Here is a 115,343-nt window from a genome sequence, read left to right on the forward strand (position 1 = left end):
CCTCGACCGCGATGGCCATTACGGAATCTTCTTTGCCAGCTGGCAGGTCGCATCAATCGACTTGACCAACGGCCAACCTGTCAGTGATGTGTCCGAACAGGTGTCAGCCATGTCCCCGGACTAAACATCAAGCCGGGCGATGACACTGAGTGTGTGGCGAGTGCATCCCACAATCCCCGTCATTGCGAGCGTAGCGAAGCAATCCAGGAATCCCTCCGCGGAGGCAGTCTGGATTGCTTCGCTGCGCTCGCAAAGACGTGGAGAGAGCTGGCCCCAGTCTTTATTCCGCCGCCGCGGCAAAACGGCTGTTCTCAAGCTCCGCTTCCAGCCGCGCCGTCTCGGCTGCCGCGAGCTTGACGTTGGCTTCCTTGACGTGGCCAAAGCCGCGGATCGTCTCCGGCACGCGGGCGAGCCTTGCCAGCAACGGAATCTGCTCCGCCTTCAGCCCGGCGATCCGCTGGTCGATCATCGCCAGATAATCCGCAACCAGCTTGCGCTCGGTCCGGCGCTCCTCGGTGCGGCCGAACGGATCGAACGCACTGCCGCGCAGGAATTTCAGCCTGGCGAGCACGCGGAAGGCATGGATCATCCAGCCGCCGAACTCCTGCTTCTGGAGTCGACCCGTCGTCTTGTCGCGCTTGGCGAAGATCGGCGGCGCCAGCTGGTACTTCAGCGTGAATTCGCCGTCGAATTTCTCAGACACCTTCTTGGCAAAGCTGCCATCCGTGTAAAGCCGCGCGACCTCGTACTCGTCCTTGTAGGACATCAGCTTGAACAGGTTCTTCGCGACCGTCTCGGTCAGCTCCGTAGACGTGGGCGAGGCGGCATTCTCCGCCTTGTGCACCTTGGCGACGGCCGCGAGATAGCGATCGGCATAGGCCTTGTCCTGATAGGAGGTCAGGAATTCGGCGCGTGTTGCGATGATGTCGTCGAGCGACTTGGTCGGCGCGGACGCACGGTTCTTGAACTGCAGCACGCTGCGCACCCGCGACATGTCGTGGGCAGCGAGGCGGCCCCAGGTGAAGGCGAGCTTGTTCATCTCGATCGCGGCGCCGTTGATCTCGATGGCGCGGAGCAAAGCCTCCAGCGACAGCGGGATCGCGCCCTTCTGGAAGGCGAAGCCGAGCATGAAGGGATTGGTCGCGATGCTGTCGCCCATCAGCGCGGCAGCAATGCCCGTTGCGTCGATAATGTCGAGATTCTTGTCGCCGATCGCGTCACGCAGCACGGTCTGCATCGTTCCCATCTCGAAATCGAGATCGGGGTTCTGCACGAAGCTCGCAGTCGGCTGCAGGTCGGCGTTGATGTAGGCCTTCGTCACGCCGCGCTCGGCGCGGCTGAGCGCGGTCGGGCCGGCCGAAACGATCATGTCACAGCCGAGAATGACGTCGGCGCCGCCCGTGGTGATGCGGACGGCGGAGATGTCCTCCGGCTTCGGCGCGATGCGGACATGGCTCATCACCGCGCCGTTCTTCTGCGACAGGCCGGTGAAATCGAGCGCCGAGCAGCCGCGGCCGTCGACATGAGCGGCCATGCCGAGCAGCGCGCCGATGGTGATGACGCCGGTGCCGCCGATCCCGGTAACGAGGATGTTGTAGGGACCGTCCAGCTCACGCGCCGGCGGCAGCGGCAGATCGGCGAACAGCTGGCCGGAATCCACCGCCGAGGTCTTCATGCGCTTCAGCGTGCCGCCGTGCACGGTGACGAAGCTCGGGCAGAAGCCCTCGACGCAGGAAAAATCCTTGTTGCAGTTGGACTGGTCGATCTGGCGCTTGCGGCCGAACTCGGTCTCCAGCGGCTGCACCGAGACGCAGTTGGACGCCTGCGAGCAATCGCCGCAGCCTTCGCAGACCAGCTCGTTGATGAAGGCGCGCTTGGCGGGATCGGGATAGAGCCCGCGCTTGCGGCGGCGGCGCTTTTCGGCGGCGCAGGTCTGGTCGTAGATGATGACGGTGAGGCCCTTGATGTCGCGCAGCTCGCGCTGCACGGCATCGAGCTCGCGGCGGTGATGGATGGTCGCGCCTTGCGGGAAGTAGTTGCCTTGGGGATACTTGCCCGGATCGTCCGAGACGATCGCAAGCCGCTTGACGCCCTCGGCCCAGACCTGATGGGCGATCTGGGCGACGTTGAAGGCGCCCTCAGCCGGCTGGCCGCCGGTCATCGCCACGGCGTCGTTGTAGAGGATCTTGTAGGTGATGTTGATGCCGGCGGCCGATGCCGCGCGCAGCGCCAGCAGCCCGGAATGCGTATAGGTACCGTCGCCGAGATTCTGGAAGATGTGCTGCTCGCTCGTGAAGGGCGACTGGCCGATCCAGTTCACGCCCTCGGCGCCCATATGCGAGATCAGATCGGTGCGGCGGGTCGGCATGCTCAGGGCCATGCCGTGGCAGCCGATGCCGGCCATGGCGCGGCTGCCTTCGGGCACGCGCGTCGAGGTGTTGTGCGGGCAGCCCGAGCAGAAGAACGGCGTGCGCGCGAGCTTGATCTGCGTGCCGGTGGTAACGGGATTGTCGAACGCCTCGAGCCGGGCGAGGCGCTGCTCCAACACCGGGCTATGATGGCCGAGCTTGCGCAGGCGCGCCACCAGCGCGGATGCCACGATGGTCGGCGTCAGCTCGCCCTCGCTCGGCAGCAGCGGCGCGCCGCTTTCGTCGCGCTTGCCGGTGACGGTCGGGCGCTTTGAGGCATCGATGTTGTAGAGGATGCGCATCAGCTGGTCTTCGATGAAGCCGCGCTTCTCCTCGACCACGAGCACGTCCTGCAGACCTTCGGCAAAGCGCTTCGCGCCGCTTTCCTCCAGCGGCCAGGTCAGCGCGACCTTGTAGATGCGAAGGCCGAGATCCTGCGCGTCCTTGTCGGTGATGCCGAGGTCGGCCAGCGCCTGGCGCAGATCGAGATAGGCCTTGCCGGTCGCAGCGATGCCGAGCCGCGCCGGCTTGGAATCGAGCACGATGCGGTCGAGCCGGTTGGCGCGGGCAAAGGCCTGCACCGCGGCCATCTTCGACCCGAACAGGCGCTTCTCCGCTTCCAGCGGCGGATCGGGCCAGCGGATGTTGAGGCCGCCGGGTGGCATCTCGAAATCGTCGGGGAGCACGATCTTGACGCGTTCAGGGTCGCTATAGATCGAGGCCGAGCTCTCGACGGTCTCGCTGATCGCCTTGAAGCCGACCCAGCAGCCGGAGAAGCGCGACAGCGCGAAGCCGTAGAGGCCGAGATCGAGATAGTCCTGGAGCGTCGCGGGGTTGATCACGGGGATAAGGGCCGCGGCGAACACCTGCTCGCTCTGATGCGCCAGCGTTGAGGACTGGCAACCATGGTCGTCACCGGCGAGCGCGAGCACGCCGCCGTTGAGTGCGGTGCCGGCCGCATTGGCGTGCTTGAGCGCGTCGACCGAGCGATCGACGCCGGGGCCCTTGCCGTACCAGATGCCGAACACGCCATCGACCTTGGCGCCGGGAAACAGGCCGACCTGCTGGCTGCCCCACACGGCGGTTGCCGCGAGGTCCTCGTTCAGGCCGGGCACGAAGGCGATGTCGTGCTGCTGGAGGTGCGACTTCGCGCGCCACAGCGCGTGGTCGTACATGCCGAGCGGGGAACCGCGATAGCCGGAGATGAAGCCGCCGGTGTTGAGCCCCTGAAGCCGGTCGCGTTCGCGCTGCAGCATGGGCAGGCGGGACCAGGGCCTGTGTGCCGGACAGGAAGATCCGCTTCGATTCGAGCCGGTATTTGTCGTCCAGCTCGACCTGCATCAGCGTCATTTCAGGAGTCCTTGGTGGCCTGGTTCGGCGGGAATATTGCGCTGCGGGAGGAGTCGCAGCTTGTGAGGCGGGGTGAGCGCAGTCAAAGGCATGGGCCAGCGAAGTCAATACGGCTAGCCGCATCCGTGGCGCTCCTGCTAGTCATGGCTTGCGAGCGGAGAAAATCATGACTGCAAACGCATTCGACACCGAAATCACAGAGACAACCGAGACCCTGATCGGGCCGTGGCGCCAGCCGCGTCAGATGCTGCAGGCACAAACTTACGACGCACATGCCTCGATCCACGACGACGCCACCGCGCAGAAGCTCGGTTTCAAGGGCGGCACCATCGAAGGCCCGACGCATTTCAGTCAGTTCGCCCCGCTCGGCGCGCGATTGTGGGGACAGGCCTGGTTCGAGACCGGATGTCTGTCCGCGCACTATCGCAGCGTCTGCTATGAGGGCGAGGAGGTGCAGGCGATCCTGTCGAAGCCATTGCCCGGCACCAGCCAGTGCCAGATCCAGATGGTCAAGCGCGACGGCACCGAGGTGCTGCGCGGTACGGCTTCGGTCGGTGAACCGCACGCGGCGACGGCGCTGGAGGCCCGCCTTGCCGAGCTCAAGCCGCTGGCCGATCCCGTGATCCTGCGCGATGTGAAGGTCGCTCAGACCGGCAAGCGCCAGACGGTGCGGATGGCGTTCGACCAGATCATGGGTGATCTCTATCCCTTCTCGCTGCGCCAGAAGCTGGCCGTCATCACGGAGAGCTCGCCGTATTACTCGGGCGCCGACAATCCGTGGCGCAGGCCGATCATCCCGATGGAGATGCTGAGCGTCCTGTTCCAGTACCGCTCCAAGGACGATCCGCTGCCGGCCAAGGGCCCGGCCGTCGGCCTGTTCGCCGATCAGGAGATCCGCCTGGTGAAAGGCCCGCTCTTCGTCGACGAGGACTACGAGGTCGAGCGCGAGGTGGTCGCGCTCTCCGGCAGCCGCCGCACCGAAAGCGCCTGGGCCAAGACGCGCGTGTTCGACAAGGCCGGTGCGGTGGTGGCGACCATGTTGCTCAACATGGCGACGCTGAAGGATTCCTATGCGCCCTATGAGGAAGAGCATCGGCGGCTGTATGGCGCGGGGCGGTAGTTCCTCCTCGTCATTCCGGGGCGCGCGTAGCGCGAACCCGGAATCCATTTCACCTCATATATTGCCGCCCGATGGATTCCGGGTTCGCGACTTCGTCGCGCCCCGGAATGATGGCCAAGGCCGCTCATCCTTTAAGCAAATGCACGTCGCAAAGCCGTCGCACAGGGAATGAGCAGGCGCCGATCGCTCGCGTAACCTTCTGAGCACGCAGCAAATTCTTTCGCGGCCTGCGCGCCGTCGCGATTGTACACAATGGCACGCCGCTTGCAGAACTCCTGGCGCAGTTCTCGCAAGGGGCGGGCGTCATGCTGGACTTGAGCAAGCCGACATTGGGCGTCATCAGCGCCGAGCCCGAGCCGATCAGACTCGACTGGTCCGCCACCGCACTTCTGATCATCGACATGCAGCGCGACTTCATGGAGCCCGGCGGCTTCGGTGAGACGCTCGGCAACGACGTCAGCCAGCTTGCGCGCGCGGTGAAGCCGATCGGCGCGGTGCTGAATGCGGCGCGTGACACCGGCATGCTGGTGATCCACACCCGCGAGGGCCATCTGCCCGATCTCTCCGACGCGCCCCCGGCGAAGGTCGAGCGCGGCGCGCCGTCCTTGCGCATCGGCGATCCCGGCCCGATGGGCCGCATCCTCATTCGCGGCGAGGCCGGTCACGACATCATCCCCGCGCTCTATCCGCTCGACAGCGAGGTCGTGATCGACAAGCCCGGCAAGGGCGCGTTCTACGCCACCGAGCTCAATGACGTGCTGGAGAGATACGGCATCGAAAACCTGCTGGTGTGCGGCGTCACCACTGAAGTGTGCGTCAACACCACGGTGCGCGAGGCCAATGACCGCGGCTACCGCTGCGTCGTCATCTCCGACGGCTGCGCGTCCTACTTCCCCGAGTTTCACGAGATGGGCCTGAAGATGATCAAGGCCCAGGGCGGCATCTTCGGCTGGGTCGCAACCTCAGCCGCAGTCTTGGAGGCAATGAGAATTTCGACCACTTGAGGGGGTGACATCATGAGCACATTGACGGGGACGGCCGGCAAGTCTGAGATCGATACGTCCGGGTTCAAGCCGGCATTATGGACGTCGGGCGACTGGAATGCGTTTTTCGGCTTCGGCACCAACATCCTCGTCAACATGCTGGTGCTCACGGGCCTGTTGCGCTTCGTCCTGAAGATGCCGGACAGTCTGGTGTTCGGCCGCATCCTGCCCGCGCTCGGGCTGATGATGTGCCTCTCGACCTTCTACTACGCCTACCTTGCCTACCGTCTGGCGCAGAAGACCGGCCGCAACGATGTCTGTGCGCTGCCCTCGGGCGTCAGCGTGCCGCACATGTTCATCGTCACCTTCGTAATCATGCTGCCGATCACCCTGAAGACCGGTGATCCGCTCAAGGGCTGGTCCGCGGGCCTGGTCTGGGTGTTCTTCCAGAGCTTCATTCTGATGATCGGCGGCTTCATTGCGCCGTTTATTCGCAAGATCACGCCGCGCGCGGCGCTGCTCGGCACGCTTGCCGGCGTCTCCGTCACCTTCATCTCGATGCGGCCGGCGCTGGAAATGTACATGACGCCGCAGATCGGTCTGGTCTGCTTCGCCATCATCCTGGTGAGCTGGTTCGGCGGTGTGAAGTACTGGCGCGGCATTCCCGCAGGCCTGGTCGCCATTGCCGTCGGCATGGTCATCGCCTGGGGCTCGAACCTGTTCGGGCTCGGCCTCGGCGGCTTGAGCATCGCCGGCGTTGGCGCTGCCTTCGCCAATTTCGGCTTCTCGGTGCCGATACCGGCGCTGGGCTACGTCTTCTCCGGCTTCGAATTCCTCGGCATCATTCTGGTCACCGCCATTCCATTCGGCATCTATGACCTCGTCGAGGCCATGGACAATGTCGAGAGCGCGGAAGCGGCCGGCGACGAATATCCGACCACGCGGGTGCTCACGGCCGACGGCGTCGTCAGCCTGATCGGCTGCCTGATGGGCAATCCCTTCATCAACGCCGTCTATATCGGCCATCCCGGCTGGAAGGCGATGGGCGGCCGCATCGGTTACTCCGCCGCGACCGGCATCATGGTGGTCGTGCTGTCCTGGTTCGGCATCATCTCGGTGCTGCTGGCACTCGTGCCCGTTGTCGCGATCTCGCCGATCCTGCTCTATATCGGCATGCTGATCGGCGCGCAGGCGTTCCAGACCACGCCGGTCAAGCACGCGCCCGCGATCGTGCTGGCGCTGACGCCGCATCTGGCCGCCTGGGCCAAGCTCCAGATCGACACGATGCTCGGCTCGACCATGAATGCGGCGGCGACCGTCGGCGGCATGGCCGCCGACAAGGCCGACGCGGTCAAGGCGGCCGCGATCGCCGCGCTGCCGCAGCAGGGCGTGTTCTATCACGGTCTTGAGGTGATGGGTGGCGGCTCCATCCTCGGCGGCCTGGTCCTCGGCGCGATCGGCGTCTTCATCATCGAGCGGGATTTCGAGAAGGCTTCGGCGTTTGCTCTGGTCGGTGCCGTGCTCACCTATTTCGGCTTCATGCACGGTGAGGCCGTCGGCATTGGCGGCGGCCTTGGCGTCACGCCGGCGGTCGCGCTGGCTTACGCTGCGATGGCCGCCGGCCTGTTCGCGGCCAGCAAGCTCGGCACCAGCGAACACTATGCCGCGCATCCGGAGATGTCGGCGGCGCCGGCGGAATAGGCAACGGCGCGAGCTTGTTCGAAGCGGCCGGCGGATGCCGGCCGCTTTCACTTCAGGGCCGCACCGCCGGCGTCTCCATCGGCAGGCCGCGCGCGCGCGACATCAGATAGAGCTCGAGCGCGACCAGTTCAGGCGAGCCGTAATCATAGGCCTGGGCGCGCACGCCGCTCATGCAGCTGCGCAAGCGCCGCTCCAGCGAACCCAGCGTCTGCCATTCCAGGCGGTAGAGCGGATAGCCGGTCGGCTGTCCCTGCGTGATCGGCGCGCCCGCGAGGCGCTTGTCGAAATTGTCGTCGTGGCAATTGGTGCAGGCGAGATTGAGCTGGCCCTCGCGCCGAATGAAGAGCTCGCGGCCTTGCTCCACGAAGGGTTTTGCCTGCGGATCGTCTCCGGCGGTGATTGCGGCGCCGCGCGATTGATGGGCGACGAACGCGGAGAGCGCAAGGAGGTCGCGGCTCTCGTAGGGCAGCGGCGTTGCCTGCTGATGATTGGCGCGGCAGAGATTGATGCGCTGCTCGAGCGTGACGGGGCGGTGAAGCGTTTTGTCGATGGCGGGATAGCGCGCGGCGACGCCCTTCATGCTGTCGCGCGCGTCGCCATGGCAGTCCACGCAGGCCTTCTCCGCGCTGCCGGTTTTCTTGCCCCATAGCTGTTCGCCATCGAGCACGAACAGCATGCCGGGATTGGAGGTGTCGTCATCCTGCATTGCGCGGGTGTCGGGGCCCATGAACGAATAGCCGGACCGGCGCGCATCGGGCGGAATCTCACCGGCGAGCAAGGCAGGGGCCGCGGCGAACAGTGCCGCCGCTGCTATCGCGCGCCAAGCGCTCATTCGACCGTGATCGATGCCGAGGCGGTGGACGAATAGCCGTTGTCGCCGATCCATTCGAATTCGAGCTTGCCGCTCTCCTTGGCGACGGTGAAGAACGACAAATACGGATTGGCCGCGATCGCCGGAAAGAGATCGGCGCGAAAGATCTCGGCGCCGTTGTAGCGGCAGGTGAAGCTCGTGATGATGTCGCGCGGCACCAGCTTGCCGTCCACGGTGTGGCGAAAGCCGGTCTCCATGATGTGCGAGGTCAGCGCGCGGATCTCGATGACATCGCCGCGCCTGGCCTTGGCGGGAACGTTGATGAGTGCGGCCATCAGTTCATCTCCTCGGTGCAGGCGGCCAGCGTCACGACCACGTCGGCGGCGACCTGCCAGAACGTGTCGTCGGACAGGCGCGCGATCGCCACCACTTTCTGGGTGTCGGCGAGGCGGATCCGGGTCGAGACCTGGGCCCGGCCGGAGGAGGGGCCGAGATAGAAATTGCCGATGTTCGGCTGCGGGTTCTTCTCGTTGAAGACGTGGATGCTCTTGACGTGGTCATCTGCCGTCATCGGGCTTGCGACGCTCACGGTCATCGGCACCACGTTGCCGTTCTCGACCAGCGGCGGAATGTCGAGCTTCACCCTGCCGGTGCGAAGCGGCGCCTCGCCGACGATATTGCGGATCGCGTGATTGAGCATCGCGGGCGTTGCTTGAAGCGGACGCAAGGTGACGACCGGGATCGTCCCGGCGGCCGTGACGCCTCCGGCGAGGCTCAGGAATTGTCGTCGCGTGGTTGGCATGAACAGTCCTAGTCGCGAAGCGTTGCAAGAAAGGCCACGATGTCCTCGACCTCGGCGGCCGACAATATCGGCTTGCCGGCGAAGTTGCGTCCGACACGGACGAGGCCGTCGGCGCGATAATAGGATGGCATGATGGTCTCCGGGTTGAAGCGCGAGGCATCGACCAGTCGAAGCCGCAACTGGCTCACCGACCACCGGTTCCCGGCGCCGGTGAGATCAGGCGCGAGATCACCCTGGAACCGCGTTTCCGGAAATGGGCCGGAATGGCAGAGAATGCAGGTCGTGGTGCGCGCCAGCACCAGAGCGCGGCCGCGCGCGGCATCGCCGGGGGAGCCTGTGAGCGAGGCGGGAATGCCGTCGTTGACGATTGTGTAGGGCAAGAGTTCGTCTGTTTCGGCAGGCGAGGCGAAGGAGAGGCTCGCTACGATGATTGCCGCAGTTGCAGATATCGGATGGGGTGCATGATGTCGTCGCGAACTCCACTTACCTCTCCCGCTTGCGGGAGAGGTCGGCGCGCAGCGGCGGGTGAGGGCTCTTTCCTCTTGGAGGCTCTCGATTGTGGAGACACCCTCTCCCCAGCCCTCCCCCGCAGGCGGGGGAGGGGGCGCACCTTGTTCGTGGCGATTGCTTCGTCTCGTCATATCCTAGCCAAAACAATCCGTCGTGATGGCCTGAAACCAGCGCTCGGCTTCAGTCGCCTCGCGCGCGCGCAATTCGCGCGGCGCGTCGACCGGGCTGGTCGCGCCGCCCTCGACCTCGGCGAAGATGTCGCCCCTGGGCTGGTAGTTGCCGGCGAGCGAGAAGCCGTAGCCGGGCGCGACGGTGCTGTAGCAGATCCCTGTAAGTCGTGGCGGCTCCGGCGTGCGGCCCGCGAGCAAAGCGACGATGGCGGCGGCGCAGGCCTTGCCTTGCCCGCTTGCGGCCGATGCCGATTTGGGAATGCCGCCGCCAAGGCAGGCATCGCCGATGACGTGGATGTTCGGGGCGAGTTTCGACTCGAAGCTCACGGGATCGATCGGGCACCAGCCGGTCGCATCTGCAGCGCCCGCAATCTCGGCAACGCGCCCCGCACGTTGCGGCGGGATGACGTTGGCGACATCGGGCGTGTAGTTGCCGAACTCGGTGACGATGGTCCTGGTCGCCGGATCGACCGAGGTCACGCGGCCGCCTTGCGACAGCGCGATGCGCTCGATCATGTCGCCGTAGAGCTCCTTCCAAGCCTTCTCGAACAGCCGCTGCTGGGAGAAATTGTCCTTGGCATCGAGGATCAGAACCTTGGAGCGCGGCTTGTTCGTCTTCAGATAATGCGCGATCAGGCTGGCGCGCTCGTATGGCGCAGGCGGACAGCGCGAGGGATTGGCCGGGACTGCAATGGCGACCGTGCCGCCATCTTCCATCACTTCCAGCTGCTTGCGCAGCAGCAGCGTCTGCGCGCCGGCCTTCCAGGCATGCGGCATCTTCTCCGATTCCGCCTCGTCGTAGCCGGGCAGGGCTTCGAGATGGAAGTCGATGCCGGGCGACAGCACGAGACGATCATAGGCAAACGCGGTGCCATCCGCTGTGGTCACGCTACGCTTTTGCGTGCGATGGTCGTCGCGGCCTGAGCGACGACGGCGATGCCCTCGGCAGCGAGCTTGTCATAGCCGAAATGTTGCGTCTCCATCTTGCGCAGGCCGGCGATCACCTCGTTGCTGAACGGGCAGGAGGTGAAGACCTTGTTCGGCTCGATCAGGGTGACCTGCAGGTCCGCGCCGGCGCGCTTGAGCGCACGCGCGCAGGCCGCGCCGCCGAAGCCGCCGCCGACCACGACGATGCGGCCTGCCGATTGCGCGCGCAGGATCGAAGGTGTGGCGAGCGATGCGGCCGCGGCGGTGATGCCGAGGACGGCATTCCGCCGTGTCACCGGCACATTCATGGGATTTGTCCGGAAAAGTGTGCGGCGGCGGCCATCGTGGCCGCCGCCGCGTATCTCAGGCGAAGGTGATGTTCTGGTCGCGCAGCGGCACCGAGCGGATGCGTTTGCCGGTCGCGGCGAAGTACGCGTTGAGCACCGCCGGCGCCGCGACGCCGATGGTGGGCTCGCCGACGCCGCCCCAGAACCCGCCGCTCGGCACCATCACCGATTCCACCTTCGGCATCTCGCTGATGCGCATCGAGTTGTAGGTATCGAAGTTGGTCTGCTCGATCTTGCCGTCCTTGACGGTGCAGCCGCCATAGAACAGCGCGGAGAGGCCATAGACGAAGGAGCCTGCGATCTGCCGCTCCACCTGCGCCGGATTGACGATGTAGCCGGGGTCGGTGGAGGCGACGATGCGATGCACCTTGATCTTGCTGCCCTCGGTCACCGAAATCTCGGCGGCGCCCGCGACATAGCTGCCATAGCCCATCACTTGCGCGATGCCGCGATAGACGCCCTGCGGCGCCGGCTTGTCCCAGCCGATCTTCTCGGCGACCGCATTGAGCACCGCAAGGTGCTTGGGGTGATTGCCCATCAGCTTGCGGCGGAATTCGAGCGGGTCCTGGCCTGCGGCCTGGGCGAGCTCGTCCATGAAGCATTCCATGTAGATCGCGTTGTGATTGACGTTGACGCCGCGCCAGAAGCCGGGAGGAACGTGCGGGTTACGCATCGCGTGCTCGATCAACAGATTCGGCACCGAATAGCCGAACGCGGCCTCGCCGGATTGGGCGACGCCCTGGAAGGCGGCCGGATCCATGCCGTTCTGCAATGCCTCGGGGCGCAGCGAGAACAGGATCGATTGCCCGGACAGGCGATAGTGCAGCGCGACCAGATTGTTGTTGGCATCGAACGCGCCGGTCATCTTGCACTGGGTGATCGGGTGATACCTGCCGTGCGCCATATCCTCTTCGCGCGACCACAACAGCTTGACCGGCGTGCCCGGCATCTGCTTGGCGATCATCACGGCCTGACGGACATAATCGGTCTGGCCGCGCCGGCCGAAGCCGCCCCCGAGCATCACCTTGTGGACGTCGCACTTCTCCGCCGGCAGGCCGGAGGCCTCCAGCACCGCTGCGAACGCCGCTTCGCCGTTCTGCGTCCCGCACCAGACCTCGCATTTATCCGCGGTGTAAAGCGCGGTGGCGTTCATCGGCTCCATGGTGGCGTGGTTCTGGTAGGGATAGGAGTAAACGGCCTCGATCTTCTTGGCCGCGCTGGCAATCGCCGCCTTGGCATCGCCGTTCTTGTTGCCGACATAGGCCGGCTGCGCATCGTCGAGGCCCTCGGCCAGCCATTTCGCAATCGACTCGCTGGAGACCTTGGCGTTGTCACCCTCGTCCCAGACGATCGGCAGCGCCTCCAGCGCAGTCTTGGCGTGCCACCAGGTGTCGGCGACAACGGCGACCGCGGTGTCGCCGACCTTGACCACCTTCTTGACGCCTTTCATGCTGGCGATCTTGGCTTCGTCGAAGCTCTTCAGCTTGCCGCCGAACACCGGGCAGTCCTTGATCGCGGCGTTCAGCATGCCCGGCAGCTTGACGTCGGCGCCGTAGATCATGGCGCCGGTGGTCTTGTCGAGGGTGTCGAGCCGCTTCACGCCCTTGCCGATCAGCTTCCAGTCCTTGGGATCCTTCAGCTTGACATCGGCCGGCGGCGTCAGCTTCGCGGCGGCTTCGGCGACCTTGCCGTAGGTCGTGGTTCTGCCCGACGGCTTATGGGTGATGACGCTGTTTTCGGCCGTGCATTCGGAGGCCGGCACTTTCCATCCGTCGGCGGCGGCCTGGATCAGCATCACGCGCGCGGTGGCACCGCCCTTGCGGACATAGTCCTGCGAGGAGCGGATGCCGCGGCTGCCGCCGGTCGAGAAATCGCCCCAGACACGCTTGCGGGCGACGCTCGTGCCGGGTGTCGGGTATTCGGTCGTGACCTTGGTCCAGTCGCACTCGAGCTCCTCGGCGACGAGCTGGGCGAGGCCGGTCAGCGAGCCCTGGCCCATCTCGGAGCGGGCGATCCGGATCACCACGGTGTCGTCCGGCCTGACCACGACCCACGCGCCGATCTCGGGCGAGCCGTCGGCGGCGCGGACCACGGCGGGGCCGCCGAAGGGGATGTCGAGACCGATGGCGAGGCCGGCACCGACCGCGGCCGTGCCGATGACGAAGGCGCGGCGGTTGAGCCGCGGCGAGACATGCTTGTTCATGTGGGGATTTCCTTACGCGCTGGCGATCGTGTGGATCGCTTCGCGCACCTGCTGGAAGGTGCCGCAGCGGCAGATGTTGGTGATGGCCTCATCGATATCGGCGTCGGTCGGTTTCGGCTTCTCGTTCAGCAGTGCGGCCACCGCCATGATCATGCCGCTCTGGCAATAGCCGCATTGCGGCACGTCCTGGGCGATCCAGGCTTCCTGCACCTTGTGCAGCGTGTCGCCCGAGGCGAGCCCCTCGATCGTGGTGATCTTCTTGCCTTCGGCCTCGCTGACCGAGACCCCGCAGGAGCGGGTGGCAACGCCTTCGATGTGAACCGTGCAGGCGCCGCATTGTGCGATGCCGCAACCGTATTTGGTGCCGGTCAGGCCGGCATTCTCGCGGATCGCCCACAGCAGTGGCGTATCCGGCTCGACGTCGAGGGTGAAGGTTTTTCCGTTGATTGTTAGGTTAGCCATCGCAGTCCCCTGATTGGCCCAATCCACCGATTGAACTCAGGCGCGCAATGTGTCCGGCAAACTGGAACGGTTCAAATCAACAGTCCGAGGGGTGGCGGCCCGAGAATCTGGTCGCCGCGTGAAGAACAGGGATCAAGCCGGTTTTTGCCTTGCCCGGCTGCCGCAAGACCTCTCTTCAGGCGCCAGTTGCCGGGCCTGAGGCGACCTCCGCGGTTCCAGCGCATGGGGCCGAGCGACAGTTTGTCCGTTTTGCCGGGATGCAAGACGACCGCGCTTTGCTACACTGCGTCGACGCAAAAGGAGTTCCATCGACGTGCCAAGCCCCTGCAACGTGCTGCTGCTCTACCCGCTGTTCTCGGCAGAGTCCTTCTGGAGCTTTGGCGAATCCTGCAAAGTGATGGGCGTCAAGCGCCCTGCCGCCCCCTTGGGCCTGATCACCGTTGCCGCGATGTTGCCCGAGAGCTGGACGGTCCGGCTGATCGACTGCAACACGGCGCCGCTCGGCGACGACGATCTCGCCTGGGCCGATGTCGTCTTCACCGGCGGCATGTTGCCGCAGCAGGCGGATACGTTGCGCCTGATCGACATGTGTCGCGCGGCGGGCAAGCCGGTTGTCGTCGGCGGTCCCGATCCGACTTCGAGCCCGCACATCTACGACAAGGCCGACTTCCGGGTGCTCGGCGAGGCCGAGAGCGTCATCGACGACTTCATCGCGGCCTGGGAGAGCGGGGCACGCTCCGGCGTCTTTACCGCGCCGAAGTTCCAGGCCGACGTCACCAAAACGCCGGTGCCGCGTTTCGACCTGCTCAAGTTCGAGGACTATCTCTATCTCGGAGTGCAATATTCCCGCGGCTGCCCGTTCACCTGCGAATTCTGCGACATTATCGAGCTCTACGGCCGCGTGCCGCGGACCAAGACGGTCGAGCAGATGTTCGTCGAGCTCGAGACGCTCTACAAGATGGGCTACCGCGGCCATCTCGACTTCGTCGACGACAATTTCATCGGCAACAAGAAGTCGCTGCGGCAATTCCTGCCAAGGCTCGCCGAATGGCAGCGCACGCACGGCTATCCCTTCGAATTCTCCACGGAAGCCTCGGTCAACCTCGCCGACGATGCGGAGCTCCTGGAGCTGATGGGTGCGGCCAATTTCTTCGGCATCTTCGTCGGCATCGAAAGTCCGGACCCGGCGACGCTGGTCGCGATGCGCAAGAAACAGAACACGCGGCGCAACATCGCCGAGAGCATCCACAAGATCTACGCCGCCGGCATGCTCGTCACCGCGGGCTTCATCGTCGGCTTCGACAACGAGAAGGTCTCGATGGCGGAGGCGATGATCGAATTCATCGAGGAGGCCGCGATTCCCGTCGCCATGGTCGGCCTGCTCTATGCGTTGCCGAACACGCAGCTCACGCGCCGCCTCGAGCGCGAAGGCCGGCTGCATCCGGGCCACGATGTGGCGCCGACCATCGGTGCCGATCAATGCACAGCCGGCATCAACTTCGATCCGGTCCGGCCGCTGCGCGACATTCTGACGGACTACAAGCGGGTGCTGGAGCACACCTATAGCCCCGCAGCCTATGCAGGGCGCGTCGACCGCCTGATGACGCTGCTCGACCGATCCAGGCAGCGTCCCGAGCTCGCCGAAGGAGATATCCGCGCCAGGCTCGGGGCGATGGAGACGGTGCACAAGGTGGTCACCGCCCTTCCCGAGGCACGGGGGCCGCTCTGGCAGACCTTCATGAATTGCGCCAAGCGTGACACCTCGTCCGCACGTATCGCCGTGCAGATGATCGCGGCCTATGCCCATCTCGGACCGTTCTCGCGCAAGGTGATCGCTGCTATCGATGAGCGTCTGGCCGCGCTGGACGATGAGACCGTCATTCCGGCGAATGTCGGCGTGACGGCGGCCTGACGGCTTACTTCACCGCCAGCCGCAGGAAGCTCATGACGCTGCCGAGGGCGGCAAAGCCGGCACCGAGCGCCAGTGCCAGCGTTGCGCCCTCGTGGCCGGCGAGCGCAAAGCAGGCGGCGGCAAGCGCGGCGCCGGTCGTCTGTCCCGTCAGGCGTGCGGTGGCGACGATGCCCGAGGCGCTGCCGCTGCGATGTGGCGGCGCGCTCGACATCACAGCCTTCATGTTCGGCGCCTGGAAGAAGCCGAATCCCATCCCACAGATCACCATCCGCCAGATGATGTCGGCAATGGCGGGGTTGGCGGGAAGCGTCGCGAGCAGCGCCATGCCGAGGCCGAGCAGCACGAGGCCGATGCCGCCGAGCAGGCCGACGGCATAGCGGTCGGAGAGGCGTCCGGCGATCGGCGCCATGATGCCGACCACCAGCGGCCATGGCGTCATGAAGAACCCGGTCTCGACCTGCGAGCGGCCGAGCACGTCCTCGAAATAGAACGGCAGCGAGACGAAGGCGAGGCCCTGGACTGCGAAGGAGCACACGGCCGTCGCCGCCGACAGCGCGAACATCGGCCGGGCGAACAGGTCGATCGGCAGCATCGGCGCCGGGTGATCGGCATGCCGGCGCGTCAGGATCAAGCCGAGCGCGAGCGCCGCGACCAGCTCGATGCCCACGAGTACCGGCGACAGATTGTGCGCGGCGCTGCCGATGCCGGTGATGAACAGGCCGAGGCAAGCCGACGCCAGGATCGCGCCGAGGAAATCAAAGCCGTGATCGGCGCGCGGCGTCTTCGGCAGCATCGCAAAGCCGATGCCGATTGCGACGAGGCCGAAGGGGATATTGACGGCGAACAGCCAGGGCCACGGGCCGAACGCCAGGATGGCCGACGCAATCGACGGCCCGAAGGTGAACGCCGTCGCGACCACCAGCGCGTTGTGGCCGAAGCCGCGACCGAGCATCCGTCCGGGATAGACGAAGCGCACCAGCGCCGTGTTGACGCTCATGATGCCGCTGGCGCCCAGACCTTGCAGCGTCCGCGCGACCAGGAGGCTGTCCAGCGACCACGCCACCGCGCAGAACAACGAGGCGATGGTGAACAGGATCAAGCCGCCGAGATAGATGCGCTGGTGCCCGACGATCTCGCCGAGCGCTCCGAGCGGCAGCAGCGTTGCCACCAGCGCGATCTGGTAGACGTTGACGACCCAGACCGACTGCTCCGGGCTGACGTGCAGATCGGCGGCAATGGCGGGCAGGGCGATGTTGGCGATCGCGGTGTCGAGCGAGGCCATCGCCAGCGCGGTGAAGATCGCGGCGATCGCCCAGCGCCGCCGCGCGGTCGGCAGGCCGTCGGAAGCGGGGTGATCGGGCTCGCGCGCGGCAGCGGGTAACGTGATTGTCATTGCGTTCGCGCGTCGCTCCGGTGGGCTAAGCGCCGTGTACTACGGCTTGGCGGCCGGCCACAGGCTCATGCGTGCATGCTGTGTATGCGCCGATGCCGGATGCGCCGTGGAAAGGGAAGGGCGACCGAGCCGGGTCGCCCGCACCAGGTCCTTTCACGTCGCTCGAACAAAAAGTCGAAAAACAACCCCATGCACAGTAGAAGGCCCTTTGATCGACAAGGCATTTCCGGCCGTGTCGCAAACGGGCGGTCGCAGCCGCGATGAAGTTGACCCGTCGGGCAAAACACTGGCAGAATTCCAACGTGCCAGCGATCGAACCGAGAGCAGGCCGCGTGCGCGTCCTGCACGCGCCATCTCCACCAGGCCGACGTTGAGGCAGATCAACACTCGGCTTGTGCGGCCGCCCAACCTTTCCATCAGCGCATCGATGGAAGGGCGGCCACATGCAGACCCTGCTCAGGGAAATCCGGAAAACTCCTTTGCTCTGGACGCTGGCCTTCGTGCCCATCGTGCTGGTGGCCGAGGCGGTGGCGCCGCATTCCCACACGCTGCTGTTCGTGCTCGCGGTGCTGGCCATCGTTCCGCTGGCGGCGCTGCTCAGCCACGCCACCGAGGCGGTGGCCGCGAAGACCGGCGATGCCGTGGGCGGATTGCTCAACGCAACGCTCGGCAATCTGACCGAGCTGATCATTGCCATCACGGCACTGCGCGCCGGCCAGTACATGCTGGTGAAGGCCTCGATCGCGGGCGCGATCGTCACCAATGCCGTGTTCATGCTGGGTGCGTGCTTGCTGCTGGGCGGCCTGCGCTATCATGTGCAGGAGTACAACCGGGCCAGTGCGCGGCTTTCGTCCGGCCTGTTGCTGATGGCGACCGTCGCCCTGCTTGCGCCTTCGGCGGTCGCCGATCTCGAACATCTGCCGCAGGGTGGAGGCATCCTGAACAAGCTCAGCCTCGGCATTTCGGTCCTGCTCATCCTCGCTTACGGGCTCGGCCTGTTGTTCTCGCTGCGAACGCACAAGGAATTGTTCGCAAGCGCCGGTCACGGCGACGACGACAAGGAGGCGCACTGGCCGATCGGAACAGCCGTCGGCACGCTGCTGGTCGTCACCGTGCTGGTGGCACTGGTCAGCGAGATCTTCGTCGAATCGGTGCAGAAGGCGGCGGAAACGTTCGGGATGAGCCCGGCCTTCGTCGGCTTCATCGTCGTCTCGCTGGTCGGTGCCGCCGCCGAATTTGCGGTGGCCTTCGCCGCGGCACGCAAGGACCGGCTCGACATGGCCGTCAGCATCGCGCTCGGCAGCGCCTCGCAGATCGCGCTGTTCGTGGCACCCGCGCTGGTGCTGCTCAGCTATGTCGTGGGGCCGAAGCCGATGGACCTGCAGTTCTGGCCGGGCGCCGTCACCATGATGATGATCGCGACGGTGACGTCGGCCTTCATCACCGCCAGCGGGCGCTCGGCCTGGTTCGTCGGCGCGCTGATGATCTTCATCTATGCGGTGTTCGCGCTGACGCTGTACGTGGTTCCGCCGGCGGGCCAGGGGTGAGGTTCGGTGCCCTTCGATCTTGCGCCGGCAGCGCCAGTGGCCGCGCGGGATCATGCCAATCCCAGGCCGCCATCGATGGCGATCACCTGACCGGTTACCCACGCCGAGGCGGGCCCGGCGAGTTGGACGACCCATTCAGCGACATCCTCGGGCACGCCGCGGCGGCCGAGCGGTATGCTGGCGCGCTCCTGTTCCTCGACCGTTGCGGCCTGCTCCGCCGACAATCCCATCATGCCCGTCAGCGCGCCCGTCTCTGTTGGGCCCGGTGCAACGGCGTTCACCCTGATCCCGAACGGGGCCAGCTCCAGGGCCCAGCATCGCGTCAAATGCTCCACGGCGGCTTTGCTGGCTGCGTAGTGCGATAGGCCCGCGGCCGCTTTGTGCCCGAAGGTGCTAGAGACGTTGACGATCGTGCCGCGCGCGGCCTTGAGATGAGGAAGCGCCGCGGACGCGAGCAGACTGGGGCCGAGCACATTGACGGCGGAGATATCTGTGATGCGATCGACGGTGACATCGGCGAGTGACAAAATTGCGCCGGCGCCGGCATTGTTGACCAGCGCATCGAGGCGGCCCCACTTGTCGAGTGCCTTTGCAACGGTTCGCTTGGCATCTTCGGGGGACGCCGCATCCGCCGTCATTCCCGCGATACTCGGGTGTTGCAGCATTGTCTCCTCGATCAGGCTCGCCCGGCGGCCGGTGATGAGCACCCGGTAGCCCTGCTTTGCGAAGCGCAGCGCCGCTGCCCGTCCGATACCCGATGTGCCGCCCGTGACGACAACGACTTTTTGATCTTGCATGTTCTGGTCTCTCGCGCGGTGGACCGCATCGATTGGTTGGATTGAAGACGAGTTTGCAGGCCACGGCGGTCGATTTCTCGGTGTCCCGGCCGCCGTGAGGGCTTTCATCCGGAGCGGGAGCTCAGTCATCCGTGAGGGCTCCAGTTCGGCCTGTTCGATAGCGGTCAGTAGTCCCAGAAGACCGGTACCCAGCGGAAGGCATCGCCGGCGGCCGCGACATGACCGACCGATGGGAACGGCATGTGCGTGGCCACCAGCAGCTCGCCGCTCTGCGCGATCTCCCGCAACAGCCGGATGCGAACGCGCGCCGCCTCCTCAGGGTCGTGCTCGAAACCGTTGTGCCATTCGGGTTGGTCGAACCCGACCGCAAACACGGCATCGCCGGCAAAGGTCAGCGCCTCGCCGCCGGACGCCACGCGGACCACGCTGTGTCCTGGCGTGTGACCGCCGGTGCGGCGTACGACGACACCGGGTGCAACCTCGTGCTGCTCCTCGAACGGCCGGATCTGGCTGCCATACATCTTCACGAACTGCTTGGCGGCGGCCCGAAGCGCATCGGGAAATCCCTGCGGCATGTTGGTATGGGTGAAATCGGGCGACTCCCAGAACTTGACCTCGGCAGCGGCCACGTGGATCCGCAGGTCCTTGCGCAGCCGCTCCTTCACGCCGTCGACCAGCAAGCCACCGACGTGATCCATGTGCATGTGGGTCAACACGAGATCGGTCACGGACGAGAGGTCGATTCCGGCGGCCTCCAGGCGCTTGATCAACTGTCCGGCGCGCGGCAGATGCAGATCGGGATCGGACCCAAGTCCGGCGTCGATGAGAATGGTCTTGTCGCCACTTCGCACCATCACCGCATTCAGTGCCCAGTCGAACGCATCCTGAGGCAGGAACATCTCGCTCAACCAGTTGGCCCGTACGGCCGGGTCTGCGTTGTGCGCCAGCATGGTGGTCGGGAGCGGCAGCACGCCGTCGCTGACCACCAGCACCTCGATGTCGCCGATGCGCACCGCGTAGCGCGACGGCACGAGCTCTTCGGGTTTTGCGGCAATGGAAGCGTTGTGCAGATTCATGTTGGTCTCCTTTTCAAAGTTGGGGGGTAGTTGCTATAGCGCTGTGACGCGCTCGGGATCGGCGGAGGCGAGCGCTGCGGCACGCTCGGCCTTGGGTGGATAGATCCAGACCGTGTTGATCTCCTGCTTGGTCTTCTTGGCGACGTCGCCGACCATCTCGACCGTGCGCTCCCAGCCGCGGGTGAACAGCGCGCCGGCTTCGCCGAGGTCAAGGCAGGTGACGTAGGCTTTCTGGTGATAGGGTCTGGTCGGAACGCCCAGCAGCTCGGCGGCGGCGTTGTTGCCGGCGAAGGCGCCCATCCGGGTCGCATGCTGGCACGACATGAGCGCGTAATTGCCGACATCGTCACATGCGGCCCGCGCGGCATCGCCAGTGGCGAAGACGCCGCTTGCCGATGGCACGCGTAGCTCGCGGTCGACGAGCAACCGGCCAAACTGGTCGCGTTCGGCAGGGATCTGCGCCGTCAACGGCGCTGCGCGCATGCCGGCGGCCCAGATCACCGTCTCGCACTCGATCTGCTCGCCGTTGGAAAGCGTGACGCCGGACTTGTCGAGCGAGGCCACGCCGACGCCGAGCCTGGTCTCAATGCCGAGCTTGCGCAGCGCCTCCTCGATGATGGGACGTGAGCCTGCGCCCATGTCCGGGGCGATCGCCTCGTTGCGGTCGACGATGACGACGCGCAGCTGGGCGTGCTTGCCGAGGATCTTGCGCAAGCGTGACGGCAGCTCGGTCGCCGCTTCGATGCCGGTGAACCCGCCGCCTGCGACGACGACGGTATTGCGTCCCTGCGAAGCCGGACGGTTCGACAGCCCGTGCAGGTGACGATCGAGCGCGATCGCATCATCGAGTTGGTCGACGCTGAAGCCGTGCTCGGAAAGGCCGGGAACGTTCGGGCGAAACAGCCGGCTACCGGTGGCGACCACCAACCGGTCGTAGGATAGCATCTTCCGCGTGCCCTCCGCGGCAGCGACCTCGACGATTCTGGACTTGGTATCGATCGTCTCGGCATGGCCCCTGACATAGACGACGTCGATCGCCTCGAGAACGTCCTGCAGCGGTGCCGTCAGGGTCTCGGGGTTCGGTTCGTAGAGCCGCGGCCGAACTACCAGCGTCGGCTCGGGCGCGACAAGCGCGATCTCGAGCTCGTCGGGCGGAACGCCCTGGATGTCGCGCAGGCGGGCGGCTGAAAGGGCGGCATACATGCCGGCGAAGCCGGCGCCAATGATGACGATGCGCATGTTGACTGGTCCTTGAATTGATTGCGATGAAGACGAGGCTACGCCGTCACGAACCTGAGCAAGTCGCCGTTGACGATGTCGGGGTGGGTCGTGCAGACCCCGTGCGGCAGCAGGTCGTAGATTTTCAGGGCGCTGTGCTTCAGAAGCCGGGCCGACAGCGGTGCGGAATCTGCGACGGGGACGATCTGGTCGTCGCTGCCATGCAGGACGAGCGTCGGCACAGCGATGCTCTTTAGGTCTTCGCTGAAGTCGGTCTCGGAGAAGGCCTTGATGCCGTCGTAGTGGGCCTTGGCGCTGCCCATCATGCCTTGGCGCCACCAGTTCCAGATTGTCGCCTGCGAAGGCTCGGCGCCCGGACGATTGTATCCGTAGAAGGGGCCGCTCGCGAATTCAAAATAGAACTGCGGCCTATTTGCAGCGAGCCGCCCGCGCAAGCCGTCGAAGACCTTAAGAGGCAATCCGCCGGGATTGGACTCAGTCTTGAGCATCAGGGGTGGCACAGCGCCGATGAGTACCAGCTTGGCCACGCGATCCCGGCCGTGACGCGCGACGTAGCGCGCTGCCTCGCCGCCGCCTGTCGAGTGGCCGATGTGGATGGCGTTGCGAAGATCGAGTTGCTGGACGAGGGCAGCGACGTCGGCCGCATAGTGGTCCATGTCGTGCCCGTCTTCGACTTGGCTCGAGCGGCCGTGGCCGCGGCGGTCATGGGCGATCACGCGAAAGCCCTTGCCGAGGAAGAACAGCATCTGAGCATCCCAGTCATCGGAGCTGAGCGGCCAACCGTGATGGAAGACGATCGGCTGTGCGGACTTCGGTCCCCAGTCCTTGTAGAAGATCCTTACGCCGTCGCTGGTGGTGACAGAGCTCGTGCCGTCGTTCCTGCCGGTCAAGAGGGACGCGGTCTCCACGTCGCTGCCTACTGCCGAGGTGGAGCGGACGGTCAACGACGCCGCGTACAAGAGAGTTGTTGCGAGAATGTTTCGCCGCGAGGTGCTCGCGAGCCGACTGACAGAGCTGATCAAGGTCATTTGCCATTTCCGTTTCAGGTGTGGGGCACCATGATTCCTAGCGAAACGCATGCGCCAATGCCCCAGCGCGATTGACGCGATTGCAGCGCGATTGCTGCTAACGTGCGCGCCGCCGCCAATCGCTCGGCGATTCCCCGGTGAGCTTTCGAAACGCGGCGGCAAAGGCGGTCTGCGAGGAGTAACCGAGCGTGGCCGCAATCGAGACGACGGGCGCGTCGGTGTCGCGCAACATATTCATGGCTTGCTCGAGCCGGTGCTGGCGCAGCCAGGCATGGGGAGACAGTCCGGTGCTGTCCTTGAATGCACGGCAGAAATGAAAGCGCGACAAGCCGGCATCGGCCGCAAGAGCTGCGAGTGAGACGTCGGCATCACTGTCCGAGCGCAACCGCTCGATTGCGCGGAGCAGTGTCTTCGGCGACAACCCGCCCCTGGTCGGCAAGATCGCGCTCGGCGAACCGGTGTGCGCAGCCAGAAGACGCGTCGTTAGCAAATCCATGAGTTGTTGCCTGAAGAGTGTATCCAGCGCTTCGTGCCCTTCCAGCACATCCGCGGCACTCAGCAACAGTCGGGAAGTCACGGGATCGGGATGCGCGGTGCGCTCCAGGAGTTCGGCCGGCGATCCGGTTGCGGCTTCGTCCGCCACGCGCTTCAGCGTTGTCTGCGGCAGGTAGAGCTGAACGACGTCGACGGGCTTCGGGATGTCCCATCGGGAGGTCGATCCCTCCGGAATGATGATGACGACGCCGGGACGAAACGTCCCGATCGCGATCGACCGTCCGGACCGCCGCTCCATGCGCTGTACCGTGCCGTTATAAGCCATGATGACGTGGTGACTCATGGGCTCGACGACGTCGTGCAATGGGTCGTGCTTCCAGTGAGCAATCCCGGCGCCGGAGGCGTCCAACGCCATGCGAAAGGGAGCCGTCCTGAGCACGCGAGCCATCTCCACACCCGCAGCGGACCGGTCGCCTCCGAGGGCAACGTCGCGCTGCCCCCGAGGCGCGGCGGGGATTTCATTCGCGGATTCGCGCAAGACAACTTTGCTCATGGACTCTCGCTCGTGTGCGCGCGTCGCTGACGCGCGACCTCTTGATCATGGTCTTTGCCGCAGCAAAGCGGGCCGAACGGCCGATGCCGTGATCTTCGCTCGCCGGATGGATTGGGGTCCAAAGCGATCCGTCGAGTTTCGATGCAGTAGATTTGCGGGTTCTAGGCGGGGCGGAAATCTGTGTCTTTCCTATTGCTGCCGTGCCTTGCCTGATCCTGCTCTGCGGCAACAGGAGCGCGCGGCCCCCCGTGCGTTTGTGAAAAATCGTGATGTCCGCGCCTCTGTCGTCGGGCATCTAAGGCATCAGGCACGAACCGCATCGTTTTGAAGCAATTAACAAATTCTGGTGTGGCTCGGTCGAGGCGAAGGACCGAACCGCCCCCGGTGCGACGTCTCCGGTCGTGGACAGCAATGGGTGAATAGCCGATATATCGCTCTGGAAATGGCAGCTTGCTGCGGCCTGCTCCCTCGACGTGACGGAAAAGACATAGGATGACCAGGACAGGCGCTTACGGTGAACGGGTTGCAGAATTCCTTCGCCTCGAGGAAGCCCCTCCCACTCTGACGACAGGGTCGCTGCGCAGCACCAAGATTGCGGTCACTGAAGCGCGCAACGACAATCCCGTGCCGGGCCTTTCCGGTTCGTTTGCCGCGGAAGATGCCTATCTCGTCAGTCTGAAGCTGCGCGACTATCCGGAGTGCGAGATCTGGGAGCAGGGGCGTCACATCAAGAAGGCGGATGTCCACGCCGGCACGACGTATCTCTATGATCTCAGGGTCGACCCGCGCTACTTGATCAACAAGCCATTCCACTCTCTGCATTTCTACGTGCCGCGTTCCGCGCTCGATGGTCTCGCTGATCAGTCGGGGGCGCGGCGCATCGATACGCTCGACTGCAGTCCTGTTGGGCACGATGATGCCATCGTCCGTCATATCGGTGCCTCCTTGCGCGAGGGACTGCGGCGGCCGGACGAGGCAAACCAGCTCTTCGTCGACCACACAATGCTGGCCCTCACCGCCCACGTCGCTCAGGCCTATGGGGGCTTTCGGCACAAGATCGAGGGCAGCCGCGGCGCGCTTGCGCCATGGCAGCTCGCGCGCGCCTGCGACAAACTCGAAGCGGATCTCAGCGGGAAGCTGCCATTGGAGGCGATCGCTGCGGAGTTAGGCCTCTCCGCCAGCCATTTCTCACGTGCGTTTCGCGCGGCCACCGGCCTGCCGCCTCATCGCTGGCTTCTGCATCATCGCGTGAGGACCGCAAAGCGTCTGATGAGCGAGCCCGGCCCATCATTGTCCGAGGTTGCGATCTCGGCCGGCTTTGCCAACCAGAGCCACTTCACGCGGGTCTTCTCGGCAATTGCCGGCGTCAGCCCGGGTGCATGGCGGCATGATGTGCTGGGAGCAGCAGCAAGCCGCGAGCGGTAATCTGCCCTTGTCTGAGACTGACACTGCAGGTCGTGCGAACATGTTCACGACCTTATAGCAGAAGGGTCGTGAGTGCGTAGATGACCACGGCGGCGCCGAGGCAGCGCCGCCAAGGGTTCACGCCGCGGACGATCTCGTCGACGCCCCAGATGATGAGGCCGCCTTTCAACACGATCGTCAAGCCGACGCTGGCTTTGCCTGCGGAAGGCCAGATCCAAAGCAGAACGCCCGCAACGATCACGATCCACAAAAGGAGATTGGGCCACTGCGCGACGGTGATGGCACCGGTCTCGCGGTTTCGGAAGAACCATTGAGGGAAACTCGGCATGGCGTCCCGCGGCGGGCCAGGGATGAAGGGCTGTCGCCCGTCGGCATGAGGCTTCCAATTTCACCCGGGATGGCGGCCTGCGGCAAGCCGCGGGCGGCGGAGCCGTAGGCTGGATAATGACATTGCTCCATGACGCGCCGTCAAACCTGGCCTCGGCGGCCGACGAATCCCTCCCGGCACTGATTATTTAATTGACTTGTCATGCAGTTAAATTATATAGAGTTTTATATATTTAATAAATTTAAATAATGGCGGCGTGCCGCCTCAACGTTACGTCGATCTACCGTGTTCTGATCGAGCACTGAGCCAGGCGAACAGGCCGAGCCATCCGCTCCATTGGAGTTGCCGTCGAGGGAGGCGTGAGGCATGCGCCGACTAATTGATACAGCACCGAGGAGCGGAGAAGACATCTGGGTAGAGGATGCGACCGGGACTGCTGAGCTCGGCCACTGGTCACCTGGGGCGGATCAATGGGTCTGGCGGGACGGCTCTGCAATCAATCCTGCGCCCACCCATTGGCATCCCGCAACGGAGGATGTCGATCAGGAAGACGAAAAATCGGGCGGCTGGCTCGTGGCGGCTGCAATTCTGGTCCCCTTCATCTGCCTCGGAGCTTCACTGCTCGGCGTGTTCACACCATTCACCGCGCAATCGGACATGACGCGCATCGGCGGCGAGAGCGGCATTAGCCTTGATCAGCGGCTGGAGATCACGACCGGTTCGCTGGCGCTCCTTCAGCGCGAAGCGACCGAAGCCCTGATGCAGGCGGAGCCGGCAAGCGTGGTGCAACCAAGCCCGCGGCTGGACGAGGAGGCGCCGCGCATCGAAGCGCCGGCCAACGAGCTGGCCGAGGCGCGCAGGGAGCTCGACGAGGCAGTCCAGCGCACGCACACGGCGGAAATCGCCGCGGACGAGCTGCGGAAATCGCTTCAACAGGAGCAAGCCCACAACGCCGAGCTCGCGAACGAACTTGCCGGAGCGCGCCGCGAGATCGACGCCGGTAACGCGCGATCCCGCAACGCGGACGATGCGGCCGCGCAGCAGAGAGATGCGGCGGCGCGGGAAATCGAGGAACTGCAGCTGACCCTGCAGCAGGAACGGCAAAGAAGTGGCTTCCTCGTGAAGCAGGCGAACGCCGCGCAGGCGGCAGCGGCGAGCGCTCAGCAAGAGCGCCACGAGGCGCAGTCGCGTGCCGCCGCGCTCGCGAGCGAGCTTGCCGGAATACCCCGCGCATCGCTCATGGCGGAAGCTGCGGCTACGGAACAAGAGGCAGAGGTTGCGGAGCTGCGGCAGTCTTTGCAGGACGAGCGGCAGAAGAACGCCGACCTCGTGGCCCAGGCCAAAGCCGCGCAAGCGGTAATGGCCAATGCCGAACCACAACGCCGCGCTCTCGAAGACACTCAGGCGCATGCGGCCGCGCTGACGAGGGAACTTGCCGAAACGCGCCGTGAAATCGAAACCCGGAACGTGCAATTGCGCCAGGCGAATGATGCGGCCTCGCAGCAGAGACAGGTAGCGAACCGGGAGATTGCCGAACTGCGGCAGTCGCTGCACCAGGAGCGGAGCGGGACCGAAGCCAGGCAAAAAGACCGTGCATCGGCATCGGCTCCCATCGATGCCCGCCTCGAGGTGGCGAAAAAAGATGAAGGCCCGATCGTGCCGGCGACGCGGAGCGTGGAAGCGGCCCTCGGGGAGCCTCTGACAGCCGCAAACCAAAGCCAAAACGAGGCGGAGGCCCGATTGATCCCGCGCGCCAGGGCGTTGCTCGATCAGGGAAATATCGGCGCAGCGCGGATCGTACTCGAGCTCGCGGCTGAGAAGGACATTGCGCAGGCAAGCTTCATGCTCGCGGAGACATACGATCCGGCAGTTCTGTCCGCCTGGGGCACTTATGGAACGCGCGGCGAAGCGGCCAAGGCGCGAGAGTTCTACGCGAAGGCACACCGGGGCGGTATTCGCGAAGCGAAGGAACGGCTGGATGCGCTGCAGCGGTGAGAGTGCACTTGTTGCAGCCCTGCGGGACCAGAGATTGCGGTGGCGAATTCGGAAGGGAAACGACATGAACAGAGCGCCAAAGTCACTCTCGTTGCTCCTGCTCACCTGGTTGGTGCCGGTCGCGATGATGCTTCAGACGTCCTGCTTGGAAGCGCAAACGGCGAGAAATGCCAAGGCCGATGCTCAGCCCGTCCGAAGGTCGCTGCCCCAGGAGAATGAAAAGGACCGGATGAACGCCTGGACGGTCGGGCTCGCCGGCGGTCTGCTCGAGGGCGCACCGATCCGCCTCGCCGCAGAAATGGCGCGTGTCGTGGACGACGGAGCAGACCTGCATCTCCTGCCGATCGTCACGCGGGGAGCCACCGATAATCTGAATGCGCTGCTGTATCTGCGTGGCGTCGACACCGCAATCATCAATTCCGATGCGCTCGAAGAGTACAAGGTCCAGGCACCGCAGATCCGAAGCCGCATCACGTATCTGCTCAATCTCTTCCCATCCGAGCTGCATATCTTTGTGCGGCCTGAAATCACAAGCCTGCAGGATCTCGCCGGCAAGAAGGTGAACTTCAACACCCTGGGCACCGCAGCCGCCTATTCAGGGCCACTGATCTTCAGCCGTCTGGGCATCGATATCGACAAGACGTTCATTCCGCATCAGGTGGCCCTCGAACAGATGCGCAAAGGCGAGATGTCTGCCGTCGTGTTCATTACCTCGAAACCCGTCGACGCCTTCGTAAAGGGCCGTTGGGAGGCTGGATTCAAGTTCCTGCCGGTCAACTACGACAGCAAGTTCGAGGACTATTATCTGCCCGCGACTCTGGATGCCAGCGAGTATCCCAATCTGATCAGGCAAGGCGAGCGGATCTCGACCATCGCGGTGCCGACAGCGCTCGTTGCGTTCAACTGGCCACAACATTCGAATCGCTACAAGCGCGTGGCGCGCCTTGTCGAGTATCTGTTCTCGCGAGTCGACCGGCTGCAGGCGCCAGGCTTCGATCCGAAATGGCGGTCGATCAATCTCGCGGCGACCGTGCCAGGACTCACCCGCTTCCAGGCCGCGCAGGATTGGCTGGATCGCAAGGCGCGCAGTGCACAGGCGCGGCCATGAAGCGTGCGGCTGCTCCGCTCGCCGTCGCTTTCAATGTGGCTTGCGGAATCGCATACGCGCAAAACACGAGTGATCCCATAGCAATACTTCGGTCTTGTTCGGCGATGGAGGGGCAAGCTCGGCTGGAATGTCTGCAAGATCTGTCACGCAAGATTCCACCGCCCGGGCGGCGGGCCTCAGACGATAGCTGGCTGATCAGCGAGACCACTTCGCCAGTCGACTATTCACCAATCGTCACCGCCACGACCTCTTCCGTCGGCGGCTCGGATGGTGCCGCGATGCTACTCGCAATCCACTGCCGCAAAGGCCGTACGGAAGTCGTAGTCGCAGGACCGACGGTGGCACGCAGTGCCAGTGAATATGCCGTCTCCCTTCAGCTCAACGCGGAGCAGCCAATGCAACTCACGGCGGCCTTGCCGCTGTTCGGTTCCGGCGTCGCTTTCGGCGGCGACGTCGTGCAGTTGCTGAAGTCGCTACCCGACGACGGGCACATCATCGTGCGTCTCACCATCCGCACCGGCGCGGTGCAAGAGGGAAAATTCTCGCTCAGCGGATTCAAGAACGTGCGCGAAAGAGTGGGGACGGCATGCAAATGGCCGCATGCCGTTGCCAGACCAGGACGGTGACCATCAGGTAACGGGAGAAACGAGATGATCAATCCAAAGTTGGCGACGGCAATCATCAGCGCCTTGGCGATGCTGCTTCTGGCCGGACCAAACGCGCGGGCGCAGCAGGACAACCCGTGGGCCCCGCAGACGAGCGCGAAGAGCAAAGCGAGCAATCCGAAGCAGTCAAACGCACATAAACAAGCGGGCAAGCCGACGCAGAATCACACAGGCAAGCGGAACCCTGCAAGCGAGGGAGCGCTGGCTCAGATGATCAAACCTGAGGTCGCCCGCAAGCCGCATCGGTTGATCTTGCAGGTTAACTCCAACGAACCTGCGATGATGAATCTCGCCCTCAACAATGCGACCAACGTCGCGCAATATTACCGCGATCTTGGTGAGCCGGTGTCGATCGAGGTCGTCACCTTTGGTCCCGGGCTTCACATGCTGCGTGAAGACACCTCGCCGGTAAAGCCGCGCATCGAGGTTCTCGCGATGAGCCATCCCGAAATCTCCTTCAAGGCTTGCGGCAACACGCAGGAAAACATGCATAAGGCGGAGAACAAGGACATAAGCCTGATTCCGCAGGCCTCGGTCGTCAAATCCGGTGTCGTCCGCGTCATGGAGCTGCAGGAACAGGGCTGGAGTTACGTCAAACCGTGAGATCAGGCGGCAAATCGGGCACGGCAGGTCTCCGCGAGCCGCGCCAGCGGGCACTCGCTGCCCGTCCTTGCGGGCTTCCAAGGCGTGCGAAGATTGCCTCGCTGTTCGGAGCCCCTAGAACTGATACCGCCGCAAGCCCCCGTCCACCGGGATCACCGTCCCCGTGATGTACCGCGCCACGGGTGAGGCCAGGAAGACCGCGAGCGCCGCCAGATCCTCCGGCTCGCCCCAATAGCCGACGGGGATTTCCTCTTCGGCAAAGCGCTCGCGATAGTCGGGTGCGTAATTGCGGCGGATCTGCTCGCTCATGATGCGGCCGGGCGGGATGCAATTGATGGTGATGCCGTGCTCGCCGATCTCGCGCGACAGGCCCTTGGCCCAGGCGTGCACCGCGGCCTTGGCGGCGAAGGCGGCGTTGAGGCCTTCCGGCTCGGACTTGCCGGTGATGTTGACGATGCGGCCCCATTTGCGTTCGATCATCTGCGGCAGCAGCGCATGCGCGATGCGGCGGTAGCTGGTGAAGTTCAGCGCGATCGCCTCGTCCCATTTGCTGTCGGGCGCGTCGACCGGCAGCGGGCGGCTGCCGCCGGCATTGTTGACGAGGATGTCGACATGGCCAAGCTCCTTCAACGCGAAGGCCGCGATCCGCTCCGCCGCGTCCTTGGCCATGACGTCCTGCTCGAACGGAGTGATCAGCCCGCCGCCGACTTCCTTCACGAGCTCTGCGAGCAAGTCGCCGCGCCGCGCCACGCCGACGACGCGCACGCCCTCGGCCGCAAGGCCCTTGGCAATGGCGCGTCCGATGCCGATGCTCGCGCCGGTGACAACAGCGGTTTTCGATTTGAGCCCGAGGTCCATGGTCACACGCTCTCTTGGTTGTCTTCTTGCTTGTTGCTGATCGTTTCCTGTCCCGTCCCGCCTTGCGAATTGCCTGAGCGGGACGAGCAGTGGTAACCAAGGGCGACGTTGAAGGAAACACGAAAAAGAAAAAGGCGTTGAGCGATGGTCTGGGATCCGCAGCAATATCTGAAATTCTCCGGCCATCGGCTCCGGCCCGCCGTCGACCTCTTGATGCGGATTCCGGATTTCGGCCCGCGCGAGATTGCCGATCTCGGCGCGGGCGCCGGCAACGTCACGAAACTGATTAGGGAGCGTTGGCCGGACGCGACGGTGACGGCTGTCGAGGGCTCGGCCGAGATGGTCGCCGCCGGCCGCAAGGCAGCGCCGGATGTGGAATGGTCGCATGAAGATCTCGGCCATTGGCATCCGGCCGGGCAATACGACCTGATCTATTCCAATGCCGCACTGCACTGGCTACCCCATCATGCGGCACTGTTTCCGTCGGTGATGGCGAGGGTGAAGCCCAGCGGCATGCTTGCGGTGCAGATGCCGCGCAACTTTCTGGCACCGTCGCATGTGTTGATCGGCGAGACCGCGCTCGATGGTCCGTGGCGGTCCAAGGTCGAGCATCTCGTCACGCCGTCGCCGGTCGAGGGGCCGGCCTACTACCATGATCTTCTCGCGCCGATGTCGGCCAACATCGACATCTGGGAGACCGAATATCTGCAAGTCCTCGAAGGCGAGAACCCGGTCAAGGAATGGACCAAGGGGACCTGGTTGACGCGTTATCTCGACGTGCTTGCTGGCGACGAGAAGATCGCGTTCGAGGCCGCCTATGGCGCGCGCGTTGCGAAAGCCTATCCGAAGAATGCGGCGGGACAGACCCTGTTCCCGTTCCGCCGTCTCTTCATTGTCGCGCAGCGCAAGGGCTGATGCATTGCCGCAATGCGACATAAGCGCTCGTCGCCACGGGCGGCCGCGTGCCGGGTTGCGCAGACAGCCTCCGTCAAGATAGCTTGGCTGCGGCAAATTAGGCTTAGGTCTGGTTGTTCGGCTTGCGGGTTGCTGCGAGTACTGACCGCAAAACAAAAAGAACCCGGTTTCGAGGTTGTTGGGGAGGTTCTTCATGCGCAAAGTGCTTCTTGCGGTCGCGGCGGTCGCATTAGGTCTGGCCCCTGCCGCTGCGCCGGCCCAAGCTCCGATCGCCATCAAGTTCAGCCACGTCGTCGCCAACGACACCCCGAAAGGGAAGGGCGCGCTGAAGTTCAAGGAGCTGGCCGAGAAGTACACCGACGGCAAGGTCAAGGTCGAAGTCTACCCGAACTCCACGCTCTACAAGGACAAGGAGGAGATCGAGGCGCTGCAGCTCGGCTCGGTGCACATGCTTGCGCCCTCGACGGCGAAATTCGCGCCGCTCGGCATCAAGGAGTTCGAGGCGCTCGACCTGCCCTGGCTGTTCCGGGACGATGCGACCTATGCCAGCGCGATGAAGGGCACGATCGGCAAATGGCTGTTCCAGAAGCTCGAGGCCAAGGGCATCACGGGGCTCGCCTATTGGGACAACGGCTTCCACATGCTGTCCGCCAACCGTCCCTTGCTGAAGCCGACAGATTTTCAGGGGCTGAAATTCCGCATCTCCGGATCGAAGGTCGCCGACCAGTATCTCCGCATCATGGGCTCGATCCCGCAGATCATGGCGTTCTCGGAAGTTTACCAGGCCTTGCAGACCGGCGTGGTTGACGGCTGCGAGAACACGGCGTCAAACTACCTCACGCAGAAGTTCTACGAGGTGCAGAAGGACATCACCGTGTCCTATCATGCCCATCTGCAATATGCCGTGATCGTCAATTCGAAGTTCTGGTCGGGCCTGCCGCCCGACATCCGCACCCAGCTTGACAAGGCGATGGCGGAGGCGACTGACTACACCAACTCGATCGCGCGCCAGGAGAACGAGGACGCGCTGGCCGAGATCAAGAAGACGGGTAAGACCAATCTGCATTATCTCACCGACGCCGACCGCAAGGCCTGGCAGGAGGCGATGCAGCCGACGTATAAATGGGCAAAGGGGCGGGTCGGGCAGGAGGTGCTCGATCTCCTTGCCAAGGAACTCGACGTCAAGATGAACTGACGGCCGCGGCCCAATAAGAACAATACCAACGGTCGGGGGTGATCGCACTCCCGGCCGTTTCACTCTTGAATGGACGAGCCAATGCTGGGGGGACGAAGTTGCTGCGTGGGCTGAATCGCTTTCTCAATCATCTCGAGGAATGGCTGATCGCGACGATGATCGCGGCTGCGACGTCGCTGATCTTCGTCGCCGTGCTGCATCGTTACGGTGCCGGGCTGTCGATCGACATCGCCAAATGGGCGGAAGCCCGCAATCTGGCCTTCCTGGCCGTCCCGGCCCGCGCGGCGTTCGTCTGGCTTGCCGCGCTCGACCTGTCCTGGGCGCAGGAGCTCTGCATCTACATGTTCATCTGGATGGCGAAGTTCGGCGCCGCTTACGGCGTGCGGACCGGCATCCATGTCGGCGTCGACGTGCTGGTCAACATCCTGCCCGGCGGGTCGCGCCGGCGCGTGATCACCTTCGGCCTTCTGTGCGGCGCTCTTTTCACCGCCATCGTCGGCTATTTCGGGGCCGCCTTCGTCACCCACATGTGGCAGAGCGGCCAGCAGTCCAACGATCTCGAAGCGCCGATGTGGATGGTCTATCTCACCATCCCGCTCGGCTCCGGCCTGATGTGCTTCCGCTTCCTGCAGGTCGCCTGGTCGTTCTACCGCACCGGCGAGCTGCCGCACCACGACGTGGCGGGCGTCGAAGGCGTCGAAAGCGTCGAGATGGACCCGGTGCATCCGGCCCCGGTCACGCACACTCAGGTGGTCCGGGACGAGCGCAGCCCGCTCGGCTGGATCCTGATGCTGCTGCCGGTCCTGATCGTCGCCATCTGCTTCGCCCATGCGGGCCACCTCATCACGCTGCCGCAGGGCGTGCGCGTCGCCATCGTGTTCGCGCTGCTGCTCTCGCTGATGCTGACGGGCATGCCGATCTCGATCGCGCTGGGTCTCACCGTGCTCAGCTTCATGTTCACGCTGACCGACGTGCGAACCGAATCGGTGGCGCTGAAGCTGTTCACGGGCATCGAGAATTTCGAGATCATGGCGATCCCGTTCTTCATCCTCGCCGGTAACTTCCTGACCCATGGCGGGGTGGCGCGGCGGATGATCGCCTTCGCAACTTCCCTGGTCGGCCATTGGTACGGCGGTCTCGCCTTGTCGGGCGTCGTGGCCTGCGCGCTGTTCGCCGCGATCTCCGGCTCGTCGCCGGCGACCGTGGTGGCGATCGGCTCGGTGATCCTGCCGGCGATGGTCGCGCAAGGCTTCCCGAAGCGGTTCGGCGCCGGCGTGATCACGACCTCGGGTTCGCTCGGCATCCTGATTCCGCCGTCGATCCCGATGGTGCTCTACGCCGTCTCCACCAACAGCTCGGTGGGCAAGCTCTTCATCGCCGGCATCGTGCCGGGATTGGTGCTGGCCTCCTTGCTCGGCGCCACGACGTTCTATCGGGCCTGGCGCAACGACTATCCGCGGATGCCGAAGGCCACCTTCCTCGAGCGCCTCGATGCGTTCCGCAAGTCGATCTGGGGCATCCTGCTGATCGTGATCGTGATCGGCGGCATCTACAGCGGCCTGTTCACGCCGACCGAAGCTGCTGCCGTCAGCGCGGTCTACGCCTTCATCGTGGCCGTGTTCATCTACAAGGACCTGAGGCTGCGCGACGTTCCGCGCGTGCTGCTGTCATCGGCGAACCTCTCGGCGATGCTGCTCTACATCATCACCAACGCCGTGCTGTTCTCGTTCCTGATGACCTACGAGAACGTGCCGCAGGCGCTGGCGCAATGGATGATCGACCAGGGCCTGGGGTGGATCGGCTTCCTGCTGCTCGTCAACCTGCTGCTGCTGATTGCGGGCAATGTGATGGAGCCGTCCTCCATCATCCTGATCATGGCGCCGATCCTGTTTCCGGTCGCGATCAAGCTCGGCATCGATCCGATTCATTTCGGCATCCTGATGACAGTCAACATGGAGGTCGGGCTGTGCCATCCGCCCGTCGGCCTCAACCTCTACGTCGCCTCAGGCATCGCCAAGATGGGCATCACCGAGCTCACGGTCGCGGTGTGGCCATGGCTGCTCACGATGCTGGGCTTCCTCGTGGTGGTGACGTACTGGCCCGGCCTGTCGCTGTGGCTACCGCGGCTGCTGGGAATGTAGCGGCGCGGGGCGGAGCGGAGACAATGAGCTTGCGTCTCCGCCCGTCCCGGCGAGACATGGCTAATGCACGGTAAATCCGCACGCTCAAATGCGATCGTTGAGTAGCGAACGCAATCTTTACGGGTCTGCGCTAGATGCCAGCGGATGGGAGCTGGCATGTTTTTCAACAGAATGGAGTCCGGACCGGCGTCGATTTCGGACGCCGTCCATTTGGAAGTCATCACGGGTCTTCACGGCACGATGATGCCCACCATTCTCGCGGCCGCCTGCCAGGCGTTGGTCGGCGCCATCACGACCTACGAGACCGGTGATATGATGACGGCCGGCCTGACGGTCGCCGGCGTGGTGGTGGCGATTGTTCGTCTCGTCGAGATATTTGCATTCCGCCGCCGCCTCGCGGCTCCGCCACTTCTCGGCCGGGCCGAGGCCGTGCACTGGGAACGGCGCTACATTGCCGGCACCGTGGTAACGGCCCTCGTGCTCGGCGTGTTCGCCGCGCGCAGCATCGTGCTGGGCGATGCGCTCTGCTGCGTGATGGCGGTCGGCATCGGTTTCGGCTTCGGCGCCGGCGTGGTGGCGCGGCTGGCGCTGCGTCCCGCTGCGGCGCTGCTCGATCTCGCCGCGATCGCCGCGCCCGCCGCGATCGTGAGCTTCATGCAGCCCGATCTCCGCCATGTCGGGCTCGGTCTCCTCATTCTGATGTACGTGGTCGCGAGCTTCGAGATGGTTCGGCTCAGCTTCAACGCCTCGATCAGCCAGATCACGCTCAAGCGCCAGTTCGAGCAGCTCGCGCGCTCCGATCCGATGACCGGCGTGTCCAATCGTTCGGTGCTGGCAAGGGATCTGCCCGTGATGCTGTCGGCCGGGATGGTTGCCGTCCATACGCTGGATCTCGACCGCTTCAAGGAAGCGAACGACCGGTTCGGCCACCCCGCCGGCGATGCGCTGCTGAAGCAGGTCGCCGGGCGGCTCAAGGCGCTGGCCGCGCCTGACGACCTGGTGATCCGCATGGGCGGCGACGAGTTCGTCCTGGTGCAGCGCGCCGCGTCCGACGCGGAGGCGATGGCACGGCGGATCGTGCAATCGATCGGCACGCCATACGAGGTTGACGGACAGGTGATCGATCTCGGTGCGAGCGTCGGCGTTGCCGTCGCGCCGGACGACGGCCGAACCGCAGAGGCGCTGTTGTCGCGCTCGGACAAGGCGCTTTACCGGGCCAAGCAGAATCGTGGCGGCTACGTGCTGGCCAGCGAGCTGCGGATGGCGGACAACGCCACGGCATCGCGCCAAGCCGTTGAAGGCGTAGCTGCCTAGCCCATGCACCCTCTCGTCGGGGGAGGGGAGAAGGGAAGACGGCATCCATTTCCTTCGTCTCCTCCAATGGCAATCGACCGCAAGATGCGGTTAGATGCCGTGCATCAGGCGGGGGGACACACATGACCGAACTCAGCAATGAGCCGAAGGACGCAACGCCCTCCGTCATCGCGCAGCAAGCGGCGATGCTGAACGCGTTGCCGTTTTCCGACACGCGGGATTTCGACGATGCCGCGCGCGGCTTCCTCGGCACCATCGAGAACGCGGAGATCACGAACCCGCAGGGGCGGACGGTCTGGAGTCTTCAGCCTTACGGTTTCCTGTCCACCGAAGAGGCGCCGCCCACGGTCAATCCGAGCCTGTGGCGGCAATCGCGTCTCAACATGCAGCACGGCCTGTTCGAGGTCGTACCCGGCGTCTACCAGGTGCGCGGGCTCGACATCGCCAACATGACGCTGATCGAGGGCGACAGCGGCGTCATCGTCGTGGACACCCTGACCTCGATCGAAGGGGCCCGCGCCGCGCTCGATCTCTACTTCAAGCATCGCGGCACGCGACCGGTCGCGGCGATCATCTTCACCCATACCCACACCGACCATTGGGGCGGCGCCCGCGGCGTGCTGGAGGACGATGCGCTCGCGACCGGCCGCGTGCCCATCATCGCGCCGAACCTGTTCATGGAGCACGCCGTCTCCGAGAACATCATCGCAGGACCGGCGATGCTGCGCCGGGCGCAGTACCAGTTCGGGCCGCTGCTCGCCAAGGGCGCGCGCGGACAGGTCGATTGCGGTCTCGGCAAATCGATGGCGGCGGGATCGGTTGCGCTGTTGCGCCCCACGGACCTGATCATGGCGACCGGCGATACGCGCGTGATCGACGGCGTCGCGTTCGAATTCCAGATGGCGCCGAACAGCGAAGCGCCGGCGGAGATGCACTTCTTCGTCCCGCGCTACAGGCTGCTGAACCTCGCCGAGAACTGCACGCACAATTTTCACAATCTGCTGCCGTTCCGCGGCGCCGACGTGCGCGACGCGCTGGCCTGGTCGAAATATCTGGGCGAGGCCTTGCGGCTCTGGGACGGCAAGGCCGAGGCGATGTGCGGCCAGCACCATTGGCCGGTGTGGGGACGTGAGCGCATCGGCACGATGATCCGCCAGCAGCGCGACCTCTATAAATTCGCGCATGATCAGACCATCCGCCTGATGAATCACGGCCTCACCGCGGCCGAGATCGCCGAGACGATCCGGTTGCCGAAGAGCCTGGAGGGCGCCTGGCACGGCCGCGGCTATTACGGCCACATCCGCCACAACGTGAAAGCGATCTACCAGAAATATCTCGGCTGGTACGACGCCAATCCGGTCAATCTCGATCCGCTGCCGCCGGTCGAATCCGGCAAGAAGTATGTCGAGTACATGGGCGGGGCGGACGCGATCCTGGCGCGGGCGCGCACCGATTTCGACAGGGGTGAATTCCGCTTCGTCGCGCAAGTGCTCGGCCATCTCGTCTTCGCCGAGCCTGACAATGCGGCAGCACGCGGTCTCCTGGCTGATACGCTGGAGCAGCTCGGCTACGCCGCCGAAAGCGCGACCTGGCGCAACGCCTATCTGTTCGGCGCCCAGGAGCTGCGCCAGGGCATGCCGAAGGTGCCGGCACGCCCGCCGATGCCGCGCGAGACGCTGGCCGCGCTGCGCACCTCGCAGCTCTGGGATGTGCTCGGCATCCGCCTCAACGGTCCCAAGGCGGAGGGCAAGCACATCGTCTTGAACTGGAGCTTTTCCGACACCGGCGAGACCTTCGTGCTCAATCTGGAGAACTGCGCGCTCACCTACACCGAGGGGGTGCAGGCGGAAGGCGCCGATGCCAGCTTCACGCTGGCGCGCGCCACGCTCGACGAGGTGATCGCCAAGCTGACCAGCTTTCCGGAGGCGGTTGCCGCCGGCAAGGTCAAGCTCGCCGGCAACCCGATGAAGCTGGCCGAGCTGATGGGCCTGATGGACGAATTCCCGAGGATGTTCGAGATCGTCGAGCCGAAGCGGGCGGTCGTGAGATAGAGGCTTTGCTGTTCGCCACGCATGTGTCGCCACGCATGTGCGGTGATCTGTCCACCGCATATTCGCTGTCATCGCCCGGCTTGACCGGGCGATCCAGTATTCCAGAGAACGTAGTGCCTGAGCCGATATGCCGCGGCGTACTGGATGCCCCGGTCAAGCCGGGGCATGACAGTGTGCCCTTGCAGTGCTACTCCGCGCTGCTCACCAGCTTGATCCGCGGCGCCTTTTCTTCGGCGAGGCTGCGGTAGGCCGCGAGATAATCCAGCGCCATGCGCCGCGCCGTGAAGCGCGTCTCGAATTGCTTGCGGATCGCGGCGCGGTCGAGTTGCGGAAGGCGGTTCACCACGCCCGCCGCGCTGATCACGTCCTCGACGATGAAGCCGGTCAGGCCTTCGTCGATGATCTCCGGCACCGAGCCGCGGTTGAAGGCGACGACCGGCGTTCCGCAGGCCATGGCTTCGATCATCACGAGGCCGAACGGCTCCGGCCAGTCGATCGGCAGCAGCAGGCCGAGCGCGCCGCTGAGGAAATCCGACTTCTCGTGATCGCCGATCTCGCCGATGAACTCCACCAGCGGGTTGTTCTCGATCATCGGCCGGATCAGCTCGTCGTAGTAATCCTGATCGGCACGATCGACCTTGGCCGCGATCTTCAGCGGAATGCCGCAATGGGTCGCGATCTTGATGGCGCGGTCGACGCCCTTCTCGGGCGCGATGCGGCCGAGCACGGCGAGATATTCCTGCCGCATGGGCTTCGGCGTCAGCAGGTTCTCCGGAAGACCGTGGTGGATCGTCGTCACCCAATTGGCCTGCGGCACCGGCCGCCGCTGCGCGTTGGAGATCGAGATGACGGGCATCTTGGAGAAGGTGTTGAAGACCGGCTGATGCTCCGGCAGGTCGAGCCGGCCGTGCAGCGTGGTCAAGAACGGCGTCGGCTGCCGGTGGAACAGCGACCAGGGATAATAGTCGAGATGGAAATGGAGGAAGTCGAATTCCTCGTCATCACATTTCTGCCGCACACGCTCCAGCAGCACCATGTGCAGCGCATTGGGATCGCGCACGGAACCGTCGAGGCGAAGCGCCTTCGGCCACAGGGCATCGAGCTTGGCCGAGGTGTGCGAGTCGCCGCTGGCGAACAGCGTCACGTCGTGTCCAAGGGCCACCAGCTCCTCCGTCAACCAATGCACCACCCGCTCGGTGCCGCCATACAGCTTGGGTGGAACAGCCTCCGTCAACGGAGCTACCTGCGCGATGCGCATCTCACCATCTCCTCTGCGATCATGATTGTCGAAACCCCCGCCAGTACGGCACCGGCATGCCAGATAGGGGAACGTTCCCGCAGTTGCGAAGTTCCTTCTCCCGAATGTTACTTCTTCGACACGTTGGAGCGCGCCGCGATCCTGCCACCACATCTTCGCAGATCGTCCGCATCCGCATGTCGTGATCGTCAAGCCCGGGAACCCGGGCGAAGAGATCGATGTTCAAGTCGGTCGGTCACCAACGAAAAACCAGCATAATGGGGCGATAACCATATGGATCAGCTTTCTGGATACGCGCGCAGGCCATTTGCCTTTGTCTTGCGCTATCTCCGGCGTCGTCTCGCGTCGCATTTGGTGATCCTGACCGCGGTCGTTGCCGCGGTTGCCTGCTCGGTAGGCACCCAGTACGGGGTCAAATCCCTGGTCGACAGCCTGTCGGCCGGGCCGTCGCATGGAGGCAGCGTATGGCTGGCATTCATTTTACTCATGTCGCTGATCGCTGCCGACAACTTCCTGTGGCGGATCGCGAGCTGGACGGCGAGCTTCACTTTCGTTCGTGTCACGGGTGATTTGCGCCGTGACATCTTTCGTCATCTGACCGGGCACGCGCCGAGCTATTTCTCCGACCGCATGCCGGGCATGCTGACGAGCCGCATCACCGCGACGTCGAACGCGGTGTTCACGGTCGAGAACATGTTCGTCTGGAACGTGCTGCCGCCCTGCATCGCCACAATTGCGGCAATTGCCCTGATTGGAACCGTCAGCCCTTATATGGCGCTCGGTCTGACCGTGATCGCCGGCGGCATGGTGGTCGCGATGTTCCACCTGGCCGCCGCCGGCAAGCCCCTGCACGACGATTTCGCCGACAAGGCGGCGGTCGTGGACGGCGAGATGATCGACGTCATCAGCAACATGCCGCTGGTGCGGGCCTTTTGCGGCATCGGCCACGAACATGAGCGGTTCGACGCGACGGTGAATCGGGAACTCACCGCGCGAAGCCGCAGCCTGCGTTATCTGGAGAAGCTGCGGCTGTTGCATGCCGCCGTGACCGTGCTCCTGACGGTGGCGCTGATGGCCTGGGCAGTCACGCTCTGGCAGAAGGGGGAAGCGACCACCGGCGACGTCGTGCTGGTCTGCACGCTCGGCATCTCCATCCTGAGCGCCACGCGCGATCTCGCGGTGGCACTGGTCGACGTCACCCAGCACGTCGCCCGTCTGACCGAGGCGATCGCCACGCTGCTGGTGCCGCACGAGCTGCGCGACCACCCCGAGGCGGAGCCGCTGGTCAAGAGCGGCGCCTCGATCTCGTTCAACAACGTCACCTTCGGCTATCCCGGCGGGGAGAAGATCTTCGAGCGGTTCAGCCTTCGCCTGCAACCCGGCCAGCGCGTCGGCCTGGTCGGCCAGTCCGGCGGCGGCAAGTCGACGCTGTTCACGCTGCTGCAGCGCTTCTACGACGTCGACGACGGCAGCATCACCATCGACGGGCAGGACATCTCGAAGGTCACGCAGCTGAGCCTGCGCGAGGCGATCTCCGTCGTGCCGCAGGACATTTCCCTGTTTCATCGCTCGATCCGCGAGAACATCCGCTACGGCCGCCCGAACGCGACCGACGACGAGGTGCTGCGCGCCGCGATCGCGGCACGCTGCGATTTCGTCGAGAACCTGCCGGATGGTCTCGACACCATGGTCGGCGACCGCGGCGTCAAGATGTCGGGCGGCCAGCGCCAGCGCATTGCCATCGCGCGGGCCTTCCTGAAGGACGCGCCGATCCTGCTGCTGGACGAGGCCACCGCCGCGCTCGACAGCGAATCCGAGGAGGCGATCCGCGAGGCACTGTCGCGCCTGATGCGCGGCCGTACCGTGATCGCGATCGCGCATCGGCTGGCAACGCTGCGTAATTTCGATCGCGTGGTGGTGCTGAGAAATGGTAAGATCATCGAAGACGGGTCGCCCGAGCGCCTGATGCAGGGTCACGGACCCTATCGTGAACTGGTCACGCAGGAAATGAGTAGGCTGGCGCAAGCCGCCGCGTAAGCCAACAATCGCGTTCTCGAGTCGGTCGCGTTTCAAACAAGCGCAGGGGAGCTGCTCATGTCGGCCGAAGCCGTAACCCAACTCGTCTCCGTGACACGGACCTCCGAACAGGTCGCGGAGCAACCTTTCTATATTCCGATGACCGGGCCCTCGGCGCGGCCGCGGCGGTCGCTCAAGCACGACGACATGTTCATCGTGCTCGACAGCCATGGCGACATCGGCGCCTCGGCAGGCGGGCCGGATGGCCTGTTCCATCACGATACGCGCTACCTCGCGCGGCTCGAGCTCGTGCTCGACGATCTCCAGCCGCTGCTGCTCGGCTCCAACCTGCGCGACGACAATTCGGCGCTGACCGTCGATCTGACCAATCCGGACATCTACCGACGGGAAAGCCTCGTCCTGCAGAAGGATCTGCTGCACATCGTGCGCACGATCTTCCTGTGGCGGGGCACCGCCTATCAGCGCATCGGCGTGCAGAACCATGGCGAGCAGCGCACCAGCTTCGAGCTGACGCTGCTGTTCGACAACGATTTTGCCGATCTGTTCGAGGTGCGCGGCGAGCGCCGCCCGCACCGCGGCACCGGCACGAGCAGACTGCTCGGGCCGACCGACGTGCTGTTCGAATATCGCGGTCTCGATGACATCGAGCGCACCACGGGGCTGCATTTCGACCCGCGTCCGACGCGGCTGTCGGTGAACGCGGCGACCTGGCAGATCGAGCTGGACCCGCACGAATCGACATCGCTGTTCGTGGCCGTGTCCTGCAACCGGCCGATGGCGGAGAGGCCGGCGCGGTTCTTCCGGGGACTACTCGCTCACCGCCGCGAGATGCGCCATTCCACCATGGGCGCCGCCAGCATCGAGACCTCCAACAACATCTTCAACGAGGTGCTGTGCCAGGCCATGGCCGACCTCAACATGCTGATGACGGAGACGCCGCAGGGGCGTTATCCCTATGCCGGCATTCCCTGGTACTCGACGACGTTCGGCCGCGACGGCCTGATCACCGCGCTCCAAATGCTGTGGGTCGATCCGCGCATCGCCAAGGGCGTCTTGCGCCGGCTCGCGCATTTCCAGGCCAAGGCGGTCGATCCGCTTGCCGATGCCGCGCCCGGCAAGATCCTGCATGAGATGCGCGGCGGAGAGATGGCGGCGCTGCGGGAGGTGCCGTTCGCGCAATATTACGGCAGCGTCGATTCCACCGCGCTGTTCGTCCTGCTCGCCGGCAGCTATTTCGAACGGACCGGCGACGAGAAGACCTTGCTCGAGCTATGGCCGGCGATCGAGGCGGGGCTGGCCTGGATCGACGGTCCCGGCGATCCCGACCAGGACGGCTTCGTCGAATATCAGCGCGCGACCGAGAAGGGGCTGGCCAACCAGGGCTGGAAGGATTCCTACGACGCGATCTTCCACGCCGACGGCCAGCTCGCGGAAGGCAATATCGCGCTCGCCGAAGTCCAGGGCTACGTCTATGCCGCCAAGCTGCTCGCCGCGCGTTGCGCCTTGCGGCTCGGCAAGCCGGATCGCAGCCGCAAGCTCGAGGCCGAGGCGAGCGCGCTGGCCGAACGCTTCGAGCAGGCGTTCTGGTGCGAGGAACTCGGCACTTATGCGGTCGCGCTCGACGGCAAGAAGCGGCCGTGCAAGGTGCGGACCTCGAACGCCGGTCAGGTGCTGTTCAGCGGCATGATCCGCGAGGACCGCGCCCGCCTCGTCGCCGCCGATCTGATGCGGCCGCACTTCTTCTCGGGCTGGGGCATCCGCACCGTCGCGCAGGGCGAAGTGCGCTACAATCCGATGTCCTACCATGACGGGTCGATCTGGCCGCACGACAACGCGCTGATCGCGCTCGGGCTCGCGCGCTACGGCCTCAAGCACTCGGTGGCGCATGTCTTCAAGGGGCTGTTCGACGCGGCGACCTACATGGACCTGCGCCGGTTGCCCGAATTGTTCTGCGGCTTCCGGCGCGAGAAGCGGCGAGGTCCGACGCTCTATCCGGTCGCCTGCGCGCCGCAGGCCTGGGCCAGCGCGACGCCGTTCACGCTGCTGGAAGCGGCGCTCGGTCTCGAATTCGACGTGGCGCGCGGTGAGATTCGCCTGCGCAACCCGCATCTGCCGGCGTTCCTCAACGAGGTGTTCTTGCGCGATCTGCGCCTCGGCGATTCCAGCGTCGACCTGCGCGTCAGCCGCCACGGCGACGACGTGGCGCTGGAGGTGATGCGCACGCGCGGCCAGATCCAGGTCTCGATCGTGCTGGCGCGCTAGCGGCGCGCAAGGAGGGCGTCATGCGTGCGATCGGAGCATTGATCCTTGGTACAGCCCTCGTTGCAAGGCTGGCGGTCGCGCCCTCGCACGCCGCGGACGAGCCGCCGACAAGCCCGCATGAGGCCAATGCGCCGGCCACCCAGCCGCCGGCCTCGACCGTGCCCGTCACGCCGAAGGATGCCGCTCCGCCGCCGTCGGTGACCATCATCGGCGCCAGCGAGGCCCATGGCGTGCTCGGCCGCGACGTGCGCAGCGCCGCCGGCGAGGACATGGGTCGCATCGTCGACGTCATCGTCGATCGCACCGGCCATGTGCGCGCCGCCGCGATCGATTTCGGCGGGTTTCTCGGCGTCGGCAGCCGCAAGATCGTGGTGGACTGGAACGCGCTGCGCTTCGGCAAGATTGCCAACAAAAAGGACAGCATCACGCTGGAATTGACCAAGGCGCAGGTCGCGGCCGCGCCGGAATACAAGGAAGACACGCCGATCGTCGTGCTCGGCGCGTCCGGCAGCCTTCAACCGCTGCAAGCAATCCAGTGAGGTGCGGGGAGGGCTGACCGCCTGTGCTGTTGTCGAGGAAGCTGAACCATGCAGATCGCGACGGCCGCGTTGAACAGGACGACGTCGCCGCGCCATCGGTCAACGGCATCCCGGCGCCGTCGCGCCAGAGCCTGCGTGGCCTCGACTGGTTCATCTTCTTCCTTGCCGACGTGCAGACCGGATTCGGTCCCTTCATCGCGGTCTATCTGACCACCCAGAAATGGACCCAGGTCGAGATCGGCCTCGTGCTGTCGATCGGCGGCATCGTCGGGTTGATCGGGCAGATGCCCGGCGGGGCGATCATCGATGCCGCGAAGTCGGAGCGTCTGGTTGCCGCCCTCGCGATCGCGACCATCGGCGCTTGCGCGCTGGCCTATGCCGCGATGCCGATCTTCCCGGTCGTGGTGGCGGCGGCCACCTTGCACGCGGCGGCGAGCTGCGTGCTGGGGCCGGCGATTGCGGCGATCAGCCTTGGCCTGGTCGGTCCACTCGCGATCGGCGAGCGGCTCGGCCGCAACGCGCGCTTTGCCTCGCTCGGCAACGGGGTCGCGGCGGCGGTGATGGGCACCGCGGGCTATCTGCTGTCGAGCCGCTCGGTGTTCCTGGTCACCTCTTTGCTCGTCATTCCGACCCTGATCGCGCTCTCGCGTATCCGCGAGAAGGAGGTCGATATCAGGCGCTGTCACGGCGAGATGCCGCCTGAAGCCGCCGGCCGTGCCGACACCAATATCTGGCACCTGGTCCGGCAGCGTCCGCTGATCGTCTTTGCCCTGAGCGTTCTGCTGCTGCAACTGGCGAACGCCTCGATGATGCCGCTGATGGCAAGCGCGGTGACGGCGCGGTCCGCCCAATGGGCGACGGTGCTCGTCGCCTTTTGCATCGTCGTCCCGCAGGCGATCGTGGCGCTGCTGTCGCCGACGGTCGGGCGCAAGGCGCAAGCGTGGGGCCGGCGACCGCTGCTGCTGATCGGGTTCGGCGCGCTCGCGATTCGCGGCCTGTTGTTTGCGACCGTGCGCGATCCCTATCTGCTGGTCGCAGTGCAAGTGTTCGACGGCATCACCGCCGCGGTATTCGCGGTGATGATTCCGCTGATCGTCGCCGACGTCGCCTTCGGCAGCGGCCATTTCAATCTGGCGCAAGGAATCGTCGGCACCGCAACGGGCATCGGCGCGTCGTTGAGCACCGTGCTCGGCGGCTATGTCAGCGACAAGTTCGGCAACGCAACCGCCTTCATCGGGCTGTCCGGCGTTGCCGCGACCGGGCTCTTGCTGATTCTTCTGGTGATGCCGGAGACGCGGCGCACGGCATGATCGGCGGCCAAAAGGAAAATGGCCGGCCGAAACGAGCTCGGCCGGCCAAGTTGGTAGGGAGGAGAAAGATCAGACGAAGATCAGGCGTCGAGATGTTGCAGGCGCTGACGGTTGCGCAGCACGATCTGGCGGGCGCCGGAGAAGCCGAGGATACCCTGAGTGCACAGCTGCGACAGCGCGCGCGACACGGTTTCAAGGGTGAGGCCGAGATAGTCGCCGATGTCGCGGCGGCACATCGGCAGCGCCATCATGCCGGCAACGGCGAGGCGGCGGTCCATTTCGAGCAGGAAAGTCGCGACCCGCTCCATCGCGGTCTTGCGACCCAGCAGCAGCATGTGGTCCTCGGCATGGCGCAGCTCGGAGGCAGTCATCGCCCAGAGCTTGCGGGCGACCTGGACGTCGGTGCCGGCGGCCTTCTCGAGGCTCGCGCGCTTCACGAGGCGCACGGTGGTGTCGATGATGGCTTCGGCGGCAAGGCGGTGGGCGGGACCGGATTCGAGGCCGAACACGTCGCCGGGAAGATGGAAGGCGCCGATCTGGCGGCGGCCGTCGGAAAGCAGCTTGTAGCTGCTCACTGCCCCTGAAACGACCTGGTAGACATATTCGGCCGGCTCGTCCTCGCCATAGATCTCCTCGTCCTTGCGGTAGGAGAACTCGGTGGCGACCAGACCCACGTGGCCGGTGATGGCGCCGAACTGGTCGGTGACGGGATGGGCGGGCGCAGCCTTGCCGACAATCTGGGTGTTGATCGCCGGGGTGTTGATCGTCTGGGTCAGCATCTGCGCCATCTCCGTTGTGATGGCGCCTTGGTACGCGGTATCCGGGGCTTCGAAAATTTCGATCGATATCTTAAGGGGGGTGCCTTACGTAGAATCCCGTAGGTCAGGCGCCGGGACGGTCCTGGATGGCGTGGCGGATGCACTTGACCAGGTTTTCGTCGAGAAGCGGCTTCAAAACCACGTCTTTGATGCCCGCCGTCGCAGCCCGGGCCGAGATGTTCTCGTCGGGATAGCCGGTGATCAGGATCACGGGCACATCGCGGTCGGATTTGCGCAAGCGGCCGGCCAGCTCGATGCCGTTGATGTCTGGCATTTTGTAGTCGATGACGTAACAGTCCGGTCCAGCCGCGCCGCCGATATTGAGCAGCGCCGTGCCGCTCCTGAAGGTCCGCACGGCAAAGCCGTCGGTCTCCAGCAGGAACCGCAGGGATCCCAGGACGGCGGCGTCATCGTCGACCACAAAGACGGTGGGTCGTGCCGGGGATGACGGCCGCGCAGGATGTGAGCTGACCTCGATCATGTTGTCTGGCTAGCATTGCGCCGGGAAGGTGCCTTGACCTGCCTCAATCGTTGAGCATGCCGGCGCGCATCGCCAGCCGGACCAGTTCCGAGAGGCTGTTGGCCTGCATCTTGGTCATGACATTGGCCCGGTAGACCTCGATCGTGCGCGGGCTGATGTCGTATTCTCGGGCGATCAGCTTGTTGGAGAGGCCCGCAATCAGCCCTTCCATGACCTGGCGCTCCCTGGGACTCAAGGACGCGACGCGGGCGGCGATGTCCTGCGTGACGACTTCGTTCTTGGCGGCGGGCTCGGCCTGCCGGATCGCCGACTCGATCATGGCGGTGAGACGGTCGTCATCGAACGGTTTTTCCAGGAAGTCGACCGCCCCGAGCTTCATCGCCTCGACCGCGAGCGGCACGTCGCCATGACCGGTCATGATCAGGATCGGGAACGGGCTTTGCTGCGCCTTCATCCGCTTGAGCAGCTCGATGCCGTCGAGGCCGGGCATGCGCACGTCGGAGACGACGCAGCCGAAGCCGAGGCCGGGCAGGGCTTCGAGAAAAGCGAGGGCGTCGTCGAACAGCGTGACGTCGAAGCCGGCGGAATCCAGCAGGAAATTCAACGAATCGCGCATCGCTGCATCGTCGTCGATGACGTAGACATGTCCCTTGGTCGTCATGATCAGCTTTCGTCAGTTGCCGGCAAGGTGAAGCGGAATGTCGCTCCGCCCGCTGCGTTGCTCTCGGCCCACATGCGGCCGCCGTGGGCCTCGATGATCGAGCGGCTGATGGAGAGTCCCACGCCCATGCCGGTATCTTTGGTGGTGAAGAAGGTCTGGAAGAGATTTGGAAGAACGTCGTCCCGGAAGCCGGAGCCGGTGTCGGAGACCTCCACCTCGATCATGTCGTCGGCAACGCGGGCATTGGCAACGACGAGCTCGCGGCGCGGCGACTGCGCCATGGCCTCCAGCGCGTTGCGGAACAGGTTGACCAGCACCTGCTGGATCTGCACCCGGTCGGCGAGCACGAGATCGGCGTCGGGATTGAGGCTGAAACGGAGCTGCACGTTCTGCTCGCGCGCGCCGGCAAGCCCGAGCGCGCCGGCCTCCTCGATCAGCTTGGACAGGCTCTCGACCCGCTTCTCCGACTCGCCGCGGGAGACGAAGTCGCGCAGGCGCCGGATGATCTGGCCGGCGCGCAGGGCCTGCTCGGCCGCACGATCCAGCGCGTTTTCGACCTTCGGCGTGTTGGGATCGCTGCTGCCGGCGAGAAGGCGCCGCGACCCCTTCATGTAATTGCTGATCGCCGCCAGCGGCTGGTTGAGCTCGTGGGCGAGCGCCGAGGCCATTTCACCCATCGCGGTCAGCCGCGAGACATGGACCAGCTCGGATTGCAATTCCTGGAGCCGGGCCTGGGTCTGCTGGTGCTCGGTGAGGTCGCGGACGAAGCCGGTGAAATAAGGCTCGCCCGCGCGTTGCGTCTGCCCGACCGACAGGTGCATCGGGAAAGTCGTGCCGTCGCGGCGCTTGCCCGTCACAATCCGGCCGATGCCGATAATGTGCGGATCATTCGTCCTGAGATAGCGGACGAGATAGCTGTCGTGACGCGACTGATCGGGCTCCGGCATCAGGATGCTGACGTTTCGGCCGATGGCTTCCTGCCTGCTGTAGCCGAACAGCCGCTCGGCGGCGCTACTGAAGAGCTGCATGATGCCGCGGGAATCGATGACGATCATGGCGTCGGGCACTGTCTCGAGAATCGAACGAAGATGATTCTCCTGGGAACGCAGGGCGTCCTCGAGATGCTTTTCCTCGTTGATGTCGAGGAAGATGCCGCTGAGATGACGTGGCGTTCCTGAATCGTCGCGGATCACGCCGGCCCTGGCCCGGATCCACTGACCGGTCCCGGAGGCGACGCCCAGCCTGAAGGACAGGTCAAGTCCCCCGCCGCCTTCCAAGGCGCGCCCGATCGCCTTCTGGAAGTGGTCGCGATCGCCCGGCTCCAGCAAGGAAAGAAAGAGATCGTAGCTGACGGTCTGGTCCCGCTCGAGGCCAAACAGCCGCCTGGCCATGTCCGACCATTCGAGTTCGTGCGTCTTTAGATCAAGGTCCCATGTGCCGACCCCGAATCCCTCGATGCGGACGCGGAAATGGTCGCCCCGACCGTCGTCTGCCGGTTGGGTTACGCGGGTCGGCGCCAATCTCTGCTCCTCATCTCAGCACGGTCGGCAGGATGCCGTTACCGCTAGCACAATTTCGCCCAAGGCGCGTTCCGAGGCAAGCGCGGACCTTGAATTCACTGGCGTATTCCTTTGGGCAACGGCCGGGGAGCCGCAACGCTCATTTTTGATCTATCTCATCCTGCTGCACGGCAGCGGGCTTAGGCTTCAACAAAACCCGGTGATGTGGAGATACCCGATGACATACGCGACGGTGATGGTCAGCCTGGCGCTCGATCAGTCCAACGAGGCGCGTCTTCAGGTCGCCGGTGAGCTCGCCGAACGATTCGAGGCGGCCATCGTCGGGGTCGCCGCGGCGCAGTTCGCGCCGCCGCTCTATTTCACCGACGGCGCCGAGGCACAAGCGCTGATCGACGAGGGCGAAGCTTCGGTCAAGCGGCGGCTGGCCGGCCTCGAGGCGCAATTCCGGGCGGCGACCAAGAATCGCGGCGGACATGCGGAGTGGCGCAGCGCCATGGACTTCCCGGCGCGATTCGTCCTGGCGCAGGCGCGTTGCGCCGACATCATCGTCAGCGGCGGGCAGAGCCCGGCCTTCTCTGACGCGTTCGCGCTCGCAAGCCCCAAGGATCTGGTGATGCAAGCCGGCCGCCCGCTTCTCGTCGCCCCCGATCGGGTCACCTGGCTCGACCTGCGCAGCGTGCTGGTGGCGTGGAAGGACACGCCGGAGGCGCGGCGGGCGGTGGCCGACGCGTTGCCGATGCTGCGCAAGGCGAGGGACGTCACCATCGCGGCAATTCCCGAGCGCGACGGGGACCGTTCGGTCGTGATGGCCGGCGTCACCGACGTTGCCGCCTGGCTCGCCCGCCATGGCGTCACCGCGACGGCGCGCATCTGCGAAGGCGCCCGGAATGAAACTGCCGCGGCGCAACTGGAAAAAGTCGCAGGCGACGTTGATGCCGGCCTGATCGTTGCGGGCGCTTACGGTCATTCGAGGTTTCGTGAGCTGATCCTGGGAGGCGTTACCCAGTATCTGGTCACGCAGACCGCCCGCTGCGTGCTGCTGTCGCACTGACGGCCCGGCCGGAATCGAATCGAGGAGGACGCGCCGTGTACAGATTTCTTGAACAGACCGTCGACGGCTACATGACGCGCAACGTCAAGGCGGTGCAGCGCGACCGTGACTTGTTCGAGCTCAGCGAGATGTTCGAGGCCGACGATTTCAACTCCTATCCGGTCGAGGACGACGGGCAGGTGGTCGGCATCGTCACCAAGTTCGACATCCTGAAGTGCTTCGCCTTCACGCCGAGCCAGATGATACCCCGCTATCACGACCTGATGAGCCGCAAGGTCGGCGACGTCATGACGCCGGAGTTCATCTATGTCGGCCCCGATACGCGGCTGACGCGCGTGCTTCAGATCATGGTCGAGCACCGCATCCGGAGCATCATCGTGCTCAACACCGCGCAGAAGCTGGTTGGAATCATCGCCCGCGAGGACGTCATCGCGGCGCTCAAGGCGACGGCGCGCGACTGACGGGGGCCCTTCCTGATCGAGAAGCTCATTGTCGCCTCCGTGTTCCTACGGAGGCTGTTTCCGTTTGTGCGTCACGCCGGACCGCTCCCGCGGAAGACGCCCGATGTGGCGCCAGCCCCACACTCAGTTGAGTTTCCCCCGTGGTCCTTGCCCTCACGAAGGGACAAGGCAATTCGTTTCGCCCACGACGGAAATGCGGGGAACCAGCGAGATCTTCGGCCGCTGCGGAGAACTTAAGTGCCGCTCTTGATTTCAATCAATTCCCGGTGAGGGTGAATGTGGTTTGTGGCGGTGTGTTCTTTCAGAGAGAATCCGCATGAGCCAGCCCTCCATTTCCAAATCCATGACTATCGGTGAAAGCGGCTTGGCTGTCGTGTTCGCAGTCACCGCCTTCCTCTGCGTGATCGCTTCGGCCAAGGCGCTCGATGCGCCCTTCGCCTTCCATGCCGCGCTCAGCGCGGCGGCGAGCCTCGCGGCGCTGTTCGTCATCGTCAACCGCTACCTCGATCGCCCGGCGGCGCTGCCGCCGGCGGAGATCAACGGTCGCCCCAACTACAATATGGGCCCGATCAAGTTCTCGGCGTTCATGGCGATGTTCTGGGGTATTGCCGGCTTCCTGGTCGGCCTCATCATCGCCTCGCAGCTGGCCTGGCCCGCGCTGAACTTCGATCTGCCCTGGATCAGCTTCGGCCGCCTGCGGCCGCTGCACACCTCCGCCGTGATCTTCGCCTTCGGCGGCAACGTGCTGATCGCGACCTCCTTCTACGTGGTGCAGAAATCCTGCCGCGCGCGCCTCGCCGGCGACCTCGCACCGTGGTTCGTCGTCCTGGGCTACAATTTCTTCATTCTGATCGCCGGCACCGGCTATCTGCTGGGCGTCACTCAGTCGAAGGAATATGCCGAGCCGGAATGGTATGCCGATTTGTGGCTGACCATCGTCTGGGTCGTCTATCTGCTGGTCTTCCTTGTCACGATCATCAAGCGCAAGGAGCCGCACATCTTCGTCGCGAACTGGTTCTATCTCGCCTTCATCGTGACGATCGCGGTGCTGCATCTCGGCAACAACCCGGCGCTTCCCGTCTCGGTGTTCGGCTCGAAGTCTTACGTCGCCTGGGGCGGCATCCAGGACGCCATGTTCCAGTGGTGGTACGGCCACAACGCGGTCGGCTTCTTCCTGACCGCCGGCTTCCTCGCCATCATGTACTACTTCATCCCCAAGCGCGCCGAGCGGCCGATCTATTCCTACCGGCTGTCGATCATCCACTTCTGGGCGCTGATCTTCCTCTACATCTGGGCAGGTCCCCACCATCTGCACTACACGGCGCTGCCTGACTGGACGCAGACGCTGGGCATGACCTTCTCGATCATGCTGTGGATGCCCTCCTGGGGCGGCATGATCAACGGCCTGATGACGCTGTCGGGTGCCTGGGACAAGCTGCGCACCGACCCCGTGCTGCGCATGCTCGTGGTCTCCGTCGCCTTCTACGGCATGTCGACTTTCGAAGGCCCGATGATGTCGATCAAGGTGGTCAACTCGCTCAGCCACTACACCGACTGGACCATCGGCCACGTGCATTCCGGCGCGCTCGGCTGGGTCGGCTTCGTCTCCTTCGGTGCGCTCTACTGCCTGGTGCCGTGGGCCTGGAATCGCAAGGGCCTCTACAGCCTGAAGCTCGTCAACTGGCACTTCTGGATCGCGACCCTCGGCATCGTCCTCTACATCTCGGCGATGTGGGTGTCCGGCATCCTGCAGGGCCTGATGTGGCGCGCCTACACCTCGCTCGGCTTCCTCGAATATTCCTTCATCGAGACCGTCGAGGCGATGCATCCCTTCTACATCATCCGCGCCGCAGGCGGTGGCCTGTTCCTGATCGGCTCGCTGATCATGGCCTACAATCTCTGGATGACGGTTCGCGTAGGCGAGCAGGAAGTCCAGATGCCCGTCGCTCTCCAGCCGGCGGAATGAGGAGCTAAAGCAATGTCGTTCTGGACACGCCACCAAGTCTTCGAAAAGAACTCGATCATCCTGATCGTCGGCATCCTGCTGGTGATCGCGATCGGCGGTCTCGTCGAGATCACCCCGCTGTTCTATCTCAAGAGCACGATCGAGAAGGTCGACGGCGTCAGGCCCTACACGCCGCTGGAGCTGGCGGGGCGCAACGTCTACGTCCGCGAGGGCTGCTATCTCTGCCATTCGCAGATGGTCCGCCCGCTGCGTGACGAGGTCGAGCGTTACGGCCACTTCTCGCTCGCCGCGGAGAGCATGTATGATCACCCGTTCCAGTGGGGCTCCAAGCGCACCGGTCCAGATCTCGCCCGCGTCGGCGCCAAATATTCCGACGAGTGGCACGTCACCCATCTGACCAACCCGCGCGCGATTGTGCCGCAGTCGGTGATGCCGGGCTATCCGTTCCTCGGCAAGGCCGAGATCGACCCGGATGCCATCGCCGGCGACATGCGGACGCTGCGGACCGTCGGCGTACCCTATAGCGACGAGCAGATCGCCAATGCCGCCGCCGACCTGAAGGCCCAGGCCGATCCGGACAATGCCGGCGGCGACGCCTTCACCAAGCGCTACGGCAAGGCCGTCGTGCGCAATTTCGACGGCAAGACCGGTACGCCGACAGAGATGGACGCGCTCGTCGCGTACCTGCAGATGCTCGGCACGCTGGTCGACTTCAAGATCTACAACGAGAAAGCCAATCTTCGCTGAGAAGGCATGAACGATGAAAGCCATCCTTACAGTCCACAATCTTGCGTCAGATCTCGTGACGACGATCTGGACACCGGTGTTCGTCGCGATCTTTCTCGCGATCATCGCCTACGCATTTTGGCCCCGTAACAAGGCTGTGTTCGACAAGGCAGCGCACCTGCCCTTGCGGGAGGAGTAGAGAACCATGACCGATCATTCTAGCGACATCGATTCCGTCTCCGGCAAGTCCACGACCGGCCACGAATGGGACGGCATCAAGGAGCTCAACACGCCGCTGCCGCGCTGGTGGGTGATCACCTTCTACCTCACCATCATCTGGTCGATCGGCTACTGGATCGTCTATCCAGCCTGGCCGCTGATCCAAAGCAATACCACCGGCATGTTCGGCTACTCCTCGCGCGCCGACGTCGCGGTCGAGCTCGCCAACCTCGAGAAGATCCGCGGTGACAAGATGGCGGCGCTGGGCACCGCCTCGCTCGTCGACATCGAGAAGGACCCGGCCTTGCTGGCGCTCGCCCGCGCCAAGGGCAAGACCGTGTTCGGCGACAATTGCGCGCCCTGCCACGGCTCCGGCGGTGCCGGCGCCAAGGGTTATCCGAACCTGAACGACGACGACTGGCTGTGGGGCGGCACGCTCGACCAGATCATGCAGACCATCCAGTTCGGCGCGCGGTCCGGTCATGCCAAGGGGCATGAAGGCCAGATGCTCGCCTTCGGCAAGGATGGCGTGCTGAAGCCGGACGAGATCGTCACGGTCGCCAATTACGTGCGGTCGCTGTCGGGCCTGTCGACCCGCAACGGATATGACGCCGCCAAGGGGCAGAAGATCTTCGCGGAAAACTGCGTCGCCTGCCACGGCGACAACGGCAAGGGCAACCTGGAGGTGGGCGCCCCGAACCTGACCGACAAGATCTCGCTTTACGGCACCGACGAAGCGAGCCTGATCGAGACCATCAGCCAGGGTCGTGCCGGCGTGATGCCGGCCTGGGAAGGGCGGCTCGATCCCGCCACGATCAAGGCGATGGCGGTCTACGTCCATTCGCTCGGCGGCGGAAAATAGCGGATCCGCGGCACAAAGACTTCAAGCGGGGGCAAACAAAAGTGCCCCCGTTTGAGCTGGATCAACTGACGCGGCGGTGTCGGGTCTAGGTTTAATCGCACCTCTTTTAGAAGTTCCAAGCGATGAACAAGACCGTCAATCCGAACGAGCTCAAGCCTGTGGACGACGTCGGGCCGCTCTATGCGGCCCGCCAGAAGGTCTACCCCCAGAGCGTCTCGGGCACGTTCCGCCGGATCAAGTGGAGCCTGATGGCGATCTGCCTCGGCATCTACTATTTCCTGCCGTTCGTGCGTTGGAACCGCGGCCTCGGCGCCCCCAGCCAGGCGGTGCTGATCGATCTGCCCAACAGCCGCTTCTACTTCTTCTTCATCGAGCTGTGGCCGCAGGAGGTCTACTACTTCACCGGCCTGTTGATCGTGGCCGCGGTGGCGCTGTTCCTGATGAACTCGGTCGGCGGCCGTATCTGGTGCGGCTATCTCTGTCCGCAGACGGTGTGGACCGATCTGTTCTACGCGGTCGAACGTCTGATCGAGGGCGACCGGCGCGAGCGGATGAAGAAGGCCAAATCGTCCGATCCCTTGAAGCTCGAGCGCGTTTCCGAGATCGTGCTCAAGCATTCGATCTGGCTGATGATCGCCTGGTGGACCGGCGGCGCCTGGGTGCTTTACTTCAACGACGCGCCGACCCTGGTGAAGGAGCTCGTCACATTCCAGGGGCCGATGCTCGCCTATATCTGGATCGGCATCCTCACCGCGACGACCTATGTCCTCGCCGGCTACATGCGCGAGCAGGTCTGCACCTATATGTGCCCGTGGCCGCGCATCCAGGCCGCGCTCACCGACGAATGGGCGCTCAACGTCACCTATCGCTACGACCGCGGCGAGAAGCGCACGTCGGTCAAGAAGGCCGCCGAGCTGCGCGCGCTCGGCCAGCAGGTCGGCGATTGCGTCGATTGCTACCAATGCGTCGCGGTCTGTCCGACCGGAATCGACATCCGTAGCGGACCGCAGATGGAATGCATCCAGTGCGGCCTCTGCATCGATGCCTGCGACAACGTGATGGCCAAGATCGGCCGGCCGAAGCGGCTGATCGGCTACGACAACGACATCAACATCCATCGCCGCCAGGAAGGCAAGGCGCCGATCTACCGGATCGTCCGGGCCCGCACCATCGTCTACAGCGCGATCATCGCGGCGATCGGCAGCTTCATGGTCTATACGCTGGCGACCCGCAGCCTGCTCGACGTCAACGTGCTGCACGACCGCAACCCGGTCGCGGTCAAGCTCAGCGACGGCTCGATCCGCAACGCCTACACGGTGCGGCTGCTGAACAAGAGCGGCTACGATCGCGCCATCGCCATCGATGTGGAGGGGCCGATCAATCCCACGATGCATGTCGTCGGCGTCGATTCGGTGACGCCGGATCGGCCGATCATCGTGATCCCGCGCGACTCCACCAGCGAGCTGCGGCTGCTCGTCACCGCGCCGGCCGAGAACAATCCGGAGAAGTCGATTCCGGTCCGCTTCCACGTCATGGATATCGGATTGGGCGTGGCCGCGAGCGCCACCGACAATTTCGTCGCGCCGTAAGTCGAGGAAACCATCATGTCATCCAAGCCGCTGACCGGAACCAAGGTCTTCCTGATGCTGGTCGCTTTCTTCGGCCTCGTGATCGGCGTCAACGCCACCATGATGAAGCTGGCGATCGCGACGCTGCCCGGCACCGAAGTTGACAGCGCCTATGCTGCCGGCCTGACCTACGACCGCGAGATCTTGGCGGCGCAGGACCAGGCGCTGCGCAAATGGAAGGTCAATGCCCATATCGAGCGCCGCAACGACGGCGGTGCCGTGGTCCAGGTCGAGGCGCGCGATGCCGGCGGCCAGCCGATCTCGGGGCTGAAATTCGGCGGACGCCTGGAGCGGCCGACCGACAAGCGCGCCGACCTCGCCGTCGAGCTCACCGAAGCCGGTATCGGCCTCTATCGCGGCAATGCCGCATCCGTCGCGCCGGGCCAGTGGGACCTGGTGATCGAGGGCGAGGCGCGGGGAACGCGCGTGTTCCTGTCGCGCAACCGCGTGATCCTGAACTGAAGGATTTTGTCATGCACGTCACGCGGGATTTCTCGCACTACGTCCGGGCCGCGGGCGAGGGCGTCCAGCACATCGATCTCGCGGTCGAAGGCGTTCACTGCGCCGGCTGCATGGCCAAGATCGAACGCGGCCTGTCCGCCATCCCCGACGTCACGCTGGCGCGCGTCAACCTCACCGACCGCCGCGTCGCGCTGGAATGGAAGGCGGGCACGCTCGAGCCCGGCCGCTTCATCGATCGGCTCGAGGAGCTCGGCTACAAGGCCTATCCGTTCGAGACCGAGAGCGCGGAGGTGGCGGAGGTCGCCGAATCGCGCTTCCTGCTGCGCTGCCTCGGCGTCGCCGCCTTCGCCACCATGAACGTGATGATGCTGTCGATCCCGGTGTGGTCGGGCAACGTCTCGGACATGCTGCCGGAGCAGCGCGACTTCTTCCACTGGCTGTCGGCGCTGATCGCATTGCCGGCTGCGGCCTATGCCGGCCAGCCGTTCTTCCGCTCGGCCTGGCGCGCGCTGTCGGCGAAGACGACCAACATGGACGTGCCGATCTCGATCGGCGTGATCCTCGCGCTCGGCATGTCCGTGGTCGAGACCATCCACCACGCCGAGCACGCCTATTTCGACGCGGCGATCATGCTGCTGACCTTCCTCCTGGTCGGCCGTTTCCTCGACCAGAACATGCGGCGGCGGACCCGCGCGGTCGCCGGCAATCTCGCTGCGCTGAAAGCGGAGACGGCCGCCAAGTTCATCGGTCCCGACGAGATCTCGCAGGTGCCGGTGGCGGCCATCAATCCCGGCGACATCGTGCTGCTCAGGCCCGGCGAGCGCTGCGCGGTCGACGGCACCGTGATCGAGGGGCGTTCCGAGATCGACCAGAGCCTGATCACCGGTGAGACGCTCTATGTCACGGCCGAGCAGGGCACGCCGGTCTATGCGGGATCGATGAACATCTCCGGCACGCTGCGGGTGCGGGTCTCGGCCGCCTCCGAGGCGACGCTGCTCGCCGAGATCACCCGGCTGCTCGACAACGCGCTGCAGGCCCGTTCGCGCTACATGCGCCTCGCCGACCGCGCCTCGCGGCTGTACGCGCCCGTGGTGCATGCGACCGCGCTTCTGACCATCCTCGGCTGGGTCATGGCCGGCGCGTCCTGGCATGATGCGATCGTGACCGGCGTCGCCGTGCTGATCATCACCTGTCCCTGTGCGCTGGGGCTTGCCATTCCGACCGTGCAGACCATCGCCTCCGGCGCGATGTTCAAGTCCGGCGTGCTGCTGAATTCCGGCGACGCGATCGAGCGGCTGGCCGAGGCCGACCACGTCATCTTCGACAAGACCGGCACGCTGACGCTGCCCGATCTCGAAGTGATGAATGCCGCCGACATCCCCGCCGATATTTTCGAGCTCGCCGGCCGGCTCGCGCTGTCGAGCCATCATCCGGTCGCCGCCGCCGTCGCGCAGGCCGCCGGCGCCAAATCGCCCGTCGTCGGCGCGGTCGAAGAGGCCGGGCAGGGCGTCCGTGCGATCGTGGACGGCGTCGAGCTTCGCCTCGGTCGCCCCTCCTTCTGCGGCGCGGAGGCCCTGGTCGGCAGCGTCGATCCCGAGGCCTCCATCGTCGCGTTCAGCAAGGGCAGCGAGAGATTCGTCCTCTCGGTGCGCCAGGGCCTGCGTCCGGATGCGAAGGCCGTGATCGCCGCGCTCAAGGCGCGCAACGTCGGCATCGAGATTCTCTCCGGCGATCGCGAGGCGGCCGTGAAGTCGGCGGCCAGTGCGCTCGAGATCCCCGAATGGCGTGCCGGCGTCACGCCGGCCGACAAGATCGCGCGGATCGAGCAATTGAAGCAGCGCGGTGCCAAGGTGCTGATGGTCGGCGACGGCATGAACGACGCGCCCTCGCTGGCGGCGGCCCATGTCTCGATGTCGCCGATCTCGGCCGCGCATCTGAGCCAGGCCACCGCCGATCTCGTCTTCCTCGGCCGGCCGCTGGCCCCGGTGGTTGCCGCGATCGACGCCTCGCGCAAGGCGCTGCATTTGATGCGGCAGAACCTCTGGCTCGCGATCGGCTACAATGTCCTCGCCGTGCCGGTCGCCATCAGCGGCGTCGTGACGCCCCTGATCGCGGCGGCTGCCATGAGCGGATCGTCGATCCTGGTCATGCTGAATTCGCTGCGCGCGCGCAGCACCTCGCGGGAGATCGTGTGATGGAGATCCTGGTCATCCTGGTCCCGCTGGCGCTGATGCTCGGCGGTGCCGGTCTCGTCGCCTTCCTGTGGTCGCTGAAGAGCGGCCAGTACGATGATCTCGACGGTGCCGCCTGGCGCGCCATCGCCGACGACGAGCCGGCGCCGAAAGCCCCAGCCAAGCGCTAGCGCCTCAGGGCAAAGGTGAGCAGGGCCGCGGCGGCAAGGGCCGCGCCGACGCCGACCACGCATGCGGGCCATCCGAAAGCGTCGAACAGGCGCCCGAGCATGGCCGTACCGACCAGCCCGCCGCCGAAATAGCATGCAAGATACGTCCCGCTGGCAATGCCGCGGTTCTCAGTAGCCGCCTGTCCGACGAAGCCCGTGGCGGCGGCCTGCGCGAAGAATGTGCCGACGCCGACCAGAACCATGCCGGTGAGCACCTCAGGCAGCCGCGCTGTCAGCATCAGCGGCAGGCCGATGCCAGCAACGGCGAGCGCCCCCCAGATCGTGGGACGCGTTCCGAGCTTTGATGCCACCCTGCCGGCCAAGAGCGTCGTGACGACCGACGGCAGGAACACGAAATAGACGAGGCCGAGGTCCATCATGCCCAGCGCCAGCGGCGGGCGCACCAGCACGAAATTGACGAAGGTAAAGGTGCCGATGAAGGCGAACAGGATGCAGAAGCCGATGCCGTAGGCGGCGCGCAATCGCGGATTGCGCCAGTGCGCGATGGTGGCGGCAAGCGGCGAAGCCGTCGGCGTCAGCGCATGCATCGGTTGCACGCGCCGAATGGTGAAATAGACCAGCACCGCGCCCGCCAGGTTGAGAACCGCGAACAAATAGAAATTCCAGGCGAGGCCAAGGCCATCGGCAACCGCCGCCGAGATCAGCCGGCCGACGAGGTTGCTTGCGACGTTTCCGGTGATGTAGGCCGCGAAGGCGCCGCCTGCGTCCATCGCGCTGCATTGCTCCCCGAGATGGGCGAGGGTGAGCGCGAAGGCGGACGCCATGCAAAGGCCCTGCGCGACCCGCAAGGCAGTAAAGACGGCAAGATTTGGCGCCGAGGCGAGCAGGCTGGTGGGGATCGCCAGCAGCGTCAGGCTGAGCAGGATGCCGGTCCGCCGGTTGATGTGCGCACTGAAGAAGCCGACGATGAGGCTCGCTATGGCCATGCCGAAGGTGCCGGCGTTGACGGCAAAGCCCATCGCTGCGGGCGTGACGCCATAGTGCCGCGTCAGCGCCGGCAGGATCGCCTGCGTCGCGAACAGGTCGACCACCGTCAGGAATGCGGTCAGCCCGATCACGACCGAGCGAAGCACGAGACCGGACAAATGCGCGTCCATCGCCATTGCGGACGGCTTGATCGGCGTGGAGAGGTCGGTCATGGCGTTGCGCTCCGCAGATCTGTCATTCCGGGTTCGCTTCGCGCCCCGGAATGACCCGCTACCAAAAGCCGTTACATGTGGTGGTCGTTGGGATCCTTGCGGACGTCGCCGACATAGAGGATGACGGTCTCCTTGCCGAGGTTCTTCCACCAATGCGAGGTGCCGTGGACCTCGGGACGGATGTCGCCGGCCTTGTGCATGATCGGATCGACGCAGTTGGAGGCGTATTCGACGATCTCGCCCTGCTGCACGAAGATCAACGCGGGACGGTCGTCATGGCTGTGCCAGGGCACGATGCCGCCGGGCGCGATGGTCAGCTTGCGGAAGCGCAGCTCGCGGCCCTCGATATGGGCGGGCTGCTTGCCGAGGTCGATGGCGCCCAGCGTCACGTCGGTGACGCCGACCGGCTTGTAGTCGACCATCTGTCGTGCGTTCGGCTTGACCTTGTCGGCTGGGCATTCACCCGCGACGGCCGGCTGCGACGCGAATGTCAGCGCGCCGACGACGGCGAGGCCGGACCAGACCAGGCGCGACAATGTGGGATGCTTGGACATGGAAGTCTCCTGTGTTGGCCGCAACCTCGCTGGTCGCCGGCTATGACGGGAGCTTGGTCGAGATCACGTCGATCCTGAAATGCCGGCTTGCTTTCGATGCGATAGCGATGCGCTATGTTGATACGCGGCGGCTATCGATCCGATTGGGTAACGGCATTTCCGCATTCGTCCCATTCGGCGTCCGATGACAGGGCGGGCCCGATTGGCGCCCGGCTTCGCGGCCGCCCCTTGCGGCCGGCCGAACCGGGAAACTAATATTCACCGAATGCAATGCCGGAGCAGAAGATGACGTCTCTCTCGCCAGCCGATGCCGAACAGCTCAGGCTTGCCTTCCAGCGCTGCCGCGACATGGACGGCACGCTGAACGAGCAGCTCCGCGCCTATGCCGATGCCAGCCGTGCGGTCTTTCCGGCCTATGGCGAGGCAGTCGATCGCCTGGTCGCGAGATTGGGCGGGAACGGCGGCGGCGAGACCGCGCCGCGTCCGGGCGATGCGATGCCGCCGTTCATGCTGCCGGACGAGGGCGGACGTCTGGTCGCGCTGCCTGCGCTGCTGGAGCGCGGTCCGCTCGCCGTGATGTTCTTCCGCGGCCATTGGTGTCCCTATTGCCGGCTCAATGTCCGCGCCGTGGTCCAGGCACTCGACCGTATCAAGGCCATGGGGGCGCAGGTCGTTGCAATCGTGCCAGAGACGCAGGAATATACAGGGCAACTGAAGGCCGAATCCGGCGCGCCGTTTCCGATCCTGACCGATCTCGACAACGGCTATGCGCTGTCGCTTAATCTCGCGATCTGGCTCGGCGCCGAGATCCAGCACCTGTTGTCGTATCAGGACATGGCGAAATTCCACGGCAATGACGGCTGGATGCTGCCGATCCCGGCCGTGTTCGTGGTTGGCCGCGACGGGATCGTCAAAGCACGGTTCGTCGATCCCGATTTCCGCAAGCGCATGGAGATCGATGATCTGCTCGCGGCGCTTGAGAGCGCGAGCCGGGAGAACTGAGCATTTCTTCCTCTCCCCTTGCGGGAGAAGCTGGCGCGGAGCGCCGGATGAGGGGTATCTAGCCCCATACAGGGATGTCCGCCGAGATATACCCCTCACCCAAGTGAGTCCGGATCTGCCAGCGTCGCTGCCCTCTCCCACAAGGGGCGAGGGCGCAGCAATTCGCATCTCGCTAGAGCGAGGGTGCTCGCCTTGCTAGCCCGCAATCTCCCGCCAGTCGGCGCCGCGCAGCATGCGCATCACGGCGTTGGCGACCGCCGTGCGCTGCCGGCCGGCCACGCCGTAAAGGCTGACGGTGCGGCGGGCGTCCAGCCCGGCGACGGTGGCGCGGGTCAGCGTTTCCGGCAAAGGCGATGTGTGCGGCACCATGGCGACGCCGATGTCGGCTTCGACCAGCTCGATCAGATCGCGCTCGCTCGAAATCTCGTGGCCATGTTCGATGCCGTGTTCGCGCAGGCTCGCGGCGATGCGGCGCGAATGCTCGCAGAAAGTCCGGCTCAGCAATTGTTCCGAGCGCAAATCGTCCAGCTCGATGCTGCTGCGGCCGGCCAGCCGATGTCCGTCGCCAACGACGAGCTCGAAACTCTCGGTGAACAGCGGCCAGGTGTCCAGCCGGTCCCAGGCCTCGTCGATCTCGGCGGCGATGCCGAGCTCGGCTTCTCCTTTCTTGAGGAAATCGGCGACCTCGCGGCTCGTCCCGCGCAGGAAGCGCAATTCGAGCCGGTTGAACTGCCGCCTGATCTCGTTGAGGTGCGGAATCAGCAATGCCAGATCGATCGAATGCGTCAGCGCGATACGGAGCGCGCCGACCTCTCCGCTCCTGAACGAGGAGGCGAGCGAGCGCGCGCCGACCGCGGCATCATAGCACTGCTTCAGGAGCGGATGCATGCGCTGGCCGAGCTCGGTCAGTTGCGCCGCCGGTCGCTCGCGGCGAAACAAGTCGCCGCCGAGTTCGGCCTCGAGCTGCTTGATCGCGCGCGTCAGCGAAGGCTGCGTGACGTTGCACTCCTCCGCCGCGCGCGTGAAATTGAGCAACCGCGCCACCGCGAGGAAATAGCGGACCTGGTGCATTTCCATGGATCGGCTCCCAGCAAGATCGGCCGGAAATCTAGCCGATCGAAGCGGGAAATGACATCCCGCCCGCGATAGCGCGGACGTATGGAGTCGGAAGCCAGCCGGTATTTCCGTTTGGGCCGGCGATCCTCCAGGGTTCTGCGAAGGCTTGAAACCCAGTCATCGCCAACGGAGACCGTGCCATGAACATACCGCTGAAGCCGCAGACATCGCAGCCTGCACGCGCGCTGGCCGGCAGGGTCGCGCTCGTCACGGGCTCGACCAGCGGCATCGGTCTCGGTATCGCACGGGCCCTGGCCGCGGCCGGCGCCGATGTCGTGCTGAATGGTCTCGGCGTCGCCAGCGAGATCGGTCGGACACGCGAGCAGATCGCCGCCGAGTTCGGCGTCAAGACGAGCTACTCGCCGGCCGACATGACCAAGCCGAGATCGATCGCCGAGATGATCGCGGCGACTATCGCCCAGTCCGGTCGACTCGACATCCTCGTCAACAACGCCGGCATCCAGCATGTCGCGCCGCTCGAGCAATTTCCCGTCGAGAAATGGGACCAGATCCTCGCGATCAACCTGACCTCCGCCTTCCACACGACGCGGCTCGCGCTGCCGACGATGCGTCAGAACGGGTTTGGCCGGATCATCAACATCGCCTCCGCGCACGGGCTGGTCGGCTCGCCATTCAAGGCAGCCTATGTCGCCGCCAAGCACGGCATCGTCGGTCTGACGAAGGTCACGGCGCTGGAGACGGCGGAGGAGGGCATCACCTGCAACGCCGTCTGTCCCGGCTACGTCTATACGCCGCTGGTCGAAGCGCAGATCGACGGGCAGGCCAAGGCGCACGGAATCTCCCGCGATCAGGTCATCCGCGACGTGCTGCTGGCGCAGCAGCCGAACAAGCGCTTCGCCACGGTCGAAGAGCTCGGCGCGCTGACGGTGTTCCTGTCGACGGACGCGGCCGCTTCGATCACCGGCATCGCGCTTCCGGTCGACGGCGGCTGGACCGCGCATTGAGATGGGCCGGCGCAACAAGCCGCAGCGGCATGTGAATATTCGATCGGTGCAAGCTCACCAGGAGCAAGACATGAATGGCATGCAGGACAACACACAGAGGAAGGGCCTGGGTCTGCCCGGGCAGGTCGTGCTCGTGCTCCAGGGCGGCGGCGCGCTCGGGTCCTACCAGGCCGGCGTATATCAGGCGCTGCATGAAGCCGGGATCGAGCCGGACTGGATCATCGGCACCTCGATCGGCGCCATCAATGCCAGCCTGATCGCGGGCAACGCGCCCGGCCAGCGGCTGGCGCATTTGAAGGAGTTCTGGAAGCGGATGGAGCAGAATCCGGTCTGGAATCTGCGCACCGCGTTTCCCGGCTTCAACGAGAAACTCACCTATTGGTCGACCGTCACCAACGGCATTCCCGGCTTCTTTCGTCCCAATCCGCTGGCTCATGCCGGTGATTCCTATCCGCTGGGAGCGGATCACGCCGGCTTCTATTCGACCGCGCCGCTGGAGAGGACGCTGCTCGAGCTGGTCGACTTCGGCCTGGTCAACCGCTGCTCGCCGCGGCTGACGGTCGGCGCGGCCCATGTCCGCAGCAGCCAGATGCGCTATTTCGACAGCCGCGACGGCGAGCTGACCGTGAAGCATGTGATGGCCTCGGGCGCGCTGCCGCCGGCGTTTCCGGCGGTGCGTATCGACGGCGAGCTCTATTGGGACGGCGGCATCCTCTCGAACACGCCAACCGAAGCCGTGTTCGACGACAATCCGCGCAGGAATTCGCTGATCTTCGCCGTGCATCTGTGGAATCCGATAGGCGCGGAGCCGACGACGATGGCGGAAGTGCTGAACCGGCACAAGGACGTACAATATTCGAGTCGTATCGCGAGTCAGATCGCCCGCCAGCAGCAGGCCCACCGCCTGCGCCACGTCATCAACCAGCTCGCCGCGAGCCTCTCCGAGAACGAGCGCCGCGAGCCCGCAGTGCGGGAATTGATCAGCTACGGCTGTCCAACCCGGATGCATGTCGTGCGGCTGCTGGCGCCGCAGCTCGATCGTGAGACCCATACCAAGGACATCGACTTCAGCCCGTCCGGCATCATGCGGCGCTGGGACGCGGGCTATGCGCATACGCGGTCTGTGCTCGAACGAAAGCCGTGGCTCGGCGAATTCGATCCGCTCGCCGGTGTGGTGCTGCACGAGCATATGGACGTGCTGCCGATGGCGGCGGAGTAGGACGGCTCTTTCATCATCGAATTGCCACAGGCCTTGCGGATCGTCGGTCACCTCGCAACCGAAGGCCGCGCAGATGGTGTCCGCGAACGATCTCGAGGCAACGCTCGATCAGGTCCGCGCCAACGCAGCGGGACCAGTGGCCGGCGTGTTCGGTCCTGACACGCTGACCTGGCGGATCGACCGCGAGGCCGTCATCTTTCTCGGCGCCGGACGGGCGCTGTTGTTGCAGCTGGCCCATCCGTGGGTCGCCGCCGCCATCGCCGAGCATTCGAAGACTCTTGCCGATCCGATCGGGCGCTTCCATCGCACCTTCGACATCGTCTTTGCCATGGTGTTCGGCTCGCTCGACCGGGCGCTGCTGTCGTCGCGCCAGCTGCACCGGCGCCACAGCATGATCATCGGAGAGATGCCCGAGACTGCCGGCCCGTTTGCGGCAGGTTCGCGCTACCACGCCAACGACATCCCGTCGCTGCGCTGGGTTCATGCGACCCTGGTGGAGTCCGCGCTGATGGCGCACGACCTGGTCCTGCCAGCTCTCTCGGCGGAAGAGCGCGAGCGTTACTGGAGCGAGAGCCGGCTGTTCGGTGCCTTGTTCGGGTTGACGGCAGACGATCTGCCGGCGGACTGGTCCGGCTTTACCGCCTACACCGCGGCGATGGCGCAGTCGGAGACGTTGACCGTGAGCCCGGCGGCACGCGAGATCGCGGCGCAGATTTTTGCCGGCGCACGCCCGTGGCTGCGGCCGCCGCGCTGGTACCGCGCGCTGACGGCGCGGATGTTGCCGGAACGGCTGCGCGCCGGGTTCGCCTTTGCGCTCGACGCGAACGACGAGAGGGCGGTCGACAATGCGCTGCGATGGATCCGGCGCGTCTATCCAAGACTGCCTGACCGGCTGCGCTATGTCGGCCCTTACCAGGAAGCGCAGGCGCGGCTGCGCGGCGAGCCGCAGCCCGACTGGATGACGCGCTGCCTCAACCGCGCCTGGATCGGACGGCCGCAGATGGACGTGCGCGGGAAGGGGTGAGGGCCCGATCTCTCGTGTCCCGGACAAGCCACAACGTGCCAAGCGCGTTGCAGCGCAGAGCCGGGACCCAGAGGCCTCGAACTCCGACGCGCCATGGGCCCCGGCTCAGCAGCGCACCACGTCGCAAGTGCGCCGCGCTACGCTGCGTTCGGGGCACGACTGGAGGGTGAGGCGCGCCACGGGTCTCCGCGTCGTCATTGCGAGGAGCACTTGCGACGAAGCAATCCAGGCTGCCTCCGCGGAGACGGTCTTGATTGCTTCTCTGCGCTCGCAATGACGGAGTGTGTGGGAGCGCCGTCGCGCCTCACACCGACGCCAGCTTCCGGTACAGCGCGCTGTAGCTGCCCGCCGAGATGCTCCAGGAGAACGATCGTCCCATGGCGCTGCGGCGCATGGTGTCGAGCTGGTCCTGCGCCATGAAGGCCGAGAAGGCCCGGCGGACGCCGCCGAGGAAGGAATCGCGCGAGGGTTTCGAGAACAGGAATCCGGTCTCGCCGTCGGTGATGGTCTCGGCGAGGCCGCCGGTCTGGTGCCCGATCGGCAGCGAGCCGAAGCGCTGGGCGTACATCTGGCTGAGGCCGCACGGCTCGAAGCGCGACGGCATCAGGGTGAAATCACTGCCCGCAAAGATGCGGCGGGCCTGGGCGTCGTTGAAGCCGATCGCGACGCCGATGGCGTCGGGGCGGCGGCGATGCGCGTCGATCAAGGCCTGCTCGAGCGCCGGCTCGCCGGAGCCGGTGACCACGATCTGCCCGCCGGCATCGACGATCTCGTCGGCCGCCGACAGCACGAGGTCGATACCCTTCTGGTGCACGAGGCGCGCGACGATGCCGAATATCGGGCCGCGCGAGACCGCAAGCCCGAACTGCTTGCGGACGTAATCCGCATTGGCCCTCTTGCCGACCCAGTCGCCGGCGCCGAACTGCTGGGCGAGCTGGGCGCAGGAGCGCGGGTCCCAGCTCTCGTCGATGCCGTTGAGGATGCCGGTGAGCTCGGCGGCGTCCGAGCGCAGGCGGAGCAGGCCCTCGAGACCACAGCCGAACTCGGCCGTGGTGATCTCGCGCGCATAGGTGCCGCTGACCGTGGTGAGGTGCGAGGCGTAGACGAGGCCCGCCTTGAGGAAGGAGAGCTGGTCGTAGAACTCGATGCCGTCGATGTGGAACGAGCTCTCCGGTGCGCCGATCCGCCGCAGCGCGTCCTTCGGGAAGAGGCCCTGATAGGCGAGGTTGTGAATGGTCAGGATCGACGGCAGCTTGGCGCCCTGCCAGGCGAGATAGGCCGGCACCAGCGAGGCCTGCCAGTCGTTGGCATGGATCAGGTCTGCTGCCCAATTCTTGTCCAGCTTGCCCATGGCCAGCTCAGCGGCGGCCGAGGCAAAGCGCGCGAAGCGGATGTCGTTGTCAGGCCAGTCGCGTCCGGACTCGTCGCCATAGGGATTGCCGGGCCGGTCGTACAGTTGCGAGCAGAGCAGCACGTAGACGGGCAGTCCGTCCTTGGTCGCGGCCCGGCCGAGCGAGCAGGCGGGCATTTCCGCGAACGCCGGGCAGCGGCCAACGATCTGAATATGTGTGAGTTGTTCGATGATGTCGCGATAGCCGGGCAGCATGACCCGGATATCGGCAAAGGAGCGAAGGGCGCGGGGGAGGGCAGCGGACACGGCGCCAAGGCCGCCGACGCGGACGAAGTCGTCCATCTCTGTCGTGACGAACAAGACCCTCAAGAACAGCTGCCCTCTTCCGATCCCGTTTGCTGCTATGCAAGAACGGGTCCAGTTGCCCACGAATTCTTAAAGCCCGCCCACGCGGCGCGTCCGTTGGGTAAAGACTTTCCTACTCAGCCGCCGCCCTCTAGGGTCGCCGCATCAACAAGAGAGAACATCGAAGGTTCCAAGGGGCTTCGGGGATGCAACTAGCAGATAAGCATGAGGGGACGACGACAAAGGCCTTCGCCGGCCTCAGGGTCCTGGATTTTTCGACCACCATCGCCGGTCCGCACTGCGCGCGGATGCTGGCCGACATGGGCGCCGAGGTCATCAAGATCGAGACCGACGGCGGCGAGACGATGCGGACCCGGCCGCCGCTGCGCAAGGGCTGCAGCACCACGTTCGGCCAGCTCAATGTCGGCAAGAAGAGCGTGGTGCTCGACCTCAAATCGGAGGACGGCAAGGAGGCGGTCCGCCGGCTGGCCGCGACATCGGACATCCTGGTCGAGAATTTTCGCCCCGGCGTGATGCACCGGCTGCGGCTCGACTACGACAGGCTGCGCATCGTCAACCCGCGGCTGATCTATTGCTCGATCTCCGGCTACGGCCAGAGCGGCCCTTCGGCCGAGCTGCCGGCCTACGCGCCGGTGATCCATGCCGCCTCCGGCTACGATATGGCGCATCTGGCCTACCAGCCCGGCCGCAATCGGCCCGATTATTGCGGCATCTATCATGCCGACGTCGTCACCGGCACCTATGGCTTCGGCGCGATCGCGTCAGCGCTCTATCAGAGGACCGTGACCGGGCTCGGCCAGCATATCGACGTGTCCATGCTGGAATCGATGCTGTCGCTGACGCTGACCGAATTGCAGAGCGCGCAATTCGCCGTGAAGCCGCCGCCGCGCCCGATGTTCGGACCGACCGAGACGGCAAACGGCTACGTCATGATCACGGTCGCCAGCGAGAAGACGTTCCAGGGATTGATGGGCGTGATCGGCCACGGCGAATGGATCACCGACCCGCGCTTCTCGACCTATGCCGCGCGTCGCGACAATTGGGCGGAGGTGATGGACGGGGTCGAAGCCTGGTCGCGGCAGCTCACGACCGATGCGTGTCTCGCTGCGCTCGGCGCCGCCGGCGTGCCGGCTTCGGCCTATCGCACCGTGGCCGAGGCGCTGGCCGATCCGCAGCTCGCGCACCGGCAGGCGCTCACGTCCGTGCAGGACGAGGGCGGCGCCTTCAAAGTGCTCAACCTGCCGTTCCGGATGTCCGGCGCCGACACCGCGCCTGCCAGGACGATGGCCGTGCTCGGCGAGCATACCGATGCGCTGCGCGAGGAGATCGGCCTCGCCGACGATGCGACAATTCCGACAGGCAAAACAGCTGCGACACGCTGAGCAACGTTGCGCCGCACATGCGGCGTGTGATCTCGCGCGCGTTCCTCTTGCGGTGGCGCGCATTTGTCGCCACTCTCGCCTCCACTCATTCAGCGATCCGAAACATCGGACGAGGGATCCCGGGAGGAACCATGACGAAGATTGCTGCTGCGGCGCGCCAGCACGCGCCGATATTCCTTGCCGCGGCATTTGCTCTCCTTCCGCTGATTGGGCCTGCACAGGCGCAGAAATCCGGCGGCAGCATCACCGTCGGCCAGGAGCTGGAGATTGCAGGCTTCGATCCGCTCAAGGTCGGGGTCTACGACACCTCGACCTTCACCGCTGCCGCCGCCATTTTCGACACGCTCACCACGTTGGATGAGAAGGGAGACGCCGCGCCAAAGCTCGCGGTGTCCTGGACGCATTCCGACGACTACATGACGTGGACCTTCAAGCTGCGCGAGGGCGTGAAATTCCACGACGGCACGCCGTTCAACGCGCAGGCCTTCAAGGAGAATTTCGACCGGCAGAAGGATCCCGCCAACAAGTGCCGCTGCGCCTTCTACATCACCAATATCAAGGAAGTGCTGGCGCCAGACGACTACACCCTCGTCTACAAGCTCACCGACCCCTCCGTGAACCTGCCGGCGGTGATCACGATCCAGAGCCAGAACAACGCGGTGCATTCCCCGACGGCCTGGAAGACCAAGGGCGACGACTACAATCGCAATCCCGTCGGCACCGGTCCCTACATCCTGAAGTCATGGACCGCCGGCGACCGCATGGTGCTGGAGAAGAATCCAAATTACTGGGACAAGAGCCGTCCCTATCTCGACCGCATCATCCTGAAGCCGCTGCCCGACGCGCAGTCGCGCTTCGCCTCGCTGCAATCGGGCGAGGCCGACATCATCTGGGATGACGAGAACGACGCCGACAACATCATGAAGGCGCAGAAGGACCCCAAGCTCACCGTGCACACCTATAAGGGCTCGGGTGCGGCGGTCTACGCCTTCAACACCAAGGTCGCGCCGTTCGACGACGTCCGCGTGCGCCAGGCGCTGGTGATGGCGATCGATCGCCCGAAAATGTCGCAGGCGATCACCAACGGTCTGAGCCGGCCCGCGAGCAATCCTTACGGTGACGGCTCCTGGGTCAAATGCAAGGACGACGGTGCGCTGCCGTTCGACGTCGAGAAAGCCAAGGCGCTGATCAAGGATTACGGCAAGCCGGTCGAGTTCAAGATGCTGGTGACCGCGACGCCGCGCGGGCGCATGGTCGGCCAGGTGCTGCAGCAGTTCTGGAAGCGCGTCGGCGCCAACATGGAGATCGAGCAGGTCGATCAGGCCACCATTCCCTCGCGCGCCTTCACCCGCCAGTTCCAGATGACGCCGTGGCGCATCGTCGATCTCGCCGATCCCGACCCGCAGATGTACGCGAATTTCCGCAGCGGCAGCCCGCTGGCGCTCGCCGGATACTCGAACCCCGAGCTCGACAAGCTCCTGGACCACGCGCGCGTCACGGCGGACCTCGGCCAGCGCACCGAGGATTACTGCGCCATCAGCCGCCTGATCAACAAGGAGGCGATCTGGTTCTGGACCTTCCAGAACACCTATTACGCGCTGTCGAGCGCCAAGCTGAAGGGCTTCCCGAAGATGTACAACGGCGTGATCGACGTCTCGAGGACCTGGCTGGAATGATGGCGCGATGCTGAACTTCGTCGTTCGGCGGCTGCTTGCCATGCTGCCGGTGCTGCTCGCCGTCTCGCTGCTGACGTTCCTGATCGCCTCGCTGCTGCCGGGCGATCTCGCTCTCGTGATCCTGGGCGATCAGGCGACGCCGGAGAACGTTGCGGCGCTGCGCCGCGACATGGGGCTCGACCAGCCGCTGTGGTGGCGTTATCTCAGCTGGCTCGGCCAGGTTCTGCAGGGCGATCTCGGCCGCTCGTTCCGCACCGGGCAGACGGTGTTGCAGGCGGTCGCCGAGCGTATTCCGGTCTCGCTGCAATTGATGCTGATGGCCGAGTTCCTCGGCCTCCTGATCGGCGTTCCCGTCGCGATCGCCTGTGCCGCGCGTGCCGGCGGCGCGTTCGACCGCTTCATGACCGGCAGCGCGTTCGCGATGCTGTCGATGCCGTCCTTCCTGGTGGCGATCCTGCTGATCTATCTGTTCGCGGTCGAGCTGCACTGGCTGCCGGCGACCGGCTATGTGCCGTTCACCGAGGCGCCGCTCAGCAATCTGCGCTTCTTCATGCTGCCGGCCCTGACGCTCGCCCTTGCCGAATGGCCGGGCATCATGCGGGTGCTGCGCTCCGACATGATCGCGACCCTGCAGGAGGACTATATCGCGCTCGCCAAGGCAAAAGGCCTCAAGCCCGCGCGTATATTGTTCGTACATGCGCTGAAGCCGTCATCGCTGACCCTGGTGACCGTGACCGGCATCAATATCGGCCGTCTGCTCGGCGGCACGCTGATCGTGGAATCGATCTTCGCGCTGCCCGGCATCGGCCGGCTCCTGGTCGGGGCGATCTATACCCGCGACCTCGTCATCCTCCAGGGCGTGGTGCTGCTGGTCGCCTGCGGCTTCGTCATCGTGAATTTCATCGTCGACATGCTCTACGCCGTGCTCGACCCCAGGATCCGCCATGGCCACGCTTGAGCTCTCGCTGCAGGACGAGGCGGTGCCCGTGCCGGTCGGCCGCAAGCGCAAGCTCGGCCTGCTGTTCTGGATCGCGAGCGCCTGGCTCGCGATCATCCTCGCGCTCGCGATCCTCGCGCCAGTGCTGCCGCTGCAAAATCCTGTCGACATGGACATGCTGGAGCGCCGCGCGGCGTTCTCTTCCGAGCATTGGCTCGGCACCGACGGACTCGGCCGCGACGAGCTCGCCCGCCTGATTTTCGGCGCGCGCACCTCGCTGACGGTCGGACTGATCGCACCGATGATCGGCCTTGCCATCGGCGGTGCGCTCGGCCTGCTCGCCGGCTATTTCCGCGGCCGGTTCGAGACAGTCGTGGTCGGCAGCATGGACGTGCTGCTCGCCTTTCCGCCGCTGATCTTCGCACTTGCCGTGACCGCCTATCTCGGCCAGTCCGTCCCCAACCTCACCGTGATCCTCGGCGTGCTCGGCATTCCCGCCTTCATGCGCGTGGCTCGGGCGGCGACGCTGACGCTGGCGCGGCGGGAATTCGTGATCGCGGCCGAGGCGCTCGGCGCCAGCCATGCGCGTATCCTGCTGCGCGAGCTGTTGCCGAACGTGATCCTGCCGCTGCTCGCCTTCTTCCTGCTCGGCGTCGCCGTCACCATCGTGGTCGAGGGGGCGTTGTCCTTCCTCGGCCTCGGCGTGCCGCCGCCGATGGCGAGCTGGGGCAGCATGATCGGAGAGGGGCGCGACAGCCTCGACGTCGCGCCGCGGCTGGCGTTCCTGCCGGCGGCCGGACTTTTCGTGACCGTGCTGGCCTTCAATCTGGTCGGCGACACCTTGCGGGCGCTGACCGATCCGCGGCAGGGGGCGCTGTGAGCGCCCCGCTATTGACCATCGCGGACGTCACGGTCGAGCTGCCGACGCCGCGCGGCAATTTGCGCGCGGTGGATCATGTCGACCTGTCGCTGGAGGCGGGCCGCACGCTCGGCATCGTCGGCGAATCCGGTTGCGGCAAGACCATGCTGTCGCGCGCGGTCCTTCAGCTGCTGCCGAAGAAGGCAAAGCTCACGGGCCGGGTGATGTTCGACGGCCAGGATCTGGTGCGGCTCGCGCCGGAGAGCCTGCGGCGCCTGCGCGGCCGCGATCTCGCGGTCGTGTTCCAGGATCCCATGACCTCGCTCAATCCGGTTCTTACCATCGGCACGCAGTTGATGGAGACGATCCAGGAGCATCTCGAGCTCGATGCTCCTGAGGCACGGAAGCGCAGCATCGAGCTGCTGGCCGCCGTCGGCATTCCCGCGCCGGAGCAGCGGCTCGCGCAATATCCGCATCAATGCTCCGGCGGCATGCGCCAGCGCATCGCGATTGCGATCGCGCTGTCCTGCGAGCCGAAGCTCTTGATCGCGGACGAGCCGACGACCGCGCTCGACGTGACCATCCAGGCGCAGATCCTCGATCTGCTCGCGCGCGAACAACGCCGCCGTCACATGGCGATGATCATCATCACCCACGATCTCGGCGTCGTCGCCGGCCGTGCCGACGAGGTCGCGGTGATGTATGCGGGCAGGGTGGTGGAGCGCGCGCCGACCTCGGCGTTGTTCAAGCGCATGCACATGCCCTACACGGAGGCGTTGCTGGCAGCGATTCCCAAGCTGGATGCCGCGCCGCATGCGCCGCTGCCGGCCATCTCCGGCCGTCCGCCCGATCCGACGCGGCCGCTGCGTGGCTGCTCCTTCGCGCCGCGCTGCCGTTATGCCACCAGCCGCTGTCGTGAGGCCAAGCCGGCACTGACGAGCGCCGAGATGCCTGATCATCTCTATGCGTGCTTCCACCCGATCCAGATGGCGGAGGGAGTTGGCGCATGATGCAGCTTGCCGTGCGCGCCGAGCCGCTTCTGAACGTCGACAATCTCGTCGTTGAGTATGGCTTCGGCAACAAGACGGTGCATGCCGTCTCCGGCGTCAGTTTTCAGGTCGCGCGCGGCGAGACGCTGGGGCTGGTCGGCGAATCCGGCTGCGGCAAGTCGACGCTGGGGCGCGCGGTGCTGCAATTGCGCCGGGCCAGATCCGGCCGCGTGCTGTTCGACGGCGAGGATCTCACCGCGATGGAGGGCGAGGCGCTGCGCAGGATGCGCCGCCGGGTGCAGCTGATCTTCCAGGATCCGATCGCGTCCCTCAACCCGCGCCGTCGCATCGGCGACATCGTGGCCGAGCCGCTGATCATCGCCGGCGTCAAGGATGCGGCCGAGCGCAAGCGCCGCGTCCATGAGGTGCTGTCGGCGGTCGGGCTTGATCCCGACCTCGTCGCAGGGCGATTGCCGCATGAGTTCTCCGGCGGGCAGTGCCAGCGCATCTGCATCGCACGGTCGCTCGTGCTCAATCCCGAGTTCATCGTCTGCGACGAACCGGTCTCGGCGCTCGACGTCTCCATTCGCGCGCAAATCCTCAACCTGCTCGAGGAGATGAAGGCGCGCTTCGGCCTGACGCTGCTGTTCATTGCGCATGATCTTGCGGTGGTCAAAGCGGTCAGCGACCGCGTCGCGGTGATGTATCTCGGCCGGCTTTGCGAGGTCGGCCCTTCCGAGCAATTGTTCGCGCGGCCGGCGCATCCCTATACGGAGCTGTTGTTGCAGGCGATTCCGGTGCCCGATCCGGACGTTCGTCCCGCCGAGAGTGTAGCGGGCGGCGAGCCGCCATCGCCGATTGCACCGCCGTCCGGCTGCCGCTTCCGCACCCGCTGCCCGCGGGCCGATCAGCGATGCAGCGCGGAGATACCGGAGTTGCGTCAAGTCGCACCCGGCCAGTTCGCGGCTTGCCATCATCCGCTGGCCTGAACTAAGACCGGTTTGTCTCGCCTTGCCGGCCATGGCATGGTGGCGCGGCGACAAGAAGCATGCGGGAGGACGCCGATGAAGAGTTTCAAGGTTGCCGATTTCAAGGCGCCGCTGCAGGAGTTCGACGAGGCGACGCCGCAGCCGTCGGGCACGCAGGTGCTGATCAAGGTGAAGGCCGCCGGCGTCTGCCACAGCGATCTCCACATCTGGGAAGGCGGTTACGATCTCGGCCACGGCCGCAAGCCGCTCTCGCTGAAGGACCGCGGCATCAGCCTGCCGCTGACCATGGGCCACGAGACCGTCGGTGAAATCCTGGCGTTCGGTCCCGACGTGAAGCCGACCGACCAGGGCGAGCTGAAGATCGGCGATGTCGGGCTGGTTTATCCCTGGATCGGCTGCGGCAAGTGTGCCACCTGCCTTGCCGGTGACGAGAACATGTGCCTGACGCCGCGCTCGCTCGGCGTCTATTGCGACGGCGGCTATTCCGATCACATGCTGGTGCCGCATCCGCGCTATCTGCTCAATCTGAGAGGGCTCGACCCGGCGACGACCGCGCCCTATGCCTGCTCGGGCGTCACCACCTACAGCGCGCTGAAGAAGGTCGAGCAGCATTTCGACACGCCGATCGTGATGTTCGGCGCGGGCGGTCTCGGCCTGATGGCGCTGTCCCTGTTGAAGGCGATGGGCGGCAAGGGCGCGATCATGGTCGATATCGACGCCAGGAAGCGCGAGGCGGCGGAGAAGGCCGGCGCGCTCGCCACCGTCGACCCCAAGGCACCGGATGCGCTGGAACAGCTTGCCAGGAAGGCGGGCGGGCCGATCCGCGCCGTGATCGACCTTGTCGGCAACGCAGCGACGACGCAGCTCGGTTTCGACTGCCTGACCAAGGGTGGCAAGCTCGTCATCGTCGGTCTGTTCGGCGGCGGCGCGACCTGGGCACTGCCGCTGATTCCGATCAAGGCGATCACGATCCAGGGCAGCTATGTCGGAAACTTGCGCGAAACGCAGGAACTGCTTGAGCTCGTGCGCACCAAGAAGGTGCCGCCGATCCCGGTGACGACGGCCCCGCTCGCCAAGGCCAATGACGCGCTGCTGCAATTGCAGCAGGGCGCGGTGGTCGGGCGCACGGTGCTGACGCCGTAATCCCTCTGTCATTCCGGGGCGGTCCGTAAGGACCGAACCCGGAATCTCGAGATCCCGGGTTCGGTCCTGCGGACCGCCCCGGGATGACGCATCCCTACAGGAACCCCCATGTCCGCAAATAACGCCTTCCACATTGCCGTGCTCGCTGGGGACGGCATCGGTCCCGAAGTCATGGCGCCCGCACTCGAGGTGCTGCGCAAGGTCGGCGAGAAATCAGGCCTCGGCTTCCGTTTCACCGAGGCACCGGCAGGGGCGACCAATTATCTCGCGACCGGCAAGTCGATGCCGGATTCGACGATCAAGCTGTGCGAGGAGGCCGATGCGATCCTGCTCGGCGCCTGCGGCCTGCCGTCGGTGCGCTACCCCGACAATACCGAGATCGCGCCGCAGATCGAGCTGCGGTTCATCTTCGATCTCTATGCCGGCGTGCGGCCCGCGCGCCTCATTCCCGGCGTGCCGAGCCCGATCGTCGGTGCCGACCAGCGCGGCATCGATCTCGTCGTGATTCGCGAATCCACGGAAGGGCTGTTCGCGTCGATGGGCAAGGGCGTCGTCACCCACGAGGACGCGCGCGAGACCATGGTGATCACGCGTCGGACCTCCGAGCGTCTGTTCGAGTTTTCGTTTCGCCTGGCCGAGCGGCGCAAGGCGCGCGGCAAGCCGGGGATGCTGACCTGCGTCGACAAGGCGAACGTGTTCAAGGCGTTTGCGTTCTTCCGCGGCATCTTCGACGAGATCGCCAAGAAGCATCCTGACGTGAAGACCGACCGGCTCTATGTCGATGCCTGCTCGGCGATGCTGGTGAAGCGCCCCTGGGATTTCGACGTGATGGTGATGGAGAACATGTTCGGCGACATCGTCTCCGACATCACGGCGAGCTTGATCGGCGGCCTCGGCATGGCGCCCTCGGCCGACATCGGCGACAAGTACGCCGTGTTCCAGCCGTGCCATGGCACCGCGCCCGACATCATGGGGCAGGGCAAGGCAAATCCCACCGGCATGATCCTGTCGGCGGCGATGATGCTGGACTGGCTGGCGGACAGGCACGGCGTCGAGAGCGCCGCGGAAGCGGGCGAGACGATCGAGCGGGCGGTGGACAAGATCTATGCCGGCGGCATCAAGCCGATGGAGTTTGGCGGCAGCAACGGCACGGCCGACATCACCAAGGCGGTGCTCGCGGCGCTGTAGTCTGCGCGCTTCACCTCTCTCCGCTTGCGGGGAGAGGTCGGATTGCATCGAAGATGCAAGAGCAGACCGCCGCCACTGCGGCTCGAGTTGATCGAAAGAAAAGGGCCCGCGGGCCCGCAGCAAGCTGCACGAGGAATTTAATCTTCCTGAACAGAGGTTCGGCTATTTGCCCTGGAACTTGGGCTTGCGCTTCTCCATGAAGGCCTGCCGGCCCTCGCGGAAATCGGCGCTGTCCATGCAGGCATGGCCGATCGCCTTGATGGCGTCCATGTCGCGCTGGCTTTCGTCCTTCAGCACCTGCGCGATCGTGATCTTCGCGGCCTTGATCGCGAGCGGGGCGTTCTCGGAGATGGCCTGCGCGATCGTCATCGTCTCACCCCACAGCTCATCGATCGGGAACAAGCGCTCGACGAGGCCGATACGCAGCGCCTCCGCGGACTCGATGCGCATGCCCGTATACATCAGCAGCCGGGCCCAGGACGGGCCGACCAGCGACACCAGGTGCTTCAAGCCGTCATAACCATAGGCGATGCCGAGCCGGGCTGCGGGAATGCCGAACTGGCTGCCGTGTGCGGCGAGGCGGATATCGGCGAGCATCGCGATCTGCATGCCGCCGCCGAGACAGAAGCCCTCGATGCAGGCGATAGTCGGCTTGGGAAAGTCGGCGAGCAGGGCGCGCTGGGCCGCGCTGCGCTTGGCGTATTCCTCGGACGCCGCCGCGTTATGGCGGGTCTTCTCGAACTGGCTGATGTCGGCGCCGGAGACGAAAGCCTGGCCGCCGGCACCGCGCAGGATCACGACGCGCACCGTCTCGTCGTCGCGCAAGGCCGTCAGCGCCCCTCCAAATCCCTCCCACATCTCCAGCGACATCGCGTTGCGCTTGTCGGGATTGTTGAAGGTGATCACGCCGACGCCGTCAGTGACGTGCTTGAGGATCTTGCCGTCGGCGTAGGATTTCTCACTGGAAGTGTCGGGCATCGCGCGCTCGCTTGTCATTGACAAGATGCAATGTGCTGCGGCGGCACCGCCGCGGTCAACGGCAACAGGCGAGGCAGCTTGCATCCGCCTGTGCCGCCATTGCATGACGGCGGTGCCGCTGCGTTCGCAAGACAGGACGAGCGACAGGGAAATCGACAACAAAAAGAGGCGGTCAGGCCGCCCCGAGAAGCGAAGGCCGCACGCGGAGAGCGCGCGGGCCAAGACGGACGCAAGGACATGCGATCCGGGTCTCGTTCAATCCGGCCGCGCCCCCCTGGCGCGGCGGATTGAAGATCGGCCGTAAAGGCAGATCGTCGGTCGATCTCAGCTTTCGTTCGCTGCGATCGATTCCATCAACGAGACGAGCTGACGCTGCACCGTCTGGTCCTTGATCTTGCTGTAGGCGCGCAGCAGGCGAAGGCTGAAGGCCGAATCGAGGAAGAGCAGGCTCTCGACTTCGCGCGCCTTGTTGTCGCCGTCGTAGAAGAAGGTCACCGGTACGTCGAGCGCGGAGGCGATCTGCTGAAGCCGAGCCGCGCCCACGCGATTGACGCCCTTCTCGTACTTCTGCACTTGCTGGAAGCTGACGCCGAGCTTCTCGCCGAGCTCGGCCTGCGAGATCTTCATCTCGACGCGCCGCAGGCGGATCCGCTTGCCAAGCTCGATATCCGGCTTGCCGGCACTACGCTGCTTCATCCTCTTTGCCGCTGCTTTCATGTTCGTTCTCACCTTTGTTCTTCGGTAGAAAATCCCCCGAAGAGCTGGGTCAGGGGTTCGCCCATATACGAGTCCTTGAATTCATGCGGGTGCACGAACTCTTCCTTAAACCACGGGAAACGAGCTGGACTGAAAGCTTCGATCAGCCAGTCGATCATGTGCCGCACGCGCGGAATACGGCCGCTACCGGGATGGTAGGACAGCCAGATATCCAGCGGCCGGTTCAGCTCGACCTCCAGTGGAATCAACTTCCCCCCAAGCGCAATGGCGTAGCTGGGGAAGACGCCGATGCCGGCGCCATTCGCGACCGCCCAATAGTTGGCGCTCGAGACATTGGTCTTCATGACCAGAAGGTCCCGTTCCGAAACGCCCGGGAAGAAGCTCTCGAAAGATTCCTTGGCGGCGAGCTGATCGGCGAATTGCAGCACCAGGCGATGCTTGATCAATTCCGCGGCCGTACGCGGCGCGCCATGTTTTGCGATGTATTTCTCGGAGGCCCAGAACATCAGGTGCATGCGGCCGAGCCGCACCAGCTTGATGTCGAGGGCCGAGGGACGCGACAGATGGATGGCGACGTCTGCCTCGTGGCGCGAGACATCGGCCGAGCGCATCGCGCAATGCAGGTCGACCAGGATCTTCGGATAGGCCTGCTGGAACTCAACCAGGCGCGGGGCGAGCCAAAACGTGCCGAGCCCCTCGGTGACGGCGACCCGGACCTCGCCGGACAGCGCGTTGGCCATCGAATCGCTGGCCCGCAGCACGTCGAAGGTGGCAGCCTCCATGCGCTCGACGGCGGACACCACCAGCGCGCCTTCATCGGTCAGATGGGTGCCGTGGACGTCGCGGGTGAATAGCGTGGTGCCGGTCTGGCGTTCGAAATCGTCGATGCGCCGGCGCACGGCGTTGATCGACAACGACAGGCGTTCGGCCGCCGACCGGAAGCTTCCGCATCGGACGACTTCAAGAAATATGCGGGCCGCATCCCAATCCGAGAGGCCGCTGAGATTTGTCTTTTGGCGTTCCGTCAGAGGAACGCCCCTTTCCGCCAAGGAGTGCATACAAGTCCTTTCGGACTGCTAAACTGGCAGAATCCAGCGCAAACCACAACCACTGCGGGTTGGGGATGATGAGTTTTGAACTGTCATCCTTACTATCTAGTGGGGTGGTATTTAGATGCTGGCATGGGCTGGGAATTTGGGTGGATTTGTCGCCCGCATAAGGGGTGTGGCGTGAGTTCCGTTGCAAGCCGTGAAAGGGCTGCGGGATTGCAGGCGCAGTCCGCAATGACTGTCTTTGCGCGCAAGCCGGCGTCGTTTCCTTCAGTGGATCAATTGCAGCGCGCCAAGCGTTCGCTTCCGAACTGCCTCGCGCATCGTCAACAGCGCGACGCGGCGATGGTGGCCGGAACCGCAGTTCCGCGACAGAAACCCACCGAAATCAGGTTCAGAGGCGCAGTGGCCTCATGCTATCCTCGGTATTCCAGGGGTGCCGAGGGGGTCGTCACAATCACGTCTCGCAGGCCGAATTAACGGAAAGAACGCCGGTGTCGCATTCAGACGAACAGTTGCAGTCGGTGCTGGAAACGCTCGAGGAGTGCCGCAAGGTTCTCAATGCGTGCAACAGCCGGGAGTCGGCCGATCTGCTGTCCATAGTCATCCTCGACGTCAGGATGAAGCTCAAAGGAATAGACAGTGCCGATCTCAAGGCATTGTGCGACGAAATGCTGCGGAGCGCTGCGAGCGCGCCGCCGCCCCCTTCCAAGCAGACGCAGGACCAGCCCCGGCGTCCGCTGCTCCGCGTGGTGAAGTAGCCGCGCCGCCGAACCTCGCTTTTTGGCGAGATTTGTGCGCGTCTCGATGCCGCACCTGTGATCGCAGACGGCATCGAGAGGAGCCCTGGTTTCGTGCGCCTCTGTTGCGCATTCTCCGGCATCGGCTACACCAGAGCCGGTTCGGCTCCGGCCGGGCGCATTTCCCGCGCGCCGTACCGGTACCTGAGATGGCTCAGACGGCATCATGCAAAATGTTTCGATCCCGGCGGCGCTGATTGCCGGCCTCGTCAGCTTCCTTTCGCCTTGCGTCCTGCCGCTGGTCCCGCCCTATCTGATCTACCTCACCGGCGCCACGATCGAGCACGTCGAGAGCGACGAGCCGCCCTCGGCCTCCAAGCGCGCAATCCTGATGTCGGCGCTGCTGTTCGTGCTGGGCTTCTCCACGGTGTTCGTCGCGCTCGGCGCCAGCGCCTCGCTGATCGGCGGGCTGATCCGGGCCTGGTCGGCGGAGCTGTCGATCCTCGCCGGCATCGTCATCATCGTCATGGGCCTTCACTTCCTCGGGCTGACGCGCATCGGCCTGTTGATGCGCGAGGGACGGCTGCCGATCCCGAAGCCGGTCGGCCTGTGGGGCGCCTATATCATGGGGCTCGCGTTCGCCTTCGGCTGGACGCCCTGTATCGGCCCGATCCTCGCCGCGATTCTGTCGATCGCTGCGGCTGAAACCACGGTGACGAAGGGCGCGGGCCTGCTCGCGGTCTATTCCGCGGGCCTCGGCATTCCCTTCCTGATCGCCGCCCTGATGATCGAGCAGTTCTCGGCGCTGTTCGCGCGCATGAAGGGCCATCTCGTCAATGTCGAGCGCGCCATGGGTGTCCTGATGGTGATCACCGGCATCGGCTTTCTCACCGGCGCGGTCTCGAATGTGAGCATCTGGCTGCTGGAGACCTTTCCAGCGCTGCAGACGATCGGCTAGCTCCCACGGGAACCGGGTTTTCACGGATGGAACCGCTGAGAACCGTCAGGCATGCTGCCTGAGAGCGGCAGGCTCCCCAAACCTTTCCGATCCCGAGGCGTTGGAGCAGGGACAGCCGCATGGTGGGAGATCACGTGACCAAGACGGTGCGCCTAGAGCCCATATCGGGCAACGTGGCCCTGGTGGCCTGGCAGTTCGCGGGACAGCCCTTGCAGGAGTGGCCGAGCTGGGTTCAGTCGAGTTGCTCGCTTCAGAAGGATGCCGAGGGAAAATTCGAGCTTCGGCACGAGCGGCGTAGCGGCACCCAGATCGTCTATCTCGGCGAGTGGCTGGTGCGAGATCTAGATGGCGGCGTCGACTTCTACACCGACACCGAGATCTGGGCGCGGTTCGCCGCGAAACGCTGAAGCGCGACGAGATCGCCGCGCATCGTGCGTCGCGCCTTAGTCTCACTTGCTCGAGCTTCGGGCGATCAAAAGCCTGTGTCGTCAGTGGGGCAAATAGCCTCGCCGGTAGGACTCACCCATGAAATGCAATCTGTGGTAATATTTCCTTGTACTGCACCCTGAGGGGCAATTTTCAAAAGCCTATACTGAAACGGGAATTTCAACCCAATCGACAACTTCGTCGCCCCTCTCCCCGCAGCATTTTAAGGTAGGAGCAAGCGATGGGAACCGAGGTCAACGTTCATCCCGGTCACGGCAAGGCCGGACGTCAGCCGACACGACAATTCCTCGATACGCTTTCCGGGCACGATGACCCGGGCATGTTTGGTCGGATGTTTCCGACCCTGGAGCCGCTGGCCGTCGACGACGGTCCGCTCCATGAACTCGCCGATGCGATGAAGGACCCCAACCCGGGCGATCCCGCGGGAAACAATGCCAACGTACCGGCCGGCTTCACCTATCTCGGCCAATTCGTCGACCACGACATCACGCTCGACCTGACCTCCTTTGGCGAGAAGGAAGCCGATCCGACGGCGGTCACGAATTTTCGCACGCCCGCCCTCGACCTCGACAGCGTCTACGGTCTCGGGCCGGACGGAAGCCGCCATTTGTACGCGCGCAATTCGGCCAGCGACACCGGCAAGACTCCGGGTCCCAAGCTCCTGATCGGCAAGACCGTCAACGTCGATGACATCACCGGGGACCATCGCAGCGACCTACCGCGCAATCCCGAGGGGTTTGCCCTCATCGGTGATCATCGTAACGACGAGAATTTGCTGGTCGCGCAAACCCATCTTGCGATGCTGAAGTTTCACAACAAGGTCTGCGACCAGCTCGCGGCGTCGGGCAAGCCGCAGGGCGAGATCTTCGAGGAAGCGCGCCGGATCGTGACCTGGCACTATCAGTGGATGGTTCTGCACGATTTCGTGGAGCGGATCACCGAAAAGGGGATCGTCGCGAAGATTCTCGAGCAGGGGCGGCGCTTCTACCGCTTCAAGAAGACACCCTACATGCCCGTCGAGTTTTCCGCGGCGGTCTACCGTCTCGGCCACAGCATGGTTCGGCAGGTCTATAGCCACAACCGGATCTTCACGCCGGGCGGCCTCGCTCCAGCGACGCTCGACCTGCTGTTCAGGTTTACCGGGCTCTCGGGCGGAATCATCGGCGATCTCGCGCCTAATCCGATCCAGCCACCGCTCCCGCTTCCGGTGCTCTCAAGCAACTGGATCATCGACTGGCGGCGCTTCTACCAGATCCTGCCGAACAATCCTCCGGGCGTGGGGTTCAATCCGTCGCGCAAGATCGATCCGTTCGTCGTGCCGCAGCTCCACACCTTGCCGGGCGATGGCGGCAGCCTGCCGTTCCGCAACCTCAAGCGCGGCGTGCTGTTGGGATTGCCGTCCGGACAGGACGTCGCCAAGGCCATGAAGATCAAAAATCCTCTGACCCCGGCCGAGATCTCCAAGGGGACCGACGGTGCCGTGGCGAAGAAGCATGGTCTGCACGAGCACACCCCGCTCTGGTACTACATCCTCAAGGAAGCGGAGCAGCGGGGCGGCGGCGAAAGGCTCGGACCGGTCGGGGCGACGCTGCTTGCCGAGGTCTTTGTCGGCCTCGTCCATGGCGATCACCAATCGTACCTCTGGCTCAAGGGCAAGAGCTGGAAGCCGACGCTTCCATCGCAAGTGCCGGGCGAGTTCACGATGGCCGACCTGCTGCGCTTCGTCGGTGATATCAGCCCGATCGACGGCATCTCGACCGTGTAGAACGTGATCCGGAACGCGTGAAGCGATTTCTCCGGAATGCCCGAACGATGAGCTCAAGCGCGATGACGATTTGTTTCAGTCTCATCGCGCTTGGGACGTTCGGCGATGTCCTTTCGTTCACCGTGCCTCGTCCAGCGTGCAGACCACCGTGCAGACCACGCCGCGCGGCAGGAAGTCGACGGTTGCTTCGCCGTCGAGCTGGTCGCGGGCGCTGCGCTCGATCAGGCGCGAGCCGAAGCCGCGCCGCACCGGCGCCGTCACCGGCGGTCCGCCGATCTCGGTCCAGATCAACCGGAGCCGCGGCTTCGGCGCATCGGTGACGACCTCCCAGTCCAGCGTCACCCGCCCGGTTTCGTTGGACAGCGCTCCATACTTCGCGGCGTTGGTGGCGATCTCGTGCACGATCATCGACAGCACCACGGCAAGCCGCGGCGACAGCGGCACGGCGGGACCGGCCATGCGGATGCGGTCGGGGCTGCTCAGCAGGAACGGCTGAAGCGCGCGGGCGATCACGTCGCGGAGCTCGGAGCCCGCCCATTTCTCCTGGCTCAGCAGGTTGTGCGCTTCGGCCAGCGCGCCGAGCCGGCCCTCGAACTTGATCCGCTCGTCCCGGCTGGCGCTGCGGAAGGTCTGCACCGCGATCGCCTGCATCAAGGCCAGCGTGTTCTTGACGCGATGGTTGAGCTCGTCGATCAACAGATCGTGCAGCATCTCGCCGCGTGCGATCGTGGTCGCCATCCTGACGGCGAAGGTCAGGCCGGTCAGCAGCAGGATGCCGCCGATCAGGCTGGTGATCGCGATGTTGCGCCAGAGCGGCGCGATCAGCGAGCTCTCGGCGACGCCTGCCACGACGGTCCAGCCGGTCAGGGGCGACTTGGTAAAGGCAGAGGATAGCGCCACCCCGTCGAGCGAGACGGTCGAAAGGGCGGCCTCCGAGGTGCGGGACATCGCATCGTAGAGCGCCCCGGAAGCCTGCTTGCCGACCGTCTCGCTCGGGTTCGGTGCGCGCGCGAAGACGATGCCCTTGGTGTCGAGCAGGGATACGGTCCAGAGCTGGTCGGGCCGTTGCTTTTCCACCAGCTCCTGGAAGATGCCGATCGGCGGGCTGAAGCAGAGGTCGTAGATCACCTCGCCGTCGCGGAACACCGGAACCTCGACGGTGAGCACCTGCCGCCCGTTGATCGCGCTGATGAACAGGTCGGAATATTGGGGCGACCTGTTTGTAAACACTCTCTCGATCGTCTCGAGATGGCTGCGCGGCGGCAGGCTTGCGGTGTCCTCCGTCGCGGAGGAAAACAACAGCCGGCCCTTGCGGTCGGAGATCAGCACCAGACCGCCCTTGCCATATTGCTCGACGAAACCGAGCGCGATGCGGCGGAAGGTCTGGAAATCGTCGTGGCGCAGGGAATTGGTCAACGCGAGCACCTGCAGGCCGCCGGTCATGCGCTGAACCTCGGAGTCCAGGACGAGGCGCATGCTGCGCACGTTCGCCACCACCCGGCGCGTCGCGTCGCTGCGGTCCTGCTTGTAATTATAAACGGCAATACCGACCGCAAAGACGATCAGCGGCAACATCGTTCCCGTGACCAGAAGAGCGAGCCGGACCGGCAGGGTAAGCTTTGACAAGCGCGGGCGTCCCGGTTCCAGCGCAGCGGCGCCGGATTATGATTTTGGGAGGACCATACGGGCGCGACTTGCGCGGCGCCACGATTTTCACATCCGGCGGCATTGATCTGATCGGCCATATGCACCAGGCCGCGTGCCCGCAGAGGCGCGAGTTGCAGTGCAGCAGGTCGTGGCGGGGAGCCCTGCGACGAAGGAGTACCCCCAGCGCAGGCGAAATGACTTCCGTCCCGCCGAGGTTTTTCATACGCTTCCTCTCGCAAGCCGCATACCGGCTGCACTCACGGCCCGGCGACAGGGTCGGAGCATCAAAGGGAGGGGAGACGATGAGGCGAAGGTCATTTCTCGCGGGTATCGGCGCGACCACTGCGGCGGCTACGATTGGCTTGCCGTCGATCCTCAGGGCGCAAACGCCGATCACGCTGAACGGCGCCGTGCAGTTCAACGACGACCACGCCTTCAACCGGGCTCTGCTCCGGTTCGAGGAGCTGGTGAAGAAGTATTACGGCAAGCCCGTCAATTTCACCCTGCACAGGAACTCTTCCCTCGGCCTCGAGAAGCAGTATTTCGAGTACATGTCGCAGGGCAAGGCGGTGGATTACGGCATCGTTTCGCCGGCGCACATGTCGACCTTCGCCAAGGCGGCCCCGTTCATCGACGCGCCCTTCGTGTTCAAGGGCATCGAGCACATGAACAAGGTGGTCGAAGCCAATATCCTGGCGCCGGTCGCCGACGAGGTCGCGGCGAAAGCCGAGGTCGTTCTCATCGGTTACGCTGGCGGCGGCATCCGCAACATCTTCGCCAACAAGCCGCTCAAGAACCTTGCCGACCTCAAGGGGCTCAAGGTCCGCGTGCAGGGCGCACCGATCTGGTCGAAGACCTTCGCGGCGGTCGGCATGAGCCCGACGGTGATCGCCTATAACGAGATCTACAACGCGATCCAGAACGGTGTGATCTCGGCCGGCGAAAACGAGGCGGCCGGCGTCGAGGCCATGAAGTTCTACGAAGTGGCCCCGCATCTCAACCTCACCCAGCACGCGGTGTCGATCCGGCCGATCTGCTTCTCGGTAAAGACGCTGAAGACCTTGCCGAAGGATCTGCAGGACGCGATCATGAAGGCCGGCAAGGAGGCCGGCGATTACGGCCGTCAGCTCGAGTCGAGCGAGGAGGTCGTCAAGCTCGACACGCTCGAGAAGGCCGGCAAGCTCAAGCGCGTCCCCTTCGAGGAGCGGGACGCCATGAAGAAACTCGCCGACCCCGTGATGGCCACCTACGCCAAGGAAATCGGCGCGGAAGGCATTTTCGAGAAGATCAACGCCGTCTGAGGTCTTTGCGTCCGCCGACAGCAGCCCCGGGCAGGCCCCGCTTCCTGCCCGGATGTGGCGGATGTTCTGCCGCTGGGAGTCCCAATGCCTGAAATGCCCGTCCCGTCCACACCGTCGCTGTGGCGCCGCGTCACGGCGGCCTATGCCAAATTGCTGGAATTCCTGCTGGCCGCCTGCGTCGGCATCCTCGTTATTCCGGTCACGCTGCAAATCATCTCACGCTACACGCCGTTCATTCCGTCCTACATCTGGACCGAGGAAATGGCGCGCTTCATGTTCATCTGGACGATCATGATCGGTGCGATGGTCGGCGTGCGCGAAGCGCAGCATTTCGAGGTTGACGTGTGGCCCGACCTGTCGCGGCGGTCGGAAGCCGCAGTGCGGATACTGGCGCGTCTCGGCATATTGGCGCTGGCGCTGGTGTTCGTAACGGCGGGCCTCGAGTTCACCCGCTTTGCCTGGAACAGAACGTCGGAGCTAGCGGATCTGCCGCTTTGGCTGATTCACGTGGCCTGGCCTGTTGCCGGCGTAACGTGGATCGTCTTCGCGGGCGAACAGATCATCGATGAAATGCGTGTTGTGGTCGGGGCAAGGCAATGAGCGGCAATGTACTCTCCGCCGGACAGGCCGCGATGGTGCTGTTCGGGGTCTTCGTCGGCCTGCTCATCGTGCGCGTGCCGGTCGCTTTCGCGCTCGGCCTTGCCTGCGTGCCGATCCTGCTGATCGAGCCGCATCTATCCTTGATGACGCTCGCGCAGGAAACCTTCAATGCCTACAATTCATTCATCCTGCTGGCGGTGCCGTTCTTCCTGCTGACGGCGAACCTGATGAGCATCGGTGGCATCACCGACCGCCTGGTGACGTTGTCGCGCTCGATGGTCGGGCACTGGCCGGGATCGCTGGCACAGATCAACGTCGTGCTGTCGGTGTTCTTTGCCGGTATATCGGGCTCCTCGACGGCCGATGCGGCGAGCCAGTCCAAGATCTTCATCGATGCGCAGAACAAGGAGGGCTACGACCTTTCGTTCTCCATCGCCATCACCGCGGTCTCGGCGGTGCTTGCAGTCATCATTCCGCCGTCGATCCTCATGATCGTGTGGGGTGGGCTGATCTCGACCTCGATTGCGGCGATGTATCTGGCCGGCATCGTTCCGGGCCTGCTGATCGCTGGCGCGCAGATGGTGACGGTGCACATCTATGCCGTGCGCCGGGGCTACCCCACCTATCCGAAATCGACCTGGGTCGAGATGGGATCCGCTGTCTGGCGGTCGATACCGGCGCTGATGACGCCGTTCATCGTCGTCGGAGGTATTCTGCTCGGCTGGTTCACCGCGACCGAGTCGGCCTGCGTCGCCGTGCTCTATTCCGTGGTGCTCTCGGCGTTCTTTTACCGTGAGACGGGGATCCGCGAGTTGTACAGGGCCTTGCTCGACACCGGCAGACTTGCCGGCGTGGCGCTGTTTTGTGTCGGCACCGCGAGTGCGTTCGGCTGGCTGCTCGCCTATTACAAGATTCCGCAGGAGCTGCTGGCCAACGTCTCGACATGGGGCATGGGCGCCGTTGCGGCCGGCTTCTTCATCTCCTTCTGCTTCCTGGTGGTGGGCTGCTTCCTCGACGCCATCCCGGCCATCATCATCGTCGGCACAGTGCTGGAGCCGCTCGCCAAGTCGGTCGATCTCCATCCGGTCCAGTTCGCGATCATTTCCATCGTGTCGCTGGCCTTCGGACTGGTGACGCCGCCCTATGGCCTGTGTCTGATGATCGCCTGTTCGATCGCGGGCGTACGGCTGCGCTATGCGCTGAAGGACACAGTGATCATGCTGATCCCGATGCTGCTGGTGCTCGCGGCCGTCATCGTCTGGCCGAGCGTGTCGCTGTTCCTGCCGCGTCTGATCGTGCCGGAGATGCTCAAATGAGCCTCGGCAAATGAGCTTCCGAGAGTGCGATCCCGCGGACGACGGCCGCGGGACCCGGGCCATTGGCTACAGATTGCTCTCGGTGATGGCGGCGTAGACCATGCTGCGCAGCTCGCGCCGGATCGGATAGGCGCTCGACGGCAGCACCTGCGTCATGAAGATCGCAATCAGCTCCTCGGCCGGATCGATCCAGAACGAGGTGGTGGCGGCGCCGCCCCAATTGTATTCGCCGGGGCTGCCGGCGATCAGCGTCTCGGCCGGGCGCATCGTCACGGCAAAGCCGAGGCCGAAGCCGATGCCATTATAGGTCGCTTCGGAGAACAGCGAGCGGGATACCTCCGGCAGCGCATGGCCGCCCGGAATGTGGTTGGTCGTCATCAACGCCAGCGTCTTCGGTCCGATCAGCCTGACACCGCCGAGCTCGCCGCCGTTGAGCAGGGCGCGGCAGAAGGTGAGATAGTCGGCAACCGTCGAGCACAGCCCGCCGCCGCCGGAGATGAAGGAGGGCGGGGTGAGGAACGAGCTCGTCGCCGGATCGTCCTGAAGCGTCAGGCCCTCGCGCCGCTGGCCGGCGTGGAAGGTCATGCCGCCGCCGGGATCGGCGGAATAGCAGGCGGCGAAACGATGCGCCTTGGAGGCCGGCACATGGAAATCGGTGTCGGTCATGCCGAGCGGGTCGAGGATGCGTGATTTAAGGAACTGCTCGAAAGGCACCCCGGAGATCTTGCCGATGAGATAGCCGAGCACGTCGGTCGAGACCGAATAGTTCCAGGATTCACCGGGGGAGAATTCCAGCGGGATCTTGGCAAGGCCCTCGATCATGGTCTGCAGCGTGCCCGACTTCTCGACCTCGCCGATCTTTTCAGTGCGGTAGGCGGCATCGACATTCGAGCGCTGCTGGAAGCCGTAAGTCAGGCCGGAGGTGTGGCGCAGGAGGTCGACGATCAGCATCGGCCGGGACGGCGGCCGGGTCAGGAAGGCCGGGTAGGTGCCGGCAACGAAGACGCCGAGATCCTTCCATTCCGGAATGTACTTGGCGACGGGCTCGTCGATCGCGACGAGGCCTTGCTCGACCAGCATCATGAAGGCGACGCTGGTGAGCGGCTTGGTCATGGAATAGATGCGGTAGATGGTGTCATCCTTCACCGGCAGCTTGCGCTCGACATCGGCAAGGCCCTGGACCGAGCTGTGCGCGACCTTGCCGCGGCGGTAGACCAGAAGATGCGTGCCCGGGAAGCGGCCGGCATCGATGTACCGGCTCTTCAGATGCGCATCGATGCGGTCGAGCGCGGCCTTGGACATGCCGACGGATTCGGGCGAGGCGGGGGTGGGCGCGAGCATCAGTTTCCTCCGGGCGATTTTGTCGCTCCGTTGATAGCGAAATGACGGCTGCATTCCAAGCCGCTCGCGCTTAACGCACGGGTGCCAGCTGGTGTAGGCTGTCCCTGGAACGCCGCCAAGGAGCCCCCGGGGGCGAACGAGAAGAACACAGGGCAAGCCATCATGACCCAGTTCAACGAGACCGATCTTACCGAAGCCGTCGTCAAGAGCTTCGACAGCACCCCCAATCCCCGCGCGAAATTCCTGCTCCAGGAATTGGTGAAGTCGCTGCACGATTACGTGAGCAAGACCGGCCTGACTTTCGAGGAATGGGACTACGCGATCGATTTCCTGACCCGCACCGGGCAGAAATGCACCGACACGCGCCAGGAATTCATTCTCCTGTCTGACGTGCTCGGCGTGTCCATGCTGGTCGACGCGGTCAACCATCGCGACCGCGAGGGCGCGACACAGACCACCGTGCTCGGCCCGTTCTATGTCGGCGAGCACAAGGTGACCGCGCACGGCACCGACATCTCGCCGCACAACCAGACCGGCGAGAAGATGTTCGTGCAAAGCCGCGTTACGGATCTGAAGGGCAAGCCGCTCGCCAACGTCCCCGTCGACGTCTGGCATGCCGATGATGACGGCTTCTACGATTCACAGAAACCGAACTATGACGAAGTCGGCGCCTCGGCGCGGGCGCGCTTCATCACCGACAATGACGGCCGTTTCTTCTTCCGCACCATCCTGCCTTGCAGCTATCCGATTCCGACCGACGGCCCGGTCGGCGAGATGATCGTGCAGACGGGCCGCCATCCGATGCGCCCCGCGCATGTGCACTTCCTGGTCAATGCCAAGGGCTTTGAGCCGCTGATCACCCACGTCTTCATCGGCGGCGACAAATATCTGGATTCCGACGTGGTGTTCGGCGTGAAGGACGATCTCATCGCCAAAGTCGAGCCGCGCAACGACCCTGAAATGCCGGACGGCACGAAGGCGAGCAGGACGTGGCACCTGATGACTTACGAATTCCACCTCAAGCCCGGCGGCGGCATGGCGCCGAAGCCGCTGGGGGTGAGGGCCGAGGAGCCGGCGTGACGGCCAGCTGGAAAGCGCGGCAGCCTTGGCGCGGAGGACGGCCGCTGTGCTCTTGAAAGCGGTGCAATCACGGAGCTCGATCAATCTCCTGCCAGCGACCACACTTGGTAGGCTGATCCCGATTCACCAGCCCGAGTCTAACTGAGCCCAAGTCAACTTAAGTATGGCCACTTGATACCTGCGTGCGATGGCGCCGACCAAGTGCTTGGTGCTACCGATATATCCAGAGTGAAAAGCAACGGAACCGGCCCTGCGAGCCGGCATTTGCGGGACAAGGCCGGCGGCGTAGTGCCCGCCGGCCCTTCTTCCGATCCAGCGGCGCTTTGCCGCTCAACCAATGCTACCGCCCTGGTTGGTGCAGAGGGTACGCCATGAGAAACATCGCCGATCTTCTGATGCGGTTCTGGCAGCCGGCCCCCGCGTCCCAGACTCAGGTTGCGACTGCGGTTGCAAACCGAGATCGATCCAGTATGGCAGATTTTGTTCGGATCCTGCAGACCTACGATCAAGCCCAGTCGGGCAGGAATTAGGGGCGACCGCGTCGGTCCGTGATAACCGCCGTTCAGGGGCATTCGCGTCGACGCGACCGCATTGCTCGACAGGGCCCGTCAGGGAGAAATCTTGAAGGCTCGGATCTAGGCTGCGCAACGCACAATGCGTTGCACTATCATCGATCGCGATTGGGAACCCATTCCTCCGCGGTAACGTCCCAATGATGTGTGTCGTCGAAGTGCTTCCAGGGTGGCCGCCTTCGCTTGGTTTCATCGTCCTGTCGGTTTGCATTCGACGTGCGGAGTCTGACGACCAGCGTTCCAGCCATCATTACCCATTCGCGAGTGCTGTATCGGGAGTTCCATTTGATTGCCGCGAACATTGGATGCCTCCTTCAAATAAGAAGCTTTCGCCACATTAGCCCGGCCAAGAACACAGGAATGTAAACCACTTCACAGTCAGTCGGCATCTTCGACATGGCCGCGGGCGATCTCACTGAGCGATGGCCACACTATGTTCGCACGATATTGCGGCGTCCGGCTCGGGTCACGCTGCCGCGCGATCAAAACACACGCGACGAAACGTAGCATTGTACTTGTACGCGAAGACGCGTCCTTTTGACAGAGTGCATGTCAGCGCTGGTGAGCTGTGCGCTCGATAGAGGTCAGGGCATGCTTGAGCTTTGGAACAGCTGGTACGATACCCTGGTCTCGGTGGAGGCGCTTGCCACGGTCATCGTCATTGTCCTAGTGGCTGCGGGCGCCATTACGCTGGCGGAGAGCCGGCGGCGATAAACGCGTCCGACAAAAGATTGATTTAGGAGACCCTGACCCTTCCGCCCTTAGGTCCTATCGCGCGTGCAGCAGCGCCAGCAGCACGACGACAGCGCAGGCAAGCGCGGCCGAGGTCAGCTTCCAGAACATCAGCGGGCTGCGCTCCAACAGCGGCGTGATCCGCGTGTCGAGATAGGCCGGATTGGGCGTGCGAAGCTCGAACACGAACTCGGAAAGATCCTCGTGCCGTTTGTAGGGATCGGGATGCAGGGCGCGCCGGAGTGCGCCGTCGACCCAGGCAGGCACGTTGCGGTCATCGTCGGCCGGGCGGTATTTGAGCCGCCGCACGTCCGCCTTGCGGCGGATCCTGGCGATCTGGGCGCCGTAGGGCAGCTTTCCCGTCAGCATCTGGTAGCAGATCACGGCCAGCGAAAACATGTCGGAGCGCGGCGAGCCGCCTTGCCCGAGAAAATACTCCGGCGCCGTGTACTGCATCGTTCCCAGGATTTCGTCGGCCTCGTCCGGCGGCGCGGCCTCGGCGACGCCGGCGACCCTGACCGATCCGAAGTCGATGATCTTTGCGGTGCCGGTCTTGTCGATCAGGATGTTGTCGGGCCTGAGGTCCTGGTGCAGCATCTCCATGCGGTGGAAGGCGCGCAGGCCCGCGGCGATCTGCTCAATGATGCCGCGCACGGTTTCGAGATCGGGGCGCGGATTGTCGGTCATCCACTGCTTCAATGTCTGCCCCTCGACGAATTCCGTCGCGACGTAGAGATAGCTGCGACGGCGCGATTGCGACAGCGGCTTCAGCACATGCGGGCTGTCGATCCGGCGCGCGATCCATTCCTCCATCAGGAAGCGCTTGAGATAGGCGGCGTTGTCGCGCAGATCGACCGAGGGCAGCTTGAGCGCGACCGGCTGCTCGGTCTCGGTATCGACCGCAAGGTAGATATGGCTGCGGCTGCTGCCGTGGATCTCGCGGACGATCCGGTAGCCGTCGAAGATCGCCCGCGGCTCCGGCAGCGCGGGAAGCGGCAATTCCGCGGTCTGATTGAAGATGCCGGCCGGCTCGCGCTGCGGCACGGCATCGATGCGAATGATCTGGACGGTGATGTTGTCGTCGCTGCCGCGCCGGTAGGCTTCCTCGACGATCGCCCTGGCCGCTCCGTCGAGCTCGGCGGCATGCTCGCTCAGCGCGCTCGTGACGAAACGCGCGTCGACGAATTCGTAGGCGCCGTCGGTTGCCAGCAGGAAGGTGTCGCCGGCCTCGACCTCGAACGCCTGGTAGTCGATCTCGAGCTGCGGATTGATGCCGAGCGCGCGGCCGAGATAGGTCTGCTCGGATGAGACGATGATGCGGTGATCGTCGGTCAGCTGCTCCAGTGCCTTGCCGGCGACGCGATAGATGCGGCAATCGCCGACATGGAAGATGTGCGTGGTGGTCGCCTTGATGACCATGGCGCTGAGCGTGCAGACATAGCCCTTGTCGCGGTCATAGGCGTATTGGCTCTTGCGCGTCTGCGCGTGCAGCCAGGAATTGGTGGCATTCAGCACGCGGCGGGCGGACGTCTTCACCGTCCAGGATTCCGACGTGCAATAATAGTCCATCAGGAAGCTCTTGACCGCCGACTCGCTGGCGATCTGGCTCACGCTGCTGCTCGAGATGCCGTCGGCGAGGACCGCGGCGATGCCCTTCAGGCTGAGCAGCGGCTCCTGCGGAATCAGGACGCCGTGAAAATCCTGGTTGACGGGCTTGCGGCCCTTGTCGGAGTGCTGGCCGACCGAAATCAGGAGTCCGCGGGTCATCGTCGTCACCAGGAGAGGGGAGCCTCACCCTGATCGGGCGAGGCTCCCCTGTCGAGATGGATCCGATCAGGCCGCAACGCGGGGCTTCGCAGCCTTGGCGGCCTGGCGCTTCGGCAGGGTCATGACGTGCGTGGCATAGAGAGTCATGCCGGTGAAGGCGAGGCCGCCGACGAGGTTGCCGAGCACGGTCGGGATCTCGTTCCAGATCAGATAGTCCATGATCGAGAACTTCGCGCCGAGCAGCAGCCCGGACGGGAACAGGAACATGTTCACGACGGAATGCTCGAACACCATGTAGAAGAACACCAGGATCGGCATCCACATCGCGATGACCTTGCCGGGCACCGAGGTCGAGATCATGGCGCCGACGACGCCGGTCGAGACCATCCAGTTGCAGAGCATGCCGCGCAAGAACAGCGTCGCCATGCCTGCCGCGCCGTGCGCCGCATAGCCGAGCGTCCGGCCCTCGCCGATGTTGCCGATCGCCGCGCCGACCTTGTCGGGGCCCTGGGTGAAGCCGAACGTCGTCACGAAGGCCATCATGAAGGCCACGGTGAAGGCGCCGGCGAAGTTGCCGACGAAGACGAGACCCCAATTGCGCAGCACGCCGCCAAGCGTCACGCCCGGGCGCTTGTCGATCAGGGCGAGCGGCGAGAGCACGAACACGCCGGTCAGAAGGTCGAAGCCCAGGAGATAAAGCATGACGAAACCGACCGGAAACAGCAGCGCACCGACCAGTGGCTGCCCGGTGTTGACGTTGATCGTGACGGCGAACCACGCCGCCAGTGCCAGGATGGCGCCGGCCATGTAGGCCCGGATGATGGTATCCCGGGTGGACATGAAGATCTTGGACTCGCCGGCATCCACCATCTTGGTGACGAATTCCGAAGGCGCGAGATACGACATCAATGGTTCCTTTGCTTCGTAAGTGAGATCGACACGCCCTCTGCGAGAGCGCGGCTGAACGTCCTGGGTCGTGCGGGCGGCCGGCCGCGCACGAGGGCTATGGAAAGAAGTTTGGAAGCCTTGGGAATCGCGTCACGAGGATTGAGCCGGCGAGGGCCGCGAAGCAGGTGAGCTTCCGGATGCAGCCGCCAGAGGCTGCAACAATGCGGCAAGCCGCAGTCTTCGTTGACGCCAATGGAAATGCAAGTTGCGTGCCGTGGGGGCGCGTCAGAAAGACGTAGCGATATCAATGCGATGGGTCTTTGCACAGACACCCATTGACGCGATCCCGGGCCTCTTGCACGAGCTACTGCACAAGCTTTGTGCGACGCACAAGAATTGGGCAGGCCGCAAGTTTCGCAAGCGGGACGAACCTGCGACAGACTGGCGCGGCCTTATTAATCTACTGATTATTCAATCTTTTTCGAAATGTCGGCCTTGGCATGAAGCTTGAATGGTTCCAAGCCGACGCCATTGAAGCCGTCCCGCGAGACTTCTCATCCGACTTGCCGACGCCACCAGACGGGGGTCTCCCCCGTCGCGCGTTCGCATGCGCCAAAGATGGCGCCGCCGGACGGACGGGCTGCTCGTGTGCACAGATGCCAATCAATTCTGCAACGACGCAAAGGACGACACTGCCTATGACTAAGCGCACCCGCCGGCCCGTGGAGACGGGCCTCAGCCGCCGTCAATTGTTGAAAGCCACCGGCTCCACCGCCGCACTTCTCGCCGCAGCAAAACTGAATTTCCCCGCCGGCGCCTTCGCGCAGGACGCGGGCCCCGAAGTCAAGGGGGCCAAGCTCGGCTTCATCGCGCTCTCCGATGCCGGCCCGCTCTTCGTTGCGAAGGACAAGGGCCTGTTCGCCAAATACGGCATGCCCGACACCGAGGTGCTGAAGCAGGCCTCCTGGGGCACCACGCGCGACAATCTCGTGCTGGGCTCTGAAGGCAACGGCATCGACGGCGCGCATATCCTCACCCCGATGCCGTATCTGATCTCGGCCGGCAAGGTGACGCAGAACAACCAGCCGACGCCGATGTACATCCTGGCGCGGCTCAATCTCGATGCTCAGTGCATCTCGGTCGCCAAGGAATATGCCGATCTCAAGGTCGGCGCGGATGCCTCGGCGCTCAAGGCGGCCTTCGAGAAGAAGAAGGCCGAGGGCAAGTCGGTGAAAGTCGCGATGACCTTTCCGGGCGGCACGCATGACCTCTGGATCCGCTATTGGCTCGCCGCAGGCGGGATCGATCCCGACAAGGACGTCGAGACCATCACGGTGCCGCCGCCCCAGATGGTGGCCAACATGAAGGTCGGCACCATGGACGCCTTCTGCGTCGGCGAACCATGGCCCGGGCAGCTCGTCCATCAGGGCATCGGCTACACCGCCGTCAACACCGGCGAAATCTGGAGCAAGCATCCTGAGAAGTCGCTCGGCATGCGCGCGGCCTGGGTCGACAAGAATCCCAAGGCTGCGAAAGCGATCCTCATGGCCGTGATGGAGGCTCAACAATGGGCCGACAAGATGGAGAACAAGGCAGAACTCGCCGCCATCATGGCGAAGCGCCAGTGGATCAACTGTCCGGTCGAAGACATTGCCGACCGCGCCAAAGGCAAGTTCGACTACGGCATTCCCGGCAAGGTGGTCGAGAACTCGCCGCATATCATGAAGTACTGGCGTGACCATGCCTCCTATCCGTTCCGGAGCCATGACCTCTGGTTCATGACCGAGGACATCCGCTGGGGCAAATATGAAGCCGGCTTCGACAGCAAGGCACTGATCGGCAAGGTCAATCGTGAGGACATGTGGCGCGACGCCGCCAAGACCCTCGGCGTCGCGGCTGCCGACATTCCGGCCTCAACCTCGCGCGGCAAGGAGACCTTCTTCGACGGCAAAGTGTTCGATCCGGAGAATCCGGCCGCCTATCTGAAGTCGCTCGCGATCAAGCGCGTCGAAGTCTGATGGAGCCAGCGGCCGCCCTTGGGCGGCCGCATCGTCCCTTGAAGCCGGAGAGAGATTGCGATGAACATGTCTGCCGCCAAAATCGAGATTGAAACCGCGACGCCTGCGGCCAGCTCCGCGCCGGTCGTCGCGATGACGCCGAGGCGTCCCCCGCGCGCCGAAGTTTACGCACGCATGGCACGAGAGACGGCCGTGCGCGTGATCCCGCCGCTGGTCGTGATCGCGCTGCTGACGCTGGTCTGGGAACTGATCTGCCGCCGCGCCGGCTCGGCGCTGCCGCCGCCGTCGAGAGTGTTCACGGACACAAAGGAGCTGATCCTCGATCCGTTCTTCGACCACGGCGGCATCGACAAGGGCCTGTTCTGGCATCTGTCCGCCAGCCTCCAGCGCGTCGCCTTCGGCTACTCGCTCTCCGCCATTGCCGGCATCGGGCTCGGCGTGCTGGTCGGACAGTCGGTCTGGGCGATGCGCGGCCTGGATCCGCTGTTCCAGGTGCTGCGCACGATTCCGCCGCTGGCCTGGCTTCCGCTGTCGCTCGCCGCGTTCCGCGACGGTCAGCCCTCGGCGATCTTCGTCATCTTCATCACTTCGATCTGGCCGATCATCATCAACACTGCGGTCGGCATCCGCAACATCCCGCAGGATTATCGCAACGTCGCCGCGGTGGTGCAGCTCAATCCGCTCGAGTTCTTCTCCAAGATCATGATCCCGGCGGCCGCGCCCTACATCTTCACCGGCCTTCGCATCGGCATCGGCCTGTCGTGGCTTGCGATCGTCGCGGCGGAAATGCTGATCGGCGGCGTCGGCATCGGCTTCTTCATCTGGGACGCCTGGAACTCCTCGCATATCAGCGAGATCGTCCTGGCGCTGTTCTATGTCGGCATCGTCGGCTTCGTGCTGGACCGCCTGATCGCGGGTCTCGGCAAGGTCGTCACCCGCGGCACCGCGCAGAACTGAGAGGAGAGAGGCCCATGACCGCCTATCTGAAGCTCGACCACATCGACAAGATCTTTACCCGCGGTGCCGCCACAACCGAGGTGCTGAAGGATATCAACCTCACGATCGAGAAGGGCGAATACGTCTCGATCATCGGCCATTCCGGCTGCGGCAAGTCGACCTTGCTCAACATCATCGCAGGTCTGACCGGCGCCACCACGGGTGGCGTGCTGCTGGAGAACCGCGAGGTCAACTCGCCGGGGCCCGACCGTGCCGTGGTGTTCCAGAACCACAGCCTGTTGCCGTGGCTCACCGTCTACGAGAACGTCAGGCTCGGCGTCGACAAGGTCTTCGCCAGGACCAAGTCCCGCGCCGAGCGCGACGCCTGGGTGATGCACAATCTCAACCTGGTGCAGATGGCCCACGCCAGAGACAAGCGCCCGTCCGAGATCTCAGGCGGCATGAAACAGCGCGTCGGTATCGCCCGGGCGCTGGCGATGGAGCCGAAGGTGCTGCTGCTGGATGAGCCGTTCGGCGCGCTCGACGCGCTGACCCGCGCGCACTTGCAGGACTCGGTGATGGCGCTGCATCAGAAGCTAGGCAACACCATCCTGATGATCACCCACGACGTCGACGAGGCCGTGCTTTTATCCGACCGCATCGTGATGATGACGAACGGGCCGAGCGCGCGCATCGGCGAGGTGCTGGAGGTGCCGCTGTCGCGGCCGCGCAAGCGGCTCGAGCTTGCCACCAACGCCACCTATTTGAAGTGTCGCCAGCGCGTGCTCGAATTCCTCTACGAGCGTCATCGCTTCGTCGAGGCCGCGTAAATCAGAAGTCAACGCGAACGATGCGCGCGCCCAATTAATCGACATCAAGCTCAATCCTTGTGCGTCGCACAAGGATTGAGCGAATCGCAAATTTAGCGTGCGAAAAAGCCTTGCGAAAGATTCGGGCAACACGAATAACGTTCTGAAATCCCTGTGTTTCCAGCGTGCGCGCAACTGGCACGGAAATTGAAACGTCTTTGCGCGACGCCAACGACGACGTCCCTCAACATCATCAATAAGCATCGTGAACTCGCCACCGGGGGTGAAGCCTCGGAGCGCGCCTCCGTGGCCGGAGGCTGAGCCTGCAACGACGCAGCGGTGAGCCTGGAAGGGATAACTCAATGACGAAGAATCCGACTTGGATTTCAGATTGGCGCCCCGAAGACGAGGTGTTCTGGAACGCGACTGGCAAGACCATCGCGCGACGCAACCTGATCTGGTCGATCGTGGCCGAGCATATCGGCTTCTCGGTCTGGCTGATCTGGAGCATCGTCACCACCAAGCTGCCGCAGGCCGGCTTCCACTACACCACCGACCAGCTGTTCCAGCTGGTCGCGGTGCCGGGCCTGATCGGCGCATTGATGCGCTTTCCCTATACATTCGCAGTGACGACGTTCGGCGGCCGCAACTGGACCATCTTCAGTGCGGCGATCCTGTTCATTCCGACCTTGTCGCTTGCCTATTTCGTGAGTCAGCCCGACACGCCGTTCTGGCTGATGCTGCTGATCGCCTCGACCGCGGGTCTCGGCGGCGGCAATTTCGCCTCCAGCATGACCAATATCTCCTTCTTCTTCCCCGATAGGATGAAGGGGTGGGCGCTCGGCCTGAATGCGGCCGGCGGCAATATCGGCGTCTCCAGCGTGCAGCTCCTGACCCCGATCCTGATGACGCTGGCGGTCTTCAACCTGTATCAGGCAACGCCCGTCGACGGCATCTTCCTCCAGAATGCCGGCCTGATGTGGGTGCTGCCGATCGCGATCGCGGTGCTCGGCGCGGTGTTCTTCATGAACAACCTCACCACCGCGAAATCGTCGGTGAAGAACCAGCTCGCGATCGTCAAGCGCAAGCACACTTGGATCATGGCGTACCTCTATATCGGCACGTTCGGCTCCTTCATCGGCTATTCCGCGGCGTTTCCGCTGCTGATCAAGACGCAATTCCCGTCGATCTCGATCTCGATCGCGTTCCTCGGGCCCCTGGTCGGCTCGCTGTCGCGTCCCTTCGGCGGCTGGCTCGCCGACAAGGTCGGGGGCTCCATCATCACCTTCTGGAACTTCATCCTGATGACAGCGGCCACCGTCGGCGTGCTCTACTTCGTCGGACAGAAGGACTTCATCGGCTTCCTGTCGATGTTCCTGATTCTGTTCGTGACGACGGGCATCGGCAACGGCTCGACCTACCGCATGATCCCTTCGATCTTCCGCGAGCAGAACCTGTTCAAGGTTCGCGGCAAGGGCGATGCGGAGCGCGCGGCCGCCTTGAAGACGGCGAGCATCGAAAGCGGCGCGGCGGTCGGTTTCATCGGCGCGGTCGGTGCGGTCGGCGGCTATCTGATCCCCAGCGGCTTCGGCAAGTCGATCGCCTTGACGGGCGGCCCGCAGCTCGCGCTTGCGATCTATCTGGCCTTCTACGCCTCCTGCCTCGCTCTGACCTGGTGGTTCTACCTGCGTCGCAGCCCGCAGGGCGAAGGCGCGCCAAGCCTCGCCGAGGCTCGCGTGTAGCACTTGGTACAAATCTCGCTTCTCCCCGTACGCGGGGAGAAGTCCCTCTGATGACGTTTGATCCATGAACTTTTTCCGCAACGGCGCGGACGAAGGCAGACCGAAACAGACAGGAGAACATCATGACGCCAGAACAGATCGCCCTCATTCAGCAGAGCTTCGTCAAGGTCGCGCCGATATCGGAGCAGGCCGCAGTGCTGTTCTACGATCGTCTGTTCGAGGTGGCGCCGTCCGTGCGCGCGATGTTTCCCGAGGACATGACCGAGCAGCGCAAGAAGCTGATGGGCATGCTCGCCGCCGTCGTCGGCGGCCTGTCGAATCTGGACTCGATTCTTCCCGCGGCCTCCGCGCTCGCCAAGCGTCACGTCGCTTACGGTGCGGTGGCCGAGCACTATCCGGTGGTCGGGGCGACCCTGCTGTGGACCCTGGAGAAGGGTCTTGGCGAAGGCTGGACGCCCGAACTGGCAAAGGCCTGGACCGACGCCTACGGCGTGCTGTCCGGCTACATGATGTCCGAGGCCTACGGCGCACAGCCGCAGGCCGCTGAATAGGAGATGTCTCGTGAGTGAACCGCTGGTCATCGTCGGTAACGGTATGGCGGCCGCGCGTCTGGTCGACGAGCTCGCCAAGACCTCGCTCGGCCGCTACGCGGTCGCCGTTATCGGCGAGGAGCCGCGGCTCGCTTACAACCGCGTGCTGCTCTCATCGGTGCTGGCCGGCGAGACCGGCTCGCACGAGATCGAGCTCCGGCCGGCGGACTGGTGGCGCCATCGCGGCGTCACCGTGCGCTACGGCTATCGCGTCACCGAAATCGACGTCGGCCGCCGCGAGCTGAAGATCGAAGGCGAGGAGAGCATGGAATATTCCAAGCTCGTGCTCGCCACCGGCTCGACGCCGCTGCGGCTCAATTTGCCGGGCGCTGACCTCGCCGGTGTGCATACTTTTCGCGATACGCGCGACGTCGACCTTTTGCTGACGCTGGCCGCGGCCAGGAAGCGCGTCGTCGTGGTCGGCGGCGGCCTGCTCGGACTTGAAGCAGCCTACGGCCTCGCCAAGGCGGGCGCGCCGGTGACGCTGCTGCATCTGATGGACCGGCTGATGGAGCGCCAGCTCGATGGGCCGGCTGCCGATCTGCTCAAGACGCTGGTCGAGCGCAAGGGCATCCGCATCCTGCTCAACGCCTCGACCGCCCGCATCCATGGCGATGGACATGTCGAAGCCGTCGAGCTTGCCGATGGCAGCCGTATCGAGGCCGACGCCGTGATCTTCGCTGCCGGCATCAAGCCGAACGTCGCGCTGGCAAAGGAGGCGGGGATCGCCGTCAACCGCGGCGTCGTCGTCAACGACGTGATGCAGACCTCCTCCTCCGACATTTTCGCGCTCGGCGAATGTGCCGAGCATCGCGGCACCTGCTACGGCCTGGTCGAGCCCGCCTATGAGCAGGCGCGGGTGCTGGCGCGGCACTTGGCCGGCCGGCCCGCCGCCTATCAGGGCAGCGTGGTCTCGACCAACCTCAAGGTCTCCGGCGTCAGCGTGTTCTCCGCCGGCGACTTCATGGGCGGGGAGGGCAGCGAGAGCCTGGTGCTGACCGACCGCAGGCGCGGCACCTACAAGAAGCTCGTGATCGCGGACGGCCGGCTCACCGGTGCGGTGCTGATCGGCGATAACGTCGATGCGCTCTGGTATCTCGAGCTGATCCGCAATGGCGACAAGGTGGCGGCGATCCGCACCGACATGATGTTCGGCCGCGCGCTCGCGCGTCCCTCCAAGGCAGCGTGACCAGCCAGCTTGACAAGGCAGTTCGACATGACGGCAATTGATCCCTCGCTCCGCGCCACCAAGACGACCTGTCCTTATTGCGGCGTCGGTTGCGGCGTGCTGGCGACGCCTGACGGCAAGGGTGGCGCGGCGATCGCGGGCGATCCTGATCATCCCGCCAATTTCGGCCGGCTCTGCTCCAAGGGCTCGGCGCTCGGCGAGACCGTCGGGCTGGAAAATCGGCTGCTCTATCCGATGATCCGCTGCAAGGGCGTGCTGGAGCGTGTCGCCTGGAGCGATGCGCTCGATCACGTCGCCCATCGCATGCAGCACATCGTGGCCCGCGACGGCGCCGACGCGGTCGCGTTCTATCTCTCCGGCCAACTCCTCACCGAGGACTATTACGTCGCCAACAAGCTGATGAAGGGCTTTGTCGGCACGGCGAATGTCGACACCAATTCGCGGCTCTGCATGTCCTCCTCCGTCGCCGGTCATCGCCGCGCCTTCGGCGCCGACACCGTGCCCGGCTGCTACGAGGATCTCGACCAGGCCGATCTGCTCGTCTTCGTCGGCTCGAATGCGGCCTGGTGCCATCCCGTCCTGTTTCAGCGCATGCTGAAGAACCGGCAGGAGCGCGGCGCGCGCATGGTCGTGATCGATCCGCGCCGCACCGACACCGCCGGCGATGTCGATCTCTTCCTCGGCCTCAAGCCCGGCACCGACACGGCGCTGTTCTCCGGCCTCTTCGTTCATCTTGCCGACAATGGTGCGTTGGATCGGGACTACATCGCCACCAACACGTCGGGATTCGATGACGCGCTGGCACGCGCGCGCAACATCGCCGGCAGTGTCACTGCAACGGCGCTTGCCACGGGCCTCTCCGAGCAGGACGTCGCGACCTTCTTCAAGATGTTCCGCGACACCGAGAAGGTCGTCACGCTCTATTCGCAGGGCGTCAACCAGTCGGCGCAGGGCACCGACAAGGTCAACGCGATCCTGAACTGCCATCTCGCGACGGGGCGCATCGGCAAGCCGGGCGCCTCGCCGTTCTCGCTCACCGGTCAGCCCAATGCGATGGGCGGCCGCGAGGTCGGCGGCCTCGCCAATATGCTGGCCGCCCACATGGGCTTCACGCCGCCGGACATCGATCGTGTCAGGCGGTTCTGGAAGGCGCCCCGCATCGCCACCCATGAGGGCCTGAAGGCGGTGCAGTTGTTCGAGGCCATCAATCGCGGTGAGGTCAAGGCGCTCTGGGTGATGGGCACCAATCCCGCGGTGTCGCTGCCCGATGCGGACTTCGTGCGCGAGGCGTTGAAGAAGCTCGAGTTGTTCGTGGTCTCCGAGAACGTGCTGTCCAACGACACCGTCGAGGCGGGTCCGCACGTGCTGCTGCCGGCGCTGGCCTGGGGCGAGAAGTCGGGCACGGTGACCAATTCCGAACGCCGCATCTCGCGCCAGCGCTCGTTCCTGCCGGCGCCGGGCGAGGCGCGCCCCGATTGGTGGATCCTGAGCGAGACCGCAAAGCGTCTCGGCTTCGGCGACAGTTTCAACTACAAATCCGCCGCCGAGATTTTCCGTGAGCACGCCGCGCTTTCGGCGTTCGAGAACGATGGCAGCCGCGATTTCGACATTGGCGCGCTGACCGCGCTGTCCGACGAAGCCTTCGACGCCTTGAAGCCGGTGCAATGGCCGATGCGCGAAGGCGGCGTGCCCGGAGAGCGCTTCTTCGCGAGCGGCGGCTTCTTCACCAATGACGGCAAGGGCCGCTTCGTTGCCCCGGAGGTGCCGTTACTGCGCAGCGAGACCGGTCCCTCGCGCCCCCTCAGGCTCAACACCGGGCGCATCCGCGATCAGTGGCACACCATGACGCGCACCGGCCTCAGCCAGCGGCTCGGCGCGCATCTGCCCGAGCCGTACGTCGAGATCCACCCCGATGACGCCAGCAAGTATGGCATCGTCCATGACGGCTATGCCCGCGTCACCACCGACTACGGCCAATGCATCCTGAAAGTTGTTGTGAGCGATCGCCAGCAGCGCGGCGCGCTGTTCGTGCCGATCCACTGGAGCGCGATGAATGCCTCGCAGGGCCGCGTCGGAGCGCTGGTGCAGTCGTTCACCGATCCGTTCTCCGGACAGCCCGAGTCCAAGGCGACGCCGGCCGCGATCGCGCCGTATGAATTCGTCTTCCGCGGCTTTGCGCTGTCGCGACAGCAGCTCGACCTTCCCTCAAACCTGTTGTGGACCCGCGTCACGGTCGCCGGCGGCTTCGGCTATCTGTTCGCCGACAATGCGGATCTGTCGCGCTGGCCGGCCTGGCTCGATGGCGTCGCCGGCGAGGACGTCGCCGAATATCGCGATTTTGGCGGCGGCATCTATCGCGCCGCCTCCTTCGCCGGAGATCGCATCGAGACCTGCCTGTTCGTCGGCCCCGGGCACGACGCCGGCGATTGGGAGGCGGTCAGAACTGCCTTTGCGGCCGATTGCGTCACCGACGAGCAGCGCCGCATGCTGCTGTCGGGCAGATCGACGGAGGGGGCGGCCTCGACCGGGCCGATCGTCTGCGCCTGTTTCGGCGTCGGCCGCGGCACCATCTGCGACACCATCGCCGCCGGCGCGCGCACGGCGGCCGAGATCGGTGCCGAGCTCAAGGCCGGCACCAATTGCGGCTCCTGCATCCCCGAGCTGAAGCGGCTGATTGCGACGACGGACGTGCCGGTGAAAGAAGCCAAGCTCGCGGGCGCGGCGGGGTAAGCGAGCTCGCTCTCGCCCCCGGACGCAGCGCAGCGTCTTGTCGACGATGCGGCTGCAGAGCCGGGGCCCATTTGACAGCGGAGTGCTTGGCTTTTCTGGGTCGCGGCTCTGCGCCGCAACGCTTGCGCGTTGCAGCGCGTCCGGGTCACGAGAGCGGTTACCTCCGTCCCAATCGACGCGCCCTCGATAGTGCCCTATGCTGCCGCGCGCTCTCTCTCAACAGTCGCAACAACAATGATGTACCTGGAAACGCCGCCGCGGCCGATCGAAACCACGCTGTTCTCCGCCATGCCTGACAAGTTCCGCCGCAAGGGGGTGCGCAGCGATTGGGCCGATGCCAACCGGCCACATGTGCCGACCGACAGTTTCATCGAAGGGCCATCCTTCGACACGGACGGCAACCTCTACATCGTCGACATTCCCTTCGGCCGCATCTTTCGCATCGCGCCTGATGGCGAGTGGTCGCTGGTGATCGAGTACGAGGGATGGCCGAACGGACTGAAGATCGCCGCCGACGGCCGCGTGCTGGTTGCCGACTACATGCACGGCATCATGGAGCTCGATGTCAAAGCGGGCCGCATGACACCGGTCCTGACCGCGCGCAATTCTGAATCGTTTCGCGGCTGCAACGATCTGCATCTGGCCTCCAACGGCGATATCTTTTTCACCGATCAGGGCCAGACCGGGCTGCATGACCCGAGTGGCCGGGTCTATCGGCTGGCATCGAACGGCCGGCTCGATTGCCTGATCAACAGCGGCATCAGCCCCAACGGCCTGGTGCTCGATCCAACCGAAACCGTGCTGTTCGTGGCGATGACGCGCGACAATGCGGTGTGGCGGCTACCGTTCATGAAGGACGGCAGCGTGTCCAAGGTCGGCCGCTTCTGCTCGCTGTTCGGCACCAGCGGTCCCGATGGCATGACTATGGATGCGAAGGGCCGCTTGTTCGTCGGCCACGCCTCGCTCGGCCATGTCTTCGTGTTCGCGCCAAACGGCGAGTTGATCGCGCGGATCAAGTCGTGCGCGGGGCCGAACTGCACCAACGTCGCAATCGGTGGCGCCAGGAAAGACAGGCTCTATATCACGGAGTCGTCGACCGGCAGCATTCTGGTCGCCGACATCGGCGGATTGAACCTCTGAGCTTGGTAGCGGTTGGCTGAGCGGAAAAGGACGACAGCGGAGCGAGCATGGACACAAAACCCTTCGGCCAAACCGGCGCCAACGTCTCCGTCGTCGGGCAGGGCACCTGGTATCTCGACCACGGCGACCGCAAGCGTGCGGTTGCCGCGCTTCAGCGCGGGCTCGATCTCGGCATGACGCATATCGACACCGCCGAGATGTATGGCGATGCGGAGCTCGTCATTGCCGATGCCATCGCGGGACGTCGCGATGAGGTGTTCCTGGTCTCCAAGGTGCTGCCGAGCAATGCCTCGCGCCGCGGAACCATCACTGCCTGCGAGCGCTCGCTGAAGCGGCTCAAGACCGACCGTCTCGACTGCTACCTCCTGCACTGGCGCGGTTCCTATCCGCTGCAAGATACGGTGGCGGCGTTCGAGGAGCTGGTGAAGGCAGGCAAGATCAAGTCCTGGGGTGTCTCCAATTTCGACGCCGACGATCTCGACGAGATTCTCGATGTCTCCGGGAAGGGCCGGATCGCCTGCAATCAGGTGCTCTATCATCTGAAGGAGCGCGCGATCGAGCATGCGGTGATCCCCTGGTGCGAGAAACATGGCGTCGCGGTGGTCGCCTATTCGCCGTTCGGCCACGATGATTTTCCGGATGCGCGCAGCAAGGGCGGCGCCGTGCTGGCGCGCATCGCAGAGGCGCGACGCGCGACGCCGCGTCAGGTCGCGCTGAGCTTCCTCACCCGTGCGACTACGGTGTTCGCGATCCCGAAGGCGTCATCGCCGGAACATGCCGGCGAGAATGCGGCGGCCGGCGACCTCGTGCTGACGAAAGACGAGATTGCGGCGCTCGATGTCGCGTTTCCGCGCGGTCCGAAGCCGCGCGGCCTGCCCATGCTGTAATGCACAAACGCCCATTATTAACGGAGCATTGACGCGCGCGGCGGCCCGCGCATATCGGCATCCTGTTTTCGGAAGTTGTGAACACGGCGCAATTGGCGTTTTTTACAACGTCCCTCGATTCGCATTTTGCCCGGGTTCCTGCCGTGACACCGCCGCCTGCCGCAGCCGCAAGGCTCGACAATATTCCCATGCCTGTGCCGGAGAAGAAGCAGAAGGCCCGCCGCGCGCCCGCGCGCGTCGACCATCCCTTCAAGGGCATCGCGCTGGTGCTGTTGTCGACGGTATTCCTCGGCACTTCCGACGTCACCGCGAAATATCTCTCGACCAGCCTGCCGTCGATCGAGATTACCTGGATCCGCTTCGTCACCTTCGCCCTGATGTTCACGCCGGTGATGCTGCCCGGCTCGCCGCTCCATGCGATGCGCACCGAGCGGCTCGGACTGCAGCTGATGCGCGGTGCCGCGCTGCTCGGCTCCTCACTGTTCTTCATCACCGGCCTGAGCTTCCTTCCGATTGCGGAGGCTTCCGCCACCGGCTTCGTCTCGCCGCTGTTCGTCACCGCACTGTCGATCATCTTCCTGAGCGAGAAGGTCGGCATGCGGCGCTGGATCGCGACCGCGATCGGCCTGACGGGCGTCTTGATCATCCTGCGGCCGGGCACGAGTGCGTTTCATGCCGCCGCGTTCTTCCCGATCATCTCGGCATTCTGCTGGGCTGCCGCGCTGATCCTGACGCGCATGATGAGCGGCCGCGAGGCCGTGCTCACCACCATGGCCTATTCCGCGCTGACCGGCGTTGCCATGCTGTCCCTGATGGTGCCGTTCGTCTGGGTCACGCCGAGCTGGACGGGAATCGGCCTCGGCATCCTGATCGGTGTTGCCTCGACCGTCGGCCAGTGGATCATCGTGCTGGCCTATCGCTACGGCGATGCCTCGGTGCTGGCGCCGTTCTCCTACACGCAACTGCTCTGGGTCAGCATTTTGGGCTTCTTCATCTTCGGCGAAGTCCCGGACGTCTGGACCGTCGTCGGCGCCGCCTTCATCGTCGCCAGCGGCCTCTACATCGCCCATCGCGAGCGCGTCCGTCGGGCCCAATTGCTGGTCTTGGAAGAGCGTTCCCCGAACCCCTGACGCAAGTCACTGCGTCCCGCTTCGTGCTATCAACGGCTCCAACAAAAAGGGGAGGAGCCGGATGCGCGCTGCGATTTTCAGGAACGGTGAGATTGTCGTTGGCGAGATGGCCGAGCCCAAGCCCGGCGCCGGCCAGGTGCTGGTCAAGACGCTCGCCTGCGGCATCTGCGGCTCCGACCTGCACGCGCGCCAGCACGCCCATCGCATGGTGGAGATGGCGCAGAAGACCGGCCGCAGGCCGATGGACCTCTCCCGCGACGTCGTGTTCGGCCACGAGTTCTGCTGCGAGATCGTCGACTACGGAGCCGGCACCGCGCGCAAGTTCAAGCCGGGCACACGCGTCTGCTCGCTGCCGGCGCTGGTGACGCCCGGGGGGATCGAAGGCATCGGCTATTCCAACGACAATATTGGCGGCTATGCCGAGGCGATGCTGCTCAGCGAAGCGCTGCTGCTCGAAGTGCCCAATGGTCTGGCGCCGGAACACGCCGCGCTGACCGAGCCGCTTGCCGTCGGCGTCCACGCCGTGGCGAAAGCCAATATTCGTGGCGACGAGGTGCCGCTGGTGATCGGCTGCGGCCCGGTTGGGCTTGCGGTGATCGCCGCGCTGAAGCTGAGAGGACTGCATCCGATCGTCGCCGCCGATTATTCGCCGGCACGGCGCGCGCTCGCAGCCAGGCTCGGCGCCGATATCGTCGTCGATCCCAAGGCGTCGCAACCCTATGCGACCTGGGCCGAGCACGCGCAGATGTCGGACGCGGAGAAAGCGGCACGGCCGCCGTTGCAGGCGATGCTGCCGGCGCTGAAGCCCGCGATCATTTTCGAATGCGTCGGCGTGCCCGGTCTGCTGCAGCAGGTGTTCGAAGGCGCGCCGCGTGACGCACGCATTGTTGTTGTCGGCGTCTGCATGGAGAGCGACAGAAACGAGCCGATGCTCGGCATCATGAAGGAGCTGAACGTCCAATACGTGCTCGGCTACACGCCGGAGGAGTTCGCTGCGTCACTGCGCCTGATCGCCGAAGGGCAGGTGGACGCCGCCGCCATGGTGACGGCCGAGGTCGGACTCGACGGCGTCACCAAGGCGTTCGCCGACCTCGCCAATCCCGAAGCGCACACCAAGATCATCGTGCAGCCGTGGCGGTGACTCCTGCTGCGTAGTTAGTGCCGTAGGGTGGGCAAAGGCGCAAAGCGCCGTGCCCCTTCAGACGCCGTGCTCGTCATGGTGGGCACGCTACGCTTTGCCCACCCTACGAAACGCTTCGTCAATATTTCGCCGGCACGTACATCTCCGGCGGGACTGGGCCTCTCTGATAGTCGGGGTTGCGGACGCGCGGCGGCAGCGTCACCGGAGCCCGCGCGACCTCCTGGTACGGGATCTGAGTCAATAGATGTGCGATGCAGTTGAGCCGGGCGCGCTTCTTGTCCACGGCATCGACGATCCACCATGGGCTATCCGGCAGGTGCGTGTACTCCAGCATCGTCTCCTTGGCCTTGGTGTAAGCCTCCCAGCGACTGCGGGACTCGACGTCCATCGGGCTCAGCTTCCATTGCTTCAGGGGATCCTTGATGCGCATGGTGAAGCGGAACTGCTGCTCGTCGTCGGTGATCGAGAACCAGTACTTGACCAGGATGATGCCGGAGCGGATCAGCATGCGCTCGAATTCCGGCACCGACTTGAAGAACTCCTGATATTCGTCCTCCGAGCAGAAGCCCATCACGCGCTCGACCCCGGCGCGGTTGTACCAGCTACGGTCGAACAGCACGATTTCGCCGCCGGCCGGCAGGTGCGCGACGTAGCGCTGGAAATACCATTGCGTGCGCTCGCGCTCGTTTGGCGCCGGAAGCGCCGCGACGCGGCAGATGCGGGGATTGAGTCGCTGGGTGATGCGCTTGATCACGCCGCCCTTTCCGGCGGAGTCGCGGCCCTCGAACAGCACCACGACCTTCTTCTTCTCGCTCTGCACCCAGTCCTGGAGCTTGACGAGCTCGCCCTGGAGGCGAAGCAGTTCCCGGAAATAGAGCCTGCGATCGACCGTCGGTTTCAGCGTTCCGGCCTCGTCAAGGAGCTCGTCGAGACGGGTGTCATCCAGCTCCATCTCGAGTTCCTCGTCGAGATCGTCGGCCATTTCCTGGATGATGCGCTCGCGCTTGGAGATCTGGGATTTGCGATCGGATGCGGTCATGGGTCCTTCTCTCGGCTCGGATACCAGTCACCAACGACCATCGGCGGGGTTTGTTGCGACCATGTGACAACGTGCGGTCCCGCTGACGCAAGTCACACCGGCAGCGCGATCGAATACTTCACCTGGCTCAGCGCAAAGCTCGATTCTATCGAGGCGATGCCGTCGAGGCGGGTCAGCTTGGTCTTCAGGAAAGTCTCGTAGGAGGCGAGGTCGGCGGCGACGACGCGCAGGAGGTAGTCGCGGTTGCCGGTCATCAGATAGCATTCCAGCACCTCGTCCCATTTCGAGATCGCGCGGGCGAAGCGGTTGAGGTCCTCCTCCTTCTGCCGCGCCAGCTTGATCGAGATGAAGACGCTGACGTGCAGGCCGAGCGCCTTCTGGTCAACGGTCGCGATGTAGCGTGAGATCACGCCGCGCTCCTCCAGCAGCTTGACCCGGCGGTGGCAGGGCGAGACCGAGAGTCCGACCTTGTCGGCGAGCTCCTGCATGGTCATTCGGCTGTCGTTCTGGAGATGGCTGAGGATCTTGCGGTCGATGGCGTCGAGTTCTGGCATTGGGATGGAACCTGGGTCAGGAGGCGTCTGATTGGTAAAATATCCCAATATCGGCCGGTATGGCGCGAAAAATTGAGAAGTTTGGCGCCGCCTGCGGGCGTATCATCGCCCCACCTGTTTCCGGGAGCATTGCCATGCCCGTTGATTCCGACCGCCTGGACACATTGACCGCCCTTAGCCGCAAGGCGCTGTGGTTGTCGTCCTGGACCATCCATCATGCCAATCACATCCGCCCCAATGCGGACGGCCTCAAGGTCGGCGGGCATCAGGCTTCCTCCGCCTCGCTCGCCACCATCATGTCGGCGCTGTACTTCCACGTGCTGCGGCCCGAGGACCGCGTCGCGGTGAAGCCGCATGCGAGCCCGGTGTTCCACGCCATCCAATATCTGTTTGGCCGGCAGAGCCGCGAGAAGCTCGAGAATTTCCGCGGCTTCAAAGGCGCGCAGTCCTATCCCTCGCGCACCAAGGACGTCGACGACGTCGATTTCTCGACCGGCTCGGTCGGCCTCGGCGTCGCCCAGACGCTGTTCTCTTCGCTGGTGCAGGATTACGTCAAGGCGCACGGCTGGATGAAGGACCGCCGCGAAGGGCGGATGATTGCCCTGGTCGGCGACGCCGAGATGGACGAGGGCAACATCTTCGAAGCGCTTGCGGAGGGCTGGAAGCATGGCCTGCGCAACACCTGGTGGGTGGTGGATTATAACCGCCAGTCGCTCGACGCGGTCGTGCGCGAGGGACTCTGGGAAAAATTCGAGACCATGTTCCGCAATTTCGGCTGGGACGTCGTCATCGTCAAATACGGCCGCCTGATGCGCGAGGCTTTCGCCGAACCCGGCGGCGAGGCGCTGAAGCGCTGGATCGACAATTGCCCGAACGCGCTCTACGCCGCCCTGTGCTTCCAGGGCGGCGCGGCGTTCCGCAAGCATCTGCATGACGAGATCGGCGACCAGGGCCCGATCACCAGACTGATCGACAAGCGCAGCGACGACGAGCTCTTGGCACTGATGTCGAATCTCGGCGGCCACGACATGGCCAGCATGCTGGAGGCGTTCGAGTCCATCGACCACGACCGCCCGGTCTGCTTCATCGCCTACACCATCAAGGGCGTCGGCCTGCCGTTCCAGGGCCACAAGGACAACCATGCCGGCCTGATGACGGTCGCGCAGATGGAGAAATATCGCGACAACCAGAACATCCGGCCCGGCCATGAATGGGACAGGTACGAGGGCCTGTCGCAATCCGCCGCCGAGCTTGACGCATTCCTCGCGCGCGTGCCCTTCAACCAGGACGGCCGCCGCCTGACCGCTCCTGTGATCGAGGTGCCCGCCCAGCTCGCCTTCAAGCCGTCGCCGCAGATGTCGACCCAGCAGGGCTTTGGCCTCGTGCTGAACGAGATCGCCCGCGGGGACAGCGATCTGGCCAGGCGCATCGTCACGACCTCGCCCGACGTCACCGTCTCGACCAATCTCGGCCCCTGGGTGAACCGGCGCGGGCTGTTCGCCAGCGCCGAGAAGGCCGACTTATTCCGCAGCGAGAAAATTCCGTCCACCTACAATTGGGACGCCTCGCCCAAAGGCCAGCATCTGGAGCTCGGCATCGCCGAGATGAACCTGTTCATCATGCTCTCGGCGCTCGGCCTGTCGCACCAGATCAACGGCGAGCGGCTCTTGCCGGTCGGCACGCTCTACGATCCCTTCATCGAGCGCGGCCTCGATGCGCTGAACTACGCCTGCTACCAGGATGCACGCTTCATGGTGGCGGCGACGCCATCGGGCATCACGCTCGCGCCCGAAGGTGGTGCGCACCAGTCGATCGCGACGCCCCTGATCGGCATGGCGCAGGACGGGCTCGCATCGTTCGAGCCCGCCTTCGTCGACGAGCTCGCCGTGATCATGGGGTGGGGTTTCCAGCACATGCAGCGCGAGCCGGGCGAGGGTGGCTCGGTCTATCTGCGCCTCTCGACGCGCAGCATCGAGCAGGCGCAGCGGATCATGACACCGGAGTTGCAGCAGGGCATCACCGACGGCGCCTACTGGCTGCGCAAGCCGGGCCCGAATGCCGAGGTCGTGATCGCCTATACCGGCGCGGTCGCCCCCGAAGCGATCGAGGCCACCGGTTTCGTCGGCGAGAGCCGCCGCGATGTCGGCCTGCTCGCGATCACCTCGGCTGACCGGCTGCACGCAGGATGGACCGCCGCGCGGAAATTGCGCCGCGACCGCCGCGGCGTGCAGCATCTCAGCCACGTCGAGAAACTGCTGGCGCCGCTACCGCGCGACTGCGGCATCGTGACCGTGATCGATGGTCATCCGTCCGCGCTCGGCTGGCTCGGTGGCGTCCGCGGCCATCGCGTCGAGGCGCTCGGCGTCGAGCAGTTCGGTCAGACCGGCAGCATCGCGGACCTTTATCGGCACTACGGCATCGACGCCAACGCCATCATCGATGCGGCCGAGAGCCTGACCACCGGCGCGCCGGTGCTGCACCGGAAGATGGCGGTGTAGGCGGGGTAACCATCCCGTCATTCCGGGGCGATGCGAAGCATCGAACCCCAATCCATTGGGCGTCAGGGCAGGTGGTGAAATGGATTCCGGGCTCGCGGTCCGCGCGCCCCGGAATGACGGCTGATAGAACCTTGCCACGTTCCCGCCATCGGCTCATATACCTCCGTCCGCCGCAACGCTGGCCCGCATATGGCGGGTTCAATTGCCGGCGCTTTCGTGCAAGGATGCCGGCCGAAACGCCCCCACCATGCCCCCAAGAAGAGGTTAACGATGGTCAATCGCATGCAATTCTACATCGACGGCGCCTGGGTTGATCCCGTCGTCAAGAAGTCCACCGCCGTGGTCAATCCCGCGACGGAAGAGGCGATGTACGAGGTTGCGCTGGGCTCCAAGGCCGACGTGGACAAGGCGGTTGCCGCCGCCAAGCGCGCCTTCGCGACCTTCTCCCAGACCAGCCGCGAGGAGCGCGTCGCGCTGCTCAGCAAGGTCATCGAGGTCTACAAGGGCCGGCTCAAGGAGATCGGCGCCGCCGTTTCCGACGAGATGGGCGCGCCGCTGCCGATGGCGGAGAAGCTCCAGGCCGGCGCCGGCCTTGGCCATCTCATGACCACGCTCGACGTGCTCAAGAACTATCATTTCGAGGAGCCGGTCGGCACCGCCATGGTGCTGCGCGAGCCGATCGGCGTGGTCGGCATGATCACGCCCTGGAACTGGCCGCTCAATCAGATCGCCTGCAAGGTCGCGCCCGCGCTCGCCGCCGGCTGCACCATGATCCTCAAGCCCAGCGAGTTCACCCCGACCTCGGCGCTGATCTTCGCGGAAATCCTGCATGAAGCCGGCGTGCCCAAGGGCGTGTTCAACCTCGTCAACGGCCTCGGCCCCGAGGTCGGCGCCGCCATGAGCGAGCACCCCGACATCGACATGATCTCCTTCACGGGCTCCACCCGCGCCGGTATCGACGTGGCCAAGCGCGCGGCACCGACCGTGAAGCGCGTCAGCCAGGAGCTGGGCGGCAAGTCGCCGAACGTCATCCTCGAAGGCGCCGACCTCACCAAGGCGGTGACCGGTGGCGTGCTGCACATGTTCAACAATTCGGGCCAGTCCTGCAACGCGCCCTCGCGCATGATCGTGCCGCTGTCCAAGATGAAGGAAGTCGCCGCGATCGCGAAGGCCGTCGCCGACAAGACCAAGGCCGGTGACCCCCGCGCCGAAGGCACCACCATCGGCCCGGTCGTCAACCGCGGTCAGTGGGACAAGATCCAGGGCCTGATCAAGAAGGGCATCGACGAGGGCGCAACGCTTGTCGCCGGCGGCCCGGGCCTGCCCGAAGGCGTCAACAAGGGCTTCTATGTCCGTCCGACCATCTTCGCCGACGTCACGCCCGACATGACGATCGCGCGCGAAGAGATCTTCGGACCGGTGCTGACCATCATCGGCGCCAAGGACGAAGCCGACGCGGTCAAGATCGCGAACGACACGCCCTATGGCCTCGCGGGTTATGTCTACGGTCCGTCGGTCGAGGACGCCAAGCGCGTCGGCCGCCAGATCCGCGCCGGCAACGTCAACCTGCAGGGCGTGCCCAACGACCGCACCGCGCCGTTCGGCGGCTACAAGCAGTCGGGCAACGGCCGCGAATGGGGCAAGTTCGGCCTCGAGGATTTCCTCGAAGTGAAGGCCGTCGCCGGCTTCAACGCGGCGTAAGCGTTCGCGACTGACGAACATGACGCCGGAGCGGGCAACCGCTCCGGCGTTTCCTTTTGTCATTCCGGGGCGTCGCGTCAGCGACGAACCCGGAATCCATTTGTCCGCAGTCTCTGCTGCACAATGGATTCCGGGCTCGCGCCGAAGAGGCGCGCCCCGGAATGACGCCAGTGAAAGCGCGATGAACGAGCAGTGCCGCAGGGTGGGCAAAGCGAAGCGTGCACACGTCTTCGCGCCCGCGGGGGATGGTGGGCACGCTTGCGCTTTGCCCACCCTACGAGACCGTCGCTGGCGGAAGAACCTATCCCCCCACCGCACCCTGCGTGT

General features: G+C 64.8%; 96 protein-coding genes and 4 pseudogenes (1 of these 100 running past the window's edge). 65 read left to right on the forward strand and 35 right to left on the reverse strand.

Annotation, left to right across the window (positions count from 1 at the left end; translation table 11 throughout):
* A pseudogene (locus AC066S_RS03915) lies at nt 1-124 on the forward strand (IS481-like element ISRm20 family transposase); the annotation flags it as partial.
* A 156-nt stretch (nt 125-280) separates the two neighbouring features.
* Here AC066S_RS03915 and AC066S_RS03920 read toward each other — a convergent pair.
* Nucleotides 281-3,758: pseudogene (locus AC066S_RS03920) on the reverse strand (indolepyruvate ferredoxin oxidoreductase family protein).
* A 166-nt stretch (nt 3,759-3,924) separates the two neighbouring features.
* Here AC066S_RS03920 and AC066S_RS03925 point away from each other — a divergent pair.
* From AC066S_RS03925 to AC066S_RS03935, 3 genes are all read left to right on the forward strand, one after another.
* Nucleotides 3,925-4,878 (forward strand): hypothetical protein, encoded by a 954-nt coding sequence (locus tag AC066S_RS03925; protein ID WP_478268949.1) that lies wholly within the window; start codon nt 3,925-3,927, stop codon nt 4,876-4,878.
* A gap of 305 nt (nt 4,879-5,183) precedes the next feature.
* Nucleotides 5,184-5,882: a cysteine hydrolase family protein gene (locus AC066S_RS03930; RefSeq protein WP_478268950.1), complete on the forward strand. Its 699-nt coding sequence runs from the start codon at nt 5,184-5,186 to the stop codon at nt 5,880-5,882.
* Nucleotides 5,883-5,894: 12 nt separating this feature from the next.
* A complete protein-coding gene (locus tag AC066S_RS03935; protein ID WP_126256590.1) occupies nt 5,895-7,562 on the forward strand; it encodes a regulator in 1,668 nt (555 codons plus the stop codon).
* 52 nt (nt 7,563-7,614) lie between these two features.
* On the opposite strand, the gene soxA is transcribed toward AC066S_RS03935, so the two are convergent.
* From soxA to AC066S_RS03970, 7 genes and pseudogenes are all read right to left on the reverse strand, one after another.
* Nucleotides 7,615-8,394 (reverse strand): sulfur oxidation c-type cytochrome SoxA, encoded by a 780-nt coding sequence (gene soxA, locus AC066S_RS03940; RefSeq protein WP_478268951.1) that lies wholly within the window; start codon nt 8,392-8,394, stop codon nt 7,615-7,617.
* Nucleotides 8,391-8,708 (reverse strand): thiosulfate oxidation carrier complex protein SoxZ, encoded by a 318-nt coding sequence (gene soxZ / locus AC066S_RS03945; protein WP_126256588.1) that lies wholly within the window; start codon nt 8,706-8,708, stop codon nt 8,391-8,393. The genes soxA and soxZ overlap by 4 nt, the downstream gene beginning before the upstream one ends.
* The gene (locus AC066S_RS03950) at nt 8,708-9,175 is read right to left on the reverse strand and encodes a SoxY-related AACIE arm protein (protein WP_135167903.1); all 468 of its coding nucleotides are present in this window, start codon (nt 9,173-9,175) and stop codon (nt 8,708-8,710) included. Before AC066S_RS03950 ends, soxZ begins: the two co-directional genes overlap by 1 nt.
* Before the next feature lie 8 nt (nt 9,176-9,183).
* A complete protein-coding gene (gene soxX, locus AC066S_RS03955) occupies nt 9,184-9,606 on the reverse strand; it encodes a sulfur oxidation c-type cytochrome SoxX (protein ID WP_478269317.1) in 423 nt (140 codons plus the stop codon).
* 213 nt (nt 9,607-9,819) lie between these two features.
* Nucleotides 9,820-11,090: pseudogene (locus AC066S_RS03960) on the reverse strand (FCSD flavin-binding domain-containing protein).
* Nucleotides 11,091-11,145: 55 nt separating this feature from the next.
* The gene (locus AC066S_RS03965) at nt 11,146-13,332 is read right to left on the reverse strand and encodes a xanthine dehydrogenase family protein molybdopterin-binding subunit (protein WP_478268952.1); all 2,187 of its coding nucleotides are present in this window, start codon (nt 13,330-13,332) and stop codon (nt 11,146-11,148) included.
* Between the two features lie 12 nt (nt 13,333-13,344).
* Entirely contained in the window at nt 13,345-13,794 is a 450-nt protein-coding gene (locus AC066S_RS03970; protein WP_028135089.1) for a (2Fe-2S)-binding protein, read from the reverse strand.
* 307 nt (nt 13,795-14,101) lie between these two features.
* On the opposite strand from AC066S_RS03970, the gene AC066S_RS03975 reads away from it, so the two are divergent.
* Nucleotides 14,102-15,706, forward strand: a complete 1,605-nt coding sequence (locus AC066S_RS03975) for a B12-binding domain-containing radical SAM protein (RefSeq protein ID WP_126256584.1) — start codon at nt 14,102-14,104, stop codon at nt 15,704-15,706.
* Nucleotides 15,707-15,710: 4 nt separating this feature from the next.
* Here the strand turns inward: AC066S_RS03975 and AC066S_RS03980 are convergent, their stop codons facing one another.
* Nucleotides 15,711-17,099, reverse strand: a complete 1,389-nt coding sequence (locus AC066S_RS03980; RefSeq protein ID WP_126256583.1) for an MFS transporter — start codon at nt 17,097-17,099, stop codon at nt 15,711-15,713.
* Nucleotides 17,100-17,542: 443 nt separating this feature from the next.
* Between AC066S_RS03980 and cax the strand changes: the two genes are divergently transcribed.
* Nucleotides 17,543-18,646: a calcium/proton exchanger gene (gene cax / locus AC066S_RS03985; protein ID WP_126256582.1), complete on the forward strand. Its 1,104-nt coding sequence runs from the start codon at nt 17,543-17,545 to the stop codon at nt 18,644-18,646.
* A 50-nt stretch (nt 18,647-18,696) separates the two neighbouring features.
* On the opposite strand, the gene AC066S_RS03990 is transcribed toward cax, so the two are convergent.
* The 5 genes from AC066S_RS03990 to AC066S_RS04010 form a co-directional block, all read right to left on the reverse strand.
* The gene (locus tag AC066S_RS03990) at nt 18,697-19,443 is read right to left on the reverse strand and encodes an SDR family NAD(P)-dependent oxidoreductase (RefSeq protein ID WP_478268953.1); all 747 of its coding nucleotides are present in this window, start codon (nt 19,441-19,443) and stop codon (nt 18,697-18,699) included.
* A 164-nt stretch (nt 19,444-19,607) separates the two neighbouring features.
* Nucleotides 19,608-20,519, reverse strand: a complete 912-nt coding sequence (locus tag AC066S_RS03995) for an MBL fold metallo-hydrolase (protein ID WP_126256580.1) — start codon at nt 20,517-20,519, stop codon at nt 19,608-19,610.
* Nucleotides 20,520-20,552: 33 nt separating this feature from the next.
* Complete coding sequence (locus tag AC066S_RS04000; RefSeq protein ID WP_478268954.1) at nt 20,553-21,758, reverse strand: NAD(P)/FAD-dependent oxidoreductase; 1,206 nt, start codon at nt 21,756-21,758, stop codon at nt 20,553-20,555.
* Between the two features lie 38 nt (nt 21,759-21,796).
* A complete protein-coding gene (locus tag AC066S_RS04005) occupies nt 21,797-22,786 on the reverse strand; it encodes an alpha/beta fold hydrolase (protein ID WP_478268955.1) in 990 nt (329 codons plus the stop codon).
* 97 nt (nt 22,787-22,883) lie between these two features.
* On the reverse strand, nt 22,884-23,834 hold the full coding sequence (locus AC066S_RS04010; RefSeq protein ID WP_126256577.1) for a helix-turn-helix transcriptional regulator: 951 nt from the start codon (nt 23,832-23,834) through the stop codon (nt 22,884-22,886).
* 492 nt (nt 23,835-24,326) lie between these two features.
* On the opposite strand from AC066S_RS04010, the gene AC066S_RS04015 reads away from it, so the two are divergent.
* Nucleotides 24,327-25,259, forward strand: coding sequence for a helix-turn-helix transcriptional regulator (locus tag AC066S_RS04015; RefSeq protein ID WP_126256576.1), 933 nt, complete (start codon nt 24,327-24,329; stop codon nt 25,257-25,259).
* A 52-nt stretch (nt 25,260-25,311) separates the two neighbouring features.
* Here the strand turns inward: AC066S_RS04015 and AC066S_RS04020 are convergent, their stop codons facing one another.
* Nucleotides 25,312-25,587: a hypothetical protein gene (locus AC066S_RS04020; protein ID WP_478268956.1), complete on the reverse strand. Its 276-nt coding sequence runs from the start codon at nt 25,585-25,587 to the stop codon at nt 25,312-25,314.
* Between the two features lie 366 nt (nt 25,588-25,953).
* Here AC066S_RS04020 and AC066S_RS04025 point away from each other — a divergent pair, with 366 nt between their 5' ends.
* The 4 genes from AC066S_RS04025 to AC066S_RS04040 all read left to right on the forward strand — a co-directional run bounded on the left by AC066S_RS04025 (nt 25,954) and on the right by AC066S_RS04040 (nt 29,958).
* Complete coding sequence (locus tag AC066S_RS04025) at nt 25,954-27,582, forward strand: coiled-coil domain-containing protein (protein ID WP_478268957.1); 1,629 nt, start codon at nt 25,954-25,956, stop codon at nt 27,580-27,582.
* 64 nt (nt 27,583-27,646) lie between these two features.
* Complete coding sequence (locus AC066S_RS04030; RefSeq protein WP_478269318.1) at nt 27,647-28,690, forward strand: TAXI family TRAP transporter solute-binding subunit; 1,044 nt, start codon at nt 27,647-27,649, stop codon at nt 28,688-28,690.
* A complete protein-coding gene (locus tag AC066S_RS04035) occupies nt 28,687-29,316 on the forward strand; it encodes a hypothetical protein (RefSeq protein ID WP_478268958.1) in 630 nt (209 codons plus the stop codon). Before AC066S_RS04030 ends, AC066S_RS04035 begins: the two co-directional genes overlap by 4 nt.
* A gap of 24 nt (nt 29,317-29,340) precedes the next feature.
* The gene (locus tag AC066S_RS04040) at nt 29,341-29,958 is read left to right on the forward strand and encodes a DsrE family protein (RefSeq protein WP_478268959.1); all 618 of its coding nucleotides are present in this window, start codon (nt 29,341-29,343) and stop codon (nt 29,956-29,958) included.
* 114 nt (nt 29,959-30,072) lie between these two features.
* Here AC066S_RS04040 and AC066S_RS04045 read toward each other — a convergent pair whose 3' ends face one another.
* Nucleotides 30,073-30,816: an SDR family NAD(P)-dependent oxidoreductase gene (locus AC066S_RS04045; RefSeq protein WP_135162270.1), complete on the reverse strand. Its 744-nt coding sequence runs from the start codon at nt 30,814-30,816 to the stop codon at nt 30,073-30,075.
* A gap of 144 nt (nt 30,817-30,960) precedes the next feature.
* On the opposite strand from AC066S_RS04045, the gene AC066S_RS04050 reads away from it, so the two are divergent.
* From AC066S_RS04050 to AC066S_RS04075, 6 genes and pseudogenes are all read left to right on the forward strand, one after another.
* The gene (locus tag AC066S_RS04050) at nt 30,961-31,731 is read left to right on the forward strand and encodes a methyltransferase domain-containing protein (protein ID WP_478268960.1); all 771 of its coding nucleotides are present in this window, start codon (nt 30,961-30,963) and stop codon (nt 31,729-31,731) included.
* A 193-nt stretch (nt 31,732-31,924) separates the two neighbouring features.
* Complete coding sequence (locus tag AC066S_RS04055; protein ID WP_478268961.1) at nt 31,925-32,926, forward strand: DctP family TRAP transporter solute-binding subunit; 1,002 nt, start codon at nt 31,925-31,927, stop codon at nt 32,924-32,926.
* Nucleotides 32,927-33,081: 155 nt separating this feature from the next.
* Nucleotides 33,082-33,561, forward strand: a pseudogene (locus AC066S_RS04060) (TRAP transporter small permease); the annotation flags it as partial.
* 225 nt (nt 33,562-33,786) lie between these two features.
* Entirely contained in the window at nt 33,787-35,067 is a 1,281-nt protein-coding gene (locus AC066S_RS04065; protein WP_235885004.1) for a TRAP transporter large permease, read from the forward strand.
* Between the two features lie 156 nt (nt 35,068-35,223).
* Nucleotides 35,224-36,381: a diguanylate cyclase domain-containing protein gene (locus AC066S_RS04070; protein WP_478268962.1), complete on the forward strand. Its 1,158-nt coding sequence runs from the start codon at nt 35,224-35,226 to the stop codon at nt 36,379-36,381.
* Between the two features lie 122 nt (nt 36,382-36,503).
* A complete protein-coding gene (locus tag AC066S_RS04075; RefSeq protein WP_478268963.1) occupies nt 36,504-38,432 on the forward strand; it encodes an alkyl/aryl-sulfatase in 1,929 nt (642 codons plus the stop codon).
* 187 nt (nt 38,433-38,619) lie between these two features.
* Here the strand turns inward: AC066S_RS04075 and AC066S_RS04080 are convergent, their stop codons facing one another.
* Nucleotides 38,620-39,690 (reverse strand): glycosyltransferase family 4 protein, encoded by a 1,071-nt coding sequence (locus AC066S_RS04080; RefSeq protein WP_126256568.1) that lies wholly within the window; start codon nt 39,688-39,690, stop codon nt 38,620-38,622.
* A 273-nt stretch (nt 39,691-39,963) separates the two neighbouring features.
* On the opposite strand from AC066S_RS04080, the gene AC066S_RS04085 reads away from it, so the two are divergent.
* From AC066S_RS04085 to AC066S_RS04100, 4 genes are read left to right on the forward strand one after another with little or no spacing between them, the layout of a single operon-like run.
* A complete protein-coding gene (locus AC066S_RS04085; protein WP_126256567.1) occupies nt 39,964-41,727 on the forward strand; it encodes an ABC transporter ATP-binding protein in 1,764 nt (587 codons plus the stop codon).
* A gap of 57 nt (nt 41,728-41,784) precedes the next feature.
* Nucleotides 41,785-43,989, forward strand: coding sequence for an amylo-alpha-1,6-glucosidase (locus tag AC066S_RS04090; RefSeq protein ID WP_126256566.1), 2,205 nt, complete (start codon nt 41,785-41,787; stop codon nt 43,987-43,989).
* Nucleotides 43,990-44,009: 20 nt separating this feature from the next.
* Nucleotides 44,010-44,528, forward strand: coding sequence for a PRC-barrel domain-containing protein (locus tag AC066S_RS04095; protein ID WP_478268964.1), 519 nt, complete (start codon nt 44,010-44,012; stop codon nt 44,526-44,528).
* A 23-nt stretch (nt 44,529-44,551) separates the two neighbouring features.
* Nucleotides 44,552-45,838, forward strand: coding sequence for an MFS transporter (locus AC066S_RS04100; protein ID WP_135167914.1), 1,287 nt, complete (start codon nt 44,552-44,554; stop codon nt 45,836-45,838).
* 80 nt (nt 45,839-45,918) lie between these two features.
* Here the strand turns inward: AC066S_RS04100 and AC066S_RS04105 are convergent, their stop codons facing one another.
* The 4 genes from AC066S_RS04105 to fixL all read right to left on the reverse strand — a co-directional run bounded on the left by AC066S_RS04105 (nt 45,919) and on the right by fixL (nt 49,318).
* Nucleotides 45,919-46,617 carry a helix-turn-helix domain-containing protein gene (locus AC066S_RS04105; RefSeq protein ID WP_478268965.1) on the reverse strand — a complete coding sequence of 233 codons (699 nt, stop codon included), beginning with the start codon at nt 46,615-46,617 and terminating at the stop codon, nt 45,919-45,921.
* A 103-nt stretch (nt 46,618-46,720) separates the two neighbouring features.
* Nucleotides 46,721-47,137: a response regulator transcription factor gene (locus tag AC066S_RS04110; protein ID WP_478268966.1), complete on the reverse strand. Its 417-nt coding sequence runs from the start codon at nt 47,135-47,137 to the stop codon at nt 46,721-46,723.
* Between the two features lie 43 nt (nt 47,138-47,180).
* Nucleotides 47,181-47,798, reverse strand: a complete 618-nt coding sequence (gene fixJ / locus AC066S_RS04115) for a response regulator FixJ (RefSeq protein WP_126256562.1) — start codon at nt 47,796-47,798, stop codon at nt 47,181-47,183.
* Between the two features lie 2 nt (nt 47,799-47,800).
* Nucleotides 47,801-49,318 (reverse strand): sensor protein FixL, encoded by a 1,518-nt coding sequence (gene fixL / locus AC066S_RS04120; protein ID WP_478268967.1) that lies wholly within the window; start codon nt 49,316-49,318, stop codon nt 47,801-47,803.
* A 217-nt stretch (nt 49,319-49,535) separates the two neighbouring features.
* Between fixL and AC066S_RS04125 the strand changes: the two genes are divergently transcribed.
* The 10 genes from AC066S_RS04125 to ccoS all read left to right on the forward strand — a co-directional run bounded on the left by AC066S_RS04125 (nt 49,536) and on the right by ccoS (nt 59,055).
* Complete coding sequence (locus AC066S_RS04125; protein WP_126256560.1) at nt 49,536-50,369, forward strand: universal stress protein; 834 nt, start codon at nt 49,536-49,538, stop codon at nt 50,367-50,369.
* A gap of 35 nt (nt 50,370-50,404) precedes the next feature.
* Nucleotides 50,405-50,830, forward strand: coding sequence for a CBS domain-containing protein (locus AC066S_RS04130; RefSeq protein WP_478268968.1), 426 nt, complete (start codon nt 50,405-50,407; stop codon nt 50,828-50,830).
* A 316-nt stretch (nt 50,831-51,146) separates the two neighbouring features.
* The gene (gene ccoN / locus AC066S_RS04135; RefSeq protein WP_478268969.1) at nt 51,147-52,796 is read left to right on the forward strand and encodes a cytochrome-c oxidase, cbb3-type subunit I; all 1,650 of its coding nucleotides are present in this window, start codon (nt 51,147-51,149) and stop codon (nt 52,794-52,796) included.
* A 12-nt stretch (nt 52,797-52,808) separates the two neighbouring features.
* Nucleotides 52,809-53,543, forward strand: a complete 735-nt coding sequence (ccoO, locus tag AC066S_RS04140) for a cytochrome-c oxidase, cbb3-type subunit II (RefSeq protein WP_135167916.1) — start codon at nt 52,809-52,811, stop codon at nt 53,541-53,543.
* 13 nt (nt 53,544-53,556) lie between these two features.
* Nucleotides 53,557-53,721, forward strand: coding sequence for a cbb3-type cytochrome oxidase subunit 3 (locus AC066S_RS04145; RefSeq protein WP_028135114.1), 165 nt, complete (start codon nt 53,557-53,559; stop codon nt 53,719-53,721).
* Between the two features lie 6 nt (nt 53,722-53,727).
* On the forward strand, nt 53,728-54,603 hold the full coding sequence (gene ccoP, locus AC066S_RS04150; protein ID WP_478268970.1) for a cytochrome-c oxidase, cbb3-type subunit III: 876 nt from the start codon (nt 53,728-53,730) through the stop codon (nt 54,601-54,603).
* Nucleotides 54,604-54,725: 122 nt separating this feature from the next.
* Nucleotides 54,726-56,192: a cytochrome c oxidase accessory protein CcoG gene (gene ccoG / locus AC066S_RS04155; RefSeq protein WP_478268971.1), complete on the forward strand. Its 1,467-nt coding sequence runs from the start codon at nt 54,726-54,728 to the stop codon at nt 56,190-56,192.
* A gap of 15 nt (nt 56,193-56,207) precedes the next feature.
* A complete protein-coding gene (locus AC066S_RS04160; RefSeq protein WP_478268972.1) occupies nt 56,208-56,693 on the forward strand; it encodes a FixH family protein in 486 nt (161 codons plus the stop codon).
* A gap of 11 nt (nt 56,694-56,704) precedes the next feature.
* A complete protein-coding gene (locus AC066S_RS04165; RefSeq protein WP_478268973.1) occupies nt 56,705-58,888 on the forward strand; it encodes a cation-translocating P-type ATPase in 2,184 nt (727 codons plus the stop codon).
* Entirely contained in the window at nt 58,888-59,055 is a 168-nt protein-coding gene (ccoS, locus tag AC066S_RS04170) for a cbb3-type cytochrome oxidase assembly protein CcoS (RefSeq protein WP_135162291.1), read from the forward strand. The genes AC066S_RS04165 and ccoS overlap by 1 nt, the downstream gene beginning before the upstream one ends.
* Here ccoS and AC066S_RS04175 read toward each other — a convergent pair.
* The gene (locus tag AC066S_RS04175; RefSeq protein ID WP_478268974.1) at nt 59,052-60,254 is read right to left on the reverse strand and encodes an MFS transporter; all 1,203 of its coding nucleotides are present in this window, start codon (nt 60,252-60,254) and stop codon (nt 59,052-59,054) included. The genes ccoS and AC066S_RS04175 overlap by 4 nt on opposite strands.
* Nucleotides 60,255-60,325: 71 nt before the next feature.
* Nucleotides 60,326-60,808, reverse strand: coding sequence for a cupin domain-containing protein (locus AC066S_RS04180; protein ID WP_478268975.1), 483 nt, complete (start codon nt 60,806-60,808; stop codon nt 60,326-60,328).
* A gap of 285 nt (nt 60,809-61,093) precedes the next feature.
* On the opposite strand from AC066S_RS04180, the gene AC066S_RS04185 reads away from it, so the two are divergent.
* The gene (locus AC066S_RS04185; RefSeq protein WP_135167922.1) at nt 61,094-61,810 is read left to right on the forward strand and encodes a peroxiredoxin-like family protein; all 717 of its coding nucleotides are present in this window, start codon (nt 61,094-61,096) and stop codon (nt 61,808-61,810) included.
* A 195-nt stretch (nt 61,811-62,005) separates the two neighbouring features.
* On the opposite strand, the gene AC066S_RS04190 is transcribed toward AC066S_RS04185, so the two are convergent.
* Entirely contained in the window at nt 62,006-62,887 is an 882-nt protein-coding gene (locus AC066S_RS04190) for a LysR family transcriptional regulator (protein WP_478268976.1), read from the reverse strand.
* Between the two features lie 179 nt (nt 62,888-63,066).
* Here AC066S_RS04190 and AC066S_RS04195 point away from each other — a divergent pair, with 179 nt between their 5' ends.
* From AC066S_RS04195 to AC066S_RS04205, 3 genes are all read left to right on the forward strand, one after another.
* On the forward strand, nt 63,067-63,891 hold the full coding sequence (locus AC066S_RS04195; protein WP_478268977.1) for a 3-hydroxybutyrate dehydrogenase: 825 nt from the start codon (nt 63,067-63,069) through the stop codon (nt 63,889-63,891).
* A gap of 70 nt (nt 63,892-63,961) precedes the next feature.
* Entirely contained in the window at nt 63,962-65,110 is a 1,149-nt protein-coding gene (locus AC066S_RS04200) for a patatin-like phospholipase family protein (RefSeq protein ID WP_478268978.1), read from the forward strand.
* Nucleotides 65,111-65,183: 73 nt separating this feature from the next.
* Complete coding sequence (locus AC066S_RS04205) at nt 65,184-66,134, forward strand: oxygenase MpaB family protein (protein ID WP_164718470.1); 951 nt, start codon at nt 65,184-65,186, stop codon at nt 66,132-66,134.
* Between the two features lie 304 nt (nt 66,135-66,438).
* On the opposite strand, the gene glgA is transcribed toward AC066S_RS04205, so the two are convergent.
* Nucleotides 66,439-67,854, reverse strand: coding sequence for a glycogen synthase GlgA (glgA, locus tag AC066S_RS04210; protein WP_126256545.1), 1,416 nt, complete (start codon nt 67,852-67,854; stop codon nt 66,439-66,441).
* Between the two features lie 182 nt (nt 67,855-68,036).
* Here glgA and AC066S_RS04215 point away from each other — a divergent pair, with 182 nt between their 5' ends.
* The 8 genes from AC066S_RS04215 (at nt 68,037) to AC066S_RS04250 (ending at nt 77,014) form a co-directional block, all read left to right on the forward strand.
* On the forward strand, nt 68,037-69,233 hold the full coding sequence (locus AC066S_RS04215; RefSeq protein ID WP_126256544.1) for a CaiB/BaiF CoA transferase family protein: 1,197 nt from the start codon (nt 68,037-68,039) through the stop codon (nt 69,231-69,233).
* A 131-nt stretch (nt 69,234-69,364) separates the two neighbouring features.
* Nucleotides 69,365-70,909 (forward strand): ABC transporter substrate-binding protein, encoded by a 1,545-nt coding sequence (locus tag AC066S_RS04220; protein WP_478268979.1) that lies wholly within the window; start codon nt 69,365-69,367, stop codon nt 70,907-70,909.
* A gap of 7 nt (nt 70,910-70,916) precedes the next feature.
* A complete protein-coding gene (locus tag AC066S_RS04225) occupies nt 70,917-71,867 on the forward strand; it encodes an ABC transporter permease (RefSeq protein WP_126256542.1) in 951 nt (316 codons plus the stop codon).
* Entirely contained in the window at nt 71,854-72,726 is an 873-nt protein-coding gene (locus AC066S_RS04230) for an ABC transporter permease (RefSeq protein WP_126256541.1), read from the forward strand. Before AC066S_RS04225 ends, AC066S_RS04230 begins: the two co-directional genes overlap by 14 nt.
* Nucleotides 72,723-73,715 carry an ABC transporter ATP-binding protein gene (locus AC066S_RS04235; protein ID WP_478268980.1) on the forward strand — a complete coding sequence of 331 codons (993 nt, stop codon included), beginning with the start codon at nt 72,723-72,725 and terminating at the stop codon, nt 73,713-73,715. The genes AC066S_RS04230 and AC066S_RS04235 overlap by 4 nt, the downstream gene beginning before the upstream one ends.
* Nucleotides 73,712-74,683, forward strand: coding sequence for an ABC transporter ATP-binding protein (locus tag AC066S_RS04240; RefSeq protein ID WP_478268981.1), 972 nt, complete (start codon nt 73,712-73,714; stop codon nt 74,681-74,683). The genes AC066S_RS04235 and AC066S_RS04240 overlap by 4 nt, the downstream gene beginning before the upstream one ends.
* Nucleotides 74,684-74,758: 75 nt before the next feature.
* The gene (locus AC066S_RS04245; protein WP_126256538.1) at nt 74,759-75,826 is read left to right on the forward strand and encodes an alcohol dehydrogenase; all 1,068 of its coding nucleotides are present in this window, start codon (nt 74,759-74,761) and stop codon (nt 75,824-75,826) included.
* A gap of 108 nt (nt 75,827-75,934) precedes the next feature.
* Complete coding sequence (locus AC066S_RS04250) at nt 75,935-77,014, forward strand: isocitrate/isopropylmalate dehydrogenase family protein (RefSeq protein WP_478268982.1); 1,080 nt, start codon at nt 75,935-75,937, stop codon at nt 77,012-77,014.
* Nucleotides 77,015-77,176: 162 nt separating this feature from the next.
* Here the strand turns inward: AC066S_RS04250 and AC066S_RS04255 are convergent, their stop codons facing one another.
* The 3 genes from AC066S_RS04255 to AC066S_RS04265 form a co-directional block, all read right to left on the reverse strand.
* Complete coding sequence (locus AC066S_RS04255; protein ID WP_126256536.1) at nt 77,177-77,992, reverse strand: enoyl-CoA hydratase; 816 nt, start codon at nt 77,990-77,992, stop codon at nt 77,177-77,179.
* A 324-nt stretch (nt 77,993-78,316) separates the two neighbouring features.
* Nucleotides 78,317-78,688 (reverse strand): helix-turn-helix domain-containing protein, encoded by a 372-nt coding sequence (locus AC066S_RS04260; RefSeq protein WP_020608151.1) that lies wholly within the window; start codon nt 78,686-78,688, stop codon nt 78,317-78,319.
* Between the two features lie 29 nt (nt 78,689-78,717).
* The gene (locus AC066S_RS04265; RefSeq protein WP_126256534.1) at nt 78,718-79,767 is read right to left on the reverse strand and encodes a LysR family transcriptional regulator; all 1,050 of its coding nucleotides are present in this window, start codon (nt 79,765-79,767) and stop codon (nt 78,718-78,720) included.
* 485 nt (nt 79,768-80,252) lie between these two features.
* Here AC066S_RS04265 and AC066S_RS04270 point away from each other — a divergent pair, with 485 nt between their 5' ends.
* The 4 genes from AC066S_RS04270 (at nt 80,253) to AC066S_RS04285 (ending at nt 83,668) form a co-directional block, all read left to right on the forward strand.
* On the forward strand, nt 80,253-80,519 hold the full coding sequence (locus AC066S_RS04270; RefSeq protein ID WP_126256533.1) for a hypothetical protein: 267 nt from the start codon (nt 80,253-80,255) through the stop codon (nt 80,517-80,519).
* Nucleotides 80,520-80,724: 205 nt separating this feature from the next.
* Nucleotides 80,725-81,456 (forward strand): cytochrome c biogenesis CcdA family protein, encoded by a 732-nt coding sequence (locus AC066S_RS04275; protein WP_126256532.1) that lies wholly within the window; start codon nt 80,725-80,727, stop codon nt 81,454-81,456.
* Between the two features lie 119 nt (nt 81,457-81,575).
* A complete protein-coding gene (locus tag AC066S_RS04280; protein ID WP_235884998.1) occupies nt 81,576-81,863 on the forward strand; it encodes a hypothetical protein in 288 nt (95 codons plus the stop codon).
* Between the two features lie 260 nt (nt 81,864-82,123).
* Nucleotides 82,124-83,668: a peroxidase family protein gene (locus AC066S_RS04285; protein WP_478268983.1), complete on the forward strand. Its 1,545-nt coding sequence runs from the start codon at nt 82,124-82,126 to the stop codon at nt 83,666-83,668.
* A 117-nt stretch (nt 83,669-83,785) separates the two neighbouring features.
* Here AC066S_RS04285 and AC066S_RS04290 read toward each other — a convergent pair whose 3' ends face one another.
* Nucleotides 83,786-85,243, reverse strand: a complete 1,458-nt coding sequence (locus AC066S_RS04290; protein WP_126256758.1) for a sensor histidine kinase — start codon at nt 85,241-85,243, stop codon at nt 83,786-83,788.
* A gap of 374 nt (nt 85,244-85,617) precedes the next feature.
* Between AC066S_RS04290 and AC066S_RS04295 the strand changes: the two genes are divergently transcribed.
* The 3 genes from AC066S_RS04295 (at nt 85,618) to AC066S_RS04305 (ending at nt 88,532) form a co-directional block, all read left to right on the forward strand.
* Nucleotides 85,618-86,616, forward strand: a complete 999-nt coding sequence (locus tag AC066S_RS04295) for a TRAP transporter substrate-binding protein (RefSeq protein ID WP_126256530.1) — start codon at nt 85,618-85,620, stop codon at nt 86,614-86,616.
* An 84-nt stretch (nt 86,617-86,700) separates the two neighbouring features.
* Entirely contained in the window at nt 86,701-87,216 is a 516-nt protein-coding gene (locus tag AC066S_RS04300) for a TRAP transporter small permease (RefSeq protein ID WP_126256529.1), read from the forward strand.
* On the forward strand, nt 87,213-88,532 hold the full coding sequence (locus AC066S_RS04305) for a TRAP transporter large permease (protein ID WP_126256528.1): 1,320 nt from the start codon (nt 87,213-87,215) through the stop codon (nt 88,530-88,532). The genes AC066S_RS04300 and AC066S_RS04305 overlap by 4 nt, the downstream gene beginning before the upstream one ends.
* 66 nt (nt 88,533-88,598) lie before the next feature.
* Here the strand turns inward: AC066S_RS04305 and AC066S_RS04310 are convergent, their stop codons facing one another.
* Nucleotides 88,599-89,873, reverse strand: a complete 1,275-nt coding sequence (locus tag AC066S_RS04310; protein ID WP_126256527.1) for a serine hydrolase domain-containing protein — start codon at nt 89,871-89,873, stop codon at nt 88,599-88,601.
* Nucleotides 89,874-90,035: 162 nt separating this feature from the next.
* Between AC066S_RS04310 and AC066S_RS04315 the strand changes: the two genes are divergently transcribed.
* Both AC066S_RS04315 and AC066S_RS04320 read left to right on the forward strand, forming a co-directional pair.
* Entirely contained in the window at nt 90,036-90,953 is a 918-nt protein-coding gene (locus AC066S_RS04315; protein ID WP_478268984.1) for an intradiol ring-cleavage dioxygenase, read from the forward strand.
* Nucleotides 90,954-92,116: 1,163 nt separating this feature from the next.
* Nucleotides 92,117-92,239: a hypothetical protein gene (locus AC066S_RS04320; protein WP_283810149.1), complete on the forward strand. Its 123-nt coding sequence runs from the start codon at nt 92,117-92,119 to the stop codon at nt 92,237-92,239.
* 54 nt (nt 92,240-92,293) lie between these two features.
* On the opposite strand, the gene AC066S_RS04325 is transcribed toward AC066S_RS04320, so the two are convergent.
* Both AC066S_RS04325 and AC066S_RS04330 read right to left on the reverse strand, forming a co-directional pair.
* Nucleotides 92,294-94,024: a bifunctional protein-serine/threonine kinase/phosphatase gene (locus AC066S_RS04325; RefSeq protein WP_478268985.1), complete on the reverse strand. Its 1,731-nt coding sequence runs from the start codon at nt 94,022-94,024 to the stop codon at nt 92,294-92,296.
* A 66-nt stretch (nt 94,025-94,090) separates the two neighbouring features.
* Nucleotides 94,091-94,930 (reverse strand): formate/nitrite transporter family protein, encoded by an 840-nt coding sequence (locus AC066S_RS04330; RefSeq protein WP_126256525.1) that lies wholly within the window; start codon nt 94,928-94,930, stop codon nt 94,091-94,093.
* A 680-nt stretch (nt 94,931-95,610) separates the two neighbouring features.
* On the opposite strand from AC066S_RS04330, the gene AC066S_RS04335 reads away from it, so the two are divergent.
* From AC066S_RS04335 to AC066S_RS04385, 11 genes are all read left to right on the forward strand, one after another.
* Nucleotides 95,611-96,930 (forward strand): CmpA/NrtA family ABC transporter substrate-binding protein, encoded by a 1,320-nt coding sequence (locus AC066S_RS04335; RefSeq protein ID WP_126256524.1) that lies wholly within the window; start codon nt 95,611-95,613, stop codon nt 96,928-96,930.
* A gap of 60 nt (nt 96,931-96,990) precedes the next feature.
* Nucleotides 96,991-97,887, forward strand: a complete 897-nt coding sequence (ntrB, locus tag AC066S_RS04340; protein ID WP_126256523.1) for a nitrate ABC transporter permease — start codon at nt 96,991-96,993, stop codon at nt 97,885-97,887.
* 14 nt (nt 97,888-97,901) lie between these two features.
* Nucleotides 97,902-98,696: an ABC transporter ATP-binding protein gene (locus AC066S_RS04345; RefSeq protein ID WP_135162322.1), complete on the forward strand. Its 795-nt coding sequence runs from the start codon at nt 97,902-97,904 to the stop codon at nt 98,694-98,696.
* A gap of 341 nt (nt 98,697-99,037) precedes the next feature.
* Complete coding sequence (locus AC066S_RS04350; RefSeq protein WP_478268986.1) at nt 99,038-100,417, forward strand: MFS transporter; 1,380 nt, start codon at nt 99,038-99,040, stop codon at nt 100,415-100,417.
* Between the two features lie 122 nt (nt 100,418-100,539).
* Complete coding sequence (locus AC066S_RS04355) at nt 100,540-100,968, forward strand: globin family protein (RefSeq protein ID WP_478268987.1); 429 nt, start codon at nt 100,540-100,542, stop codon at nt 100,966-100,968.
* A gap of 10 nt (nt 100,969-100,978) precedes the next feature.
* Nucleotides 100,979-102,196: an NAD(P)/FAD-dependent oxidoreductase gene (locus AC066S_RS04360; protein ID WP_135162324.1), complete on the forward strand. Its 1,218-nt coding sequence runs from the start codon at nt 100,979-100,981 to the stop codon at nt 102,194-102,196.
* Nucleotides 102,197-102,223: 27 nt separating this feature from the next.
* Nucleotides 102,224-104,926, forward strand: a complete 2,703-nt coding sequence (locus AC066S_RS04365) for a nitrate reductase (RefSeq protein ID WP_478268988.1) — start codon at nt 102,224-102,226, stop codon at nt 104,924-104,926.
* A gap of 237 nt (nt 104,927-105,163) precedes the next feature.
* Nucleotides 105,164-106,066 (forward strand): SMP-30/gluconolactonase/LRE family protein, encoded by a 903-nt coding sequence (locus AC066S_RS04370; RefSeq protein ID WP_478269319.1) that lies wholly within the window; start codon nt 105,164-105,166, stop codon nt 106,064-106,066.
* Between the two features lie 47 nt (nt 106,067-106,113).
* Nucleotides 106,114-106,953, forward strand: a complete 840-nt coding sequence (locus AC066S_RS04375) for an aldo/keto reductase (RefSeq protein ID WP_126256517.1) — start codon at nt 106,114-106,116, stop codon at nt 106,951-106,953.
* A 188-nt stretch (nt 106,954-107,141) separates the two neighbouring features.
* The gene (locus tag AC066S_RS04380; RefSeq protein WP_164718494.1) at nt 107,142-108,083 is read left to right on the forward strand and encodes a DMT family transporter; all 942 of its coding nucleotides are present in this window, start codon (nt 107,142-107,144) and stop codon (nt 108,081-108,083) included.
* Nucleotides 108,084-108,144: 61 nt separating this feature from the next.
* A complete protein-coding gene (locus AC066S_RS04385; RefSeq protein ID WP_478268989.1) occupies nt 108,145-109,224 on the forward strand; it encodes a zinc-binding dehydrogenase in 1,080 nt (359 codons plus the stop codon).
* 118 nt (nt 109,225-109,342) lie between these two features.
* Here AC066S_RS04385 and ppk2 read toward each other — a convergent pair whose 3' ends face one another.
* A complete protein-coding gene (gene ppk2 / locus AC066S_RS04390) occupies nt 109,343-110,263 on the reverse strand; it encodes a polyphosphate kinase 2 (protein ID WP_135167939.1) in 921 nt (306 codons plus the stop codon).
* A gap of 92 nt (nt 110,264-110,355) precedes the next feature.
* Nucleotides 110,356-110,817, reverse strand: coding sequence for an Lrp/AsnC family transcriptional regulator (locus AC066S_RS04395; protein ID WP_028177825.1), 462 nt, complete (start codon nt 110,815-110,817; stop codon nt 110,356-110,358).
* Between the two features lie 134 nt (nt 110,818-110,951).
* Here AC066S_RS04395 and AC066S_RS04400 point away from each other — a divergent pair, with 134 nt between their 5' ends.
* On the forward strand, nt 110,952-113,315 hold the full coding sequence (locus AC066S_RS04400; protein ID WP_478268990.1) for a transketolase: 2,364 nt from the start codon (nt 110,952-110,954) through the stop codon (nt 113,313-113,315).
* 270 nt (nt 113,316-113,585) lie between these two features.
* Nucleotides 113,586-115,016, forward strand: coding sequence for an aldehyde dehydrogenase family protein (locus AC066S_RS04405; RefSeq protein ID WP_135167941.1), 1,431 nt, complete (start codon nt 113,586-113,588; stop codon nt 115,014-115,016).
* Between the two features lie 301 nt (nt 115,017-115,317).
* Here AC066S_RS04405 and AC066S_RS04410 read toward each other — a convergent pair whose 3' ends face one another.
* On the reverse strand, nt 115,318-115,343 hold the 3' end of the coding sequence (locus AC066S_RS04410) for an SMP-30/gluconolactonase/LRE family protein (protein ID WP_478268991.1). Its footprint extends 955 nt past the window's final position; 26 of the gene's 981 nt are visible here — the last part of the coding sequence; its start codon lies beyond the right edge, outside the window; the stop codon is at nt 115,318-115,320.

This window comes from Bradyrhizobium sp. CFUWI (assembly GCF_056429085.1).

What these genes read in the sequence shown, in the direction of transcription:
- AC066S_RS04240 (WP_478268981.1), top strand. Translation starts at nt 73,712, where the DNA reads ATGATGCAGCTTGCCGTGCGCGCCGAGCCGCTTCTGAACGTCGACAAT.
- AC066S_RS04380 (WP_164718494.1), top strand. Translation starts at nt 107,142, where the DNA reads ATGCCTGTGCCGGAGAAGAAGCAGAAGGCCCGCCGCGCGCCCGCGCGC.
- AC066S_RS04225 (WP_126256542.1), top strand. Translation starts at nt 70,917, where the DNA reads ATGCTGAACTTCGTCGTTCGGCGGCTGCTTGCCATGCTGCCGGTGCTG.
- AC066S_RS04370 (WP_478269319.1), top strand. Translation starts at nt 105,164, where the DNA reads ATGTACCTGGAAACGCCGCCGCGGCCGATCGAAACCACGCTGTTCTCC.
- AC066S_RS04030 (WP_478269318.1), top strand. Translation starts at nt 27,647, where the DNA reads ATGAACAGAGCGCCAAAGTCACTCTCGTTGCTCCTGCTCACCTGGTTG.
- AC066S_RS04190 (WP_478268976.1), bottom strand. Translation starts at nt 62,887, where the DNA reads ATGGAAATGCACCAGGTCCGCTATTTCCTCGCGGTGGCGCGGTTGCTC.
- ppk2 (WP_135167939.1), bottom strand. Translation starts at nt 110,263, where the DNA reads ATGACCGCATCCGATCGCAAATCCCAGATCTCCAAGCGCGAGCGCATC.
- fixJ (WP_126256562.1), bottom strand. Translation starts at nt 47,798, where the DNA reads ATGACGACCAAGGGACATGTCTACGTCATCGACGACGATGCAGCGATG.
- AC066S_RS04385 (WP_478268989.1), top strand. Translation starts at nt 108,145, where the DNA reads ATGCGCGCTGCGATTTTCAGGAACGGTGAGATTGTCGTTGGCGAGATG.
- AC066S_RS04025 (WP_478268957.1), top strand. Translation starts at nt 25,954, where the DNA reads ATGCGCCGACTAATTGATACAGCACCGAGGAGCGGAGAAGACATCTGG.
- AC066S_RS04040 (WP_478268959.1), top strand. Translation starts at nt 29,341, where the DNA reads ATGATCAATCCAAAGTTGGCGACGGCAATCATCAGCGCCTTGGCGATG.
- AC066S_RS03965 (WP_478268952.1), bottom strand. Translation starts at nt 13,332, where the DNA reads ATGAACAAGCATGTCTCGCCGCGGCTCAACCGCCGCGCCTTCGTCATC.
- AC066S_RS04395 (WP_028177825.1), bottom strand. Translation starts at nt 110,817, where the DNA reads ATGCCAGAACTCGACGCCATCGACCGCAAGATCCTCAGCCATCTCCAG.
- AC066S_RS04205 (WP_164718470.1), top strand. Translation starts at nt 65,184, where the DNA reads ATGGTGTCCGCGAACGATCTCGAGGCAACGCTCGATCAGGTCCGCGCC.
- AC066S_RS04305 (WP_126256528.1), top strand. Translation starts at nt 87,213, where the DNA reads ATGAGCGGCAATGTACTCTCCGCCGGACAGGCCGCGATGGTGCTGTTC.
- AC066S_RS04085 (WP_126256567.1), top strand. Translation starts at nt 39,964, where the DNA reads ATGGATCAGCTTTCTGGATACGCGCGCAGGCCATTTGCCTTTGTCTTG.
- AC066S_RS04070 (WP_478268962.1), top strand. Translation starts at nt 35,224, where the DNA reads ATGTTTTTCAACAGAATGGAGTCCGGACCGGCGTCGATTTCGGACGCC.
- AC066S_RS04160 (WP_478268972.1), top strand. Translation starts at nt 56,208, where the DNA reads ATGTCATCCAAGCCGCTGACCGGAACCAAGGTCTTCCTGATGCTGGTC.
- AC066S_RS04290 (WP_126256758.1), bottom strand. Translation starts at nt 85,243, where the DNA reads ATGTTGCCGCTGATCGTCTTTGCGGTCGGTATTGCCGTTTATAATTAC.
- AC066S_RS04345 (WP_135162322.1), top strand. Translation starts at nt 97,902, where the DNA reads ATGACCGCCTATCTGAAGCTCGACCACATCGACAAGATCTTTACCCGC.
- cax (WP_126256582.1), top strand. Translation starts at nt 17,543, where the DNA reads ATGCAGACCCTGCTCAGGGAAATCCGGAAAACTCCTTTGCTCTGGACG.
- AC066S_RS04015 (WP_126256576.1), top strand. Translation starts at nt 24,327, where the DNA reads ATGACCAGGACAGGCGCTTACGGTGAACGGGTTGCAGAATTCCTTCGC.
- AC066S_RS04365 (WP_478268988.1), top strand. Translation starts at nt 102,224, where the DNA reads ATGACGGCAATTGATCCCTCGCTCCGCGCCACCAAGACGACCTGTCCT.
- AC066S_RS03980 (WP_126256583.1), bottom strand. Translation starts at nt 17,099, where the DNA reads ATGACAATCACGTTACCCGCTGCCGCGCGCGAGCCCGATCACCCCGCT.
- AC066S_RS04035 (WP_478268958.1), top strand. Translation starts at nt 28,687, where the DNA reads ATGAAGCGTGCGGCTGCTCCGCTCGCCGTCGCTTTCAATGTGGCTTGC.
- AC066S_RS04300 (WP_126256529.1), top strand. Translation starts at nt 86,701, where the DNA reads ATGCCTGAAATGCCCGTCCCGTCCACACCGTCGCTGTGGCGCCGCGTC.
- AC066S_RS03995 (WP_126256580.1), bottom strand. Translation starts at nt 20,519, where the DNA reads ATGAATCTGCACAACGCTTCCATTGCCGCAAAACCCGAAGAGCTCGTG.
- AC066S_RS04195 (WP_478268977.1), top strand. Translation starts at nt 63,067, where the DNA reads ATGAACATACCGCTGAAGCCGCAGACATCGCAGCCTGCACGCGCGCTG.
- AC066S_RS04400 (WP_478268990.1), top strand. Translation starts at nt 110,952, where the DNA reads ATGCCCGTTGATTCCGACCGCCTGGACACATTGACCGCCCTTAGCCGC.
- AC066S_RS04295 (WP_126256530.1), top strand. Translation starts at nt 85,618, where the DNA reads ATGAGGCGAAGGTCATTTCTCGCGGGTATCGGCGCGACCACTGCGGCG.
- AC066S_RS04075 (WP_478268963.1), top strand. Translation starts at nt 36,504, where the DNA reads ATGACCGAACTCAGCAATGAGCCGAAGGACGCAACGCCCTCCGTCATC.
- AC066S_RS04355 (WP_478268987.1), top strand. Translation starts at nt 100,540, where the DNA reads ATGACGCCAGAACAGATCGCCCTCATTCAGCAGAGCTTCGTCAAGGTC.
- AC066S_RS04310 (WP_126256527.1), bottom strand. Translation starts at nt 89,873, where the DNA reads ATGCTCGCGCCCACCCCCGCCTCGCCCGAATCCGTCGGCATGTCCAAG.
- AC066S_RS04200 (WP_478268978.1), top strand. Translation starts at nt 63,962, where the DNA reads ATGAATGGCATGCAGGACAACACACAGAGGAAGGGCCTGGGTCTGCCC.
- ccoG (WP_478268971.1), top strand. Translation starts at nt 54,726, where the DNA reads ATGAACAAGACCGTCAATCCGAACGAGCTCAAGCCTGTGGACGACGTC.
- AC066S_RS04105 (WP_478268965.1), bottom strand. Translation starts at nt 46,617, where the DNA reads ATGCTGACCCAGACGATCAACACCCCGGCGATCAACACCCAGATTGTC.
- AC066S_RS04180 (WP_478268975.1), bottom strand. Translation starts at nt 60,808, where the DNA reads ATGTCCAAGCATCCCACATTGTCGCGCCTGGTCTGGTCCGGCCTCGCC.
- AC066S_RS03950 (WP_135167903.1), bottom strand. Translation starts at nt 9,175, where the DNA reads ATGCCAACCACGCGACGACAATTCCTGAGCCTCGCCGGAGGCGTCACG.
- AC066S_RS04265 (WP_126256534.1), bottom strand. Translation starts at nt 79,767, where the DNA reads ATGCACTCCTTGGCGGAAAGGGGCGTTCCTCTGACGGAACGCCAAAAG.
- AC066S_RS04335 (WP_126256524.1), top strand. Translation starts at nt 95,611, where the DNA reads ATGACTAAGCGCACCCGCCGGCCCGTGGAGACGGGCCTCAGCCGCCGT.
- AC066S_RS04145 (WP_028135114.1), top strand. Translation starts at nt 53,557, where the DNA reads ATGAAAGCCATCCTTACAGTCCACAATCTTGCGTCAGATCTCGTGACG.
- ccoP (WP_478268970.1), top strand. Translation starts at nt 53,728, where the DNA reads ATGACCGATCATTCTAGCGACATCGATTCCGTCTCCGGCAAGTCCACG.
- AC066S_RS04010 (WP_126256577.1), bottom strand. Translation starts at nt 23,834, where the DNA reads ATGAGCAAAGTTGTCTTGCGCGAATCCGCGAATGAAATCCCCGCCGCG.
- AC066S_RS04260 (WP_020608151.1), bottom strand. Translation starts at nt 78,688, where the DNA reads ATGAAGCAGCGTAGTGCCGGCAAGCCGGATATCGAGCTTGGCAAGCGG.
- AC066S_RS04220 (WP_478268979.1), top strand. Translation starts at nt 69,365, where the DNA reads ATGACGAAGATTGCTGCTGCGGCGCGCCAGCACGCGCCGATATTCCTT.
- AC066S_RS04045 (WP_135162270.1), bottom strand. Translation starts at nt 30,816, where the DNA reads ATGGACCTCGGGCTCAAATCGAAAACCGCTGTTGTCACCGGCGCGAGC.
- AC066S_RS04090 (WP_126256566.1), top strand. Translation starts at nt 41,785, where the DNA reads ATGTCGGCCGAAGCCGTAACCCAACTCGTCTCCGTGACACGGACCTCC.
- AC066S_RS04325 (WP_478268985.1), bottom strand. Translation starts at nt 94,024, where the DNA reads ATGACCCGCGGACTCCTGATTTCGGTCGGCCAGCACTCCGACAAGGGC.
- AC066S_RS04125 (WP_126256560.1), top strand. Translation starts at nt 49,536, where the DNA reads ATGACATACGCGACGGTGATGGTCAGCCTGGCGCTCGATCAGTCCAAC.
- AC066S_RS04405 (WP_135167941.1), top strand. Translation starts at nt 113,586, where the DNA reads ATGGTCAATCGCATGCAATTCTACATCGACGGCGCCTGGGTTGATCCC.
- AC066S_RS04320 (WP_283810149.1), top strand. Translation starts at nt 92,117, where the DNA reads ATGCTTGAGCTTTGGAACAGCTGGTACGATACCCTGGTCTCGGTGGAG.
- AC066S_RS04330 (WP_126256525.1), bottom strand. Translation starts at nt 94,930, where the DNA reads ATGTCGTATCTCGCGCCTTCGGAATTCGTCACCAAGATGGTGGATGCC.
- AC066S_RS04165 (WP_478268973.1), top strand. Translation starts at nt 56,705, where the DNA reads ATGCACGTCACGCGGGATTTCTCGCACTACGTCCGGGCCGCGGGCGAG.
- AC066S_RS04055 (WP_478268961.1), top strand. Translation starts at nt 31,925, where the DNA reads ATGCGCAAAGTGCTTCTTGCGGTCGCGGCGGTCGCATTAGGTCTGGCC.
- AC066S_RS04285 (WP_478268983.1), top strand. Translation starts at nt 82,124, where the DNA reads ATGGGAACCGAGGTCAACGTTCATCCCGGTCACGGCAAGGCCGGACGT.
- AC066S_RS04230 (WP_126256541.1), top strand. Translation starts at nt 71,854, where the DNA reads ATGGCCACGCTTGAGCTCTCGCTGCAGGACGAGGCGGTGCCCGTGCCG.
- ccoO (WP_135167916.1), top strand. Translation starts at nt 52,809, where the DNA reads ATGTCGTTCTGGACACGCCACCAAGTCTTCGAAAAGAACTCGATCATC.
- AC066S_RS04280 (WP_235884998.1), top strand. Translation starts at nt 81,576, where the DNA reads ATGGTGGGAGATCACGTGACCAAGACGGTGCGCCTAGAGCCCATATCG.
- ntrB (WP_126256523.1), top strand. Translation starts at nt 96,991, where the DNA reads ATGAACATGTCTGCCGCCAAAATCGAGATTGAAACCGCGACGCCTGCG.
- AC066S_RS04050 (WP_478268960.1), top strand. Translation starts at nt 30,961, where the DNA reads ATGGTCTGGGATCCGCAGCAATATCTGAAATTCTCCGGCCATCGGCTC.
- AC066S_RS04375 (WP_126256517.1), top strand. Translation starts at nt 106,114, where the DNA reads ATGGACACAAAACCCTTCGGCCAAACCGGCGCCAACGTCTCCGTCGTC.
- AC066S_RS04095 (WP_478268964.1), top strand. Translation starts at nt 44,010, where the DNA reads ATGCGTGCGATCGGAGCATTGATCCTTGGTACAGCCCTCGTTGCAAGG.
- AC066S_RS03970 (WP_028135089.1), bottom strand. Translation starts at nt 13,794, where the DNA reads ATGGCTAACCTAACAATCAACGGAAAAACCTTCACCCTCGACGTCGAG.
- AC066S_RS04005 (WP_478268955.1), bottom strand. Translation starts at nt 22,786, where the DNA reads ATGACCTTGATCAGCTCTGTCAGTCGGCTCGCGAGCACCTCGCGGCGA.
- AC066S_RS03930 (WP_478268950.1), top strand. Translation starts at nt 5,184, where the DNA reads ATGCTGGACTTGAGCAAGCCGACATTGGGCGTCATCAGCGCCGAGCCC.
- AC066S_RS04000 (WP_478268954.1), bottom strand. Translation starts at nt 21,758, where the DNA reads ATGCGCATCGTCATCATTGGCGCCGGCTTCGCCGGCATGTATGCCGCC.
- AC066S_RS04020 (WP_478268956.1), bottom strand. Translation starts at nt 25,587, where the DNA reads ATGCCGAGTTTCCCTCAATGGTTCTTCCGAAACCGCGAGACCGGTGCC.
- soxA (WP_478268951.1), bottom strand. Translation starts at nt 8,394, where the DNA reads ATGAGCGCTTGGCGCGCGATAGCAGCGGCGGCACTGTTCGCCGCGGCC.
- AC066S_RS03935 (WP_126256590.1), top strand. Translation starts at nt 5,895, where the DNA reads ATGAGCACATTGACGGGGACGGCCGGCAAGTCTGAGATCGATACGTCC.
- AC066S_RS04250 (WP_478268982.1), top strand. Translation starts at nt 75,935, where the DNA reads ATGTCCGCAAATAACGCCTTCCACATTGCCGTGCTCGCTGGGGACGGC.
- ccoN (WP_478268969.1), top strand. Translation starts at nt 51,147, where the DNA reads ATGAGCCAGCCCTCCATTTCCAAATCCATGACTATCGGTGAAAGCGGC.
- ccoS (WP_135162291.1), top strand. Translation starts at nt 58,888, where the DNA reads ATGGAGATCCTGGTCATCCTGGTCCCGCTGGCGCTGATGCTCGGCGGT.
- AC066S_RS04315 (WP_478268984.1), top strand. Translation starts at nt 90,036, where the DNA reads ATGACCCAGTTCAACGAGACCGATCTTACCGAAGCCGTCGTCAAGAGC.
- AC066S_RS04175 (WP_478268974.1), bottom strand. Translation starts at nt 60,254, where the DNA reads ATGACCGACCTCTCCACGCCGATCAAGCCGTCCGCAATGGCGATGGAC.
- soxZ (WP_126256588.1), bottom strand. Translation starts at nt 8,708, where the DNA reads ATGGCCGCACTCATCAACGTTCCCGCCAAGGCCAGGCGCGGCGATGTC.
- AC066S_RS04110 (WP_478268966.1), bottom strand. Translation starts at nt 47,137, where the DNA reads ATGATCGAGGTCAGCTCACATCCTGCGCGGCCGTCATCCCCGGCACGA.
- AC066S_RS04275 (WP_126256532.1), top strand. Translation starts at nt 80,725, where the DNA reads ATGCAAAATGTTTCGATCCCGGCGGCGCTGATTGCCGGCCTCGTCAGC.
- AC066S_RS04080 (WP_126256568.1), bottom strand. Translation starts at nt 39,690, where the DNA reads ATGCGCATCGCGCAGGTAGCTCCGTTGACGGAGGCTGTTCCACCCAAG.
- AC066S_RS04245 (WP_126256538.1), top strand. Translation starts at nt 74,759, where the DNA reads ATGAAGAGTTTCAAGGTTGCCGATTTCAAGGCGCCGCTGCAGGAGTTC.
- AC066S_RS03925 (WP_478268949.1), top strand. Translation starts at nt 3,925, where the DNA reads ATGACTGCAAACGCATTCGACACCGAAATCACAGAGACAACCGAGACC.
- AC066S_RS04185 (WP_135167922.1), top strand. Translation starts at nt 61,094, where the DNA reads ATGACGTCTCTCTCGCCAGCCGATGCCGAACAGCTCAGGCTTGCCTTC.
- AC066S_RS03990 (WP_478268953.1), bottom strand. Translation starts at nt 19,443, where the DNA reads ATGCAAGATCAAAAAGTCGTTGTCGTCACGGGCGGCACATCGGGTATC.
- AC066S_RS04215 (WP_126256544.1), top strand. Translation starts at nt 68,037, where the DNA reads ATGCAACTAGCAGATAAGCATGAGGGGACGACGACAAAGGCCTTCGCC.
- AC066S_RS04350 (WP_478268986.1), top strand. Translation starts at nt 99,038, where the DNA reads ATGACGAAGAATCCGACTTGGATTTCAGATTGGCGCCCCGAAGACGAG.
- AC066S_RS04255 (WP_126256536.1), bottom strand. Translation starts at nt 77,992, where the DNA reads ATGCCCGACACTTCCAGTGAGAAATCCTACGCCGACGGCAAGATCCTC.